The organism is Halosolutus sp. DAT137, assembly GCF_059736405.1.
The window spans coordinates 562,235-676,774 of sequence record NZ_JCAQID010000007.1 but is presented as its reverse complement, the minus strand read 5'-3'; the positions used below and the strand labels follow the sequence as shown (position 1 = coordinate 676,774).

The 114,540-nt window shown below is 62.5% G+C and carries 108 protein-coding genes, 5 tRNA genes, 1 other RNA gene and 1 pseudogene (2 of these 115 only partly in view); 64 read left to right on the top strand and 51 right to left on the bottom strand.

What is annotated here, in order from left to right:
* From AC6I6L_RS13015 to AC6I6L_RS13005, 3 genes are all read right to left on the bottom strand, one after another.
* A protein-coding gene (locus tag AC6I6L_RS13015; RefSeq protein ID WP_497918184.1) for an ABC transporter permease crosses the window boundary here: on the bottom strand, positions 1–569 show its 5' portion. Its footprint begins 229 nt before the window's first position; only the first 569 of its 798 coding nucleotides appear in the window; the start codon lies at positions 567–569; the stop codon falls past the left edge of the window.
* A complete protein-coding gene (locus AC6I6L_RS13010; protein WP_497918183.1) occupies positions 569–1,597 on the bottom strand; it encodes an ABC transporter ATP-binding protein in 1,029 nt (342 codons plus the stop codon). Before AC6I6L_RS13010 ends, AC6I6L_RS13015 begins: the two co-directional genes overlap by 1 nt.
* 206 nt (positions 1,598–1,803) lie before the next feature.
* On the bottom strand, positions 1,804–3,018 hold the full coding sequence (locus tag AC6I6L_RS13005) for a site-2 protease family protein (protein WP_497918182.1): 1,215 nt from the start codon (positions 3,016–3,018) through the stop codon (positions 1,804–1,806).
* A 481-nt stretch (positions 3,019–3,499) separates the two neighbouring features.
* Between AC6I6L_RS13005 and AC6I6L_RS13000 the strand changes: the two genes are divergently transcribed.
* The 3 genes from AC6I6L_RS13000 to AC6I6L_RS12990 all read left to right on the top strand — a co-directional run bounded on the left by AC6I6L_RS13000 (position 3,500) and on the right by AC6I6L_RS12990 (position 5,735).
* Positions 3,500–3,745: a MarR family transcriptional regulator gene (locus AC6I6L_RS13000; RefSeq protein ID WP_497918181.1), complete on the top strand. Its 246-nt coding sequence runs from the start codon at positions 3,500–3,502 to the stop codon at positions 3,743–3,745.
* Between the two features lie 229 nt (positions 3,746–3,974).
* Positions 3,975–4,505, top strand: coding sequence for a 50S ribosomal protein L16 (locus AC6I6L_RS12995; RefSeq protein ID WP_497918180.1), 531 nt, complete (start codon positions 3,975–3,977; stop codon positions 4,503–4,505).
* A gap of 357 nt (positions 4,506–4,862) precedes the next feature.
* A complete protein-coding gene (locus tag AC6I6L_RS12990; protein WP_497918179.1) occupies positions 4,863–5,735 on the top strand; it encodes an ATP-grasp domain-containing protein in 873 nt (290 codons plus the stop codon).
* Between the two features lie 137 nt (positions 5,736–5,872).
* On the opposite strand, the gene AC6I6L_RS12985 is transcribed toward AC6I6L_RS12990, so the two are convergent.
* Complete coding sequence (locus AC6I6L_RS12985) at positions 5,873–6,271, bottom strand: Hsp20/alpha crystallin family protein (protein WP_497918178.1); 399 nt, start codon at positions 6,269–6,271, stop codon at positions 5,873–5,875.
* 50 nt (positions 6,272–6,321) lie between these two features.
* On the bottom strand, positions 6,322–7,389 hold the full coding sequence (locus AC6I6L_RS12980) for a type II glyceraldehyde-3-phosphate dehydrogenase (protein WP_497918177.1): 1,068 nt from the start codon (positions 7,387–7,389) through the stop codon (positions 6,322–6,324).
* Between the two features lie 303 nt (positions 7,390–7,692).
* Here AC6I6L_RS12980 and gap point away from each other — a divergent pair, with 303 nt between their 5' ends.
* The 4 genes from gap (at position 7,693) to AC6I6L_RS12960 (ending at position 11,238) form a co-directional block, all read left to right on the top strand.
* Complete coding sequence (gene gap / locus AC6I6L_RS12975; RefSeq protein WP_497918176.1) at positions 7,693–8,763, top strand: type I glyceraldehyde-3-phosphate dehydrogenase; 1,071 nt, start codon at positions 7,693–7,695, stop codon at positions 8,761–8,763.
* 40 nt (positions 8,764–8,803) lie between these two features.
* Positions 8,804–10,012 carry a phosphoglycerate kinase gene (locus AC6I6L_RS12970; RefSeq protein ID WP_497918175.1) on the top strand — a complete coding sequence of 403 codons (1,209 nt, stop codon included), beginning with the start codon at positions 8,804–8,806 and terminating at the stop codon, positions 10,010–10,012.
* A 165-nt stretch (positions 10,013–10,177) separates the two neighbouring features.
* Positions 10,178–10,540, top strand: coding sequence for a DUF7857 domain-containing protein (locus AC6I6L_RS12965; protein WP_497918174.1), 363 nt, complete (start codon positions 10,178–10,180; stop codon positions 10,538–10,540).
* A complete protein-coding gene (locus tag AC6I6L_RS12960) occupies positions 10,537–11,238 on the top strand; it encodes a MinD/ParA family ATP-binding protein (protein ID WP_497918173.1) in 702 nt (233 codons plus the stop codon). Before AC6I6L_RS12965 ends, AC6I6L_RS12960 begins: the two co-directional genes overlap by 4 nt.
* A 64-nt stretch (positions 11,239–11,302) precedes the next feature.
* On the opposite strand, the gene AC6I6L_RS12955 is transcribed toward AC6I6L_RS12960, so the two are convergent.
* The 6 genes from AC6I6L_RS12955 to AC6I6L_RS12930 all read right to left on the bottom strand — a co-directional run bounded on the left by AC6I6L_RS12955 (position 11,303) and on the right by AC6I6L_RS12930 (position 18,734).
* Complete coding sequence (locus AC6I6L_RS12955; protein WP_497918172.1) at positions 11,303–12,592, bottom strand: DUF7125 family protein; 1,290 nt, start codon at positions 12,590–12,592, stop codon at positions 11,303–11,305.
* Positions 12,593–12,694: 102 nt separating this feature from the next.
* Positions 12,695–14,410, bottom strand: a complete 1,716-nt coding sequence (locus AC6I6L_RS12950) for a type II secretion system F family protein (RefSeq protein ID WP_497918171.1) — start codon at positions 14,408–14,410, stop codon at positions 12,695–12,697.
* Positions 14,407–16,365, bottom strand: coding sequence for an ATPase, T2SS/T4P/T4SS family (locus AC6I6L_RS12945; RefSeq protein WP_497918170.1), 1,959 nt, complete (start codon positions 16,363–16,365; stop codon positions 14,407–14,409). Before AC6I6L_RS12945 ends, AC6I6L_RS12950 begins: the two co-directional genes overlap by 4 nt.
* A gap of 63 nt (positions 16,366–16,428) precedes the next feature.
* Positions 16,429–16,893 carry a DUF7311 family protein gene (locus AC6I6L_RS12940; protein ID WP_497918169.1) on the bottom strand — a complete coding sequence of 155 codons (465 nt, stop codon included), beginning with the start codon at positions 16,891–16,893 and terminating at the stop codon, positions 16,429–16,431.
* Positions 16,890–17,603, bottom strand: a complete 714-nt coding sequence (locus AC6I6L_RS12935; RefSeq protein WP_497918168.1) for a DUF7310 family coiled-coil domain-containing protein — start codon at positions 17,601–17,603, stop codon at positions 16,890–16,892. Before AC6I6L_RS12935 ends, AC6I6L_RS12940 begins: the two co-directional genes overlap by 4 nt.
* Before the next feature lie 69 nt (positions 17,604–17,672).
* Complete coding sequence (locus AC6I6L_RS12930) at positions 17,673–18,734, bottom strand: ATP-binding protein (RefSeq protein WP_497918167.1); 1,062 nt, start codon at positions 18,732–18,734, stop codon at positions 17,673–17,675.
* A 74-nt stretch (positions 18,735–18,808) separates the two neighbouring features.
* On the opposite strand from AC6I6L_RS12930, the gene AC6I6L_RS12925 reads away from it, so the two are divergent.
* The 7 genes from AC6I6L_RS12925 to AC6I6L_RS12895 all read left to right on the top strand — a co-directional run bounded on the left by AC6I6L_RS12925 (position 18,809) and on the right by AC6I6L_RS12895 (position 25,471).
* Positions 18,809–19,318, top strand: coding sequence for a DUF7382 domain-containing protein (locus tag AC6I6L_RS12925; RefSeq protein ID WP_497918166.1), 510 nt, complete (start codon positions 18,809–18,811; stop codon positions 19,316–19,318).
* A gap of 99 nt (positions 19,319–19,417) precedes the next feature.
* Entirely contained in the window at positions 19,418–20,758 is a 1,341-nt protein-coding gene (locus AC6I6L_RS12920) for a DUF8167 domain-containing protein (protein WP_497918165.1), read from the top strand.
* Between the two features lie 4 nt (positions 20,759–20,762).
* Positions 20,763–21,962 carry a TrkA C-terminal domain-containing protein gene (locus AC6I6L_RS12915; protein ID WP_497918164.1) on the top strand — a complete coding sequence of 400 codons (1,200 nt, stop codon included), beginning with the start codon at positions 20,763–20,765 and terminating at the stop codon, positions 21,960–21,962.
* Positions 21,963–22,031: 69 nt separating this feature from the next.
* The gene (locus AC6I6L_RS12910) at positions 22,032–22,988 is read left to right on the top strand and encodes an aminopeptidase (RefSeq protein ID WP_497918163.1); all 957 of its coding nucleotides are present in this window, start codon (positions 22,032–22,034) and stop codon (positions 22,986–22,988) included.
* Between the two features lie 104 nt (positions 22,989–23,092).
* On the top strand, positions 23,093–23,746 hold the full coding sequence (locus AC6I6L_RS12905; protein WP_497918162.1) for an HVO_0476 family zinc finger protein: 654 nt from the start codon (positions 23,093–23,095) through the stop codon (positions 23,744–23,746).
* A gap of 142 nt (positions 23,747–23,888) precedes the next feature.
* The gene (locus AC6I6L_RS12900; protein ID WP_497918161.1) at positions 23,889–24,563 is read left to right on the top strand and encodes a protein-L-isoaspartate(D-aspartate) O-methyltransferase; all 675 of its coding nucleotides are present in this window, start codon (positions 23,889–23,891) and stop codon (positions 24,561–24,563) included.
* A 146-nt stretch (positions 24,564–24,709) separates the two neighbouring features.
* Positions 24,710–25,471, top strand: a complete 762-nt coding sequence (locus AC6I6L_RS12895; protein WP_497918160.1) for a protein-L-isoaspartate O-methyltransferase family protein — start codon at positions 24,710–24,712, stop codon at positions 25,469–25,471.
* 257 nt (positions 25,472–25,728) lie between these two features.
* Here the strand turns inward: AC6I6L_RS12895 and AC6I6L_RS12890 are convergent, their stop codons facing one another.
* The 4 genes from AC6I6L_RS12890 to AC6I6L_RS12875 form a co-directional block, all read right to left on the bottom strand.
* Positions 25,729–27,843, bottom strand: coding sequence for a bacterio-opsin activator domain-containing protein (locus AC6I6L_RS12890; RefSeq protein WP_497918159.1), 2,115 nt, complete (start codon positions 27,841–27,843; stop codon positions 25,729–25,731).
* Between the two features lie 180 nt (positions 27,844–28,023).
* The gene (locus AC6I6L_RS12885) at positions 28,024–28,437 is read right to left on the bottom strand and encodes a group I intron-associated PD-(D/E)XK endonuclease (protein WP_497918158.1); all 414 of its coding nucleotides are present in this window, start codon (positions 28,435–28,437) and stop codon (positions 28,024–28,026) included.
* Positions 28,438–28,824: 387 nt separating this feature from the next.
* A tRNA-Asp gene (locus tag AC6I6L_RS12880) sits at positions 28,825–28,897 on the bottom strand.
* Positions 28,898–29,168: 271 nt separating this feature from the next.
* Positions 29,169–29,241 (bottom strand) — tRNA-Asp (locus AC6I6L_RS12875).
* Between the two features lie 314 nt (positions 29,242–29,555).
* Between AC6I6L_RS12875 and AC6I6L_RS12870 the strand changes: the two genes are divergently transcribed.
* From AC6I6L_RS12870 to AC6I6L_RS12835, 8 genes are all read left to right on the top strand, one after another.
* Positions 29,556–29,783, top strand: a complete 228-nt coding sequence (locus AC6I6L_RS12870; RefSeq protein WP_497918157.1) for a DNA-directed RNA polymerase subunit H — start codon at positions 29,556–29,558, stop codon at positions 29,781–29,783.
* Positions 29,784–31,358 carry a DNA-directed RNA polymerase subunit B'' gene (locus tag AC6I6L_RS12865; RefSeq protein ID WP_497918156.1) on the top strand — a complete coding sequence of 525 codons (1,575 nt, stop codon included), beginning with the start codon at positions 29,784–29,786 and terminating at the stop codon, positions 31,356–31,358. It begins immediately after the preceding gene.
* Positions 31,359–31,364: 6 nt separating this feature from the next.
* Positions 31,365–33,194, top strand: coding sequence for a DNA-directed RNA polymerase subunit B (rpoB, locus tag AC6I6L_RS12860; protein ID WP_497918155.1), 1,830 nt, complete (start codon positions 31,365–31,367; stop codon positions 33,192–33,194).
* Between the two features lie 3 nt (positions 33,195–33,197).
* On the top strand, positions 33,198–36,128 hold the full coding sequence (locus tag AC6I6L_RS12855) for a DNA-directed RNA polymerase subunit A' (RefSeq protein ID WP_497918154.1): 2,931 nt from the start codon (positions 33,198–33,200) through the stop codon (positions 36,126–36,128).
* On the top strand, positions 36,121–37,317 hold the full coding sequence (gene rpoA2, locus AC6I6L_RS12850; RefSeq protein ID WP_497918153.1) for a DNA-directed RNA polymerase subunit A'': 1,197 nt from the start codon (positions 36,121–36,123) through the stop codon (positions 37,315–37,317). Before AC6I6L_RS12855 ends, rpoA2 begins: the two co-directional genes overlap by 8 nt.
* A gap of 3 nt (positions 37,318–37,320) precedes the next feature.
* Positions 37,321–37,764, top strand: coding sequence for a NusA-like transcription termination signal-binding factor (locus AC6I6L_RS12845; protein ID WP_497918152.1), 444 nt, complete (start codon positions 37,321–37,323; stop codon positions 37,762–37,764).
* 412 nt (positions 37,765–38,176) lie between these two features.
* Entirely contained in the window at positions 38,177–38,605 is a 429-nt protein-coding gene (locus AC6I6L_RS12840) for a 30S ribosomal protein S12 (protein ID WP_005580585.1), read from the top strand.
* A 2-nt stretch (positions 38,606–38,607) separates the two neighbouring features.
* Positions 38,608–39,216 (top strand): 30S ribosomal protein S7, encoded by a 609-nt coding sequence (locus AC6I6L_RS12835; protein WP_497918151.1) that lies wholly within the window; start codon positions 38,608–38,610, stop codon positions 39,214–39,216.
* A 262-nt stretch (positions 39,217–39,478) separates the two neighbouring features.
* On the opposite strand, the gene AC6I6L_RS12830 is transcribed toward AC6I6L_RS12835, so the two are convergent.
* The gene (locus tag AC6I6L_RS12830) at positions 39,479–41,509 is read right to left on the bottom strand and encodes a hypothetical protein (RefSeq protein ID WP_497918150.1); all 2,031 of its coding nucleotides are present in this window, start codon (positions 41,507–41,509) and stop codon (positions 39,479–39,481) included.
* 148 nt (positions 41,510–41,657) lie between these two features.
* Here AC6I6L_RS12830 and AC6I6L_RS12825 point away from each other — a divergent pair, with 148 nt between their 5' ends.
* A complete protein-coding gene (locus tag AC6I6L_RS12825; protein ID WP_497918149.1) occupies positions 41,658–42,227 on the top strand; it encodes a response regulator receiver protein in 570 nt (189 codons plus the stop codon).
* A gap of 175 nt (positions 42,228–42,402) precedes the next feature.
* Positions 42,403–42,525, top strand: coding sequence for a DUF7503 family protein (locus AC6I6L_RS12820; RefSeq protein ID WP_497918148.1), 123 nt, complete (start codon positions 42,403–42,405; stop codon positions 42,523–42,525).
* Here AC6I6L_RS12820 and AC6I6L_RS12815 read toward each other — a convergent pair whose 3' ends face one another.
* The 3 genes from AC6I6L_RS12815 to AC6I6L_RS12805 all read right to left on the bottom strand — a co-directional run bounded on the left by AC6I6L_RS12815 (position 42,526) and on the right by AC6I6L_RS12805 (position 46,324).
* Positions 42,526–44,610: a hypothetical protein gene (locus AC6I6L_RS12815; protein WP_497918147.1), complete on the bottom strand. Its 2,085-nt coding sequence runs from the start codon at positions 44,608–44,610 to the stop codon at positions 42,526–42,528. It abuts the gene before it with no gap.
* 76 nt (positions 44,611–44,686) lie between these two features.
* Entirely contained in the window at positions 44,687–45,421 is a 735-nt protein-coding gene (locus AC6I6L_RS12810) for a DUF7504 family protein (RefSeq protein WP_497918146.1), read from the bottom strand.
* Between the two features lie 147 nt (positions 45,422–45,568).
* Complete coding sequence (locus tag AC6I6L_RS12805; RefSeq protein ID WP_497918145.1) at positions 45,569–46,324, bottom strand: DUF5781 family protein; 756 nt, start codon at positions 46,322–46,324, stop codon at positions 45,569–45,571.
* Between the two features lie 794 nt (positions 46,325–47,118).
* Here AC6I6L_RS12805 and AC6I6L_RS12800 point away from each other — a divergent pair.
* Entirely contained in the window at positions 47,119–49,305 is a 2,187-nt protein-coding gene (locus AC6I6L_RS12800; protein ID WP_497918144.1) for an elongation factor EF-2, read from the top strand.
* Positions 49,306–49,380: 75 nt separating this feature from the next.
* On the opposite strand, the gene AC6I6L_RS12795 is transcribed toward AC6I6L_RS12800, so the two are convergent.
* Positions 49,381–49,830 (bottom strand): MaoC family dehydratase, encoded by a 450-nt coding sequence (locus tag AC6I6L_RS12795; protein ID WP_497918143.1) that lies wholly within the window; start codon positions 49,828–49,830, stop codon positions 49,381–49,383.
* Between the two features lie 206 nt (positions 49,831–50,036).
* Between AC6I6L_RS12795 and AC6I6L_RS12790 the strand changes: the two genes are divergently transcribed.
* A complete protein-coding gene (locus tag AC6I6L_RS12790; RefSeq protein WP_497918142.1) occupies positions 50,037–50,360 on the top strand; it encodes a hypothetical protein in 324 nt (107 codons plus the stop codon).
* A gap of 174 nt (positions 50,361–50,534) precedes the next feature.
* Here the strand turns inward: AC6I6L_RS12790 and serS are convergent, their stop codons facing one another.
* Positions 50,535–51,914: a serine--tRNA ligase gene (gene serS, locus AC6I6L_RS12785; RefSeq protein WP_497918141.1), complete on the bottom strand. Its 1,380-nt coding sequence runs from the start codon at positions 51,912–51,914 to the stop codon at positions 50,535–50,537.
* A 175-nt stretch (positions 51,915–52,089) separates the two neighbouring features.
* Here serS and AC6I6L_RS12780 point away from each other — a divergent pair, with 175 nt between their 5' ends.
* The gene (locus AC6I6L_RS12780; RefSeq protein WP_497918140.1) at positions 52,090–53,295 is read left to right on the top strand and encodes a potassium channel family protein; all 1,206 of its coding nucleotides are present in this window, start codon (positions 52,090–52,092) and stop codon (positions 53,293–53,295) included.
* Between the two features lie 266 nt (positions 53,296–53,561).
* On the opposite strand, the gene AC6I6L_RS12775 is transcribed toward AC6I6L_RS12780, so the two are convergent.
* Complete coding sequence (locus tag AC6I6L_RS12775; protein ID WP_497918139.1) at positions 53,562–54,251, bottom strand: hypothetical protein; 690 nt, start codon at positions 54,249–54,251, stop codon at positions 53,562–53,564.
* A gap of 225 nt (positions 54,252–54,476) precedes the next feature.
* Here AC6I6L_RS12775 and AC6I6L_RS12770 point away from each other — a divergent pair, with 225 nt between their 5' ends.
* From AC6I6L_RS12770 to AC6I6L_RS12745, 6 genes are all read left to right on the top strand, one after another.
* A complete protein-coding gene (locus tag AC6I6L_RS12770; protein ID WP_497918138.1) occupies positions 54,477–55,670 on the top strand; it encodes a substrate-binding domain-containing protein in 1,194 nt (397 codons plus the stop codon).
* Between the two features lie 42 nt (positions 55,671–55,712).
* Positions 55,713–56,546 (top strand): phosphonate ABC transporter ATP-binding protein, encoded by an 834-nt coding sequence (gene phnC, locus AC6I6L_RS12765; RefSeq protein ID WP_497918137.1) that lies wholly within the window; start codon positions 55,713–55,715, stop codon positions 56,544–56,546.
* A gap of 1 nt (position 56,547) precedes the next feature.
* Positions 56,548–57,381: a phosphonate ABC transporter, permease protein PhnE gene (phnE, locus tag AC6I6L_RS12760; RefSeq protein ID WP_497918136.1), complete on the top strand. Its 834-nt coding sequence runs from the start codon at positions 56,548–56,550 to the stop codon at positions 57,379–57,381.
* Positions 57,381–58,178 carry a phosphonate ABC transporter, permease protein PhnE gene (gene phnE, locus AC6I6L_RS12755; protein WP_497918135.1) on the top strand — a complete coding sequence of 266 codons (798 nt, stop codon included), beginning with the start codon at positions 57,381–57,383 and terminating at the stop codon, positions 58,176–58,178. Before phnE (AC6I6L_RS12760) ends, phnE (AC6I6L_RS12755) begins: the two co-directional genes overlap by 1 nt.
* A 250-nt stretch (positions 58,179–58,428) precedes the next feature.
* Positions 58,429–58,833, top strand: coding sequence for a cupredoxin domain-containing protein (locus AC6I6L_RS12750; protein ID WP_497918134.1), 405 nt, complete (start codon positions 58,429–58,431; stop codon positions 58,831–58,833).
* 25 nt (positions 58,834–58,858) lie between these two features.
* The gene (locus tag AC6I6L_RS12745; RefSeq protein WP_497918133.1) at positions 58,859–59,563 is read left to right on the top strand and encodes an HAD family hydrolase; all 705 of its coding nucleotides are present in this window, start codon (positions 58,859–58,861) and stop codon (positions 59,561–59,563) included.
* Positions 59,564–59,781: 218 nt separating this feature from the next.
* Here the strand turns inward: AC6I6L_RS12745 and AC6I6L_RS12740 are convergent, their stop codons facing one another.
* The gene (locus AC6I6L_RS12740; protein WP_497918132.1) at positions 59,782–60,042 is read right to left on the bottom strand and encodes a hypothetical protein; all 261 of its coding nucleotides are present in this window, start codon (positions 60,040–60,042) and stop codon (positions 59,782–59,784) included.
* 442 nt (positions 60,043–60,484) lie between these two features.
* Here AC6I6L_RS12740 and AC6I6L_RS12735 point away from each other — a divergent pair, with 442 nt between their 5' ends.
* The 3 genes from AC6I6L_RS12735 (at position 60,485) to AC6I6L_RS12725 (ending at position 64,478) form a co-directional block, all read left to right on the top strand.
* Positions 60,485–61,429, top strand: a complete 945-nt coding sequence (locus tag AC6I6L_RS12735) for a cation diffusion facilitator family transporter (protein WP_497918131.1) — start codon at positions 60,485–60,487, stop codon at positions 61,427–61,429.
* A gap of 77 nt (positions 61,430–61,506) precedes the next feature.
* Positions 61,507–62,427: an MBL fold metallo-hydrolase gene (locus tag AC6I6L_RS12730; protein ID WP_497918130.1), complete on the top strand. Its 921-nt coding sequence runs from the start codon at positions 61,507–61,509 to the stop codon at positions 62,425–62,427.
* A gap of 95 nt (positions 62,428–62,522) precedes the next feature.
* On the top strand, positions 62,523–64,478 hold the full coding sequence (locus tag AC6I6L_RS12725; protein WP_497918129.1) for an AMP-dependent synthetase/ligase: 1,956 nt from the start codon (positions 62,523–62,525) through the stop codon (positions 64,476–64,478).
* A gap of 98 nt (positions 64,479–64,576) precedes the next feature.
* Here the strand turns inward: AC6I6L_RS12725 and AC6I6L_RS12720 are convergent, their stop codons facing one another.
* The 3 genes from AC6I6L_RS12720 to AC6I6L_RS12710 all read right to left on the bottom strand — a co-directional run bounded on the left by AC6I6L_RS12720 (position 64,577) and on the right by AC6I6L_RS12710 (position 66,091).
* Positions 64,577–65,179, bottom strand: coding sequence for a magnesium transporter (locus AC6I6L_RS12720; protein ID WP_497918128.1), 603 nt, complete (start codon positions 65,177–65,179; stop codon positions 64,577–64,579).
* Positions 65,176–65,748, bottom strand: coding sequence for a magnesium transporter (locus AC6I6L_RS12715; RefSeq protein ID WP_497918207.1), 573 nt, complete (start codon positions 65,746–65,748; stop codon positions 65,176–65,178). The genes AC6I6L_RS12720 and AC6I6L_RS12715 overlap by 4 nt, the downstream gene beginning before the upstream one ends.
* Positions 65,749–65,884: 136 nt before the next feature.
* Positions 65,885–66,091, bottom strand: coding sequence for a hypothetical protein (locus AC6I6L_RS12710; protein ID WP_497918127.1), 207 nt, complete (start codon positions 66,089–66,091; stop codon positions 65,885–65,887).
* Between the two features lie 181 nt (positions 66,092–66,272).
* Between AC6I6L_RS12710 and AC6I6L_RS12705 the strand changes: the two genes are divergently transcribed.
* On the top strand, positions 66,273–67,958 hold the full coding sequence (locus AC6I6L_RS12705) for an aldehyde ferredoxin oxidoreductase family protein (protein ID WP_497918126.1): 1,686 nt from the start codon (positions 66,273–66,275) through the stop codon (positions 67,956–67,958).
* A gap of 68 nt (positions 67,959–68,026) precedes the next feature.
* On the opposite strand, the gene AC6I6L_RS12700 is transcribed toward AC6I6L_RS12705, so the two are convergent.
* The 6 genes from AC6I6L_RS12700 to AC6I6L_RS12675 form a co-directional block, all read right to left on the bottom strand.
* Positions 68,027–68,200: a hypothetical protein gene (locus tag AC6I6L_RS12700; RefSeq protein WP_497918125.1), complete on the bottom strand. Its 174-nt coding sequence runs from the start codon at positions 68,198–68,200 to the stop codon at positions 68,027–68,029.
* Positions 68,201–68,245: 45 nt separating this feature from the next.
* A complete protein-coding gene (locus tag AC6I6L_RS12695) occupies positions 68,246–69,421 on the bottom strand; it encodes an MFS transporter (RefSeq protein WP_497918124.1) in 1,176 nt (391 codons plus the stop codon).
* A 77-nt stretch (positions 69,422–69,498) separates the two neighbouring features.
* On the bottom strand, positions 69,499–69,861 hold the full coding sequence (locus AC6I6L_RS12690) for a hypothetical protein (protein ID WP_497918123.1): 363 nt from the start codon (positions 69,859–69,861) through the stop codon (positions 69,499–69,501).
* Positions 69,862–69,978: 117 nt separating this feature from the next.
* On the bottom strand, positions 69,979–70,449 hold the full coding sequence (locus AC6I6L_RS12685) for a hypothetical protein (protein ID WP_497918122.1): 471 nt from the start codon (positions 70,447–70,449) through the stop codon (positions 69,979–69,981).
* Positions 70,450–70,602: 153 nt separating this feature from the next.
* A complete protein-coding gene (locus AC6I6L_RS12680; protein WP_497918121.1) occupies positions 70,603–71,073 on the bottom strand; it encodes an Lrp/AsnC family transcriptional regulator in 471 nt (156 codons plus the stop codon).
* Between the two features lie 303 nt (positions 71,074–71,376).
* A complete protein-coding gene (locus AC6I6L_RS12675; protein ID WP_497918120.1) occupies positions 71,377–72,513 on the bottom strand; it encodes a thiolase family protein in 1,137 nt (378 codons plus the stop codon).
* A 136-nt stretch (positions 72,514–72,649) separates the two neighbouring features.
* Here AC6I6L_RS12675 and AC6I6L_RS12670 point away from each other — a divergent pair, with 136 nt between their 5' ends.
* Together AC6I6L_RS12670 and AC6I6L_RS12665 are read left to right on the top strand one after the other, a co-directional pair.
* Entirely contained in the window at positions 72,650–74,644 is a 1,995-nt protein-coding gene (locus AC6I6L_RS12670) for a beta-propeller domain-containing protein (protein ID WP_497918119.1), read from the top strand.
* Between the two features lie 138 nt (positions 74,645–74,782).
* Complete coding sequence (locus AC6I6L_RS12665; RefSeq protein ID WP_497918118.1) at positions 74,783–75,541, top strand: DUF5806 family protein; 759 nt, start codon at positions 74,783–74,785, stop codon at positions 75,539–75,541.
* 11 nt (positions 75,542–75,552) lie between these two features.
* On the opposite strand, the gene AC6I6L_RS12660 is transcribed toward AC6I6L_RS12665, so the two are convergent.
* Both AC6I6L_RS12660 and AC6I6L_RS12655 read right to left on the bottom strand, forming a co-directional pair.
* A complete protein-coding gene (locus tag AC6I6L_RS12660) occupies positions 75,553–76,056 on the bottom strand; it encodes a DUF7529 family protein (protein WP_497918117.1) in 504 nt (167 codons plus the stop codon).
* 134 nt (positions 76,057–76,190) lie between these two features.
* Positions 76,191–76,895 carry a lipoyl protein ligase domain-containing protein gene (locus AC6I6L_RS12655; RefSeq protein ID WP_497918116.1) on the bottom strand — a complete coding sequence of 235 codons (705 nt, stop codon included), beginning with the start codon at positions 76,893–76,895 and terminating at the stop codon, positions 76,191–76,193.
* Positions 76,896–76,963: 68 nt separating this feature from the next.
* Here AC6I6L_RS12655 and AC6I6L_RS12650 point away from each other — a divergent pair, with 68 nt between their 5' ends.
* On the top strand, positions 76,964–77,881 hold the full coding sequence (locus tag AC6I6L_RS12650) for a DUF8155 domain-containing protein (RefSeq protein ID WP_497918115.1): 918 nt from the start codon (positions 76,964–76,966) through the stop codon (positions 77,879–77,881).
* Between the two features lie 18 nt (positions 77,882–77,899).
* Here AC6I6L_RS12650 and AC6I6L_RS12645 read toward each other — a convergent pair whose 3' ends face one another.
* A complete protein-coding gene (locus AC6I6L_RS12645) occupies positions 77,900–79,330 on the bottom strand; it encodes a serpin family protein (protein ID WP_497918114.1) in 1,431 nt (476 codons plus the stop codon).
* 96 nt (positions 79,331–79,426) lie between these two features.
* Positions 79,427–79,891: a DUF4385 domain-containing protein gene (locus AC6I6L_RS12640; RefSeq protein ID WP_497918113.1), complete on the bottom strand. Its 465-nt coding sequence runs from the start codon at positions 79,889–79,891 to the stop codon at positions 79,427–79,429.
* Between the two features lie 92 nt (positions 79,892–79,983).
* Here AC6I6L_RS12640 and AC6I6L_RS12635 point away from each other — a divergent pair, with 92 nt between their 5' ends.
* The 6 genes and pseudogenes from AC6I6L_RS12635 (at position 79,984) to AC6I6L_RS12610 (ending at position 86,723) form a co-directional block, all read left to right on the top strand.
* Positions 79,984–80,469 (top strand): PaaI family thioesterase, encoded by a 486-nt coding sequence (locus AC6I6L_RS12635; RefSeq protein WP_497918112.1) that lies wholly within the window; start codon positions 79,984–79,986, stop codon positions 80,467–80,469.
* 242 nt (positions 80,470–80,711) lie between these two features.
* Positions 80,712–82,620, top strand: a pseudogene (nosZ, locus tag AC6I6L_RS12630) (TAT-dependent nitrous-oxide reductase).
* A gap of 9 nt (positions 82,621–82,629) precedes the next feature.
* On the top strand, positions 82,630–83,511 hold the full coding sequence (locus AC6I6L_RS12625) for a hypothetical protein (protein ID WP_497918111.1): 882 nt from the start codon (positions 82,630–82,632) through the stop codon (positions 83,509–83,511).
* Positions 83,508–84,887 (top strand): nitrous oxide reductase family maturation protein NosD, encoded by a 1,380-nt coding sequence (gene nosD / locus AC6I6L_RS12620; protein WP_497918110.1) that lies wholly within the window; start codon positions 83,508–83,510, stop codon positions 84,885–84,887. Before AC6I6L_RS12625 ends, nosD begins: the two co-directional genes overlap by 4 nt.
* Positions 84,868–85,791, top strand: coding sequence for an ABC transporter ATP-binding protein (locus AC6I6L_RS12615; RefSeq protein ID WP_497918109.1), 924 nt, complete (start codon positions 84,868–84,870; stop codon positions 85,789–85,791). The genes nosD and AC6I6L_RS12615 overlap by 20 nt, the downstream gene beginning before the upstream one ends.
* Positions 85,788–86,723, top strand: a complete 936-nt coding sequence (locus AC6I6L_RS12610; RefSeq protein ID WP_497918108.1) for an ABC transporter permease — start codon at positions 85,788–85,790, stop codon at positions 86,721–86,723. The genes AC6I6L_RS12615 and AC6I6L_RS12610 overlap by 4 nt, the downstream gene beginning before the upstream one ends.
* 42 nt (positions 86,724–86,765) lie before the next feature.
* On the opposite strand, the gene AC6I6L_RS12605 is transcribed toward AC6I6L_RS12610, so the two are convergent.
* From AC6I6L_RS12605 to AC6I6L_RS12595, 3 genes are all read right to left on the bottom strand, one after another.
* Positions 86,766–86,903 (bottom strand): hypothetical protein, encoded by a 138-nt coding sequence (locus AC6I6L_RS12605; RefSeq protein ID WP_497918107.1) that lies wholly within the window; start codon positions 86,901–86,903, stop codon positions 86,766–86,768.
* A gap of 119 nt (positions 86,904–87,022) precedes the next feature.
* Entirely contained in the window at positions 87,023–87,211 is a 189-nt protein-coding gene (locus AC6I6L_RS12600) for a hypothetical protein (protein WP_497918208.1), read from the bottom strand.
* Between the two features lie 231 nt (positions 87,212–87,442).
* Positions 87,443–88,027, bottom strand: a complete 585-nt coding sequence (locus AC6I6L_RS12595; protein ID WP_497918106.1) for a cysteine hydrolase family protein — start codon at positions 88,025–88,027, stop codon at positions 87,443–87,445.
* A 161-nt stretch (positions 88,028–88,188) separates the two neighbouring features.
* Between AC6I6L_RS12595 and AC6I6L_RS12590 the strand changes: the two genes are divergently transcribed.
* From AC6I6L_RS12590 to AC6I6L_RS12580, 3 genes are all read left to right on the top strand, one after another.
* Positions 88,189–89,910, top strand: a complete 1,722-nt coding sequence (locus AC6I6L_RS12590) for an Hvo_1808 family surface protein (protein ID WP_497918105.1) — start codon at positions 88,189–88,191, stop codon at positions 89,908–89,910.
* A gap of 84 nt (positions 89,911–89,994) precedes the next feature.
* Positions 89,995–91,443, top strand: a complete 1,449-nt coding sequence (locus AC6I6L_RS12585; protein ID WP_497918104.1) for an Hvo_1808 family surface protein — start codon at positions 89,995–89,997, stop codon at positions 91,441–91,443.
* A 95-nt stretch (positions 91,444–91,538) separates the two neighbouring features.
* Positions 91,539–92,696: a nicotinate phosphoribosyltransferase gene (locus tag AC6I6L_RS12580; protein WP_497918103.1), complete on the top strand. Its 1,158-nt coding sequence runs from the start codon at positions 91,539–91,541 to the stop codon at positions 92,694–92,696.
* A 470-nt stretch (positions 92,697–93,166) separates the two neighbouring features.
* Here the strand turns inward: AC6I6L_RS12580 and AC6I6L_RS12575 are convergent, their stop codons facing one another.
* From AC6I6L_RS12575 to AC6I6L_RS12560, 4 genes are all read right to left on the bottom strand, one after another.
* Entirely contained in the window at positions 93,167–94,066 is a 900-nt protein-coding gene (locus AC6I6L_RS12575; RefSeq protein WP_497918102.1) for an ABC transporter permease subunit, read from the bottom strand.
* Complete coding sequence (locus AC6I6L_RS12570) at positions 94,063–95,172, bottom strand: ABC transporter ATP-binding protein (protein WP_497918101.1); 1,110 nt, start codon at positions 95,170–95,172, stop codon at positions 94,063–94,065. Before AC6I6L_RS12570 ends, AC6I6L_RS12575 begins: the two co-directional genes overlap by 4 nt.
* A complete protein-coding gene (locus AC6I6L_RS12565; RefSeq protein WP_497918100.1) occupies positions 95,169–95,315 on the bottom strand; it encodes a hypothetical protein in 147 nt (48 codons plus the stop codon). The genes AC6I6L_RS12570 and AC6I6L_RS12565 overlap by 4 nt, the downstream gene beginning before the upstream one ends.
* Before the next feature lie 101 nt (positions 95,316–95,416).
* Entirely contained in the window at positions 95,417–96,199 is a 783-nt protein-coding gene (locus tag AC6I6L_RS12560; protein WP_497918099.1) for a sensor domain-containing protein, read from the bottom strand.
* 290 nt (positions 96,200–96,489) lie between these two features.
* On the opposite strand from AC6I6L_RS12560, the gene AC6I6L_RS12555 reads away from it, so the two are divergent.
* The 4 genes from AC6I6L_RS12555 to AC6I6L_RS12540 all read left to right on the top strand — a co-directional run bounded on the left by AC6I6L_RS12555 (position 96,490) and on the right by AC6I6L_RS12540 (position 98,624).
* The gene (locus tag AC6I6L_RS12555; RefSeq protein ID WP_497918098.1) at positions 96,490–96,846 is read left to right on the top strand and encodes an ArsR family transcriptional regulator; all 357 of its coding nucleotides are present in this window, start codon (positions 96,490–96,492) and stop codon (positions 96,844–96,846) included.
* Positions 96,843–97,247, top strand: coding sequence for a DUF7521 family protein (locus AC6I6L_RS12550; protein ID WP_497918097.1), 405 nt, complete (start codon positions 96,843–96,845; stop codon positions 97,245–97,247). Before AC6I6L_RS12555 ends, AC6I6L_RS12550 begins: the two co-directional genes overlap by 4 nt.
* Before the next feature lie 71 nt (positions 97,248–97,318).
* Positions 97,319–97,588, top strand: coding sequence for a DUF7521 family protein (locus AC6I6L_RS12545; protein WP_497918096.1), 270 nt, complete (start codon positions 97,319–97,321; stop codon positions 97,586–97,588).
* Positions 97,589–97,700: 112 nt separating this feature from the next.
* Complete coding sequence (locus AC6I6L_RS12540) at positions 97,701–98,624, top strand: sensor domain-containing protein (protein ID WP_497918095.1); 924 nt, start codon at positions 97,701–97,703, stop codon at positions 98,622–98,624.
* A 104-nt stretch (positions 98,625–98,728) separates the two neighbouring features.
* Here the strand turns inward: AC6I6L_RS12540 and AC6I6L_RS12535 are convergent, their stop codons facing one another.
* Positions 98,729–99,331 (bottom strand): TIGR00296 family protein, encoded by a 603-nt coding sequence (locus tag AC6I6L_RS12535; protein ID WP_497918094.1) that lies wholly within the window; start codon positions 99,329–99,331, stop codon positions 98,729–98,731.
* Positions 99,332–99,528: 197 nt separating this feature from the next.
* Here AC6I6L_RS12535 and rnpB point away from each other — a divergent pair.
* Positions 99,529–100,047, top strand: an RNA gene (gene rnpB / locus AC6I6L_RS12530) — RNase P RNA component.
* Between the two features lie 393 nt (positions 100,048–100,440).
* Here the strand turns inward: rnpB and AC6I6L_RS12525 are convergent.
* A tRNA-Arg gene (locus tag AC6I6L_RS12525) sits at positions 100,441–100,513 on the bottom strand.
* Positions 100,514–100,668: 155 nt separating this feature from the next.
* Here AC6I6L_RS12525 and AC6I6L_RS12520 point away from each other — a divergent pair.
* From AC6I6L_RS12520 to AC6I6L_RS12505, 4 genes are all read left to right on the top strand, one after another.
* Positions 100,669–101,250: a hypothetical protein gene (locus AC6I6L_RS12520; protein ID WP_497918093.1), complete on the top strand. Its 582-nt coding sequence runs from the start codon at positions 100,669–100,671 to the stop codon at positions 101,248–101,250.
* 181 nt (positions 101,251–101,431) lie between these two features.
* Positions 101,432–102,892: a single-stranded DNA binding protein gene (locus AC6I6L_RS12515; RefSeq protein ID WP_497918092.1), complete on the top strand. Its 1,461-nt coding sequence runs from the start codon at positions 101,432–101,434 to the stop codon at positions 102,890–102,892.
* Between the two features lie 65 nt (positions 102,893–102,957).
* A complete protein-coding gene (locus tag AC6I6L_RS12510) occupies positions 102,958–103,389 on the top strand; it encodes a histone family protein (protein ID WP_497918091.1) in 432 nt (143 codons plus the stop codon).
* A 1-nt stretch (position 103,390) separates the two neighbouring features.
* The gene (locus AC6I6L_RS12505; RefSeq protein ID WP_497918090.1) at positions 103,391–104,413 is read left to right on the top strand and encodes a histone deacetylase family protein; all 1,023 of its coding nucleotides are present in this window, start codon (positions 103,391–103,393) and stop codon (positions 104,411–104,413) included.
* A gap of 35 nt (positions 104,414–104,448) precedes the next feature.
* Here AC6I6L_RS12505 and cca read toward each other — a convergent pair whose 3' ends face one another.
* Entirely contained in the window at positions 104,449–105,849 is a 1,401-nt protein-coding gene (gene cca / locus AC6I6L_RS12500; protein ID WP_497918089.1) for a CCA tRNA nucleotidyltransferase, read from the bottom strand.
* Between the two features lie 95 nt (positions 105,850–105,944).
* Here cca and AC6I6L_RS12495 point away from each other — a divergent pair.
* Positions 105,945–106,048 (top strand) — tRNA-Asn (locus AC6I6L_RS12495).
* A 252-nt stretch (positions 106,049–106,300) separates the two neighbouring features.
* Entirely contained in the window at positions 106,301–106,768 is a 468-nt protein-coding gene (locus AC6I6L_RS12490; protein ID WP_497918088.1) for a group I intron-associated PD-(D/E)XK endonuclease, read from the top strand.
* Here the strand turns inward: AC6I6L_RS12490 and AC6I6L_RS12485 are convergent.
* Entirely contained in the window at positions 106,765–107,187 is a 423-nt protein-coding gene (locus tag AC6I6L_RS12485) for a CopG family ribbon-helix-helix protein (protein ID WP_497918087.1), read from the bottom strand. The genes AC6I6L_RS12490 and AC6I6L_RS12485 overlap by 4 nt on opposite strands.
* Before the next feature lie 104 nt (positions 107,188–107,291).
* Between AC6I6L_RS12485 and AC6I6L_RS12480 the strand changes: the two genes are divergently transcribed.
* The 4 genes from AC6I6L_RS12480 to AC6I6L_RS12465 all read left to right on the top strand — a co-directional run bounded on the left by AC6I6L_RS12480 (position 107,292) and on the right by AC6I6L_RS12465 (position 110,620).
* Positions 107,292–108,497: a GTP-binding protein gene (locus tag AC6I6L_RS12480; protein ID WP_497918086.1), complete on the top strand. Its 1,206-nt coding sequence runs from the start codon at positions 107,292–107,294 to the stop codon at positions 108,495–108,497.
* A complete protein-coding gene (locus tag AC6I6L_RS12475; RefSeq protein WP_497918085.1) occupies positions 108,497–109,783 on the top strand; it encodes a CobW family GTP-binding protein in 1,287 nt (428 codons plus the stop codon). The genes AC6I6L_RS12480 and AC6I6L_RS12475 overlap by 1 nt, the downstream gene beginning before the upstream one ends.
* A 51-nt stretch (positions 109,784–109,834) precedes the next feature.
* Positions 109,835–110,419: a MogA/MoaB family molybdenum cofactor biosynthesis protein gene (locus AC6I6L_RS12470; RefSeq protein WP_497918084.1), complete on the top strand. Its 585-nt coding sequence runs from the start codon at positions 109,835–109,837 to the stop codon at positions 110,417–110,419.
* A gap of 94 nt (positions 110,420–110,513) precedes the next feature.
* A tRNA-Ile gene (locus tag AC6I6L_RS12465) sits at positions 110,514–110,620 on the top strand.
* Positions 110,621–110,839: 219 nt separating this feature from the next.
* Here the strand turns inward: AC6I6L_RS12465 and AC6I6L_RS12460 are convergent.
* From AC6I6L_RS12460 to AC6I6L_RS12445, 4 genes are all read right to left on the bottom strand, one after another.
* The gene (locus AC6I6L_RS12460; RefSeq protein ID WP_497918083.1) at positions 110,840–111,196 is read right to left on the bottom strand and encodes an SHOCT domain-containing protein; all 357 of its coding nucleotides are present in this window, start codon (positions 111,194–111,196) and stop codon (positions 110,840–110,842) included.
* A gap of 117 nt (positions 111,197–111,313) precedes the next feature.
* Entirely contained in the window at positions 111,314–111,616 is a 303-nt protein-coding gene (locus AC6I6L_RS12455; protein ID WP_283834934.1) for a hypothetical protein, read from the bottom strand.
* A gap of 375 nt (positions 111,617–111,991) precedes the next feature.
* Positions 111,992–112,594 carry a TSUP family transporter gene (locus AC6I6L_RS12450; RefSeq protein ID WP_497918082.1) on the bottom strand — a complete coding sequence of 201 codons (603 nt, stop codon included), beginning with the start codon at positions 112,592–112,594 and terminating at the stop codon, positions 111,992–111,994.
* A 101-nt stretch (positions 112,595–112,695) separates the two neighbouring features.
* Positions 112,696–114,540 carry the 3' portion of a cation:proton antiporter gene (locus AC6I6L_RS12445; RefSeq protein ID WP_497918081.1) on the bottom strand. 219 nt of this gene lie beyond the right edge of the window, so only the last 1,845 of its 2,064 coding nucleotides appear in the window; the start codon falls outside the window, past its right edge; its stop codon occupies positions 112,696–112,698.

Here is a 114,540-nt window from a genome sequence, read left to right as displayed (position 1 = left end):
GTCAGCGAGTAGAAGACGGCCCCGAAGAAGACCAGCGGGCGCAGGATGAACTGGTTCATGACCGTCAGGTCGTCGAAGTCCCGGGCGATGAGGCCGCCGATGATCCCGAACCCCGCAAAGAGCGAGGCGATGACGACCATCGTTGCGACGAGGAATAGCCCGTTCTCGACGCTGATCGGGACGAACAGGCGGCCGATCAGCGCGATGATGACGCCGACGATCAACCCTCGAACGGCACTTGCGCCGACGTAGGCGACAACCATCTCGACGTACGACAGCGGCGAGGTCAGCGTCTCGTGGATGTACTCGTTCCACCGGCCGTGAAAGATCGAAAAGGACGCGTTCTCGAAGGCGTTCGAGATCGTCCCCAGTACGACCAGCCCCGGAATGAGAAAGAGGATGTAACCGATCCCGGCGACCGGTTCGTCGATCCGGCCGCCGAGGATGACCCCGAAGACGGCGAAGTAGAGTACGTTCGTGATCGCCGGCGGCATGAACGTGTTCTTCGGTCGGCGGACGAACCGCAGTATTTCGCGGCGAAAGAGCGCGCGGAAGCCGACCGACAGCATCAGGCGACCCCCTCCCGTTCGCGCTCCATGCCGTCGTCGCCTCGGCCCTCACCCGCACCCGCCGCGTCACTCTCGCCCGTGCCTTCACCCATCCCCGATCGGGTCACGGTTCGATCGTCGCGTTCGGTGAGGTCGACGAAGATCTCCTCGAGCGACGTTCGGGAAATCTCGAGGTCGACGATCTCGTGGCCCATCGCTTCGAGGTCGTTCAACAACTGGGGCGCAGTCGAGCCACCGTCGTCGACGCGCACTTCGAGTCGATCGCCCGAGACCGTCGTTTCGTGTGCGTAGGGACCGACGTCGGGCGCGACTGCCGGCGCGGACGCGAGGCGAACGGCGATCGTGTCGGTGCCCCGCATTTTGAGTTCGTCTGGCGTCGCGACGGTCACCTTTCGGCCTTCGTTCATGATCGCGACGCGATCGCAGAGCCGTTCGGCCTCCTCGATGTAGTGGGTCGTCAACAGGACGGTCGTCCCCTCCTCGTTGAGTTCCGTGACGAGTTCCCAGAGGTCGTGACGAAGCTGGACGTCGACGCCCGCGGTCGGCTCGTCGAGGATGAGCAGGTCGGGGTCGGTGACGAGCGCCCGCGCGAGCAGCAGGCGGCGTTTCATCCCGCCCGACAGCCAGTCGAACCGCTCGTGTCGTTTGTCGTAGATCCCGACGCGCTTGAGGACCTCGTCGGCGCGATCGGCCGCCTCGTCCTCGGGAACGCCGTGATAGCCGGCCTTGTGCATCAGCACCTCCTTGATCGGGAAGAAGCGATCGACGTTGAACTCCTGTGGGGCGAGCCCGATCGCGTCGCGGGCCTGCCGGTAGTCGTCCTCGACGTCGTAGCCGAAGACGCGCGCCTCGCCGCCGCTTTTGCGGACGAGTCCGACCAGCGTGTTGATGAACGTCGTCTTTCCCGCGCCGTTGGGACCGAGGAGACCGAAAAATTCGCCCGCCTCGACGGTCAGCGAGAGCTCCTGTAACGCGCGCAACTCGCCGTAATCCTTTACGAGATCGACGGTCTCGATCGCTGGTGGCATCGCCCGGAGATCAGCCCCAGCCGCGGTTAAGAATGTTGGTCTCGGCACTCGAAACGGCCGTTTCATACGGATTGCTGTACCAGTGTACCAGTGTACCAGTGTACCAGTGTACCAGTGTACCAGTGTACCAGTGGTCTCACAGACTGCCTGCGGTTGCGCCGGAACTGACGGACAGCAGTCCGTGTCAGTCCGATGGCGAGTCGGAGTCAGTCGGCGGTCCGTGGCTGTCCGGTCAGGTTGACGGCACCGCTTTGCTGGACGATATCGAAGGCCGTCATCAGGTCGGTTCGCGAGATCAACCCGACGAGATCGCCGCCGTGGTCCCCCCGGGAGTACCCGCTCGTGCGGGGCTCGCCGTCGACGACCAGCAGGCGTCCGATGTCGTCTTCTTGCATCCGTTCGAGAGCGGTCATGGCGTCCGAGTCGGCGGCGATCGTCTTCAGGTCGGTCGTCATCACGTCCGCGACGGTGAAGGCGTCGCGCTCGACGGCGTCGATTTCGCGGGCGTCGGAGAGCGTTACCAGGCCGACGAGGCGCTCCTCGCCGCCGGTGGTCTCGACGACCGGGTAGCCGGTGTGGCGCTCGGTGAACATTCGCTGGATGAGGTCCGCGATCGAGGTGTCCGGTTCGACGGTGTGGAGGTCGCCTGCGGGCGTCATGATGTCGGTGACGGAGACACCCTCGAAGGCGGCTTTCATCGTCACCTGCTGGGCCTCGCTCGAGGCGGCGATGTAGACGAAGAAGGCGACGCCGATGAGGATGATGTTGAACGCCACCAGGCCGAACAGGCCCATGAAAATTGCGAACAGCTTGCCGATGCTCGCTGCTTGCTGGGTCGCCTGCGCGTATGGCTGTCCGCGAGCGAGCAGCGCTCGCAGGATGCGCCCGCCGTCCATCGGAAACGCGGGGACCATGTTGAAGATCGCGAGCGCGACGTTCAGGACGGCCAGATAGCCGAGGACGAATCGCGCGCCGCTGAAACCCTCCGGCGTTACGTAAAAGAGACCGAACGAGCCGACGCCGACGAGGACGGAGACGATCGGGCCGGCGATGGCGATGGTGAACTCCTGTCTCCAGTCTTCGGGCATCTCCGAGAGGGCGGCGATGCCGCCGAACAGCCAGAGCGTGATCGAGTCGATCGGAAAGCCGTAGCGCTGGGCGGTCAACGAGTGGCCGAGTTCGTGAAGGACGACGCCGACGAACAGCCCCACTGCGGCGGCGAACCCGAGGAGCCACGGCATCGAGCCGGTGGTGATCGCGCCGAGATCGATGCCGGCTCCGAGGAAGTCGTTGAGCAGGTCCCCAACAGCCTCGATCTGGATTCCGATCAGATACGCAAACAGCGGGAGAACCAGCAGGAAGGTGAGGTCGAGTTTGATCGGGATCCCGAACAGCGACCCGATTCGGAAACTCTTCATCATGCCGAATACTACCGGTGGAGGCCCCTTAAGCACGCTGCCGGTTCGCCGCTCGGTCGATGTTTTGACGCCGATCTACGTCGGATCCGAACGCTCGCATCTCTCCGTTCGCGATCGACGATCGTCGAGTGTGTCTCCTCACCAGGCGTACAGTTCCCCGCTGGTACTGGATAGATTATTATTCATTATACGTCTGAGATTGGCCGGAAAAACACGTATCTGTACTGACAACCCTCGTTGCTGGCGGAGTACAAACGATCTCGAACGATCGAGTCAGTCGCTCCTGTTGATCAGAGTTACCGATGGAAAATAAGCTGTCGCAGTGGCCTTACAGCAGTAGTAGTGCCCGCTCAGGCTGTGTGATGCTCTCCCACTGGTCTCTGTCAGGGCAAACCAATACATATTATCACATATGTATCGATTAACCAGTATTCACTCCCTGCCACATAGATTTATACTATAGTTTGTCGTTGGTGTTGGCACGATGATGGAACAACAATTCGCACCCGATCAGAACGCAGCCGACACCCTCGAGCAGTTGCCGACCGAACTCAGTTCGCCGCAGGCGAAACTCGTCTATCTCTACCTCGACGCTACCGGCGGTGCGACCCTTGCCGATCTGAAGGCAACGCTGTCGATGCAGAAGATCGCCATCCTGAGCGTCATCAGCTCACTCTCGAAGCAGGGCCTCGTCGAGAAAGACGGGGAGACGTACGCGCCGATCGCGTAAAGATCGACGCGGTATCGCTTTGCAGGACTGCTGTTGTTCGATCGACCGGTCGCTGACCCGTTTTCGGGTCTCCGTTCGTTCTCCAATCGATCTCGGTTCGGTGCGCTCGCGGTCTCGATCTACCATGTCAATCCTCGTCAATACCTGTATTAGCGCTTCACGCGGCAACGCGGGGCTTCGAAGGCTTTATCCGAACGGTAGGCTTCCGTTTTCGTAAGTAACCACAACCATGTCCGACAAACCCGCCTCAATGTACCGGGAGATCAGTAAACCGGCGTACACGCGTCGCGAATACATTACTGGGATCCCCGGCTCGAAGATCGCACAGCACAAGATGGGCGACGCCAGTGCGGACCCCGAGGACTACCCCGTCCAGATCAGCCTCGTCACCGAAGAGGAGGTCCAGATCCGCCACGGTAGCCTCGAGGCCTCCCGCCTCTCTGCGAACCGTCACATGTTGAAAAACGCCGGCGAGAACAACTACAAGATGATCCTGCGCAAGTTCCCCCACCACGTCATCCGGGAGAACAAGCAGGCGACCGGTGCGGGTGCGGACCGTGTTTCCGACGGGATGCGCCAGTCGTTCGGCAAAATCGTCGGCACCGCCGCTCGAATCGATGCCGGCGAGCGAATCTTCACCGTCTGGTGTGACTTAGACGACGCCGAGCACGCCAAAGAGGCGTTCCGCCGTGCGTACAACAAGATCACGCCGCCGTGTCGGATCGTCGTCGAGCGCGGCGAAGAGCAGTTGATCGCATAACGGCCTTTTTCGCCGTCGGTCGAGGGAGCGTCGCTTTGGCGTGATCACGTGGGGGCGTCGTTCCCGATCGACTTCGAATACCTGCCCCCTCGCTCCGTTCTGATACGGATTAGTGTCCGTCGGTACCGCCGATCGGCCAAGACGGTTCGCCGTTCGGCGGTAATTGATGACACTGATCCGTATGAACACACAGCGTTTTCGCCGTGAGCCGCTGAGTAGCTCGTTCCTTGCGGATCGTCCGCTCCGTACGATCGCCCGCCCCCTGCGATCGTCCGCTCGCGTGTCCGGGTCGCTGTCGGATCGATCGAGGCGCGCCTCTCGACTACCTTTTTGCCCGTCCCATCCCGACTCCCGGGTATGATCGATCTCGCGGTCGCGAACGACCAGGAGACGTTCGGGCGAATGCGCGAGCCGCTGGCCGACCGTGGCGTTCGGGCCCACCACGTTCCGGTGAGCGAACGCACGGTTCCGCTCGGGGCAGACGCGCCGTGGTCAGCCGGCGAGTACGACGTCGGATTCGTCTACCCGGGTCGGTTGATGGAGGGTGGTGTGGGCGATGCGATCCTCGACGTCCCGTGGCTCAACGATCGCGACGCCGTGCTCACCTCGCGGAACAAGGCCGAAGTGATCGCCCGCCTCGAACGGTCCGGCCTCCCGGTCCCGGAGTCGGTGTACGTCTCGAACGACGTTGGCGAGGACGAACTCATCCGGGTGTTCGATCGGTTCGAGCCGCCGGTCGTCGTCAAGCCGAACTCGACGACTCGCGGCGTGGGCGTCGCGAAGGCCCACGACCTCGATTCGTTTCTCGGAATCTGTGACTACCTCTCGCTGGTTCACGACTACCGGGCGACCGGCGATCGATCGTTTCTGGTCCAGGAGTACCTCCCCGACGCGACCGACTACCGGGTGATGGTTCTCGACGGCGAGTACGTCGGGGCCGTCGAGCGTCGACTGCCCGCGAACGCGGTGCGGGCGGGCCAGTGGAAACACAACGTCCACCGCGGGGCCGAGGCGACGGGAATCGATCTCTCACCGGAGTGGCGCGACCTCGCCGAATCAGTCGCCGCCGCCCTCGAAATCCCGTTTCTCGGCGTCGACCTGCTCGCGACCGACGACGGCGTCGTGATCAACGAGACGAACGCTCGGCCGACGATCGATGCGGCCACGAAGTACGAACCCGGTTTTTACGATCGGCTGGCGGCGGCGATCCGATCGGCCGGGAAGCGATAAGCGGTTCTGGTCGTGAGCAAGGAGTCGACGAACGCGACGGTGGGGTCGACGAACGCGAACTGACGATCGAACGGTCCACCCGCAGGATTTGGAAACGGTTGTGACCGCGACGCGACTGTGGTACTCGAGACGCTGTCTTACTCGAGGCTGATGCCCGAGGACTGCTCTGCGGGGTCGAAGACGACTTCCAGGACGCCGTTGTTGTACGTCGCAGAGGCGGTGTGTTCGTCGACGCGCTGTGGCAGGGAGACGCGTTCGTCGTACTGGCGGTGGTCGCTGTGGGCGGAGATGGTCAACGTCTTGCCGTCACACTCGAGTTCGATGTTGTCCTTCGGGACGCCCGGCAGGTCTGCGATGACCCGGACCTCCTCGTCGGTGTCGTGGATCGTCACGTGGGTGTCCATCCCGAATCCGTTGTCGACGGCGTTCGAGGACTCGAACTCCACGTTGTCGGTGCCGTTCATCATTTCGTTCATCATTCGCTCGATCTCGCGGAACAGGTCGTCGAAGGGTTCGTCGCGGTCGTCTCGACGCATGGCTGTGCATAAGTAGGGGAGGTGCAAAAACTTTCCCCGACCGCTTCGGATTAGTCGGCGGTTTGTGGGTCTACGGTCAGGTCTTTCCGGCCGCGAAGTCGGCCGAAGCTGATTCCGAGCGTTTCGTTCGTGACCGCTCGACTTTCGGGTCCGGTGACCTGGCCCGTAAGCGCGCGCAGCGCGTCGATATTTTCGGGAACGACGTCTGCTTCCTGGTGAACCGCTTGCATACAGTAGAGGTCCCGTCCCTGGAGCGTGATCGATTCCTCCCAGATACAGTTCTCCCAGATGTCGCCCCGGGGCCGGCCGGCGTCGAGTGCGAAGTCTTTGAGCGTTCCAGCCCCGTCGATCTGGGTGTAGTCGGGAATCGTCACGAGTCGGTCCTCGTTCTGGAGCAGGTCGCGAACCTGCGCCTCGTCGTCGGGCGTCCTTTCGAGGGTCACGTTGATCGCGTGAACGTGCATCATCGTCGTCGGGACTTTCAGTCCGATCGTGTCGATGTCGAGGGTCGGAAAGACGGTCTGGACGTCGGGACCGTGGTGGGACGGAATCGAAACGGGGTCCGGAACCGCGTCGTTGATCGGGCCGCGGCCGGTCTGGTCGGGGTCGCCGCCGCGTCGAATGAGGGTTACGCGGGCCTTGTCGACGCCGTAGCGCTCTTCGAGCGGTGCGAGGAATCGCGAGAGTCCGGTCGTGTTACAGGAGACGACGCGAACGTAGTCTGCGTCGTCGGCTTCGTCGTAGTTCGCTCGGGCGTTGAAGCTGACCTCCGCGACGGTCGCGTCCTCTCCGCCCTGAAAAATCGCCGGCGTATCGTGGCGTTCGTACAGCGGCCGATTGGCGGCACCGATGCCGGAGGGCGTCGCGTCGACTATCACGTCGCTTTTTGCGACCAGATCGTCGACGATCCCTGCAGGGTCGATCCCGATCCGGCGGAATCCCTCGATACGATCTTCGTCGATGACGTAGATGTCCTCCCCCTTTTCAGCCGCTCCGATCGCTACGTAATCCGGGCTCACCTTTCCGACGCCACAAACCGTCATGTCAGGTTGTGCTCGAATCGCATCCGCGACCCGTTTCCCGATAGTTCCGTATCCGTTGACTCCGACCCGTAGCATACGATATGTTCTCCACCGCCAACGCGCATAACCTTTTTGCAAGAATATGATAGATGTTAACTCGGAATTGAGTTACTTGGAGTAGAATCGCAGTACGTAGTGTGTTATTGACTCTCTCATTATGTTTGGCAGGAATTATGTATTTTGACACTTCTCGCGAAATCACCGTGAGGAACGTCCCGTCGCTGGCGTTTCTTGACGGGAACCGTCGTTCGCTCAGTTGGCAGGTCGCCCGCCGTGTTACCGGCTGACGCCCGTATCGGATGGGAAACAATTTTAACGCTGCTCTGCGAGTACTCATATATGAGTGAATATTCGTACGACGGTGGAGAGGCGGGGGAACCGCTCCGGATCGGACTCAACGGTTTCGGCCGAATCGGGCGGAACGTTCTCCGTGCGTCGCTGTCCGACGGCAGCGTCGAGGTCGTCGCCATCAACGACGTGATGGACAACGACGACATGGAGTACCTGCTCCGGTACGACTCGGTCCACGGCCGGCTCGACGACGTTTCCCGCGACGGCGACACCCTCTCGATCGGTGATCGCGACATCGAACTCCTTTCAGAGCGTAACCCCGCCGAACTGCCCTGGGACGACCTCGGCGTCGACGTTGCCTTCGAGGCGACCGGCCTGTTCCGTACCCACGACGACGCGGCACAGCACCTCGAAGCCGGTGCCGACAAGGTCATCATCTCGGCACCGCCGAAAGGCGACAAACCCGTCAAGACGATCGTCTACGGCGTCAACGACGGCGAGTACGACGGCGAGGATGTCGTCTCGAACGCCTCCTGTACCACGAACTCCGTCGCGCCGGTCGTCAAGGTCCTCGACGACGAGTTCGGCATCGAGTCGGGACTGCTGACGACCGTCCACGCCTACACTGGCACCCAGAGCCTGATCGACGGGCCAAGCGGCAAGCGCCGCCGCGGCCGCGCCGCCGCCGAGAACATCATCCCGACCTCGACCGGCGCTGCGATCGCCACCACCGAAGTCCTGCCCCAGCTCGAAGGCAAACTCGACGGGATGGCGATGCGCGTCCCCGTTCCGAACGGCTCGATCACCGACCTCACCGTCGACCTCGAAGCCGACGTGACGAAAGAAGACCTCGCCGACGCCATCCGCAACGCTGCGGACGACGAACTCGCGGGCGTGCTCGGCTACACCGACGAGGAAATCGTCTCCCGAGACATCGTCGGACTTCCGTTCTCCTCGTACGTCGACCTCGAATCGTCGATGGTGCTCGAAGACGGCCTGGTGAAGCTGCTGACCTGGTACGACAACGAGTACGGTTTCTCGAACCGGATGCTCGACCTGGCCCGCCACGTCGCCGTCGAAGCCGACGACGTCGACGCCGAGGAAACGATCGCACACTGAACGCGGTTCTTTTATCCGCTCCCGTCGCAGTTGATTCCTTATGTCCGCGTCACCGTTCCAGACGATCGACGATATCGAGTCGGGCCAGCGCCTGCTCGTTCGCATCGACATCAACGCACCAATCGAAGACGGCGTCGTCCAGGATAACCGCCGATTCGCTCGCCACGCCGAGACGATCGCGGAACTCCTCGAAAACGATCACGCGATCGCGATCCTCGCCCACCAGGGGCGGCCGGGGCGGGACTCGTTCGTCTCCCTCGAGCAGCACGCCGACGTTCTCGCCGGCCACCTCGATCGCGCGGTCGGCTTCGTTGCCGATACCTTCGGCGCAGACGCCCTCGCGGCGATCGACGACCTCGCGTCGGGCGACGTACTGGTGCTCGAAAACGCTCGAATGTGCGAGGAGGAACTCCCCGAAGAAGACCCCGAGATCAAAGCCGAGACCGAGTTCGTCCAGACGCTCGCGCCCGAGTTCGACGCCTATGTCAACGACGCCTACTCGGCGGCCCACCGATCGCACGCCTCGCTGGTCGGCTTCCCGCTGGTTATGGACGCCTACGCGGGGCGCGTGATGGAAACCGAGTACACCGCCAACTCCGCGATCCAGAACCGCGAGTTCGACGGCACCGTCACGATGGCGCTGGGCGGGACGAAAGCCGAAGATCTCATCCCCGTCATCGAACAGGTCGACGACACCGTCGATCGGTTCTGTCTCGGCGGAATCGTCGGCGAACTCTTCTTGCGTGCGGCCGGCCACGACCTCGGCTACGACGTCGAGGGGACCGAGTTCTTCGACCACCAGTGGGACGACCACCAGGAGACGATCGAGCGCGTCCTCGACGAATACGGCGATCGACTCCACCTCGCAACGGATCTCGCCTACGACGACGACGGCGAGCGCGCCGAGGTTGCCGTCGACGGTATCTCCAAGGATACGTCCTATCTCGACGTCGGCTCCGAGACGGCCACCGAGTACGCCGACCTCGTCGCTGACTCCGAGGCCGTCTTCGTCAAGGGCGCTCTCGGCGTCTTCGAGGACGAACGGTTCGCAGACGGCACCGTCGACGTGCTCACGGCGATCGCCAAGACGGACTGCTTCTCGGTTGTCGGCGGCGGCGACACCGCCCGTGCGATCGGGATGTACGGTCTCGACGAGGCCGACTTCGGTCACGTCTCGGTCGCCGGCGGGGCGTACGTCCGCGCGCTGACCGGTCAGTCGCTCGTCGGCGTCGACGTCCTCGAACGCTGATCGCGCCGCTTGCGACATCGAACGAACCGCACGCGTCACCCGCTTCGATTTCCCACCTGTCCGTCGCGTAGACGCGTCAAATCTGCGCCGTCGCAACCGTTTTCCCGACGAACAACGCTTTCGCCGTGCTGACCTTTTTATCCGATCGCGAGCACAACCGGTGGCATGATCGACCTCGACTGGGAGATGCAACGACGCGGGGGAGTGACGTTCGTGACGGCAATCCTCAGGAACGAGGGGACGACACCACAGCGGGTCCGACTCGAGAGCCGACTCGACGGACCGACGTGGCCGCCGCGTACCCCCGACGGAACCCCGTCCGGGTGGGACGAAGATGGCTGGGAGGGGGTGGTCGAACCGGGACGATGCCGGGGCGTCGGCTTCGCGGGTCCGGCGGGCTTGGCGGAGCCGCCGATCGAACTCGTCGACGCCACCCGTGAGTCCGCGACCGCACCCCCGGCGGCCGAGGAACTCCTCGCCTCGCTGGGCGGCTGGAAACCGACCGGTACCGTGGTCGAACTGCGATGATCGTCGCCGTCACGGGGGGCAAAGGCGGCGTCGGGAAATCGACGGTCGCGCTGAACCTCGGCCGGGAACTCGACGCCGTGGTGGTCGACGCCGACCTCGTCGCGCCGGATCTGCCGCGTGCGAGCGGTGGCGGCCCCGACCTCCACGACGTTCTCGCGGGGCGTGCGACCCCGCTGGACGCCGTCGTACAGATCGGGACCGTTCAGTTGCTTCCGTGCGGTCGCACCCTCGCCGGCGCTCGCGCGTCCGACCTGACGGCGCTCCCGGACGTGCTCGATCGACTCGAGCGGGAGTACGATCGCATCGTCGTCGACTGTCCGGCTGGACTCGCTCGCGACGTCGGCGTCTCGATCGAGCACGCCAACGCTGCAGTGCTCGTAACCGAACCGACCGAACCGGCGCTCGTCGACGCGCTCCGGACCCGACGGCTCGCTCTCGCGCTCGAAACGCCGATCGCGGCGGTCGTGTTGAATCGAGCCACTCGGCCAGACGATGCCCGCCTGGCGCGGGTCGAACGGAAGTTCGGCGCGCCACCCACCGCCGTTGGCGAACGCCCGACTCTTACCGATGCGATGGTCGAAGGGCGACCGATCCGCGAGGTCGATCCGGAGTGTACAGCTGTCGACGCCTTCGAGACCGTCGCGCGCTCGATCGAGAACTGCGAGGGGCGTCTCTCAGACCGAATCGGCAATCGCTGATCAACTGGAGCTTGGTCCAACTCCGCTCTCGACGGAACACGCTGAACCCGGATGGACCTCGAACTCAGTCCGCGATCGATTCCGTCCCGAACGTGGTTGGTGCTGGCTCGTCGAACTCGAGTTCGATCGTCTCCGCGACCCGACGGTCGGGACGGAATTTCGGAATCGACAGCCGGTGTTCGACGCCGGCGTCGGGTGACGTGTCCGTCCGGAGGTCGAAGACGGCGTCGACGGCGTGGACGGTTGCCGCCCGGTTTTCGGGACGATCGGGTCCCGCGAGACAGTGCAAAAGAGCGATTCCCTCGGTTTCGATCATCCGTTCTTTGAGATCGTTCAGGAACGAGACGTACGCGAGCCGATCGCACCGTTCGAGCGGATCGGCCACGTCCACGACGAGCGTCGCCCCGTCGGGCAGTTTGTCGATCATGGCGGCCGCATCTTCGAGCGCGTCGGAGCCACCGACGTGTCGAACCGTCGGATTCCCGGTCTCGACGGACGCACAGGCGACGGCTCGAGTGACGTTTGCCGCCGTTCGCTCGGTCGACAGGTACAGCGTTCCGCGGGGAGCCGTCACACGGTAGAGAAGCTGTTCGGACTGACTCGCCGGTTCGGCGGTCAACGCGACGACGGAGCCGGGTGCCAGCCCCCCGCCGAGGCGCCGGTCGACCCGATCGATCCCCGTCCGCAGCAGGGCGTCGTCGTACGCCGGCGGCGTCCGAACCGTCGCGTTTCGGGTCCGGAGTCGCTCGGCGATCGCCTCGTAGACCGCCATCGCCTCGTCGTCGGTCAGCGGCGACGCCGTCTCCGGGACGACGCCCAGGACGGGAACACCGACCCACGATTCGACTGCGTCAGGGACGCCATCAGCCCTGTTCACCACAGCTCCGACCACCGGAACGTCGAGTCGACGGGCCATCTCGACGGTCGTTTCGGCGGCACCGTGGCTCCGATCGTTCGCGGTCGTGACGACGAGTACGCCGTCGGCCGCCGACAGCGGTTCGACCACGTCGGGTCCCGCACCCGACGGACAGTCGACGATGGGCTGTGCCGACTCGCAGTCGAGCCCTGCGAGCGCCGCCTCGACGTCGATTCGATCGGTCTCTCTCGGCGCGGGAACGATCCCCGCGGCCGACGTTCGCGGACTCGGTTGTGCGACCGATTCGACGGGCCGGCCGTCAGCTACCGTCGTGAGCGTCGGCTCTCGGTCGACGCCGCCCGTCACGTGGAGATTCGGAAGCTGTCGGTCGGCGTCGATCGCGACGGCTGACGTTCCCGTTCGTGCAAACCCCTCGACGAGGCCGAGCGTGACTGTCGTCTTTCCGCATCCTCCGTTCGCACCGGCGATGGCGAGCATACCGGGAGTGGCGCGCCTTCCTTTTTGAACCCGCGCACCGATTCCCAGCGGCGGTGACGCGGTGTTTTGCGGCGTGTCCCTGATATCCCACACCGAGGCCTCTTACAGCACAATCTCGATGATGCTGACGGTGATGGCGTAGATACTCATCGCGGCAAGGAGCGCGCGACCGACGTGATACCCAAAGAGGGCCCGGTCCATTCCGTACCGAAGGGCCAGCGAGAGCGGCACCAGGATGAGACACAGGAGGAGTAAGAACAGGCCGACGACGATACCGAGCGCCTCTGCTGAGAACGCGGCGACGTCCATCGTTCCCGTCCCGACGAGGTCGTCACTCGACAGCAGTCCGGCCATCCCGACCGTCGCGCCGGCTACCATCGGCCCGAAATACGCCGCCGTGTTGTCGAGCGTTCCCGTCACCTGCTCCAGACGTCGTTTCGTCTTCGCCTCGACCCCTTCGAGTTCTTCGAGGTGGTCAGCCATCGAGACGATCGCCCGGCCGGCGGGTTTCCCCTCGTCGGCGGCGATCGCGAGCAGGGCGGCCGTCCCGTGGGCTCGCGGGCTCGGGACGTCTCTGAGCGCCCCGTATTCTCCGAGAAACGCCTCTTCGACGCCCGTATGGAGTCGACGCTGAACGCCGGCAGCGTGCTCGAAGACCGCCCCCGTCTCGGCGGGAACACGCCTCGCCGCGAGTTCGATCGCGGATTCGACGGACTCGCCCTCTGCGACCTGCCGGCCGACGATGTAGAGGGCGTCGGTCAGGTGGTCTTCCACGTCGCGGACGTGGTTCCGAACCGCCAGAATCGGCGCAAAAACCGCCATCAGCGCCGCGCCCAGACCGATTCCGACGCCGACGATCGGCGCGAGGTAGGACGGACCGACCGTCGCCGTCAGGGCGTAGCCGACGCCGCCCGCGAGAACCCCCCACAGCCCTCGTAACCAGAGTCGGTCGGGGACGTCCGGATGCGTTCGATGCACGGTCGGCGGAGGAAATGCGACCGGCCGTCTGGTGAGCAGCCAGACGCTCGCGCCGAGCACTCCAGCGGGGAGGACGACGTTGTACAGCAACACGACGATCCAGATATTGATCGAGATACCGACCATCGGAACGGCGGGAACGAGCGCGATCAGCGCCAGCGGAAGCATGATCCCGAACGCGAACAGGCCGCTCGTCGGAGCGCGAATCGACGCCGTAAACTCCGCCATCTGGCTGCGCGTCCCGTCGAGGACGGCCGCGAGCGATCGATCGAGCGTTCGCACCCGCTCGGCCTCCGGGGCGTCCTGGGCGGTCGCGAGCAGGTGCGCCGACCGCCTGAGCGCCGGAAACCACTCGGCCCACTCCGTGGCGAACGACAACAATCCAGTCTCCGAGGTTCCCATCGATCGATCGACGTGCGCGCCGAGACTCGCGGCCAGCGGCCCGTCGCCGGTGTCGGCGGCGAATCGGACGGCGCTCTCGAGAGCCGGCTGGACCTGCATCCGCAGGACCGCCCGCCCGACAAGGTTCGGCGTCTCGCCGAGGGCTTCCGTCCGACGAAACGCCGCCTGTAGGTGTGGGATCGAGTGGAGAGTCTGGATCGCTGCGACTGGAACCACGAGCACGAAAAACAGGACGAACGTGATCGGTGCGGAGGTCAAGAGCAGTGAGAGCGGGACCAGCGCGCCGACGATGCCGGCTCCGTAGCCGGCGCGGACGATCGTCTCGTCGTCGTGTGGCGAGTCGACGAACGCGAGCGAGTCAGCGAGGTCGTCGTTCCCCTCGACCTCGCCGGGGTACAGCCCAGCAAGGGTCCGAACGAGCGTCGTCAGCAGGGTCATCCATCGACCACGCGGTTCCCGCCCCGCTCGCGACCGGGTGCCCGATCGGCGTAGGCCGCGGCGACCTCTCGCGGTCCCGTCCGGCCGTCTTCGGCCAGCCGCGACAGCGCCGCGGCGCGCTCGGCGATCTCCGCTCGAACATCCGCGTACTCCTCTCCCGGACGAGCGAGGCGATCGACGAACCGACTCTCGCCGCGATCGATCCGACCGGTTGCCCTGGCTCTGGCGGTCCCATCGAGTTCGTACAGTGACTCGAAGGTGCTCTCTTCGCCGTTCGGAACGACCTCTTCGATCCGGGCAAGTCGCCGCCTGCGGCCGGTCGGCGTCTGGACGGCCTGCACGGTGACGACGAGATCCGTCGCCCCGAACGAGGACGGTTCGACACCGAGGTCGGAGACGACGCGCTCGTAGACGGCCTCACCGCCGTCGCCGTGGATCGTCCCCAGAACCGCGTTCGCGCTCGCGCCGACCCGCATCGCCTCGTAGAGCACGGCCGCCTCCTCGCCGCGGATCTCTCCGACGACGAGCGCGCCGTCGCCGAGACGGAGCGCGGTCCTGAGCGCCTCTACGGCCGTGATCTCCGCACCATCGCCCGTTCCCGTCCGAAGCGCCTGAACGTCCCGATCGACCGACTGGAGCGGCCCCACTGGGAGTTCGGGCGTGTCTTCGATGACGACGGTCCGGGTGTCGGGCGTCAGTTCGTACAGTAGTGTTCCGAGCAGCGTCGTCTTCCCGGAGCCGCGGGTTCCGGCGATCAGCGCGGCCGCGTTGCGTTCGACGGCGATCGAGAGGAACGCTGCGCCCTCGGCCGACATCGTTCCGTTCGCCACGAGCGCTGGGAGAGTGAACCTGTCGTCGGCTTCCTCGCGGAACGCGAAGGCGGTTCCCGCGGCGACGGGATCGGTGACGCCTGCGACGCGGACGCCCGTCCCGTTCCCGAGCGCGGCGGTCGCGTCGATCGTCGGATTCGCCCGCGAGAAGGCTCGCCCGCTGGTTCTGCGCACACGGGAGGCGAGCGCCCGCGCACCCTCGGGCGTCAGGTGAACGTTCGTCGTCATCGACTCGCCGTCGACGACGACGCGAAGCGGGTTCTCCGCGACCGGCGAGGTGACGTAGACATCCGTCACGCGGGGGTCGCCGAACAGGTCTTCGAGCACGCCGTAGCCGCTGGTGTGTTTCGAGAGGATCGCCGTCAACAGCGGGTCCGCTGGCCCATGGGTCGCGGCCTCGATCGCACGCGATGGCGCGCGGTCGCCTTCGACGACCCCCTCAGCGATCGCTTCGTACCCCTCGAGGAGTCGCGCTCGCTCCGCCGCCGAGAGCGTCCCGTCGATCGGTTCGAGCGCGTACAGCGCCACGCTGTCGGATCGCGCGTATATTCGCGCCTCGCTGCCGGTGTCGAGAGACCGGACGTCTCGGAGTCGTGCCCCTGCGTCGATCTCCGGGTCGACGAACGAGTGACCGATGGTGAGACCGACGGCCGGCGTCAGCACTTCGCCGTATGTATCGACCCTGCGCGCGGTCGCCGCCAGCCCGGATTCGGCGGCAACGTCGGCGGCCGGGCCGAGCGTGGATTCGAGTTCTGTGGCGACTGCGAGCGGATCGCGCGTGGCGGTCTCGCGCAACCGGTCGTCCCGATCGCCAAGCAGTTCGACGAACCGTCCCGCCGCCCCGAGGAGGTCGACAGCGCGATCGCCGTACCGGCGTTCGATCCCGTTCGATCGCGAGACGATCTCTGAGGCGTCACGCGTCGTGAGCGCCTCGACGACGGTCCGTCGACACGCCGGGGTCGTTGCGAGGTCGCCATCGCAGTCGCCTGCGTCGACGACGAGCGTCTCCTCCTCGAACGAGGGGCGACAGGCACACGGCCCGTCCGTCCCCTCGTCGAGGAACGCGTCGAATCCGAGATCGTCGAGAACCGATCGGACGGCGCTCTCGAAACGATTCTGAGACATGTCGGGACTGGCTGCGCGTTCCGATTTAAACTCACACCCGACTCGGTCCACTCGCACTTCCACTCAGAGCCGACGGGCGACGATCGTCGGCTCGCCGTCCTCGTCTGCGACCAACAGAAGCGCCAGGCGTTGCGTTTTCGCGCCGCCGAGTTCGGTCGTCGCCGTCTCGTCCGGATCGTTCCAGACGATTTTCTCCTCGATCACCGTCTCGCGGCTCGTCCCGTCGTCGAGCACGTACCGCGCGTGCGTGTAGTTTCCGTCGCTGTGTGGCACTAACTCGACGTGATCGACACCTCGCGTGGTCAGCGTGCTCTTTGGAAACGAGAGTTCCACGACGCGTCGCGGGTCGGGATGCCCGGCCGGCGTCACCGCCTCGTGGGTCGCGAGCGAGGTCGCCGCGTCGTCGACCCTCGCGAGGGTTGTCTCGACTGCCCGTTCGCTGTTTATTCTGGCTCCCGTCTCGATGGCGGGTATCGCAATCGCGACGAGTGCGACTGCGAGCATCGCTGCGAGGACGTATCTGATCACGGCAATCGAGTGCGGACTGTGGCGAGAAAGCCTGACGAACTGTCGTGCTCCTCGACCGTCGACGCCGATCGACGGCCGTTGCCGGACTCGCCGCGCTCGTCGGTCGAATCGCCAGGGTCGTGTTTCGTCTCACTCTGCTCCTCGATCGTCCTGCCGAGTAGCCTTTCAGCGGTTTTCTCCGGGTGTGGCTCCTCGATGAACGGGCCGGCGTCGTCGCACGAACCGTCGACTTCTGGAGTCCAGTCGGAGCGGTTCGACTCCCTCTGTCCGGGACGGTTCGATTCGTCCGGGACCACACGATCCAGTCTATCGGGCTTGCGGGCGTCCGGCACGGGGAGACTGACTTCGGTCTCGTCGTTCGGTGCGGGCTTCCCATCGTCACCGACTCCGCGGTGCTTTTGAGGCGTGAGCGTCCCTTCGAGTTCGTCCAGTCGATACTCGAGTCGATCGACGGTGGCGATCGCCGCGTCCGCCCGCCGTTCGGCGCGTTCGTTGACCGATTCGACGTGGCCGGCGATGCCGTCGATCGCGTCGACCGTTCCCTCGAGTGTGGCGATCCGCCGTTCGTGTTCGTCGAGTCGCGTTTCGACGGCTTCGAGCGCCTCCGCCAGCGCGGCGAGATCGGCGAGCCGATCGAGCTCGGCGTCGCCGTCGACCACCGCGCGTTCGACCGCCGACAGTCGCTGTTCGATCCGCTCGATGTCGCGCATGGCGACTGTGGCCGCGCGATCGTATTTAAACGCATCACCGGGAAGACCGATCGGTTGTGCGCCCGGAAATCAGTCGTGGACCCGGACGTCGCTCGCTCGCGGGCTGCCACCGCCGTGTGGGGTCTCGCGCGGGCGTACCTGTGCCGCGTGGACCGTCTCCGTGGCGTCGTCGATGATGAGCACCTCGCCGGGATCGTCCGGGAGCCGATCGGAATCCGACAGTGAGACCGTCATGTAAGTCGGCTGGGCGGCCTGAAGCGCGTCGAGGTCCGCCTCGGCGGTTAGCCGGTGGGAAATCAGCACGTCGGACTGGGAGATGCCGACAGGTGGGATCGCACTCGGGCGCTGGGTCGCAGAAACGAGGCTCACGCCGGGCGAGCGCCCGCGAGTCAGAATCGTCTCGAGTGCGGGTTCGGCCACGCCGCCGAAGAAGGCGTGGGCTTCGTCGAGCAAGAGCCACGGCAGTCGATCGATTCGACCGTCGACGCGCCCGCGGTACAGCGCTTCGCTGACGCCCCGACAGACGGCGTTCATCGGCGCGGCTCCGAGCCCGGAGACGTCGACGATCGTCACCTCACTACCGCCGAGGTCGATGGCGTCGATACCGTCCGCGTCGAAGACGCCCCACGAGTCCGCGAGGTGCAGGTGATTGCTCGCCGCGCGTTTGTCGGTTTCCGGAGCCTGAGTCGCCTCGATGTATGTTTTCATTTCGTCGATCGTCGCCGCCGACTGGGCGGCCTGCCAGACGAGACTTCCCGCACCGCTTTCCGATGAGAGGCCGAGAAGCGCACACCACGACTGGGGATCGAGGGCGGTCGGCGCGACGGCTGGCTCGTCGATCACCGTCGCGGGAACACCCTCGCCCGCTGTCGATTCTGCGAGCGTGTCGAAGACGCCCATCGGATCGACGATCACCGGTGCGACGCCCTCGGCCCCGGCGAGCCCCTCCGCGAGGACGCCCATCGTGTAGGACTTACCGTACCCTCGTTTTCCGACGATCAACATCGCGTGCGGCCGATCGAAATCGAGGTACAGGTCCGCCGCCTCGCTCCCGTCACGGGCACGATAGGCACCAAAGTGCCCGACGGGCCCTGCCTCGAGGTCGTCGCCGCGTCCGATGACGAAACTCACGCCCGGACTCGCCGCGCCTTCACTTTTGAACTCGCGGTCTACCGTTTAAATCAGATGGCGAAGCCAGAGTGGGTATGCTGTCGAAGATACCGCCGTCGAACACAGCCGACGGCCTAACGCGGTCACGATCGTTCGCCGCGGACGACCGCGCGATCGAGGGGTTACCGATCCGGCTGGTGATCGCGCTCGTGGTCGGCGTCGCTGCGCTTGCACTGATGTTGAATATGCTCGGAACGATCGGGGAGGTCGGCGATACCGAGGTGACGATCGACCTTCCCGACTCGGACGACCAGATCATCGAAGAAGGCTACGACGGTAGCGTTTCCGTCCACGTGATCGACGAGAACGGCGGCGAAGTCGCGGATGCGACCGTCGTCGTAACAGCGGGGTCGGCACAGCTCACCGAACCGGTGTACGAGGAGACCAATGCCGACTCGAACGTCGTCGAAATCGACTTCGACGGCGAACCGGGGCTTCGTGCCGACCAGGACATCGGAACACTCGAAATCGACGTGATTCCGCCGGCGGATAGCAACTACATCGACGAGCAGCCGAATCCCGAAATCCGTGTCACGACGACGTAAGCACACACCCGTGGCCGGCACGATGAAATCGACACTCACGATCGTCGCTACCGCGATCGAGGAGCGACTCGGACTGGGGGCCCGTCACCGGTTGGGTCGATGAGTTCACCGTTTCTCGACCCGGTCGACGTGCTCGTCGGCGTCCCGATCGCCCTCACGTTCGGAATCGTCGTCGCGACGCTCGTCGGAGTGTTCAGTCTCGGGACCTCGTACGTTGCCGACAGGACTGTGCCGTCGATCGCTGGAGGGGTGATCGCTGCGAGTACCACCGCCGCCGCGCTGTATACCACGGGTATCGTCGGTCCAGGTACGGTCCGTCCGGGACCCGTCTTCGGCGTGGGGCTCGTCGCCGTCCTCGGGTTGTACGCAACGAGACAGGGGCGACGGCTCGCGGACGACGTACCTCGCCCCAGCGCTGGTCGGATCGAACGCACGCAGCCGCTCGCCGCGGGGGCGATCGATTCGGTCGACGCGATGGGGCAGGTTACGGTTCGATCGAGCGGCGAGGTCCGCGCATTCGAGGGAGCACCACCGCTGGGACCAGGACTTCGGACTGCACTCGATGACGGCGCGTGGCGGCTGCCAGCGGATCTGGCCCTGTCGGAACTCGAGGAGCGACTCGAAACCCGGCTTCGGACGCGCTACGGTCTCGATGCCGTCGCCGTCTCGATCGATCGGCGCGGGCGAGCGACGATCACTGCGGCTCCGCCCGCAAACGGCGTCGCGACGGAGGTTTCGACGGGAGAACGGGCCGTCTCGGTTCGGGCGCTGTTGCCGACGGGGGTGACGCGGGGCGACGAGGTTCTCGCCGTCACCGACTCGGCGACGGTCCCGGGGAGGGTCCTGCGTGCAACCACCGAGACCTCCGCCGCGAGAAGCGACGATACGGCGTCCCCACCCGGTCGAGATCGGACCGGTGATCGATTGGGAATCCAACAACTCGAAACGCACGACGGATGCCGGGACGATCCGGATACCGGGTCGATCGGCGGCGACGGCCGAGTAACCGTCGCTGTCCCGACGACCGAGGCGGAAACGCTGCTCGGCGTCGATCGCGCTCGCCTCGTCGTCACCTCGCGGGACGCGAGCCACGAGTTCGACGCCCTCTCGGTGCTCGACCGGGGCGACGCGACGATCCGACGGGCGGTGGTGACCGACGCGGTGTGCGAGTCGGTAGCCGATGACGGAACGGACCTCGTGGCGATCGCCACCCGAGGAGCCGACGCGACCGTCGAGCGTAGAATCGACTCCGCTTGCCGGGACGAACCCGGTCGCCCGCACCCCGATCGCGGTCGTGATCGCGACGACAGATGGGAGTTCGAACCCGACCCGGACGCGCTCGCAGTCGGCGCGGAGGCGCTTCTCATCGGGACGGACGCGGCCGCGACCGATACGGTCGACGCGGGACGCGAGCGATCGGTTTCCGGGGTGAGTCACTGACGTGGTGACCGCGATCTGTGCAGTAGCGAGCTGCATCGTCGCCAGCGTTGGAACGACGCTTGGCGTCGAGACGACGCTCGAGTGGACGCGAACGGCGCTGCTCGGGATCTTCGGGTACGGCGTGCTCGCGAGCGTCGGGGCGCTCGCGTTCGCGTTCGGCTACCGACTCCTGGCGGTTCGACGACCGCCACCTGGACCGGCGATCGTCGTCGGCCTCGCGTTACCGACGGGGTGGCTTGCGGTCGAGATGGTTCGTCGCGGGTCAGTCGTCGCTGATTCGGCGCTGCTCCACTACACGACGGGGAGCTATCTCCTCGGCGTACTGGCCGTCGGAACGGGCGTCGCCGCCGTCGGCCATCGAGTTGGTGACCACCTCGCCTGTGGCTCCGCCGGGATTCGACCGATCGACGCGAGCGGGCCGATCGCGGATCTCGTTCAGTCGGCGGGCCGATCCGCCGTCGTGACGCTGCCGGAGTCGATCGACGATGCACGCGGGTATCCGCCGGTTGGCGACTCCCGAAAACGCGAACTCGAGGGACGCGAGTTGCTGCTGCCAAGCGGCCTCCCGATCCCGGAGCGTCGCTCGAGACTGGACCGGCGACTCGAGTCGGACTACGGGTTCGGATACGTCCGTACGACGATCGCTGCGGACGGCTCCGTGACTGGACTCGCGGTCGGCGGTCGGCGCACTGGCGTCAGCCACACGCTGGGTCCAGATCGCGTCGCGGTAGCGATCGCGGGAGATCCGTCCCCGCGGGCGAGTGCTGGCGACCCGGTGGAAGTCTGGAGAGCCGACTCGGCGTCTCCCGAATTCGTGACGACGGGAACGCTACGGGCGTCTTCCGGGTCGATCACGACGCTGGTCGTCGACGCCGACGACGCGATGGCCTTCGAGGTCGGGAGCCGCTATCGACTCACTACCCGACCGGAGGCCTCGAGCGACGGCTCCGCCCTCCTCGCTGCGATCCGGAAGGGGGACGAGGCGGTGACTGCCGTGGAGGTCGAACCCGACGATCCGCTCGATGGCGAGTTCGTCGGCTGGCTCCCGGGAACTGTGCTCGCGATCGATCGGGATGGGCCGGACCTGGTGTTGCCGGCGGACAGCGAACCGCTCGAAGCCGGCGATACGGTCTACGTTTTCGGGCTCCCAGCCGAACTCGAAGCGCTCAACGCACCGTCAGCCCCTTCCTCGGGGGTCAGGTGAACCGACGGAGTTCGGAGCCGATAATCGCGCGACGGAACACATTTGCCGCTACTCCCGACACAGTACACTATGTCCGAACTCCGAGCCGCCGCCGAGACGGCCGTTCGCCAGTGTCTGAATCTCCAATCCGGGGAATCGTGTACGATCGTCACCGACGACGAGCGGGAACCGATCGGTGCGGCTCTTTACGAGGTCGCGAGCGAGATCACAGATGACGCCGTCCTCCTTCGATACCCGCCGGGAGAGACTCACGGCGCGGAGCCCCCGGCCCCGGTTGCGGCTGCGATGGCGGCTGCAGACGTCGTCCTCGCGCCGACGACGAAGAGCCTGAGCCACACCAGAGCGCGCACCGAGGCGAACGAGGCTGGCGCACGCGTCGCCACCCTGCCCGGCATCACTGAAGACGTTTTCACGACCGGTCTCGACGCCGACTACGAGTCGATCGCAGCCCACTGCGCGGATGTCCGCGAGCAGGTTGCCGACGCCGAGAAGATCCGGGTGACGGCACCCGCTGGAACGGACATCACGTTCGACGTAGCGGGTCGTGACTGGCTGTCGGATACCGGCATCGTCCACGAACCGGGAATGATGTCGAACCTGCCGGCGGGAGAGGTGTTCATCAGTCCGCAATCCGCAGCGGGAACGTTCGTCGTCGACGGGACGATGATGCCCCACGGGCTGCTCGAGGAGGGCCGAACGCTCTCGTTCGAGGTCGAAGACGGGCTCGTCACCCGCATCTCCGACGACGACATTCGGGAGACGATCGACTCCGCGGCGGAAACGGTGGGCGACGCCGCGTACAACCTCGCGGAACTCGGAATCGGCACCAACGTCGCCGTCACGGACCTCGTCGGCTCGGTCCTGTTAGACGAAAAGGCCGCGGGAACGGTCCACATCGCGATCGGTGACGACGCGGGAATCGGGGGCGACGTCGAAGCACCGATTCATCTCGACGGAATCGTTCGAGAGCCGGCCGTTTACGCAGATGGGGACGAACTCGAGCTACCCGACTCGTCGCTCGACTAGCCCGGTACGTCGCTCGCCCGTCCAGCGGCGTAGTCGACCGCCCCTCGCGATGGACGAGAGGACAGGTTCAATCGCCTTTTCAGTACGTAGCTGTTAGACCGCGTATGAACGATATTCCGGACCGCGTTCCCGCGTCGTGTCCGTCGTGCTCGCCGGACCTCGAGACGGTCCACGAGGTGCTGACGGACGGCGGCGGCGCGTTGACGGTTCGCTGTAGCGAGTGCGGTCACGTCCACAAGATCCAGCCCGAACGCCAGCGCGAGGTGACGATCGACGTGGTCGTCTCCCAGGACGGCGAGTCCTTCACGGCGAACACGACCACGCCCGAAGACGAGACGATCGAGGTCGGCGACGAGTTCATTCTCGAGACCGACGAGGTGCTTTCGACGGTTCGCGTGACCAGTCTCGAACTCGACGGCCACAAGCGAGTCGAGAACGCCGCGGCCGAGGACATCGAAACCGTCTGGACGCGCGAAGTGGACAACGTCGCGGTCAACGTCACCGTGCATCCCAAAGACGGCTCCAGAGACGACAGTCGAAGCGTTTCGGTCTACGTCCCCGGCGACTACGAGTTCGAGGTTGGCGAGACCGAGTCCTTTGGCGACGACGAGTTCGAGATCGATGCAGTCGTCGTCCGAAAGGACGCTTCGGGCTACCGCCGCGATCGCTTCGAGGAGCGGGGAGACGTCGTCTTCGCGAAAGACGCGAAACGCGTCTACGCCTACGACGAAACATCCACTGCCTGGTCGGCCTGGTAATTTTGCCGAAAACCATCGGCGTGCTGACACTGCGGACGCAACTGACGCCGCTGACGCGGCCGACGCAACCGACGGATCCGTTCTCGTTGCCCCCAGCACGTGCGCCCAACACGTTCTTGCGATCGCTCACCGAGTATCCGCTATGTTCGGTTTCGGGAACGCCGATACCGACGGAGACGATGGCGTCTCCGACGCCGACGAGTACGAAACCGCTCGCGATCGAATGGTCGACACCGTCGCGTCGCGGGTCGACGACCATCGGGTCCTCGATGCGCTCGCCGCTGTCCCGCGCCACGAGTTCGTCCCCGCGGATCGGCGCGACGACGCCTACGCAGATCGTCCGCTTCCGATCGGGGACGGCCAGACGATCAGCGCCCCGCACATGGTCGCGATCATGGCCGATCTGTTAGCGCTCGAAGCCGGCGAGACGGTGCTCGAGATCGGAACCGGCTGTGGCTACCACGCCGCGGTCACGGCCGAACTCGTCGGCGCAGAAAGCGTCTACTCCGTCGAGTACAGCGCAAAACTCGCCGAACGAGCACAAACGACGCTCACGGAAACCGGATACGGCGACGTGTCCGTCCGGGCCGGCGACGGCAGGGAGGGATGGGCCGAACACGCGCCCTACGACGCGGCGTATTTTACGTGTGCGCCGGACGCGTTTCCAGCGCCCGTCATCGAGCAGGTTCGGACGGGCGGCCGACTGCTCGCCCCCATCGGGACCGTCTTCCAGACGCTCGTCGAGGCCGAAAAACGCGCAGGCGGCTCGCTCGCTCGTCGCGACCGCGGCGGCGTCCGGTTCGTTCGGATGCGATAGCAGTCTCTCTTCGCGTGGTCACCTCGACGCAGGCGTCCTGAAGCGGTGCCATAGTCGGTGTGCGAAACCGTTTTCACGCAATACCGTGTCCAGAACTGGTCCCGGGCAAGCGCGCCATTGATTACTCCGGGCGGGATAACTCGGCTATGGACCCTGCGGTACTGCGCGAGGATATGGTCGACGGCCTCGTCGAGCCTCCCAGAACCGTCCTCACGGACGACGCCGTCGCCGTCGCGATGCGGGACGTGTCGCGCGACGCCTTTTTCGACGACGAGCGGGCAGCCTACGCCGCCCGGGACCACGAGATTCTCGGTACCCGCGTTCTCGCCCCGAGTACGGCCGCCCGCTTGCTCCAGGCGCTCTCTCTCGAGGGAGACGAGGACGTCCTGATCGTCGGGGCCGGCGTCGGCTACACGGCCGCCGTCGCGGCCGAAATCGTCGGCGAAACCCGCGTTCACGCCGTCGACATCTCCCGACCGATCGTGATCGAATCCCGGACCAACCTCGCGGAGGCGGGATACGACGGCGTCCTGGTCGATTGTCGAGACGGTGCCGCCGGATTCCCCGAGTACGCCCCCTTCGATCGCATCCTGCTCGAAGCCGCCGCCGTCGAACCACCGCGTGCGCTGCTCGAGCAACTGCGGGAGGACGGCCTGCTCGTGTTTCCCCGCGGCGCTCAGCAGCAACGCCTCGAAGCCGTCTCTCCGGACGGCGATCGCGAGGCGTTCGCTGCCGTCTCGTTCGACCCGCTTCTCGTCGAGGGCGAGCAGTCGGGAGCCGTCGAGCGCAACCGCACGAACCGCGAGGACCGCGAACGCACACTGCGCCGTGCCGAATCGCGCCGCGGCTGGGAACACGAGTGGATCGAGTGGGACGACGCGATCGATCCGCAGTCGCGATCGTACTGATCGTCTCTATTACCTGATTGGGAGTACTTGCTACCAGCATGTGAACCGCTCCGGAATCGCGTTGCCGTGTATAGACCGGTCTCACCGCAGGACAGTGCCACTGCTCGAGAGTTTGTGTCTTCGGGGGGAAAGTGGGGGTGGGGTGGGGGGGATTGGGGGTGGCGACAGTCTATTTCAGATCGCCAATTACTGGTATGGGATGTGGGGGGTTAAATATAGCTTCTAACTGTTTGGATGGTTTGAAATTCAGGTACTAATTATTTAGGACCACTCTCGAACGCCAGGCGGACGAGCTTTCGTTCGGCCGCTCGCAGGTGGTAGTGATAGGTAGGCGAAGAGATATCCAGTGCGTCTGCGAGTTCTTCGCCGGTGCTCTCGCGCGGCCACTCGAAGAAGCCGCTGTAGTGGGCCGCTTGCAATGCCTCGAACTGCTTTTCCGTGAGTTGTTCTTCGACGTAGGTATCCAGCTGCCGAGCCGATCGCGTCCCGGTCCGTTCGCGCCGTGCGTCGAGTTCAGTCTCGGGATACCCCTCCCGTATGCCCTCGACCAGCGATCGCGTTTCGACGTGGTTTGGAACGTCGAGAACGAGCGTCGTCGAACCGTCCTCGGCGGTTGCCGTCCGCAACTTGACGTCGTACGTGCGCAACGCGTCGAGAAACGACGTCGACGAGAGCGTCAGTTCGATCAGCACCTCGTCGTCGCCCTCGGAAACGACCGACCAGGCTTCGATCGAAGCCCACCCGGCGGTCACCGAATCGAGATCTGCCGTCTTCGGGACGCTCACGAAGAGGACGACCTCGTCGTCGGCCCGATCGATAATGCCCTCGAGCGTGATCGGCCCCTCGATCCGCTCTGAGAGGCGATTGATTAGCAACCGCCCGTCGCGACAGGTCAGTTCCAGTTCGACGTGGCTATCGGTGAGCATCGCTCGCGTCTGCTCGACCGATCGGATCGCGTGGCCGATCGTTTCGCCGAGTTCCCCCAGCACCTCGCGCTCGCTGTTGGTGATCGAATCGACACCGGGAACGTGGACGATGAGGGCCCCGTACGTGCGTTCGTCGTCGATCAACGGCACCGACAGCACCGTCTGAAAGCCGTACGTGAGCGCATCCTTTCGCCGCTGGTCCCAGTCGTCCGAGTCGAGGACGTTGCGGACGATCTGGACCTGTTCGGTGGCCAGCGTCTCGCGTATCAGACCGACCTCTGGTGCGTGATCGCCGTCGTCACGGACGCGATCGACGTATGCTGCGTCGACCCCCGCCCAGGCCGTCGGACGCGGGCAGCCGTCGTCGGTCGTCGCGATCCAGGCGAACAGGTACCGCTCCGTCTCCGCGAGCCGATCGCACACTTTCGTCTCGATCTCCTCGCGCGTCGAGGCCTGGGTAACAGCGTGGTTGATCTCTCGGACGATCTCGTTCGTGTGATTGAGCCGCGTCAGTTCCTCGTTCTGTGCTGTCAGGGTCCGATCGTGTTCGCGAAGCAACTGCTCGCGCTCGGCTCGATCGAGTGCAGCCTCGGTGTTCGCCGCGAGAATGTGCAGGAGTTCGGTCATCGTCTCGTCGAAGCCGTCGACGTCCTCGGTGCCGGCGACCAACACGCCGTGGGTGCCAAGCGGGACGATCAACTCGCTTCGACTCAGCGTCTGGGCGTGCTCGACGTTCGTCCGCCGGACATCTTCGTAGTACCTGCTCTCTCCCTCGGAAAACACTTCCCAGACCAGCCCCTCGCCGCGCTCGAAGGACATCTCCGGATCGACCAGCTCGCGGGACTCTCGCATCGATGCGGCGTGTTCGAGCGTTCCCGCAGTCGGCTCGAAGGCATACGCTGCTGCCACTGGAACGTCGAGAATTTCTCCAGCGGTGTCGACGGCCGCCTGGTAGATGTTCTCTTTCGTCTCCGCGCGCATCAGATCCCGCGTCGTCTCGTGCAGCGTCGTCAGCGTCCGTTCGTACCGCCGCTCGCTCTCTCGGAGTTCCGTCTTCGCACGATACTGCGACACCGCGTTCGTGATCTGGTTCGCCAGCAGCGCGTAGCGTTCGTTCCCGGACTCCTTCTGGAAGTACTGTGTCACCCCCGCCGCGATCGCCTCACTCGCCAGTTCCTCTGACCCCCGGCCTGTGTACAGAATAAACGGGAGGTCCGGGTCGTCCTCCCTGATCCGTTCGAGCAATTCGAGCCCGGTCAGTTTCGGCATCTCGTAATCGCTGACGATACAGTCGATCTCGCGGCGATCGAACGCCTCCAGAGCCTCATCGGGACTCGTCGCGGCGATCGCTTCGATCGCTTCGTCTTCGCGTTCGAGCATCGACCCCGACAGGTCAGCATAGCCCGGTTCGTTGTCGACGACGAGGACGGTAATCGGCTGTGGCATGGATTGGGATCGGTCGACCGTCACCGACGGCGATGGCCGATCGGTGACACGTCGGTATCGGTACCAGTCGGTCAGAGATACTAAAATATTAGCACTCTCGAATTTCGGGTACTAATTACAGTCAACTACGCGGTTTCGATTGCTCTCTCGAAACCAATTCGGTGAATGAACGTCGTCGATTCACCGAATCTGTCCTTCGAACTCGTATTCAGACGCCCAGTTGATTGATGGGTGGTCGATACTGGCATCGAACCGTAGCTCCATCTTCTGTGTCGTCGCGTCTTCAACCGGAATACAGTACAATTGCTCTCGATTCGGGTCTCTCACCAGAAACGCGTCAATTTCCCCATCGTACGTTTGTTCGTGATACAATCCCTCTTTCGTTGTTTGTGAGTGCGTGTTGAAACGAATCGTCTCGGGTTTGTTTTGCCACGCGGTTTTACACTGGACTCGCCACAGGGTCTCGCCGTTGTCAGCGATGAGATCGTATTTGTCGTTGTCACCGAAGGGGATCGATACCGTATAGCCGCGCGTAACGAGTGCTGCGATGACCTTCGCCTCTGTCTCGTCACCAGTGCGCTTTGTGCTAGACATAAACTACTCATCTGTAACCTCCTTTTCCAAGAAAAACTCACTGTGACTGGTGAGTTCGCTGCGACTTGATTGTTGATCGTAGTGTGAGCTCTCGGTTTGGTGTGCTCTGCGCGATTTGCGAAGTAACGGAAGAAGCGCCCGAAGCGGGATTTGAACCACCTGAATATCGCTCACTGCGTTCGTTCGTTCCGTCTTTCAAATCCCGCTCGATGCGATCTCATCGCTCACGGACTTGTTCGCGACAGAAATACGCCCGAGGCGGGATTTGAACCTGAACTGAGAACCTGCTCGCCCAGGCTCGCAGAACCTCAGTATGATTCAAATCCCTCAGTCCCCGTTTTCCAGAACCAGCGACTCGCTTCGCTCGTCGGTTTGGTTCTGGAAAAGCGCCCGAGGCGGGATTTGAACCCGCGTCACAACCGTGACAGGGTTGTATGATGGGCCACTACACCACCCGGGCAACCTGTAATACTCCGTTCCCCCGTCGAACTGATAAGGGTTTTGTTCTCCACCGATTCCGGATACTTCGCTGAGAGATCTTTACTCACGCTCGATACGAATTGGTCGCTCACGAAGTTGTTCGCGACAGAAATACGCCCGAGGCGGGATTTGAACCTGAACTGAGAACCTGCTCGCCCAGGCTCGCAGAACCTCAGTATGATTCAAATCCCTCAGTCCCCGTTTTCCAGAACCAGCGACTCGCTTCGCTCGTCGGTTTGGTTCTGGAAAAGCGCCCGAGGCGGGATTTGAACCCGCGTCACAACCGTGACAGGGTTGTATGATAGGCCACTACACCACCCGGGCTTGTAACTCATCGTATCCCGGTGAGAGTATTAAGACTTTCCAATCGAACACGCCGTGGTACGGTGAATCGGGCCACGATCGCCCCCTCGTAACGCCCCGTCCGTGTCATCAGTCCCCACGACCCACAAGGGATTTAACTGATAACCGGATACTGATGTATGTGACAGTCGATCCCGGTCAGGTCTGCCCGACCGGATAGCCCCGCTTCTGGGTCGAGTTAGTAACCCTTAACTGCCTGCCACCGATACCCACCTGTAGTATCTCGTGACAGCCGCTTCTCTCCCGATAGCCCACACGCACATCAATACCAACACATGGTAGACGTAAGCCAACACGAACTCGTCCCGGATCACACCGTTCTCGATGAGGAGACGCTCGAGAACGTGCTCTCCGAGTACGACATCGACCGCACAGACCTGCCCAAAATCAAACGCACCGATCCCGCCCTGCCTGACGACGCCGAAACCGGCGACGTCATCAAAATCGTCCGGAACTCCCGCACGACCGATCAGGCGATCGTATACCGACTTGTGGTAGAATAAATGACACTGGAACTGAACCGCGAGGAACGCCGAGAAATCTCGCGCGAGTACTTCTCGAAGGAACGAATCGCCGAACACCACTACCGATCGTTCAACGCCTTCCTGAACCGAGGTATGCAGGAGGTCGTCAACGAAAAGGAGACCATCGACACCGACATCGGCGACAAAGAAGGCGAAGAACCCGTCCACGTCGAACTCGGCGATGTCCGCGTCGTGACGCCCCGCGTTCGGGAAGCCGACGGCTCCGAAGAACTGCTCTACCCACAGGAGGCTCGTCTCCGGAACATCACCTACTCCGCACCGGTGTTCATGGAGATGTCGATCGTCAAAGGCGAGGAAGGTGAAGAGCGAGTCGTCGACTCGACGGAAACGAAAATCGGCCGGATGCCGATCATGGTCGGCTCCGAGAAATGTAACATCGCCGGCTTCTCCGACCAGGAACTCATCGAGATCGGTGAAGACCCCGCCGACCCCGGCGGCTACTTCATCGTCAACGGCTCAGAGCGGGTGCTGATGACCAGCGAGGACCTCGCCCCGAACAAGATCCTGGCGGAGTACGACACCAAGTACGGCGACGAGATTCAGGTCGCAAAGACCTTCTCCCAGCGCCGTGGTTACCGCGCGCTGGTACTCTGTGAGCGGACGCGGGACGGCCTGCTCGAGGTGTCGTTCCCCTCCGTTTCGGGTTCGATCAACTTCGTCACGCTCGTTCGCGCACTCGGTCTCGAAAGCGACGAGGAGATCGTCCACAAGGTCTCGAACGACCCGGAGGTCGTCAAGTACATGCTCGAAAACCTCGAAGCCGCCGAGGTCCAGACCGAGGAAGGGGCGATCGAGGCCCTCGGAAAACGCGTCGCCTCGGGCCAGGGGAAAAACTACCAGCTCAAACGTGCGAACTACGTCATCGATCGCTACCTCCTACCACACCTCCACGAGGAGGGCGTCGAGGAGGAAGACGTCCGGATCAACAAGGCTCACTACCTCTGTCGGATGGCCGAAGCCTGCTTCGAACTCGCACTTGGTCGACGCGACTCCGACGACAAGGACCACTACGCGAACAAGCGCCTGAAGGTCTCGGGTGACCTGATGAAAGACCTGTTCCGGACCGCACTCAACAAGCTGGCACGGGACGTGAAGTACCAGCTCGAGCGCGCGAACATGCGCAACCGAAACCTCTCGGTGAACACGGTCGTTCGGTCTGACGTGCTGACCGAGCGTCTTGAGCACCCGATCGCGACGGGCAACTGGGTCGGTGGCCGCTCCGGTGTGAGCCAGCTCGTCGATCGAACGGACTTCATGGGTGTGCTTTCGCACCTGCGCCGACTTCGATCGCCGCTCAGTCGCTCCCAGCCCCACTTCGAGGCGCGGGACCTGCACGCGACCCAGTGGGGTCGTATCGGGCCATCCGAGACGCCGGAAGGGCCCAACTGTGGGCTGGTGAAGAACTTCGCGCAGTCGATGGAGCTCTCACAGAACGTCGAGGACGAACAGGCACTCAAACGGGAACTGGCATCGATGGGGGTCCAGGGAATTCCGGGCCTCGAAGGCATCGAGCGATCGACGGCGGACGACTAACATACAATGAGCAGCCAACAACGAGAAGCCAAGGTGTACGTCAACGGATCGCTGGTGGGGACACATCCCGATCCGCACGAACTGGCCGAACAGATCCGGGAAGCACGACGCATCGGGGACGTTAGCGAGATGGTCAACGTCTCGGTCAAGGATCGAACGCGCGAAGTGATCGTCAACGCGGACGCGGGCCGGGCCCGTCGACCGCTGCTGGTCGTCGAGGACGGCGAACCGCGCATCTCCGAGCAGGAACTCGAAGCACTCCGCGGCGGCGACCTCGAATTCGAGGACCTCGTCGATCACGGCTACATCGAGTTCATCGACGCCGAGGAGGAAGAGGACATCCTCGTCGGCGTCGACGAGGAGGACCTCACTGTCGACCACACCCACCTCGAGATCGACCCGTCGCTGATCTTTTCGATCGGTGCGGGGATGATTCCGTACCCTGAACACAACGCCTCACCCCGCATTACGATGGGCGCAGGGATGATCAAGCAGTCACTCGGCCTCCCGAGTGCGAACTACCGGATTCGACCGGACACGCGCCAGCACCTGCTGCACTACCCGCAGCTATCGATGGTGAAAACCCAGACGACCGAACAGATCGGGTACGACGATCGACCGGCGGCCCAGAACTTCGTCGTCGCCGTGATGAGCTACGAGGGGTTCAACATCGAGGACGCACTCGTTATGAACAAGGCGAGCGTCGAACGCGCGCTCGCGCGATCGCATTTCTTCCGGACCTACGAGGGCGAGGAACGACGGTATCCCGGCGGGCAGGAAGACCGCTTCGAGATCCCGTCCCAGGACGTCCGCGGGGCTCGCGGCGAGGAGGCGTACAATCACCTGGACGAAGACGGGCTGGTCAACCCAGAGACGACGGTCGACGAGAACTCCGTCCTGCTCGGGAAGACCTCGCCGCCGCGATTCCTCGAAGAGCCGGACGATATGGGTGGTCTCTCGCCCCAGAAGCGACGTGAAACGTCGGTGACGATGCGATCGGGCGAGAGCGGCGTCGTCGACACCGTCACGCTCATGGAGGGCGAAGACGGCTCGAAGCTCTCGAAAGTGTCCGTCCGCGACGAACGAATTCCCGAACTCGGGGACAAGTTCGCGAGTCGCCACGGCCAGAAGGGTGTCGTGGGCCACCTCGCACCACAGGAGGACATGCCCTTCACCGAGGAAGGCGTCGTGCCGGACCTCGTCGTCAATCCTCACGCGTTGCCGTCGCGGATGACGGTCGGGCACATCCTCGAGATGATCGGCGGCAAACTCGGTGCGATGGAGGGGCGACGCGTCGACGGGACGCCGTTCCTCGGAGAAGACGAGTCCGAACTCCGCGGCGGACTCGAGGAGGCCGGCTTCAACTCCGCCGGCAAGGAGACCATGTACTCCGGCGTCACCGGCGAGAAGATCGACGCCGAAATCTTCGTCGGGATCATCTTCTACCAGAAACTCTACCACATGGTCTCGAACAAGCTCCACGCCCGATCGCGCGGCCCCGTGCAGGTGCTGACGCGCCAGCCGACGGAAGGTCGCGCTCGCGAGGGCGGACTTCGTATCGGGGAGATGGAACGGGACGTGTTTATCGGTCACGGGGCGGCCATGACGCTGAAGGAACGACTGTTAGACGAGTCCGATCGCGAGTTCATCCACGTCTGTGGCAACTGTGGCATGAGCGCGGTCGAGAACGTCGAACAACGTCGGGTGTACTGTCCGAACTGTGACGAGGAGACCGACATCCACGAGATCGAGATGAGCTACGCGTTCAAGCTCTTGCTCGACGAGATGAAGGCTCTGGGAATCGCGCCACGACTCGAACTTGCGGACGCTGTCTAAACCATGCAAAACGGGACACCAAAAGACATTGGAGCGATCAACTTCGGGCTGATGGAGCCCGAGGAGTACCGGGAGATGAGCGCGACGAAGATCATCACGGCCGACACCTACGACGACGACGGCTTCCCGATCGACATGGGGCTGATGGACCCGCGGCTGGGCGTCATCGACCCCGGTCTGGAGTGCAAGACCTGCGGGAAGCACTCGGGGTCGTGTAACGGCCACTTCGGCCACATCGAACTCGCCGCGCCGGTCATCCACGTCGGCTTTACGAAGCTCATCCGCCGACTGCTTCGGGGCACGTGTCGCGAGTGTTCGCGACTCCTGCTCACCGAAGACGAACGCGGGGAGTTCTACGACCAGATCGACGAGTCCCGAAAACTCGGTCGGGACCTGAACGACGTGACGAAGGCCGCGATCCGGCAAGCCCGCAAGAAGGACCGCTGTCCACACTGCGGCGAAATCCAGTACGATATCGACCACGAGAAGCCGACGACGTACTACGAGGTCCAGCAAGTTCTCACGAGCGAGTACTCCCAGCGCATCGCCGGCGCGATGCAGGGCGACGAGGAGGCCGGTATCGATCGAACCACGCCGGACGAACTCGCCGAGCAGACCGACATCGACCTCACGCGGATCAACGAGATCCTCTCGGGATCGTTCCGTCCGCGAGAAGAACAGCGCAAGGCGATCGAGAAGGCCCTCGATATCGACCTCACCGAGGAAGATACGAACAAGCTGATGCCGAGTGATATCCGGGACTGGTTCGAGGCGATTCCCGACGAGGACATGGAAGTTCTGGGAATCGATCCCGAGCGATCCCGTCCCGAGTGGATGATCCTCACCGTGCTTCCGGTTCCGCCGGTCACCGCACGGCCGTCGATCACGCTCGACAACGGCCAGCGCTCGGAGGACGACCTCACTCACAAGCTGGTCGACATCATCCGGATCAACCAGCGGTTCATGGAGAATCGCGAGGCTGGTGCGCCACAGCTGATCATCGAGGACCTGTGGGAACTGCTGCAGTACCACGTGACGACGTTCATGGACAACGAGATTTCGGGAACGCCGCCGGCGCGCCACCGTTCCGGCCGGCCGCTCAAGACGCTTTCCCAGCGTCTCAAGGGCAAGGAGGGACGCTTCCGCGGCTCGCTGTCCGGGAAGCGCGTCAACTTCTCCGCCCGAACCGTCATCTCGCCGGACCCGACGCTTAGTCTGAACGAGGTCGGCGTGCCCGACCGCGTCGCGACGGAGATGACCCAGACGATGAACGTCACCGATCGCAACGTCGAGGAGGCCCGGCGGTTCGTCGCGAACGGCCCAGAAGGCCACCCCGGCGCGAACTACGTCCGCCGACCGGACGGTCGTCGGCTGAAGGTGACCGAGAAGAACTGCGAACAACTCGCCGAGAAGGTCGATGCAGGCTGGGAGGTCAACCGACACCTCATCGACGGCGACATCGTCATCTTCAACCGGCAGCCGTCGCTCCACCGAATGTCGATCATGGCCCACGAAGTCGTGGTCATGCCCTACAAGACGTTCCGGCTGAACACCGTCGTCTGTCCGCCGTACAACGCCGACTTCGACGGCGACGAGATGAACATGCACGCCCTCCAGAACGAGGAGGCGCGTGCGGAAGCGCGCGTGCTCATGCGCGTACAGGAGCAGTTGCTCAGTCCCCGCTTCGGGGAGAACATTATCGGCGCTATCCAGGACCATATCTCCGGGATGTATCTTCTGACCCACGATAACCCGCGGTTCAACGAGACGCAGGCGCTCGACTTGCTCCGTGCAACCCGGATCGACGAACTGCCTGAACCGAGCGGCATCGACGACGGGGGCGAGCCGTTCTGGACCGGGCACGACGTCTTCTCCGAACTGCTGCCCGACGACCTCGACCTCGCGTTTACGGGGACCGTCGGTGACGAAGTCGTCGTCGAGAACGGCCAGCTTCTTCAGGGAACCATTGCCGAAGACGAAGTTGGCGAGTTCGGCGGCGAGATCGTCGACACGATCGCGAAGGTCTACGGCAACACCCGCGCCCGGATCTTCATCAACGAGGTGTCGACGCTGGCGATGCGTGCGATCATGCACTTCGGGTTCTCGATCGGGATCGACGACGAGACGATTCCCGAGGAAGCGGAGGCTCGCATCGACGAGACGATCACGGACGCCAACGATCGCGTCGAGGAACTGATTGAGGCCTACAAACGCGACGAACTCGAGAGCCTCCCAGGGCGAACGCTCGATGAGACCCTCGAGATGAAAATCATGCAGACGCTTAGCCGCGCGCGTGACAACGCGGGGAACATCGCAGAAGAGCACTTCGCGGAGGACAACCCGGCGGTCGTCATGGCCAGTTCGGGTGCTCGCGGGTCGATGCTGAACCTGACCCAGATGGCCGGCTGTGTCGGCCAGCAGGCAGTTCGGGGCGAACGAATCAATCGTGGCTACGAGGACCGGACGCTTTCGCACTACAAGCCCAACGACCTTTCGGCCGAGGCTCACGGCTTCGTCCAAAACTCCTACACCGGCGGCCTCACCCCGCGGGAGTTCTTCTTCCACGCGATGGGTGGCCGCGAGGGCCTGGTCGACACCGCCGTCCGGACCTCCAAATCCGGCTACCTCCAGCGCCGGCTGATCAACGCTCTCTCCGAACTCGAAACCCAGTACGACGGCACCGTCCGCGACACCTCGGACACGATCGTCCAGTTCGAGTTTGGCGAGGACGGCACCTCGCCGGTCAAGGTCTCTTCCGGCGACGAGAACGTCATCGACGTCGAAGCGATCGCAGACCGCGTCCTCGACTCCGAGTTCGCCTCCGAAGAGGAACGAGCGGCGTTCCTCAGTACGAAACGCGAGCCGACGAACCTCTCGGAGAAGGCGGACGATCGTCGTTTCTACGAGAGCCCGGAGGTGACCTCCGATGACTGAGGTCGCCTACGACGTCGACGACGACACGATCGCGGTCGTCGAAGACACCGATCTGCCCCGGCGGCTCAAGGACACTGTCTACGAGACTCTTGAGAATCGCGGACCGTTCACCGTTCAGGAGGCCGACGACCTGGCGAAAGCCGTCGAGACCCGCTACATCGACACCCGCGTCGATCCGCTCGACCCCGTCGGGACCGTCTCGGCACAGTCGATCGGCGAACCGGGAACGCAGCTGACGATGAACACGTTCCACTACGCGGGGGTCGCGGAGATCGACGTGACCCAGGGGCTTCCCCGACTTATCGAACTGGTCGACGCCCGGAAGACGCCGGATACGCCGATGATGACCGTCCATCTGGAAGACGAGTACGCCACCGAACGGGAGAAAGCCCACGAGGTCGTCTGGAAGATCGAGGCGACCAAAATCCTCGCGCTGGGTGACGTCTCGACGAACGTTGCGGACATGCGCGTCCAGATCTCTCTCAACGAGGACACGCTCCAGGAACGAATGATCACGCCCGAGGAGGTCGCCGAGATCATCGAGGACAACCTCGGCGTCGAGACGATCCAACAGGGGACCGCGATCCAGTTCGGCCCCGAGGAGCCGTCCTACCGGGACCTGCTCCAACTCGTCGAGGAACTGCGCGATATCACGTTCAAAGGCATCGAAGAGGTTTCCCGCGTCGTTATCCGCCGCGAAGAGATGGACGACGGCAGCGAGGAATTCGTCCTCTACACCGAAGGATCGGCCTTCGGTGACGCACTCGAAATCGAGGGCGTCGACGCCTCGCGGACGACGTGTAACAACATCCACGAGATCCACCGCAACCTCGGCATCGAGGCCGCACGCGAAGCCATCATCGAGGAGACGAACAACACGCTGGCCGAGCAGGGACTCGATGACGTCAACGTTCGTCACCTGATGCTGGTCGCGGACATGATGACCAACCGCGGCGAGATCGAGTCGATCGGTCGTCACGGCATTTCGGGTTCGAAGGATTCGGTCCTCGCCCGCGCGGCGTTCGAGGTGACGGTCAACCACCTGCTGAACGCCGCAATTCACGGCGAAGTCGACAAACTTCAGGGCGTCACGGAGAACGTCATCGTCGGCAAGCCGATCAAGCTCGGAACCGGCGACGTCGACCTGCGGATGGGTTCGACGAGTTCCAGCAGCCGACAGGCCGACTGATCGATGGCCGTCCGGTTAGACGACGACGCACGGCAGTACCTCGCGCAGTTCGAGGACGTCACCGGAACCGATGGAACGGACTGCATCGTCGACGAGGCCGACGGGGACGGCGATCAGCCCGAGCGGCTCCTGATCGTTGTTTCGAGCGACCAGATGGGCGATGCGATCGGTCCCGGCGGTCGGACGGTCCGACGGTTCGAAGAGCGCGTCGACGCCCAGGTCCGTCTCGTCGAAGCCGCCGACGACCCGGAGACGTTCGTCGCGAACACCCTCGCCCCGGCGGCCGTCTACAACGTGACGATCAGCGAGAACGACGACACCGTCGCCTACGTCGAAGTCGCCGACGACGATCGTGGGGTCGCAATCGGCTCGAACGGACGGACGATCGATGCCGCACGAACGCTTGCCGAGCGCCACTTCGCGATCGACGACGTACAGCTGATCTGAGCCGACGGCCGTCTCTCGTCCCGCGTGTAGCACTCGTGACGGGCTGCTCTCGCGGTTCGTTCGGAGGGACCTCTTTTCTCACTCCAAACTGACCCTGAGGAACGCCTGCGTCCGTTCCGTGATGTTGCGTGCTGGACTATCGTAACAACTGAAACTAGTTCACACACCGATCGCGCAGCCGTCGTGCGATCGGGTGTGCACTGTCTTTCAGTGGCTACTATAGAGTTTGCTCGGAGCGTTGCCGGAGTGGAAACGACGGGCGCAACGAGCCGATTCGTCGTTCTCCGTCGCGCTCCGGGCGTCGATAGAAACGCCTCAGATCGCTTTATCGACCCCTGTCGAGGAACCTCTGGCCGTAACGGCGGATCGAAACGGGTCGCTTAAGTGCCTTCGACGGATAGCGACGGGTACTATGGCAAACGGCAAGTACGCCGCGCGCAAGCTCAAGAAGGACCGCCAGAACCAGCGGTGGTCCGATTCGGACTACGCGCGCCGCGCCCGTGGACTTCGCGAGAAGTCCGACCCCCTCGAGGGCGCTCCGCAGGGACGAGGTATCGTACTCGAAAAGGTCGGCATCGAAGCCAAACAGCCCAACTCGGCCATCCGAAAGTGCGTCCGAGTCCAGCTGATCAAAAACGGCAAGCAGGTCACCGCGTTCTGTCCCGGTGACGGCGCAATCAGCTTCATCGACGAACACGACGAAGTCACCATCGCCGGGATCGGTGGGGCGAAGGGGCGCGCGATGGGTGACCTCTCCGGTGTCAACTACAAGGTCGACAAGGTCAACGGCGTCGCCCTGAAGGAACTGGTTCGCGGAAACGCAGAAAAACCGGTGCGATAATTATGGCTGCAGAAGACCAACCAGACCCAGATGCCCCGGCAGGCGGAACCGACGTCGGCGCCAAGCTCTTTGGCACGTGGGAACTCGGCGAAATCGAGTACGGCGATCCCTCGACCGAACGCTACATCACGGTGACCCCGATCGCACACACCGCCGGTCGCCACGCCAGCAAGCAGTTCCAGAAGTCCCAGATCTCGATCGTCGAACGGTTCATCAATCGCCTGATGCAGACCGAAGAGAATACGGGCAAGAAACAGCAGTCGCTCAACCACGTCCGTGAGGCCTTCGAACTCATCCACGAACGCACCGAGGAAAATCCAATCCAGGTGCTCGTTACGGCCGTCGAGAACGCAGCCCCACGCGAGGAGACCGTCCGCCTGAAGTACGGTGGGATCTCGGTCCCGAAGGCCGTCGACGTCGCTCCCCAGCGACGGGTCGACCAGTCGCTTAAATTCCTTGCAGAAGGCGTCTACAACGACTCGTTCAAGACCCCGACGCCAGTTTCGGAAGCGATCGCAAATCAACTGATCGGCGCGGCGAACTACGACGTCCAGACGTACGCAGTGAGCCAGAAAGAAGAGAAAGAGCGCGTTGCGGCGGCTGCACGCTAAGATCTATTTAGTCCGTTTTCCAGTTTGGTAGGCGGTGGGGCAGAATACGTCTCAAGGCCTAATTCGTATAATCTTGAATTGAGTTGGCCGTATAAACAGGGAGAAATCAGCTGATCTTCTCAGTAGCTCGGAGATGGAAAATTAGATCGCTTGTAAAATTGAACTGGCAAGTACAGAGTCTGTGATGACTTCTGCACCACCGCCAGTGTGGTATGCTATCGACATACTAAGAAAGTTGAGCGCATAGCTCACCAGATGAATGTTATTTGAGCTCACTTGTTTTGACCTGATCACTCCATACGATTTCCCCATCTTTTAAAACTGGCATCTTACAGTTGTTGAAAAATTGGATTATTTGCGATCTCGTGGGTGTGAGATTGTTAATTGTGTTTGGCGCTATGTGGTAGCTTTCACAAATCTGCTCGTCAGGTATACTTATTCCTCCATTTTGCTGAGAGACATTAAGATATGATTTGACATTAAGAAAAAGAGCGCCTTTATCGTATGATAATTCACAAAATCTTGGGATACCATCTTCTGGCTGTGATACAATCGTTGCTCCGTCCCCGACGATCTGATACAGCTGCCCGTTGTCGTTCTTCAACCTTGCAATCTGAATTGCGGCATAAAGTGGAAATCCCAAATTCAAGAGCTTTGCTATTAAACTACCAACTTTGACTGCGTCACTATTATCTATCTCTTCCCGTGTTATGATTCCTCCCATACACCCTGATTTCACCAGCTCTAAACCTTGTCTGAATGTATCGCATGAATTAAGAAAAAATGCTTTCACATTGACATCATCCTGTGCAGAGGCGGACACGACCCCATCTGAACACTGAAAACCTTTTTTAGTTGTGTGTCCAATATAGTGTAAGAAGTCACAACCTTTCTTCAGTATATTACTTAACGAACAAGAATCTATATCATGATGAACGGTGACGGTTGTTGGAAGAGGATCTTTACGATTATATGTATTATACACCTCAATTAATTCCTCTCGCATCTTTTCGTCGTTACATATAATTCTTATACTAATTGGGCCCGAATTCGGACTCTTCCCGATTCGGTTGTAGTATCCCGTTAGGGGCGTTGTGGCTCTCACGACGGACTCATTGCCGTCCCAAATTTGCTTTACTGCTGGAATTTTATCGTTTTCATTTAAACTGGGCCTCTCTTCAATGCTACTTGAACGATCCGCTGTGTGGTCTACTGCTGTATCTATGTGTGTTTTATTTGTATCTTTGATACGAATTGTTGCAAGATCGTACGATAAAAACGGTAAAAAATGGCACTGATCAGCAGTTGGTTTAATATGTGCTTTCAATCTCCAGTCGTTTAATTGAGGTTTAATTATTGAGTAGGGAACCTTTAGATACGATTGTAATCTTTCGCCGATTGACTGCGTATAGACTGTCGGTATATCAAAACTTATTGAACTTTCAACTATCTGTTTTTCTTTCAACGGTCCCGGCCATCCTCCCTCGGTTCTAACGATGCAATCGAGAAAAAACACTTTTTTTAACAATCTATTTACAGTTGTTGTGAAATCCATTCCACTAGATAAATGGTGCTCTTGTTTATTCTGGAGAATGAGTCGTGGTTTTTCACCTTGTGTAACCTCTGCACCGATATAATACGCTAACGGTGTAACCGAAAATAGATGCTCGTATGTTGGTTTTATTTCGATTCTCACTCCCGTATCCGGAACGTTAATCCCGCTGGGTACATCGAGCTTATCGCCAATTCGGATTTTTGGTGGGTGCCCACGTAATGTGGGGAAAGATTGCTCCGGTGCAGTCGTTTTCAACGCGGAACCAAATGCTGACACCGCCCGCATCACGTCAGTCGGCTGTGCTGTCGTTGTAATTGTCTCTGCTGGCCGTGTATGATATGACCTCGCACCCAGTCGTATTTCAGTCTCTTCCCCAAACTCAATATAACTCTGTTCAAAATCAGACGAGATCTTTATTTTACTATCCACTAACAAGTATATTTTCACTAGTCTCGATATATCCAATATATACGTGTCTCGTGGGAGAATTTTGCTTTGGGACGGTTGTACGTGCGTAAGTACATCTCCTTTTTTATTTAAAATATAGACCGAGTTTCGTTTTGGAAGAGTAATACTATTGGTAGTAATTCTAACGACCGAATCAACAGGATGTCCTAAAGAATCTCTATTTTCTTTTTCTATTGTGATCTCAGAAGAAGCTCGAATAACATATCTGTATTGCTCTATTGGGTCTATTATCTCCAAGTTTTTCCCGTCTACTTTAAATTCTGGATTCATGATCAACGATAAAATACTGCTGCGTGCTCGAGACTGTAGGGTCTCGTCCTCCAGTATTCGTTCATATATTTGTTACCAATGGTTAGGGAGTCCCCTCTTTCTCCTAATCACATTTAATAGTATCTGCCAATCAGTACTGACACGAGACGTGATATCGAGCTCTACTATCAAGGTCTTTGTTGTTCACCCCTCCTTTTCTCTAACAGATCAACAGCAGGACCACTGCTGTGGAGATGTTACCGTTGATCATTTCAATCCACAAGAGTCCATATTGAATCAAATGAATAACAACTATCACCTGTTGATTCTTGATTGGGAACTTGAATCACCAAATGCACATGGGATAGTGGACATCATGAGTTGCCGTTCACTGGAGACACAAATTCTTGCTATTACTTCTGATACGCCTACCAGTGATCCGATCAATCGTGGTGCCGACGAATTTCTCGTCCAACCAATTTCAGACCAGACGTTGTGGGAAACAATTAATAGATTGGTATTACAGAAAGAATATGAAACCGTAATGGATGACATTTATCGATTAGCGAGTGAGCGAGCGATCCTTCGAACAGAATTGCACTCAGAAGCTGATGTAAGCGATCAGTATTACTCGGTCACTCAAAAACTGAAAAAGAGGCAAAACCAGGCCGCGGCAATCCGGTCAAAATTTTCGACTGAGGAATTCAATCGGGCACTCCGTCAATTGCTCGACGAATAATCGACTTGGGTATTGCAAAGGTTTCATTCCAATGGAGACGCTGATTTTCGGTTTGAGGGACTGCTGTATTATTCCATAGGTTTTGATCGATCAAAACACGAATAATCCTATTGTTGCTATATTAGATATATTAAAATAAATTCAATACAAGACGGTTCCATAGTTGAAGTGTACCATGGCAGACCTAACCCAATACCTGAAGAACCACCCACGAATGATTGGCGTACTGTTTACTATCTTTCTTATACTCTCACAAGCAGGATCAGTTGCTGCCGGTGGCGCTTACGCGGGACCGTAACTAATTCAGTTGCTGTAGAACCGTTTCTTCAGACCAGTAAACCTTGTCTTCAATAACTACTGGTAAATTCTCCATTTCGAAAAATTCCTCTAGTTCAGATTTTGTAAGTGTATAGGGTCCAATTCTTTTTGGAGAAAGATAGTACCGTTCACTATCTTGAATATATGGAATGAACAAACTACCTTTCTGCAAACCGGTTGTGAGATAAGTGCCAATTTCTAAATGAAAAATTCCTTTTTTATTTTCTGTATGTACTGTACAAACCATTGGGTGTCCCATTTCTGACTGTGCTATTGTTGTTGTCCCGTCACCAACAATAGAGTACTGTTGTCCAGTTATATTTTCCCTACGGACAATGTCGAGCGCTGCATATAATGAGAAACCTCTATTCAGTAACCGGGCGATCATACTTCCCACATCAACTGCGTTACTGTTAACGACATCACTATAAGTTACAATTCCTCCTACGCTTCCACCCTCGATTAGATACAAACCTTGATTATAGGACTGACATGCATTGAGTAAAAAACATTCCACTCCAACCTTTTTGATTGAGGATGCGTTTAGCCTCCCATCTGAACATCTGAATCCTCCTCTATCTATATGTCCTATATAATGGAATAGATCACTATCTCTTTTTATAACTTCCTTAAGTTCCTTTTTGTTGAGGTCGTAATAAACTGTGATATCGAAAGAAAGCTCTTCTCGAAATCCATAGACTCCGTTTACAGCTCTTAATTCTTTCTCCATTTTGGCGTCATTGCAAACTAGCTCAATATCAATTGGACCTTTCCGAGGAGTTCGACCAATACTGTTTTGAAATGCAGCTATCGGTGTCGAACTATTGATAGCAGTAGAATTGTTGCTTTGCCAGGTTTGATCGATCGACAGTTCTTTGTTTTGAATATCATTTATGAAATCTGGAGATTCACCACGAATAGCTTGTTTCTTTTGAGAGGAAGATCCCCTCGTAAAACTCTCGATTGCTTCAGAACTAATATGTTGAGATTGTGATCTAGAATTTTCCTTCGAATCTACCACACTTATAAGAGACAGATTATCAGCGACGAATGGCAAAAATTTCACTGACTCTATCGATGGGGTGAGTTGGGTTCTGAGTCGCCATTCAGAAATATGTGATTTTATATTGGAAAACGGTATTTGAAGATACTTTTCTAACCGTTTTGAATGTGTGGTTTCGTATACGCTTTCGATGTCCCATTCCATGACCTCTTCAATCATCTTCCGCTCGTATAGAGGAAGTGGTGTAATTCCCTCTGTTCGGACAATACAATCTAAAAAAAATATCTGTTTCAACACCTGTTCAACTTCGGTTGCAAAATCATTGTTTCCCCCAAGTGCATATGAATATCCGTCTCTGGTCGTTATTTTTGCTTTTGATCCAGGTACAATATTTGCACCCAAATAGTATGATAATGTTGCCACTTGATATATGTAGCTCAAATCAACTGGAATTTCTATTTGAATTTCTGAATTTCTATTTTCCACCTTGTTTGGTATTCTTAATTCGGATCCAAGTTTGATTACCGGTGGATGGCCGCGCAGTGTGGGATACGACCTTTCTGGTGTTAATGTTTTCAGGCTTGACCCAAATGCTGAGACTGCTTTCATAACATCGATTGGGTCGAGTGTAGTTGTGATTGTGGCTGCTGGCTGTCTGTGGTATGACCTCGCCCCAACTATCACGTCGGTGACTTCTTCTAGATTAATATGTGTTGACTCAGAGTCAGAATATATTTGCACAGCACAATTGATCTGTATATATATTTTCATGGAAACTGTGAGATCAAGAGTGTACTTACCCTTCGGGAGCGTTACCGGCTTATTTGGGCGCACTTCTGCAATGATCTCCCCCTTCCTATCCCGAACATGAACTGTATCGTTTTTAGGAAGGCTGATTCCTCCTGATTCAAATTTCACCGCTGTATCAGTAGGATACCGAATCAGATCTTCATCGACAGTTGTGAGTTTTACTGCTTCTGGTGATAGCAGTCGGTACCGATGTCGCTCGATCGGATCGATAATCTCCAATCCATCTTCGATCGGTTCGAATTTCGGTTTCATTGGAGCACGAAGTCAAAGCGGTGTGTAGGTGTTCTGGAGCCGATCAGAAACGGCGTGAGCGAAACTACAATTCCGGTTACGTCCCGGAGAGTGTCAGCCAACCCGAACTGTGTCCACTGCTGGGGAGAGACCAGCGCTCCTCGGTCGTTCCGTTTCGATCGCGGAGTTCGATCAGTACGTCGAACAGTGGTTGCAGTACTGCAACGACGTCGGCGTCCCGTTCGACGGGGAGTTGGTAGTGAATCATCCCGTCGACATCCGTAACGCGGCCGTTGGTCAGGTGAATAAATTTGAACACCTGTTCGGTGCTGTAGTCGTCCAGTAGCGGCAAGAGGGAGTCGACGCCGACGCGAAGTTCGCCAGGGTCGAAGCCGTCGATATCGGCTTCGAACGTGTCGATCGCACTCGAAAGCTCGATGCCGAGGTCGGCAAGCGTTTCTACGGTGGTCGTCGCCTCGTCGGTCGTGGTCGACTCGTGGTCGATCGATGGCTGCGTGTGACCGCCTGATGCGGGCTGCTGTACGGCGGCGCTTCTGGTCTGGTTTTCGTAGTGGACGAACCGGGCCGGCCCGGTTGTGGTCGACTCCTGGGTGATCGATCGATCGAAGCCGTTTCCGGTCGTCGAAACGAGGACGCGGCGTCGAATCCGGTCGGTTGCATGTCCCAGGAGACGGGAGGTGGTGAGTCGCTGATGCTCGGAACGGACGGAGCCGACGACGAGAACGCTTGCACCCTGTCGTTTGAGTTCAGAAAGCTCTTCAGCAAACGCCTCGTCCGTCGATTCTTCCTCACATTCCTTGGCCGAGAACATCAATTGTATGTTCTTTCCGTACAGCGTATCAATTATTAAACGTTTGGGTATTCGTTTCCCGGATCGGTTGGGCGTTCGGATGTCGGGAGGAACCGTGTTTCCAGTCCGATCGCTATTTTTGGCTGGCAGAAGACGCTGTATGGGCCGTTACTCGGCTGGCTGTGACCTGTCAGCGACGTAGGATCTGGTCGCCTCGACCAGCACCTGTCGGTACCGACTCGAGTCGGTTTCGCGTGCCAGTTCCCGAAACCGGCGTTTGAACTCGTCGAAGGGGATCTGTGGAGCGTCCATCGCGGCCGCGTGTGCGAGGTCGTACAATCGGTGATCGTCCTCAACCAGATCGTGTCGTTCCGCAAGTGCCACTGCAAACGCCGCGTTGACCGCCGTGATCTCGGGATCGGCACCTGGTGAGATACGCTCTAATCCCGGCCGCGATGGCGTGTTGGGTCGATCGGCGACCGCCATCGCGAGACTCGATTCGAGAAACGAACAGAGTTTCTCTCCGGAGCCGACGGAGAGTGTGATATCGTCGGCGTAGATGTCTTTCATGTGGTTTGCGATCTGGTAGCAATGGGTGAGTTTGCGCCGTTCGACGGATCTCCCGGCGAGTGCCAGGTAGAGAACCTCCTCGGTGGATTGCGTGTGTGATGGATGGTCCTGCTCGTGTCTGGCCATGTGGGCGAACTCGTGGAGGATTAGTTCTGGAGCCATCACCGAGGAGGCGGCCTGTCGCGAGATATTCAGCACGTGGTGGTCGTCGTGGTGGCCGGCCCAGGTCCGTTCGTCGGGGTCGTCTCGTAACTGGACCAGAACCGGGAGGGAGAGATCGTGCTCGGTCTCGAAGCGGTCCCTGGCGCTGAGAAACGGCGATGAAGGACCGGGACCCTGGACGCGGATATTCATGCGTATCGATACCAAGGTTCCGACGAAGTTTACTCTTTGCGCGCCAATGACAACGTCTCCATCCTCGAGGCGGTGTGCCGACTTCCGATCGAGTCAGGGCAACGGCAACGATCGATCAGCCGTCGTTCGTTGCACCCCTGGACGACGAGACGGGGGATGCCGGATATCCGACGGCAGTCCATACTCTGCTCGATACGAAGGTGACGTCACCGAGTCGAATCCTCGTAGGATCGGTATGGACATTCGATCCTCTACAGCATCGTCCCGTCGGGCACCGCAACAGCTGAGGGAGCCGCCGGAATCGCATCGCCGCCGCTGTGACCGATCGCCATTTCGCTGTGATCGAGGTCGTAGTGCACGTCAACCGTCGCGTCTGGCTCGATCGTCGATTCCCCGGGAGCGTTTCTTCGGAAAGAATTTTCGGGCCGGGAGTCCACTCGATCAGGAAGTCACCGGTCATGTCATAGTTGACTCCTGATCGCTGCAGATCAATGTTACTGCTGACAGACCGGAACCGTCCCTGTCGAAGGGCGAACTCACGGCACCGTCGGTACGTTCGATCGTCGAGTGAATCGAAACACCTCGTTCGATCGAATCGTCGGCGCGGATATCTGCGTGGTATTCACTCACGTAAACTGACTGTTTGGGCGGTAGATCCTGCGAATACGGCGAATACGGCGAACGACGAAACGCACGATCGCCGTTTCACCTGTCTTGAGCGTTCTCTCCGGCGAAACGACGCGCCGGATGCGAAACAGCACCCTTTTGACCCCGCTACCGGTAAAGGGGACTATATGGGCCGACGCAAGAAGATCGTCCAAGAGTGTGAACGGCTGATGGACGAACCGGAGAACATCCGGAACATCGCCATCGCCGCTCACGTCGACCACGGAAAAACGACCCTTTCTGACAATCTCCTCGCTGGTGCCGGCATGATCTCCGACGAGACTGCCGGCGAGCAACTCGCGATGGACACGGAGGAAGACGAACAGGAACGTGGGATCACCATCGACGCGGCGAACGTTTCGATGACCCACGAGTACGAGGGAACCAACCACCTCATCAACCTGATCGACACGCCGGGCCACGTCGACTTCGGTGGCGACGTGACTCGTGCGATGCGCGCCGTCGACGGTGCGCTCGTCGTCGTCGACGCCGTCGAAGGAGCCATGCCCCAGACGGAGACCGTCCTCCGCCAGGCACTCCGCGAAGGCGTCAAGCCGACCCTGTTCATCAACAAGGTCGACCGTCTTATCTCGGAACTGCAGGAAGGTCCCGAAGAGATGCAACAGCGCCTCCTGTCGGTCATCCACGACGTCAACGAACTCATCCGCGGGATGACCCAGGACATGGACGACATCGACGACTGGACCGTCTCCGTCGAAGACGGCACCGTTGGCTTCGGCTCTGCACTCTACAAGTGGGGCGTCTCGATGCCCTCGATGCAGCGTACGGGTATGGACTTTGGCGACATCATGGAGATGGAGCGCAACGACAAGCGCCAGGAACTCCACGAGCGGACGCCGCTGTCGGACGTCGTTCTCGACATGGTCTGTGAGCACTTCCCCAACCCCGTCGACGCCCAGCCCCGCCGTATTCCGCGGATCTGGCGCGGCGACGACGAGTCCGAACTCGCGGAGACGATGCGCCTCGTCGACGAGGACGGCGAGGTCGTCTTCATGGTCACCGACATCTCGATGGACCCACACGCCGGCGAGATTGCCTCCGGTCGTGTCTTCTCCGGTTCGCTCGAGAAGGGCCAGGAACTGTACGTTTCCGGCACCGCTGGCAAGAACCGCGTCCAGTCCGTCGGGATTTACATGGGCGGCGAACGCGAGGAAGTCGAGCAGGTCCCCGCCGGAAACATCGCTGCCGTCACTGGACTCAGAGATGCGATCGCCGGCTCGACCGTTTCGAGCGTCGAGATGACGCCGTTCGAGTCGATCGAACACATCTCCGAGCCAGTCATCACCAAGGCGGTGGAGGCTCAGACCATGGACGACCTGCCGAAGCTCATCGAGACGCTGCGACAGGTCTCCAAGGAGGACCCGACGATCCAGATCGAGATCAACGAAGACACCGGCGAGCACCTGATCTCCGGACAGGGTGAACTCCACCTGGAGGTCATCACCCAGCGTATCGAGAAGAACCAGGGGATCCCGGTCAACACCGGTGAACCGATCGTCGTCTTCCGCGAACAGCCCCAGCAGGCAAGCGCCGAGGTCGAAGGCATCTCGCCGAACCGTCACAACCGCTTTTACATCTCGATCGAGCCGATGTCGGACGAACTCGTCGACACGATCAAACTCGGCGAGGCGTCGATGGATATGCCCGAACAGGAACGCCGTGAAGCCTTGCAAGACGCCGGGATGGGCAAAGACGACTCTCAGGAGGTCGAGCACATCCACGGGACGAACATCCTCATCGACGACACGAAGGGGATCCAGCACTTGAACGAGACGATGGAACTCGTCATCGAAGGGCTCGAAGAAGCCCTCGACAACGGTCCGCTGGCAAACGAGCCGGTTCAGGGGACGCTCATCCGCCTGCACGACGCTCGACTCCACGAGGACACCATCCACCGCGGTCCGGCACAGGTCATCCCGGCGACGCGAAACGCGCTCCACAAGGCACTGATCGACGGGAAGATCAAGCTGCTCGAACCGATGCAGGACGTCCGTATCGACGTGCCAAACGACCACATGGGTGCCGCCTCCGGCGAGATCCAGGGTCGCCGTGGCCGCGTCGACGACATGTACCAGGAAGGCGACCTCATGGTCGTCGAAGGGATCGCCCCAGTCGGCGAGATGATCGGCTTCGCGAGCGACATCCGCTCTGCGACCGAGGGTCGTGCCTCCTGGAACACCGAAAACGCCGGCTTCGAGGTCATGTCTGACTCGCTCCAGCGCGAGCAGATCATGGAGATTCGCGAGCGCAAGGGCATGAAACTCGAACTGCCGGAAGCGATCGACTACATCTAACGACCGTTTTTCTTCCCGGGTTCACTTCGTTCACCGCATCTCTCGCCGCTCGGATCCGTAATCGCTACTACTACGTCACTCGGCTGAATCCCGCCGCTCCACCATCCCCAGCGCGCGATAGGAAATGACCGGTTCGTCGCGCTGGTTTCGGCCGATCGTCTCCATCGTCACGTTCCCGATCGACGGGTACGTCTCGTTGGGTTCTTTCGCGACGACTTCGGTTTCAACGGCGAGCGTGTCGCCCGGACGGAGCGGCTGGATCCACCGGAGATCGTCCACGCCGCGTGCGCCTGCGAACTGTCGATCGCCCATGTGTTCGACGTTCTGGCGCATACACAGACAGGCGGTCTGCCAGCCGCTGGCGACGAGTCCGCCGAGAAAGGAATCTTTCGCGGCTTCCTCGTCCGTGTGAAACGGCTGTGGATCGTACTTTGTTGCGAACTCGATAATCTCGTCTTTCGTGATCTCGTAGCTGCCACAGTCGATTGACTCTCCGACGTCGATGTCCTCGTAGTAGCGTGGCACGTGTATCGAGGACGTTTCACCGGGTGGGTGAAAAAGTACCCGCCGATGCGGTGTCGCTCCGGTCTGACCGCTCGGCGTCGGGTGTGGCTCCGATCGTCTCTGAAACGGCCGGATCACTCGACGACAGGCCACCGCCGTCTTATTATGATATCTACAAATAAAATTAGCAAATTTTATTAACTCGAGGGGTTATTGTGGTATACACAGTGAGCGTCCATCGACCCCGATCGTCCCGCTGTCTCGATCCATTACGCGTCGGCTCAAAATCGGCGTTCGTCGGTGTCTGTCTGGGCACCGGAACCGCTGGTGCACTCGATGGACCGCTCACCGTGTTGTTCCCCCTTTCGGTGACACTCGCCGTCGTCGTCAGCGTCATTGTCTACGCGGGAGTGTTCGCGCTTGCTGCGCGCTTCAATTCAGCCGATCGAGCGTCACCAGCGCAAGCGCCACCCGAGCAGTCGACTGCCAACCGAACTGTCGACCAGCGGGTGACCGAGCCTCGATCGGCCGAGCGCCGATCGGCGGACTAACCGACGACGGGACCGTCCCGTCCGAAGAGCCGCGGTCCGGATTCGTGCCACTGTTCCCGTCTCACCGCGGCTCTCCGTGCCACTATGTCGCGTACTGATGGCTGACCGACGGTTCTGTACAGCGTGCTCGGAAGAAACGGCGATACTGAGACTCCTGTCAGCGTTCGAGCCGTTCTACTCCCGATCGCCCGCGCCGAGTGCGCTCTCACCGACTTTCTCGTGGCCCTCGATCGTTTCCTGACCGCCCATGTACGGCCGCAGGGCCTCGGGGATCGTGACGGTGCCGTCATCGTTCTGGTAGTACTCGAGGATGGCGACCATCACGCGCGGGAGCGCGAGTCCCGAGGCGTTGAGGGTGTGGAGGTACTCCGCCGACTCGTGGCGTTCGGGGCGGTAGCGAAGGCCGGCGCGGCGGGCCTGGAAGTCCTCGAAGTTCGAGGCCGAGGAGACTTCGAGCCAGCGCCCACCTTCCTCGGGACCGTCGTCCATGTCGTCGCCGGGTGCCCAGACCTCGATGTCGTAGGTCTTCGCGCTCGCGAAGGTCAGATCGCCGGTACAGAGTTCGAGGATGCGGTAGGGGAGACCGAGCTGTCGGAGTACCTCCTCGGCTTCGTCGAGGAGATTCTCGAGTCGATCGTAGCTCGTCTCCGGCTCGACGAAGTTGACGAGTTCGACCTTGTTGAACTGGTGGACGCGGACGATACCTCGCGTCTCGGTGCCGTGCTCGCCGGCCTCGCGCCGGAAGTTGGGAGTGTACGCCTGGTGTTTCAGCGGGAGGTCGTCGTTGAGCAGAATTTCGTCGGCGTACATGTTAGTGACCGGAACTTCCGCCGTCGGACAGAGCCAGAGATCGTCGTCCTCGTAGGCCTCCTCGTTGCTGCCGCCGAGTCGGTAGGCGTCGTCGGCGAACTTGGGGAGCTGGCCGGTTCCCCGCATGGACTCGCTCGAGACCGGAATCGGCGGGAAGAGGTCGACGTACCCCTGTTCCCGGTGGATCTCCATCATGAACTGGACGAGCGCGTGTTCGAGCCGGGCTCCGTCGCCTTTGAGGAAGTAAAAGCCCGATCCGGTCGTCTTCGCGCCGCGTGCCTCGTCGATGATGTCCAGATCCTCCCCGAGATCGTAGTGTGGCGTGACCTCCGCGGGCAGCTCTCGGAGATCGTCGAATCCCCAGCGGCGGTCCTCGACGTTGTGGCGCTCGTCGACGCCCAGCGGGACGCTCTCGTCGGGAATCTGGGGCACCTCGAGCATCCGCTCGTCGAGTTCGGTTTTGAGGTCGGTCGCCTCGCTCTCGACGTCCTCGATCTCTCGTTTGAGCTCCTTCGATCGGCCGATCGCCTCTTCGCGTTTCTCGTCGTCTCCGTCGGCGACGAGTTTGCCGATCTTCTGGGTGATCTGGTTGCGGTCGTGGCGCAGTTCGTCCCCGCGGGCTTTCAGCTCCCGCCAGCGTTCGTCGAGGTCGAGCAGTTCGTCGAGATCGACGTCAGCGCCGCGGTTATCGAGCGCGTCGCGTACCTCCTCGGGATTCTCGCGCAGCGTGCTCCGATCGATCATTGTTCGTGCGTTCTTTGTGGCCGTCCAAAACCGTATCGGAAGTCCTCATCGGGACGGCCGTCGCCCGCTCCCGGCGACAAGGACGAGGATAGCGACGGGGCCTGGAAACGAGTTCAGCGGGTCGCCGTCGATCGTCCGGGAAACCCTTTTTTACCGGTCCTGTACAAGCTAGTGTATGGATCCGCTCGAGGGAGAGGCGTCGGTACCGATCGAGTACGAGCCGGTCAACGTCAAGGACGTGCTCGTTGAGATGAAGGATACAGCGGAGCTGTTGATCGATCTCTCCTACTCTGCCGTGTTGCACTCAAGCGAGGACATCGCGGCGGAAGTTTTGCGTCTCGAAGAGCAGATGAACGTCCTCGAGATGCGTGCTCGGATGGGGTTGATGATGGCGACTCGCGGCCCGGACGACGCCGAGCGACTGGCCCCGGTGCTCGGCATCGTGGCTGCGGCGGACTCGATCAGCGACGCTGCCGGTGACATCGCGAAGGTCATCCTCGAGGACATCGGGCTTCCGGAGGCGATGCGAGCGGCGCTGCCGGAGGCCGTCGAGACCCTCGTTCGCGGCGTCGTCGACGCCGATTCGGCGTACGCCGATCGAACGCTCGCGAATATCGACCTCGAGTCGGAGACGGGCGTGCGCGTGATCGCGCTTCGACGGGGCGACGACTGGCTGTTGAATCCGGGACCCGAAACGACGATCAGGGCCGACGACGTGGCACTCCTGCGAGGCCCGGACGTCCAAGTCGGTGACGTTTACGAGACGCTGACCGGGGCGGCCTACGAGCCGCCGGCGTCTACGACCTCGGATATCGAGGATCTCGAGCGGGCGGTGGACACGATCGTCCACATGAAAAACCTCTCCGAACTGGCGGTCGATCTGGCCTACAGCGCCGTATTATTCGACAGCGAAGCGCTGGCCGAGGAGGTTCGCAATCTCGAGGTCGAAGTCGATGCACTGGAGTCGCGGTTCGAGGCCTGGACGCTCCGGGCAGCCGCAGACGCGCCGGATCCGGTCGCCTTGCGCGGGCTAATTCATCTCGGCAGTGCAACGGAGGTTATCAGCGACGCGGCCGTCGAAATCAGCGAGGGCGTTCTCCGAGACATCGAGGTCCACCCCGTCGTCCAGATGGCAGTCGAGGAGAGCGACGAAATCATCACGCGCGTCGCGGTCGAGGCGGGCAGCGACCTCGACGGCACCGCGATCGTCGCCGGCGTTCCGGACACCGAGACGACGATGTCGGTGATCGCGATCCGACGGCCCGAGGAGGGGTGGCTACTGGTCGGGGACGCAGACGCCGAGATCCAGCACGGAGACGTGCTCATCTCGAAGGGGACCCGGACGGCCGCCGCCGCGTTCGAGGCGCTGGCAACGGCATAGGTGCTGACACCGGTCTGTCGGCCGATCGGTCTCGACGCGAGTTCTGTTCGGTCTCCCCGCGGCATTCGTCGCGAACTGGTCTGGCACTCCTTCGAGGTTTTCGGTCACGTGCTGGACCGCATCGGTGCTGCCAGCCCCCAGCCCGTCGTGTGAGTGTGCCAGTACACAGGGACACCAGAGAGCCTCAGACGGATCGTTGTGGCGTGGTACCGGTGATCGCCGCCTTAGTCGGATCGATCATGGGTACCGAACTACAACGAACCGTATCAGCGCCCCAGCGAGTTCACGATCGAGCCGATGCGGTCGGTTAGCGGCCGCGTAGCCCGGTACCGATCGCTCTCCCAGACGATTTCACCGGTTGCGTCGAGGGCGAGGTACGGGTCGTCGGTCGACCGAACGCCGACGTAGAGGTACGTTTCGCCCTCAGCGTCGTGAAATCCGAGCGTGCGAGCGGTTCGTTCGTGAAGCGAGTACTCGCGGTGCGTTCCGGACGCACAACAAAACAGGTGAACCGCCGGCTCCGGCGGCCGAGTCACGACCGCACACCACTCGCCGTCGGACTGGATCGCTGGCGTTCCGGGGTTCGCATCGAACCGCTGTGAGACCACTCGTCCGTCGTCACCAAGCACGTCGAGGTCGCCGCCGAGGGCGTCCGGATCGCCCCCGGAGACGACGACGGCGGTTCCGTCGTTTGCGATCGCGCCGTCGACCGGTCGCGACGCCGGACGCGTATCGACGACCGTGCCGTCCCGGAGCCGAAAGGTTCGCGATGCGTCTCCGTCGGCGTGCCGACCGAACGCGAGCGTCCACTCGCCGTCGGGCGCAGTAACTGCCCGACAGTGAAACGTCGCTCCGTCGTACGAGAGGTGTCGATCGATCGGGTCACCCGGGATGTTCGCCGGATCGAACCCCGGTGGCTCGGACGGTCCCCGATCGAGCAATCGCCTGTGGATCATACACTGAATTACCGTTCTGTATGTTAGATTCTGCGGTTTTGTCCCGATACTGATTACGAATGTCTATACGGTACTATAGCGTTGTACGTAGCTGTCACAATCAGTGCTAGTGATACCTTGGGCAGGATTTACACGAATCAGGCCAGGGATAATTCCGGAGGATCCTATGGTTCCAAATACTACTATTATAAGCATTATTATATAACGCAGCCAGAGGATCGCTCGATGACGGACACTCCATCCGAATCGAACCCGGATCAGTCGCGACGGACATTTCTCCTCACCGGTGGTGCGCTTGGAACGGCTGCCCTGGCAGGCTGTCTAGACGGCGACGGCGACAGCGACGGTGGCGAGGCAGGTGCTGGACTGGGGGGTAACGGTAACGGTAGCGGCAGTAGCGGCGACAGCAACGACCCGCTGCTCTCTGACTCGTTCGATCCGGAGAACCCTGACTGGGAGAACAACAACTACCTCGGGTCCAAGATGCCCGAGCACAACTACATTCGCGGTTCCGAAACCGATCTCGAGGCGATGGGGAGTCGCGGTCGCGAGGAGGCTGTGTACGGAATCGAACCACGCGAGCACCCGGATAACTCCTCCGAGTGGATCGATCCCGATCCGATCGTCTACGCCGACCTTCCGCGTGAAGACACCCAGCAAGCCTACGCCGACCAGATCCAGCCGATGATCGAGAAACTCGAGGCCGAGACCGGCCGGGATGTCGAGTTCCAGACGATCGACAGCTACGCGGCGGTCGTCGAGGGGATGCGCTCCGAACGGATCCACCTCGCGAACTTCGCGACCGGGAACACACCGTTCGGCGTCAACATGGCCGGGATGGTACCGCTGGCGACTGGCCTCGCCGGCGACGGGCAGTTCGGCTACCGCCTGCTGGCGATCACTCGAGCCGACATGGACGAGATTCAAAGCGTCGAGGACTTCAACGACTATCGGGCCGCACACACCGAAGCGTCGTCCAACTCCGGCAACCAGGCCCCCTCGGCGCTGTTTGACGAACACTTCGGACTGACCAACGGCGAGAACTACAACCCCGAGATGTCCGGCGGCCACGAGCAGTCCGCACGTGGGATCGCCTACGGCGACTACGACTGTGGACCGATCTGTAGCACCTGCTGGGAGCAGACGGTCGAAGCCGTCGACGACATCGACTTCGACGACTTCAAAGTGGTCTGGGCTGCCGCTCCGTTCCCGCCCGGACCGATCGGCTACCGCTACAATCTCCACGAGGAGATTGTCGAGGGCGCACGCGAGACCTGGTTGAACACGGACTGGGAGGGGACGTCCTACGGCGAGGCCGCCTACCCGCAGTTCGTCGAGGTCGACTACGTCAACCACTGGCACGACGTTATGGTCAACCAGCAGTACAACGGCGTCCAGTACGACGAAGAGAGTCTCTAGGCTCCGCTACGGATCACCCTACGGTTTCACACCTATTCATCAATGCTCGAAGTTACGAACCTACGAAAAGTGTACCCGACCGGTGACGAAGCGCTGACCGGCGTCACGACCGCGATCGACGGCAACGAGATCGTCGCAATGATAGGGCCGAGCGGGGCCGGAAAGTCGACATTCATTCGGTGTATCAACCGACTGACTGAACCGACCGACGGCGAGATCCACCTCGACGGAACCGAACTTACCGCACTCGGTAGCACCGAGATGAAAGCCGCGCGTCGGAATATCGGGATGGTATTTCAGGAGTACAACCTCGTGGAGCGGCTCACCGTGATGGAAAACGTCCTCTCGGGCCGTCTCGGCTACGTCTCCAACTGGGCGGCGTTCCGCCGAAAGTTCCCACCCGAAGACGTCGAACGGGCGTACGATGTCCTCGAGACGGTCGGCCTCTCCGGGATGGAAAACAAACGCGCGGACGAACTCTCCGGCGGCCAGCGCCAGCGCGTCGGCATCGCTCGCGCCGTCGTTCAGGAGCCGAAAATCTTACTTGCCGACGAACCGACCAGCAGCCTCGACCCGGAAACCTCCCACGCCGTGATGGAACTGCTCACGGATATCGCGGCCGAACAGAACATTCCGGTCCTGATCAACATCCACGAGGTCCACCTGGCCGTCGAGTACGCCGATCGAATCCTCGGGTTACACGACGGGGCGCTCGTCTTCGACGGCCCGGCGGCGGATCTAGACGACAACGCAAAAGACGTTATCTATCGCGGCGAATCGACCGCGGACGAACCCGCCTCAACAGTCGTCGAGGAATCGGAGACAAGTACCGGCGACGGACGTCCGTCCGAACAGTCCGTGACGGTGGGGGACTGAGATGGCCACGAGTGACGGACCGACGGAGATTACGGCTTCCGGGCAACGCTGGCAGCGCCCGACAGCCTTCTCCAGCCACCGGGTGAAGTGGGCTGTCTACGGCGCGACGGTGCTTTTCATCCTCTGGTCGCTCGCCTCTCTGCTGTCTGGGGTGAGCCTCTCGAGAGTGATCGCCGGCGTCAATAACGGCGTCTTGCTCCTCGAGGCCATGGTGCCGCCGAACACCTCGAGTGCGAACGTCGATCGCGTCACCGGGTATATGATGGAGACGATCGCCATGGCGTTCGTCGCGACGTTTACTGGTGTGTTGATTTCGATCCCGATCGCGTTCGGTGCAGCCAAAAACATCGCCCCGCAACCGTTGTACTACCTCAATCGAGGGATCATCAGTATCACGCGGGCAATCGACGAGCTCATCATCGCGATCATCGCAGTGAAGGCTGTCGGGGTCGGCCCGCTCGCCGGAATCATTGCGATCAGCTACCTGACGATCGGCTTCTTCTCGAAGCTGTTCGCAGAGGACATCGAGGACATCGACATGGGATCGAAGGAGGCGATTGACGCTGTCGGCGCTTCGCGGTTCCAGACGCTGGTATACGCGGTCGTTCCGCAGGTGGCCCCACGGTTTATCGGCCTGACGGTGTACCGCTGGGACATCAATATCCGATCGTCGACGATCATCGGTATCGTCGGTGCCGGCGGCATCGGGACGTTGCTCTTGCGGGCGTTCCAACGATACGAGTACGACTTCGCTGCGACCATCCTGGTCGCGATCATCATCGTCGTTCTCGCCGGTGAACTGTTTAGCGCGTACGTCAGACGGAGGGTCCAGTAATGGCGGCCGAATCGCGCCGACACTGGCAACGATTCGACACGAAATCGCAACTCAAACGGGTCGCCATCTTCGCCGCGTCAATAGCGATCATCGTCGTCTCGTGGCTCTCGATGGGGCTTGACACCCAGTACATCTGGACCGCACCGAGAGAACTGGCTGATCTGACTACCCGGATGTTCCCGCCGGAATGGGCCTATGCGCCGGAGATCGTTATGCCGTTGATCGAGACGGTCCACATCGCCGTGGTCGGGACTATCCTCGCCGTCGCGATGTCGCTTCCCGTCGCGTTCCTCTCCGCAGAGAACACGACGCCGAATCAACTCACGTACGCGACCGGGAAAATTGTCGTCACCGTCTCGCGGTCCGTCCACGTCATCATCTGGGCGATGCTGTTCGTCGTCATGGTCGGCCCCGGCGCGTTCGCCGGCATGATCGCGATCGCCGTTCGATCGGTCGGGTTCGTCGGGAAACTCCTTGGCGAAGAGATCGAAGAGATTGAGTTCGACCAGGTCGAAGCGGTCAGAGCAACCGGTGCATCTTCTATACAGGTCCTCCTCTACAGCGTCATCCCCCAGATCAAGCCAGCACTGGTCGGCATCGGCGTCTACCGGTGGGATATCAACGTTCGGAGCGCAACGATTCTCGGTGCCGTCGGCGCGGGTGGCATCGGCGTTCAGTTGTTCAACTCCGTCGACGCCTTCCGCTGGTCTGCCGTCCTGATGATCATGATCGCGATCCTGGGAATCGTCCTGATCAGCGAAACTGTCTCGGCGCGCGCCCGAGCGATCTTCAGGTGATCCTGTGAGACGCCAATCGACCGACGCTCGAACCCGACGGGTATTGCTTTCGACTGTCTCCTTCGGCGTCGCGTCCGCTCTCGCGGGGTGCCTCGACGACATCTCGGACGCTACTCCAAACGGCGACGAGTCGAGCCTGGCTGGCGACCGACCTCCCTCTGCACGTGATAGCCACGATGCGACGACGGAAACGGCAATTCATTCGCCTTCGACCGCCGTCTCCGAGCCGCGTTCCGAGCGTCTCGTTTCAGTGGGTCGCGATCCAGTCGTTCGATTCGACCCGCAACTCGTCTGGCTGGAGCCCCGCGGGAGCGTCACCTGGATCAACCGCGATGATCGCGCTCGCCACGAGATCGCTTCGATCGATCGTCGAACGCCCTCGGGAACCGGCGGCTGGGTGTCTACCCTCCTCGAGACGGGTGCGCGCTTCGAGCAGACGTTCGATCGCGAAGGCATCTACGACTATGCCTGCACGCGCCACGAGACGATCGCGATCGGCCGGCTGATCGTCGGTCGTCCCGATATCGAGGGCGAACCGGCAATGGATCCTCCCGACGAATACGGCGAGAACGGACGAGCCATGATCGCCGAACTGAACGACCGCACCCGCACACTGCTCGCGACGGAGTCCGACGACTGCGGTTGTCCCCCGTAACCGCACCACTCCAATCGACCTTCATATGACCGATAAATCACATACCGATCGAAGAACCGACCGACAGACTGACCAGGCCGTCCTATTCGATATGGACGGCGTAATCTTGGAAGGACACGGAACGGATCCGATCGTCCACTCACACGCACTCGAAGACGCCGTTTCGGAACTGGGCCTCGATTTCGATACGGACGCCGACGAACTGGGACCGCTCGAGACCTACGAGTACACCGACGAGTTCGTCGCCGCCTGCGAGACGATCGGCGTCGTGCCCGACGAGTTCTACGCCCTCCGCGAGGAGTACAGCGCCCAGCGCGCGATCGACCGCATTCGGTCGGGCCGACGGACGCTGTACGACGACGTCAGCGTCCTCGACCGTCTCGCCACCGATCGCGATATTGCGCTCGTAAGCAACAACTACGACCCGACGGTTTCGTTCGTCGTCGACCACTTCGGACTCGAGACGTTCTCGTTCGTCCGCGGGCGCGACATCGGCGTTGAGGGATTCCGGCGTCGAAAACCTCGTCCCGACTATCTCGAGGAGGCGCTCGGAGCGCTGGACGTCGACGGTGGCCTCTACGTCGGTGATCGCGAGACGGACATTCTCGCCGCCGAACGCGCGGGACTCCGGCCGGTCTTTATCCGCAGGGAGCACAATCGATCGGTCGAACTCGACCACGAGTCGGCCGTCGAGATCCAGACCCTCACAGAGTTGCAGGACCTCGTCTGAGATGACGGCGGAGTGGCGGAGACGGCCGGTGTCGAGACGCGGCGTGCTCGCCGCTGGCGTGGGTACAGCCGCGGTTCTCGCAGGCTGTTCCTCGATCCGTCGGCGTGACGCCGAGTTTCCGGCGACGTCGCGCTTCAGTGGCTACGTGTACTCGTCTCCGGTTACGACGATCGACCTGTTCGACGCAGGGCCGCCGTTTTACGCGATTCCCGAGCGAGTCAGCGCTCGAACGGGAACTCGAGACCGACGCGTTCTCCGAGGGTCACGAGCACTGGTTCGACGACACGGATTTCGACGAGGAGTTCGTGACCCTGTTTGCGTCCCGGCGATTCCTCGTCGAACCGGGCCGTGAGACCGGCGATCTCGTCACGACGAGGGTCACCGAATCCGAAGCGGTATTTCGCGTCTCCCTCGACTCGTGGCCGGAGTCTACAGTCCTCGACGATCCGCCGAGGGTGTTCGTCGAAACGAGACGCCACCCTCGGAACGGGGACGATCCACCTCGGTCGGCGTCGGTCAGGTACTCCATGCCCGCGCGATGAACCGTTCGAAGGCCGCCGCGCACGCCAGTCGAACGCCTCGACGGCCGATCGCCTGTCCAACCCCGACACGAACGTCGCTCGACGAATGCACCGTACCGGTGAGAACGATCGCTGTCGTTTCCACACCGACCGGTTCGGACTGTGATCGCGATCACTCGACCGTTAGATCAGGAAGCCCCACCCTCGAGGAGCGAGCGCAAGCGGTCGAGTAGGACGGGGAAGTTCACAACCCGAGTACCAGCGCCGAGACGCCGATGAACAGAATCATCTCGACGACGTCGACGACGTTCGAAACGACCGGAGACCGACTATCAGGAACGTGACGGCGGCCGTTCACCGAAGGGAAAGACCCAAGTTTAGACTCCGTCTAAATCGGTTCATGGCCGAAACCGCGGCCGGAACCAGGGCTGAAACCGGAACTGGCGGTCGAGACGGGTTTACGAAGGCGTCGTGGGCCAACGTGCTCGGCAACGCCATCAAAATCGTCGTCGAAGGAGCGGCGGGGCTCGCTTTCGGCAGCGTCGCCCTTCTTGCGGACGCGGCTCACTCGATCGCTGATCTGGTCGCGAGCGTCGTCGTCCTCGTCTGGGGGCGAAGTTCCTACGACGAACCCGACGACACCCACCCACACGGCCACGATCGAATCGAGCCGCTGACGGCGCTGTTCGTGGGGGCCGTCATCGCGGTACTCGGATTGAACCTCCTCTATGAGTCCGCACAGGGGCTCGCATTCGGCGTCGAGGTCGTTTTCAGTCCGCTGCTGCTCGGCGCACTGGCGTTTGCGATCGTCGATATGTACCTGGTCTACTGGTACACCATGCGGGTCAACGACGACCTGAATTCGACCGCGCTCCGGGCGCTCGCGACGGATTGTCTGAACGATATCTACACCTCCTTCGCTGCCGTGGTCGGCGTCCTCGGCGTTCTACTCGGATTTCCGCTGCTCGACCCACTCGCCGGCGCGCTGGTCAGTCTGTTGGTCGTCTACCAGGGCGTCGAGATCGGCCGCGAGAACGTCGACTACCTCATCGGGGCAGCCCCGTCGAACGCGAAACGGACGGCGATCGCCGCCACCCTTCGAGACCACCCCGACGTCCGGGGCGTCCACGACCTGACGGTCTTCTACGATGGCACCGTCCTCGAAGTGGAAGTCCACATCGAAGTCGACGGTGACATGCCCTTCCGCCGGGCCCACGACATCGAGTCCGAACTGGTCGATCGACTGCGTACGATCGACGACGTCGGCGACGCCCACGTCCACCTCGACCCGTCGGGGATCGGCGAGTGGAAGGACGAAACCGACGGGACCGACGGAGCCGGCTGACTGGACGGGACCGACGGTCGGTGCTCACCCTGCCGACGGCGGTACCTTTTATTTCGTCGCGCGAGTGGCGTCTGCGTATGGGAATCGGTGACGTCACCGCGGTTACGGCGGGCGACTGTTCGAACTGCTACTACCTCGACACCGGAATGTACGGGACCAGCGGCTACGGTGGGGTCTACGTGATAGACGACGATCGACCTGCAGTCGTCGAGACCGGACTCGGAACCAACCACGAGCTGATCCTCGACGCACTCGAGGAGATCGGGATCGGTCGCGACGACCTCGCGGCGATCGCGGTCACGCACATCCACCTGGACCACGCCGGCGGTGCGGGGTTTCTCGCTGATGCCTGCCCGAACGCGGACGTCTACGTTCCCGACCCCGGCGTCGACCTGCTCGTCGATCCCTCGCGGCTGGTCGCGGGAACGAAAGCCGCCGTCGGTGACCAGTGGGAGTTCTACGTCGAGCCGCGGTCGCTTTCGGAGGATCGGGTCATTCCGGTCGCAGACGGCGACGCGATCGATCTGGGTACGCACGAACTGCGCGTCCACGAGGCTCCGGGTCACGCCTTCCACCAGGTGGTCTACGAGGACCCCGCAAACGACGCGGTCTTCACCGGCGACGCGGCCGGCATCTGGGTCCCCGAGACGGGCGAGATCAGGGAGACCTCGCCGCCTTCGAACTTCGACCTCGAGGAGTGTCTCGAGGACGTCGAGACGCTGAAAGCGATCGATCCGGACGTACTCCTCTACACGCACTTCGGCCCGCGCGAGGTCGGCAACGACGCCGATCGCGTTCTCGAGGAGTACGCGAGCGTCCTCTCGGAATGGGTCGAGGCAGTCGAAGCGAAACGCGAGGAACTGGGCGACGACGAGGCCGTAATCGACCACTTCGCGTCGACGACCGAGATGGGTGAGATCTGGGGCGAGCGCAAAGCCAGCGCGGAGGCGGCGATGAACGTGCGGGGCGTCCTCGGCTATCTCGATCGGCAGGAGTGAGGCTCGAACGTTCGATCCGAGTGACAAATAAACCAGTTCGTACAGACAACCAGTTTCATCACGTTTTATCGCCCGGGAGTCCGTGTCACACGGGTATGGACTGGCGGGATGCCGAACGAGAGTACGAAGACGAGGTGACCGGCGAGACGACGCTCGCCCGACTGTTTGAGAATGCCGCCGACAGACACCCGAATCGGCCGGCACAGCGCTACAAGGGCGGGATTTACGATCGATCGCTCACTGACTCGGTGCTGCCGGCCGCGTCGCCAGGGACGTTTCGCCCCATCTCCTACACGGAGATGCGCGACATCGTGCGGGCGCTCGCGGCGGGCTTTCGCGACCTCGGCGTCGACCGCGGCGATCGCGTCGGCATTTTCGCGAACACCCGGATGGAGTGGGCTCAGACCGACTTCGCGCTGCTGGCCGCCGGGGCGGTCATCACAACCGTTTACACGAGTTCGTCGCCGGAGCAGGTGCGATATCTGCTCGACGATCCCGGTGCGTCGGGTGTCGTCGTCGAGAACGCGGCCCTCGTCGATCGCGTGCTGTCGGTCGAGGACGACCTCGATCTTGAGTTCATCGTCTCGATGGACGACCTGGAGGGATACGACGACCGCGACGACATCATGACGCTGGCGGAGGTTCACGACCGCGGCGAGGACGCCTTCGATCTCGAGACCTACGAGACCTGGGTCGACGAACCCGCGATGGACGATCTGGCGAGTATGATCTACACGAGCGGCACGACGGGCCAGCCGAAGGGGGTCAAACTCACCCACCGGAATTTCCGATCGAACGTCTCCCAGGTGCGAAAGCGCTACGGCCCGCGGCCCGACAAGGCCGACGACGTGCCGGCGATCGACGAGACCACGCAGACGGTCTCGTATCTCCCGCTGGCTCACGTCTTCGAGCGTACGTCGGGGCACTTCCTGATGTTCGCAAGCGGGGCCTGCGTCGCGTACGCGGAGGATACCGAGACCCTGAAGGAGGATTTCGGTGCGGTCGAGCCAAACGCGGCGACGAGCGTCCCGCGGGTCTACGAGAAGATCTACGACGCGATCCGCGAGCAGGCGAGCGAGTCGTCGGTCAAAAAACGGATCTTCGAGTGGGCGACGGACGTCGGCGTCGACTACCAGCAAGCCGATAACCCCGGCACGATCCTCTCGGCCAAGCAATCGCTTGCGGACACGCTCGTCTTTTCGACGGTCAGGGAGGCCCTGGGAGACAACATCGAGATGCTGATCAGCGGCGGTGGGAGCCTCTCGCCGGAGCTCTGTACGCTCTATCACGCGATGGGACTCCCCATCTACGAGGGGTACGGACTCACCGAAACCTCGCCGGTCGTCACGGTCAACCCGCCGGAGGAGCCGAAGATCGGCACGATCGGTCCGGCGCTTCCCGAGGTCGAACTAAAAATCGACGAATCCGCCGCGGACCAGACCGCCTTCGACGACCCCGGCGAGGTCGGTGAACTCCTCGTGCAGGGGCCGAACGTCTTCGGCGGCTACTGGGAGAAACCCGCCGCGACCGACCGGGCCTTTACCGAAGACGGATGGTTCCGAACCGGCGACATCGTCCACCTCCGCCCCGACGGCTACGTCGAGTTCCGCGATCGGCTCAAACAGATCATCGTCCTCTCGACGGGGAAAAACGTCGCCCCCGGCCCGATCGAGGACCGGTTTGCGGCCAGCGAGCGCGTCGAGCAGGCGATGGTCGTCGGTGACGACGAGAAGTTCATCGGCGCGTTGTTGGTACCGAACGAGGCACACGTCCGCGACTGGGCGGCCGAGGAGGGAATCGACCTCTCGGACGATCCCGAGGCACTGTGTGACGACGAACGCGTCCGCGCGTACATTCAGGAGGAAGTCGATCGGATCAACGCTGACTTCGAATCCCACGAGCAGATCAAGCGCTTCGAACTCGTCCCACAGGAGTTCACCGAGGAAAACGAGATGTTGACCCCGACGATGAAAAAGAAACGCCGGGTCATCCTCGATCGCTTCGAGGAACGCGTCGGTCGGCTGTACGCCAAAACCGCTCCGCAAACCTGACTCGGTCCCGCCATTTACACGAAGAGATCGTCGTCGGAACTGTCGCTGACTGTCGATGAATGAACGGCGATCGTCGATCAACGAATTGCGATCGTCGATCAGAGCACGACCCAGACGACGCTAAAGAGGATGATCACTCCCGTGATGTCACAGACGTTGGTGACGACCGGAATCGTCGTATCGTCGGGATCGTAGCCGAGTCGATAGGAGGCATAGACCGCCACGGAACTGACGATGATAACCCAGACAGCCAGCAGCATCCCGCTGACGACCGTGATAATCAGCAGGGGCCGGAGTCCGAGCGTTCCGCCGAGGGCGCGGCCGATCGCCCATGAGGCGATTCCGAGAAGAACGAATATGGTGGCCGCGAGTCCCGTGACGGCACCGACGTTAGCCCGGATATCCGGGTTGGACGGCGAGAACTCCAGGGTGCCGAGGTGAAGCTGGGTCGAGAGCCGGGCACACATAATCGAGCCGAGGTTGCCGGCAGTCCCGATCATTACCGGGACGATGATGAGCAGCGAGGGGTGTTCGAGCAACTGCTCTTCGAAGCTCTCGAGGACGGTTCCCGAGATCATCTGCAGAATCGAGAGCGCGATCAGAAGCGGGACGAGCGTCGAGACGATGTTCGCGACTGACCAGTTGCCGACCGAATCCCCTTCGATATCCTCACCGGCCAAGATGTCGCCGCTGCTGCTCACAGTATCACCCCTGCGATGGCGATTCCTACGAGCAGGAAGGCGATACCGAAGACGTCACCGACGGTCGTGACGACCGGACCGATGACGTTGTCTGGATCGAGTCCTCGACGGTACCCTTTGAAGATCACGGTGAGCAATACCCCGAGCATCGCGAACGCACTCAGCAGTGCGGCGACGAACAGGATAATCGCGAGTTCGAGCAGGTTCCCGTCTCGTCCCAGCACGAGCAATACGACCCACGTGAGGACGGCAATAAACACGGAGACGATGATCCCGTTCAGGAACGACGCGATGATCGCGTTCTTGAGCCGTCCGTTCCACTCGAAGTGCGGGTCGATCAGTCCCTGGTGGAGCCCACTCGAGAGACGGGCCCCGAGCGAGCCGTAGACGCCGCCGCGCGTGGCGAGAAAGGCGGGCAACAGAAGCAAGACTCCCGGAACGCTCTCGATCCCCTCGCGCATCGTTTCGGTTCCGAGCAGCGTGCCCGCAAACAGACCTGCGACGAGGCTGACGAGGATGACGGGTAACGCCTGCCGATAGACGTCGAGGGCAGAGTCGTGGCCCAGCATCTGTCCGTAGGTGAGCCTCCGATGCATTAAGTATTGATTTCTGGCCCTACCCCGTCCGCCGATCGTGCCCTTCCCGACCGTCGTTACTGGACGTGTCCGCGTTTCCCGCTCTCTGTGTCGCTTGCCAGCATCGCGATCAGTCGTCGAAGCCGTAGTAGACGTGGGCCCGGTGTCCCTCCGGACACCGGGCAGTCAGGCACCGGCGTCGCGCGTTCGACTCGGTTTCGCGTTCCAGCATCGGGTCCGGGGTGCGAGAAATATCGAACACGGTTGCATCCTGTGGCATGCCAACTCGTAACGGTGTGCCACAGGAGGGACAATCGGTGGGAATCCATTCTCTCATTGGCCGACCTCTGGTCCGATTGAGATTCGCTGTTGTCCCTAACAACGTGAACCCGCCAGGCGGGTCGAGACCGATCCGTTCGATCACCGATCGGTCGGTGTCGCGCTGGCGGTCGAACTGCCTTCGCCTCGCGATTCCCGACCGGTATCGATTTGAGGACTCGCGTGTCACATACTCCCATATGAAACACGTACGCGGGCCGCTGTGTTCGATCGATGTCGGGGATCGAACCGTCGAGACGGAATCGATCGACGGCGTCCTCGAGTCGTTCGTCGGCGGTCGGGGTCTCGGGACGAAACTGGCCCACGGTCGCGTTCCGTTCGACGTCGATCCGCTCGGACCGGAAAACCGGCTCTATCTCGCGACGGGGCCGCTCCAGCACTCGACGATGAGCTTTACGGGGCGAATGTCGGCAACCGGCGTCTCGCCGCTCACCGGCGGACTCCTTTCCTCGAACGCGGGGGGCTTTCTCTCACGGAACTTCACGGGGACGGGCTACAGCGCCGTCGAGGTGACCGGCGCGAGCGACGAGCTCGTGATCGCCCACGTCACCGACGAGGGCGTCGAGTTCGAGGACGTCCCGGACCTCGAGGACGCAATGGTCTCGGAGACCTGCGAGTACATCGCAGACGAACACGGGATGGACGCCGAACACACCGTCGTGGTGGGACCGGCCGGTGAGAACGAGGTCCGGTTCGCCTCGATCATGACCTCGAAGGAGCGTGCCTTCGGACGGGGCGGTCTCGGCGCGGTGCTCGGCTCGAAGAACGTCAAGGCGATGACGTTCGATGGGGACTCGACCCGCAAGGTCGAGATTCCGCCCCTCCAGATGGACGTCCACCGCGAGGCTGCCCAGTCGGATCACATCATGAAACGACAGGGGACCACCTCCGTTGCCGAGTACGCCAACACGGTCGAAGCGCTACCGACGCGGTACTTTTCAGAGCTTTCGTTCGACGGAATCGACGGCATCAGCGGCGATCGCGTCGAGGAGAAAAAGTACAAGAAAGGGACCTGTTCGGCCTGTGCGTTCGCCTGCAAACTGCCGACCAGAGACGAGGCCTCCGGACTCGAAACCGAGGGTCCCGAGTACGAGACGCTCATGGCCTTCGGCTCGAACGCCGGGATCGACGACGTCGTCGACCTGATGCAGTCGAACAAGCTCTGTGACGAGTTCGGCCTCGACACGATCTCCGCGGGCGACACCGTCGCGGCCTACCTCGCGAGCGAAGACGAGTTCGGCAACGCGGACCTGATTCACGACCTCGTCGAGAAAATAGCCTACCGCGAGGGGGTTGGCGACACACTCGCAGAAGGCGTCGCTCGCGTTCACGAGGACCTCGGCGTCGAGAACTGGACGGTCAAGGGCATGGAATTCTCGGCCCACGACGGACGCACTCTGAACGGGCAGGGACTGGCCTTCGCCACCTCCAATCGCGGCGCGGACCACATGTACGCCGAGTTCTACCCGTACGAGTATCCGCTCGTCGACGCCGAAGATGCCTTCGACAAGACGGGACTCGAGAACAAGCCGCCGAAAATCGTCGAACTCGAGAACGTCAACGCGATCAAAGACAGCGCCGTCCTCTGTAAGTTCTCCCGAAGCTTCGTGAGCCACGATCGACTGTCGACGCTGCTCGACGCCGAGTACGAGACTCTGCAAGCGATCGGTAGTCGCGTCGTCTCGCTCGAGCGCCATTTCAATAACCAGCGCGGCTTCGACGAGCGCGACGATACGCTCCCCTACGAGTTGCCCGACTTCGAGGCCGCACTACAGGAGTACTACGCCGAACGCGGCTGGAACGAGGACGGAACGGTCCCAGAGGGGACCTTCGAGAGCGGGACCCAGGCTCCGGCCGACGACTGATCGGCCTCGGGGATCGATCGCGTAGCAAGAGGCTAATTGAGTCTCAGACCGCGTCAATCCTGTCGGGCCTACCGGTAGCCCTGCAAGAGTCCCCAGAGGGCCGCGCCGCCAAGGACGAGTGTTACCGCCGCGACGCCGACGAACAACAGGCTCGGCAGGATCGGCCAGAGGAGGACGCCGAGAATACAGCACAACAGCAGGATGATGAGATTGAGACGGCGAAGCACCGGATCGGCAGTCATTGTGCTACCGATTTCCGATCGAGTTACATGTTACTTTTGGAACGGTCAGTCCGCGGCCGTCTGGGCCGTCGGGGCGCTCGGCGTCCCGGTCCAGCGCCAGGTCACAACGATCGTCACCGAGAGCGCAGTCGCGAGTCCGACGGTGAGCCACAGTGCCCGCTGGATGCCGTACGGTTCTGCGAGGACGCCGACGATCGCCGGCGCGATCGCGATCCCGGCGTAGGTCGCGCCGGCGGTCAGTGCAGTCAGCGGGCCGCTGTACTCCGGTGCAGCCTCGACGGCGTACGCCGACATCGTTGGGAAGCCACTGGAGAGCCCCGCCCCGGCGACGAAGACGGCGAGGAATAGCAGGGGGCCGGTGATCCCCGAGAACGCGAGCGCGAGCGCCGGGACTGCGGGCACCGTAGCCGCGAACAGCAGCGTGAGGTAGGGAACGCGCTCGACGGCGATCGCGTAGCCGGCCCGTGCAGGGACGTACGCCAGCAGGTACGCCGACAACAGGAGGTTGGCCGTCGCGGTCCCGTAGAATCCGCCCGCGTAGTAAGCGAGCCAGGTGAACATGATCCCTTCGACAGCACCCACGAGTAACATCCCGGTGCAGGCACCGACGACCGCAGGTCGCCGGAGCAGGGCACGAAGCGCATCGCGGGAGATCGATCGCTCTGGCTCCATCGCGGGAAGGTCGATGCGACCCGCGACGACAGCCACCGGCACGAAACAACAGGCGATTACGAGGAAGACCGCTCGCCAGTCGGCAACCGCGAGGACGGCGCTGACGAGTTGCGGGCCGACGACGGCACCGATCGCCCAGACGAGCGCGTAGGCGGTGAAGATCCGACCGCGTCGAGCCGTGTGGAGGTGGCTCAACACGACTCGATCGAGGCCGCGAAACACGCCCGCAGCGCAACCCTGTGCGAGGAGCGCGAGCAAAAAGAGGAGGTAGACGGGTGCGCCCGCCATCAGGACGAGTGCCCCACAGACGCCGACGACGCCGAGCAGGAGCGTCCATCGCATTCGAAGGCGGCCGGCGAGCACTCCGGTTGCGACGACGGCGACGACGAAGCCGGCCGTACCGGCGGGCGCGACCAGCCCGAGGGCGGCCGTCGAAACGTCGAAACTCGCTTCGAGACTGGCGAGGATCGGGCCTCTGGCCTGCATCGCCATCGCGTCGCCAAAGACGAACAGCAAGATCGCGGCCGTCCAGATGCGCGCCCTGTTCATGACTATCCCTCCGAGGGACCGGTAAAAACGCTGCTCATCGATGCCGGCTGTGGGCTGCCAACCGCCGCCGCCGACGATCAGTCCCGCCGGTCGCGATCGCCGTCCACTGCCGACTCGGCGTCCGACGTGGCGTCAGCGTCGATGTCGGCCGGCGAGAGCCGATCGTCACCTCGAGAAGGCAGCGGGGCGTCGTCGGCGCGCGAGGGGTGGATGTTGTAGTTGTTGCCGCGGTAGGGATCGGTTTCGGGGTCGTAGGAGCGTTCGCTGCGCTCGAAGAGGTAGATAAAAAAGCCGAAAATCGGGATGCAGAACGTGATCGCCGTCCACTTCGTTCTGGGCTCGAAACCGATCCGGCCGGCGTCGTAGTACGTGAGCGCGGTGACACCGAGATGCCAGGCGAGCGGGATGCCGACGATGATCACCAGTACAACCGTGCTCATCATCTTCAGTTCGGCGTCGACGACCGTAAGTCGTCTGCCTCCACCGATCGCGTTTGACGGGGCGATGGGCTTCACCCGGCGGCGTTTCACAGCGCGTACGCGCCGGCCCCGGGCGTCTCAGTTTCGTCTCCGGCGGTGTCCTCGAACGAGCGTGGCGAGCCCGCGCCGTAGCCGCGCTACCGTACTCGCGTTCCGTCGCGGACGGAACGGCTGATCGATCGGAGACAGCGGCAGCGAGAGTACCTCGACGATGTCGAGCAGTAGCTCGGTTCGTTCGTCCGGCCGGTAGCGAACGTCGAGTCGGTCCCAGTCAACGTCGACGAGCCCGACATCCTCCAACAGCGGGAGGTGCTGGTGGTACACCGTCGCTTCCGTTCCTCGCTCCGCGGCGGACATCGCGGCGACGACGTCGTCGATCGATCGCGTCGGCTTTCCGTCGCGCAGGAACCGGAGCAGGTGGCGACGGTCCGGTTCGGCAACGATTGCGAGTAACTGATCGATCGACGGCTGTTCGATCTCCGACGCGGCCGGTTCCGTCCGTCCCGAGGGCGCCGTTCGTACCACTGTCGTGTTCTTTTTCGAGTTCATGTGTACCCACGGGCGTCAATCGCCTCGTGTGCAGAGATTCGATACTGGACAGATAACTGCTTTTGAACGCCCACTGGAAACTCGTGTGTAAAAAGTAGTTCAGTATATGCGTGTCGTTTCGTATGCACAGATGCGTCAGTCGTCGTGTGTGTCCTATTCGTTGGCGCGGCCGAACGCGGTGTGGGGCTCGACGTACTCCGACTTGACCAGAGTCTTGTCGCCAATTTCGAGACCGTGGTCTGCGAGATCGATCGCTGCCTGCGTGAGTTCCTCGGCCGACGCACAGACGATTTTGACGACGACGTTGTCGGTTCCGTGGTGCAACTCCCGGACGTTGACGACGTTCGGAACGTCTCGAATGCTGTTTGCGATCGCAGCCCGATCTTTGATTTCGGCTGTACAGACGAGCAGCGTCTCCAGCGTGAGTTCGGTCTGGCTGTAGTCGACGACAGCCCGGTACCCGGTGACGATTCCATCTCTTTCGAGTTGATCGATCCGATTTCGGATGGTACTTGGTGACACATCGAGTTCCTCCGCGAGCGCGGTCGTGTTGACGCGTCGTGCGTCCGCTTGCAGCGCGTGAAGAACTCGCTTGTCGATCCGATCGAGTAGTGGCGGCCCCATACGGTACCTACCAGTTCCGGGTATAGAACTGTTGACCTCGGCGCGATCGCCAGTCAGAAATGCACGCCTCCCCTCCCGAACGGGCGCGTCGTGCGGTTTTGGCTTCGATCGCGTCGGGACTTCGACCCGCTTATTTGACCTCGAACTCGATCGCCGCTCCCTGCCGCGACCACCTTTTGTCTCAGTCGGCACGCTCACTCCGTTCGCGGCCGCCTTCGCAAAATCTGTCTGGCGAGAGCGGCGCTCTCGCTGACCGTTGCTCACTCCGTTCGCAAAGAGACCAAAAAGCCCAGCACGATCGTCTCAGTTGACCTCGAACTCGATCGCCGCTCCCTGCCCGAAGCCGACACAGAGCGTCGCCAGACCGCGGCCGCCGCCGCGTCTTTTGAGTTCGTTGATCAGCGTCACAGGAAGGCGCGCTCCGGAAGCACCGAGGGGATGCCCGATCGCGATCGCACCGCCGTTGACGTTGAAGATTGCGGGGTCGATGCCGAGTTCGTCGCGGGAGTAAATCGACTGGCTCGCAAAGGCCTCGTTGAGTTCGACGAGATCGTAGTCGTCGATGTCGCGGCCGTTGCGTTCGAGCAGTCCCTCCGTCGCCGGGACCGGGCCGATCCCCATCACGGTCGGGTCGACGCCGGCGACGTTGTTCATGCCGACTTCGGCCACGATCTCGAGGCCGTGTTCCTCGGCGAATGCCTCGCTCGTGACGAGCAACGCGGAGGCACCGTCGGAGATCTGGGAGGCGTTGCCGGGCGTCACGGTGCCGTCGGATTTGAAGACGGTCGGCAACCCGGCCAGCTTTTCGGCGGTGGTCCCCGGACGGATTCCCTCGTCTTCGGAGACGGTGCCGTCTTCGGTTTCGATCGGAACGATCTCGTCGTCGAAACGGCCCTCCTCGGTCGCCTCCGCGGCACGCTGTTGGCTCCGAGCGGCGTACTCGTCCTGTTCCTCACGGCTGACGCCGTACTCCTCGGCGACCTTCTCGGCGGTCATCCCCATCTGGAGTTCGCCGATGTTGTAGTACTCGGCCATCCGCGGGTGAACATTGTGCGTGTTCTCGCCCATCGCCACCCGACTCATGGACTCGACGCCGCCCGCGATGATGGCGTCGCGGTTACCCGCCGCGATCGCGTCGGCGGCGGAAATTACCGACTGCATCGAGGAGGCACACCAGCGGTTGATCGTCGTCCCCGGAACATCCTCACCGAGTTCGGAGAGAAGCGCGATAACGCGAGCCAGGTTGTTGCCCTGTTCGCCGCGTTGCTGGGCACAGCCCCACATCAGATCGTCGATCTCCTCGCCCGAGAGCCCCGTTTCTGCGAGAATCTTGTCGATCAGTGGAATCGACAGGTCTTCGCTGCGAACGTTGGCAAAAACGCCGTCTTCTTTCCCTTGGGGCGTTCGAACTGCCTCGACGACGACCGGTGTCTGTGACATATTGTACCGAATGTCCTTCACGAACTTAAATCCGGTACAACTCTCGGGGACGTGCTTGCCGTTTACGCGCTCTACTTGGTGAAATCGACGTTTCACCTAGCGGCGTTTGTTTATCACGGTGAGACGATTCTCGCACATGGCAGAGAGAACGACAGTGCTCGCGATCGCCCTCGCCGCGTTACTCGTCGGCTCGGCGATCGGTGCCGGGCTCGCGGGCGTCTTCGACGAGCCGACACCCGCGGAGACGACCGACCCCGATTCCGACGACGAGATCGACTCCGGCGGCCCGATTGCCGACTCAGACGCTCCCGAACTCGCGACGTTCGAGTCCGAGGAGGCGTTCACCGAATACTTCGCCGATCGCCGATCGTCCGTCGGTGCGACCGGCGGTGTGGGCGGCGATCGGGTCGGGACCGACGACGCGGCGGTCGCCGAGGAGGCCGACGTCGCGGAGGACGCCGAATCCCTGACCGCGAACGACGACCGCGCCGCCGACGGGGGAACCGCGTCGGGGAGTGGCGAGCCAGGCGCGGATGCCGATCGCCACTCCGAAACGAACGTCCAGGAGGCGGCCCTCGACGAACCGGACATCCTCAAGACCGACGGCGAGTCGGTGTACTACGCGGACGTCCGGTACGAACCGCGCTGGGACGAGACGCACGTCGTCGACGTGAGCGACCCTGCGAATCCCGCTACCGTGGGCTCAATCCCTCTCTCCGGGACGCTCCTCCTGGCCGACGACACGCTCGTCGTCCTCGGGCACGACCAGCTCGCCGGCTACGACGTGAGCGAACCGACCGAACCCGAGGAACTGTGGCGCAAGGACCTCGACGCACGGATCGATACTGCCCGCCTGTACGACGGCGACCTCTACCTCGTGCTCGTCGATCGACCCGGACGCGATCCGTGCCCGATCGAACCGATCGCCGGCGAACCGATCGACTGCACGAACGTGGTCCGCCCGAACGCGCCGTCCGACGCGGACGTCGTCTACACGGCCGTGCGGGTCGCCCCGGAAACCGGCGACGTAGCGAGCGAGGAGAGCGTCGTCGGCTCGCAACGACACGCGGCGACGTACGTCTCCGAGAACGCGATCTACCTCTCGTACACGCGATCGACTTCGGAGTACCAGCTCATGCAGTCGTTCCTCACCAGCGAGAACGCCAGCGCTGTCTTGGACGACGAGGCCCTCGATCGCGTCCGGACGCTCGACGACCTCGACATCTCCGAGCGGGCGAAGACTGTCGAACTGCGCGAGATTCTCGACGGCTGGTTCCAGCGGCTGGACGACGACGAGCGCCGGGACGCCGAGAAGCGATTGAGCGAGGGCATGGAAGCGTACGTCGCGGAGCACCACCGCGACCTCACACGGACTGGCATCGTCCGAATCGACATCGGGGACGACGAACTGACCGCCAACGGCAGCGGCGAGGTCCCCGGCTACCCGCTCAACCAGTTCTCGATGGACGAACACGACGGCCACCTCCGTATCGCGACGACGATCCCCCGGAGCCACGGCGTCGACTCCGAGAACGACGTCTATGTCCTCGATTCCGACCTCGAGACTGTCGGCAAGGTGACCGGACTCGGCGTCGACGAGCGCGTCTACTCCGTCCGCTTCGAGGGCGACGAGGGCTACGTCGTCACCTTCCGCGAGATCGATCCGTTCTACACGCTCGACCTCTCCGACCCGACGGATCCGATCGTCGACGGCGAACTCAAACTGCCGGGCTTCTCCGAGTACCTCCACCCGCTCGAGGAGGACCTCGTTCTCGGCGTCGGCCAGGAGGAGCGCCGGCCCAAACTCTCGCTGTTCGACGTGAGCGATCCCGAGGAGCCGATCGAGCGCGACTCGGTGATCCTCACCGACGAGCACTACAGCGAGGTCAGTAGGACGCACACCGCATTCTTGCAGGACGAAGACCACGGCGTCTTCTTCGTTCCCGGCAGCGAGCACAGCTACGTCTTCGGCTACGAGGGCGGCGAGTTGGAGGAAGTCGCCCGAGTCGATATCGGCGGGCGCGGAACCCGCGCGATGTACGTCGACGACTTCCTCTACGTCTTCGGCCAGGGCGAGGTCGTCGTTCTCGACGAGAGGACCTGGGAGGAAGTCGATCGGCTCGATCTCTAACGACCAGACTGCGTTTCTCGATCGACGTCGTCGGAGCGACGAGGGGGTCGCTCGTACCGGCCGGGCGACCGATCGTACCCGGATCGCCGTCGAGAACCGAGGGGAACCCTTTTGCGTTCCGTTTGGCAATGGCTCGACATGGACGGCAACGAGACAGTCGATCGGTCCGAGAGCGATCGACCGGACCGCGACGACGATCGGCGGGGTGGAACTGACGACGCCGACGAGGGCTCTCCGGGTCCTCGTGGCGACGGGAACGATGGCGCTGCCGTCGATGAAGATGACGCGACGCCCCCGGAGACGGACGGAGACGACGCGACACCTTCGGCGCAGGACGAAGACGACGCTAATGGCGAGAGCGCGGCGATGCCGGGTGTCCCGGACACAGAACCCGAAGCAAGCGATGTGCCGGATGACGTCCAGAAGTACGCCCGGTTCAAAAAAATGGACGGCGCGCAGTACGATCGGGTCAACGAGTTCCTTCGCGATCGAACCTACGTCACGGCCCGCGAGTGGGCGATCGCCCGGCTCTGTTCTGACTTCCGGACGGAAACGGGCGTCGAGATGACCAAGATCGGCGAGAACCTGCCGGAACTCGTCCCCTTCATGACCGACACGTACACCCCCCAGGCGGTCAATCAGGCCCGATCGTCTTTCGAGGAGAAGGTCCGCAAAGCGGGGGCGACCTTCCTCTACGGAGCGATGTGTGACTTCTTCACCGCCGAGGAACTCGACGACGTGATGTACGAGTCGACCGAGGTCGCGAAGTTCCTCCTCGAAGTCGAGGGCGTCGACCTCTCCGTCGAGGACGAACTCGAGGCCGAAGAGCGCATCTCGTCGGTGATGCGAGACGTTCGCGCGGCCAGCGAGGAACTCCGCAAGGAAGACTCAGACTAGAACCGCTACCGTTACTCCTCGCGCCACGATCGAACGTCGCTTGCCTCGAGAAACAGCGACGGATCGTCGTGCGAGAAGACGATCCATTCTGCGGCCGAGTCCGGCCGGACGTGGATCAACAACTCCTCCTCGTCGAGTGCCGCCTCGAACACCGATCGCGTCGCCGCGATCGAGTACGTCAGCGGGACGAGAACGGCCGTTTCGCTCGCGTCGTCGCGCTCGACCGCGAGCGCGAACCGCCGATCGTCACCGTCGGCGGGGCGGTAGTAGACGTCGGCCGCCCCGAATCCGACCTCGTCGCTCGCGACGAGCGCTTCGACCAGTTCGTACTCGTCGGCCGAAATCTCGACGCACAGTCCGACTCGACCGTCGTGCTCGATCGAGTCCACGTTGGTGGGATCGAGCACGACAGCGTCCCAGCCGTTCTCGCGGTACTCCTCGGCGATCGCCGCCGCGTCCGTGCGAAGGTCGTCCCATTCCGGTACCGTCGTGGGTTCAGTCGCCTCATCACTCATCGTCGCTCTCTCCAGTCGACACTCGTCGTCTTTCTCTCCGGTCGAACGTATCCCCTCGGTCGATCGAGTCCATACGCCACCCACGAGACCCGGATGAAAAACGTTGTCTCCCAACTGTCATATCGCTTCGACCGCTATTGGTCGACCCTGCCGATACTGACAGCGCTGGCTTCGTCTCCGATGAGTGCATCTTCGATCGCCCTCCGGAGTCGATCGCCCTCAGTCGAGCCGCCCGCAGCTCGAACGCTGCTGATCGTTTCCGGATTCAGCGGAACGTCGAGCGCGTCGTAGACCTCTGCCAGCACGGCCGCGAGTTCGTCTCGGTTGGCGACGAGCAGGATACCCGCGACGAGCGCCGCCTCGCGGCGGACGCGCTGGGCGATTCCGACGATTTTCCGGCGTCGTCCCATCGCGTCGATCGTGGACAGCGAATGGGTGCCGGGGCAAAACGAGTCGTCGGGTTCGCCGCGATCGATCTCGAGACCGTAATCTGTGAGCGCCCGCTCGAGCGTGGCCGTGAGTCGTTCGTACCGTTCGTCGGTCCCCTCCCGGAAATCCGCGATCGGTTCGGCGCGGGCGAACGCGATCGTCGTCTCGCCGTCGTAGGCGACGGCTCGACCCCCGACGCTGCGCTCGACGGGCGGAAAGCCGTGTTCCTCGGCGGCGTTACGGGCGCAATCGTAGCCGTCCAACTGCGAATCACGGCGGCCGAAGGCGACCTGTCGGTGTGGCACCCAGACGCGAACTCCCGGCTCGCCGTCGGTGGCGATCGAGAGCAAGCGGCGGGTCGCCTCGCGGTCTGCCTCGATCGTCTGTGCCCGGCCGCGAAGGACGTGCATGCGAGCGCTTTGGCCCGATGCACCTAAACGCTCCCGGAACTCAGGGAAGCCACGAACGCTGAACCACGATGGTCGTTACACTTCCGCCCGAGTTCCTGACTCCCTACGAACGCTTCTCGCTGTACAACTCACCCTACCGCGCCCACGAGGCGGGGTCTGCGATCGATCTCTACCCCGGCACGCTCCGGGACGGGCGGACCACCGTGGCTCCGAGCCCGGTCGCCGGAACCGTCCTCGACACGAGAACGGTCCGCGCGCCGCCGAAACCCTATTCGCCCGAACACGACCACCTGATCGTCCTCGAGTGCGACGGACCGGGCGACCTCGCGGGGATGACCGCCCGCGTGTTGCACGTCGATCCCGCCGTCGAAGCGGGCGATCGAATCGATCGCGGCGACTCGCTTGGCACCCTCGTCCGGGCCGGCTTCTTCGCGCCGTGGGTCGACAACCACCTGCACGTCGGCTTCCGCGAGCCGGATCAGAATCCCTACCGGGCGTCGGGCTCGCTCCCGATCGAGCCCGGAATCGAGATCCGCCCCGTCGCGTGGGACGGCACCGGGACGATCGTCGAGACGGGCGACACGTACGCGGTCCTCGACTCGCCGGCCCACCCCGACCCCGGCGAAACGTTCATCGGTATCCGCGCTGACCGGGGCGAGTCTGGAACCGAAAAGCGACGCTCCGACGGCGGCGTGCTCGACGGGGGCCTGCCCCACTACGACGGCGGCGGCCTGCTCGGCGGCGATCGATCCGTCGACCCGGCCGAGGGGACACCCGTCCACCTGAACGGCGATCGACTCGGCATCGTCGACGGCCGGACGATCGCGTGGGACGACGTGTGCGTCACCGCGAACGGCGACCCCATTACCGGACTCTCGCTGTTTTGCGCTCGAGACGCCGACTTCGGCGCGAAACTGATCTGTCCGGAGCGATCGTTTGCGGTCGGAGAGTCGGTTCGGGTGCTGATCGAACCCGCCGGAACCTGAGTGTTGAACTCCGAGATATCAGCCCTGTAACGTCTCGCCGTCGACGACCCGACCGACGAACAGCGGCGTCTCGGTCGGCTTGTCACGGATGTAAAACAGGAACGGACGGTCGACGGTCATTTCGACGTGGTCCGGCGGCGCGGACTCCCCCATGATTACCGCCGTCGCGGCCGCCGCTTCGGTTCCCTCCTCGTCGACCTCGACGAAACTCTGGTGGATGATGTCGTCGACGAACAGGCCGGCGTTGCCCTCGACCATCCCGCTGAAGTCCGCACTCCCGCCGAAGGCCCGTTTCATCCCCAGTTTCTGCATAACCTCGACGAGACTGAACTTCGATTCGATGCCGAACTTTGGGAGGGTGAGATCGACGTTCGGTCGGAACGCTTCTTCCAGCATCGTCGCCAGCCGATCGACCGAGAACGCGGCCTCGAAGGACTCGAACTCGCCCTCGGCCGGGAGGATCACCACCATGCTCGTCTCGCCGTTGGCGTAGGGGAGTTCGACCAGCTGGTGGCCGCCGATCTCGGCGTACTGGAGTTCCGTAGACTGGGACATCAGGTCGATCTCGGTCTCGGAGCCGTCGAGGCTCGTGAACGTGTCGGGGGCCGTCTCGTCCGGGTCGAAGTCGTACTCCCAGGGCGCGAGGAAGTAGACCGCGTTGGTCAGGACGAGCCGCGTCGAGGAATCGATCGAGTCCTCGGGGAGCAGGTCCTCGATCCGATCGTTCGTCCGCGCTGCGACCCAGTCGTTGATCTCCTCGCGGGCTTCCTCGGGACTCCCGGAGAAGTCAACCAGTCGTTGTCCCGCCCCGTAATAGAGTTCGAGCAACTCCACGTACTCGTCGTCGATGGGGAGTCCCTCGTCGGGCCAGACGGCGTTCGCACTCGAGAGCTGAAAGCCGGGGCCGTCCTCGTCGCCTCGATCCTCGTCCATCCAGTCGGGCTGCTCGATCTGTTCGCCGTCTTTGTTCCGCCGCTCGAATTCGGACTCGATCGCGCCGAAGGCGGCGTGCAGGTCGTCGCCCTCGAGATCGTACCGGAGGGCGTCGGCCATCTCGGTCGCCGTCTCCCCGCGAGCGCCCGCGTAGGTCATCGCCAGGGCGACGGAGACGCTGTACGGCGAGAAAAAGAGGTTTTCTTCGGGCTGATCGTCTCGAAGCTGTTCGAGGGCGTCGATCGCGAACTCGGTATTGGCGCGGACTTGCGTCGCGAGCGACTCGTCGCTCAGGTCGGGATCGGTAACGAAATCGACGATCGGAAACTCGGGCGTCTCGTAGTCGTCGAAGGAGTCGGTGTCGTCGCCGGCGTTGCCGCCGTCTCCGTTCGGGTCGCCGGTCCCGTTCCCGTTCGGATCGTCCGACGCCGGGCCGTCGTCCGTTCCCGCACAGCCGGCCAGTCCCGCGAGGAAGGCACCGGTACAGGCGAGTAGGGTCCGTCGATCTGAAGGCATCTGTACCGGTTCTTTTTCCGATTCCGGTAAAAGCCTTCTAGAGAGTGAAATAGCGGTTTGAGCTTTGCCGATCGTCCTCCGAAACGGTCTCCTTCGCTACCCGTTCGACGCCCATCGTTCTCGGTGGCGTTCTTTCGCCCGCTGGTAGGCCTCGTCCTCGCGGACGCGCTTCCAGTACTCTTCGAAGACCAGCGCCGCCGCGCGTTTCTCGGGGTCGGCCCACTCTCGGGGCTCGCGTTCGTTTCCGTCGTCGTCGTACTTTCGCCCGCCGGGATACTTCGCGTACCGCATCGCCCGCGAGTACCCCATCTGGAGGTACTTGCGGGCCATGTCCATCCCCGGAAACTCGTCGTTCGCGCGGTAGCGCTCGTACCGATCGTAGATCGCTCCTGCCGACTCCTCGGCCGCGGCTTCGTCCTTGTACGACCAGTGTGGGAGCAGTTCGCTTTTGTACGGTTCGACTTTGAACACGCCCTCCTCTCCGCGACCGATTTCGTACTCGCCAGGGTTCTCGCGGAAATTCGTTTCGTACTCGGGGCCGTCGGTAGCCGATTCGGTCATGTGAGTACGACGGGTTCGACACGAATGAACCTTCGACAACGGGAGACACGCGAAGCGCAGGGATCAAGACGGTCCACGGCTCAGGAGGGGCTATGAGCGACGATCGACCCGACTCGATCGAGGGGTTCGACGATCTGGCACACCTGTTGGACGGCTACATCAGCGAGTATCAGGAGTTTCTCTCCTGGATCGGGACCGATGTCGAGCACGTCGGCCCCGGAACGATGACGCTCTCGATTCCGTACGACGAGAAGTTGACGAACGTTCGGCCGGGAGCCGGCGAGGACGTGCGGCCGGATATCCACGGCGGCATCGCGGCGACGCTCATCGACACCGCCGGCGGCTTCGTCCTTCGGACCGAACTCGAGAATCCGATCGACGTGAATATCGCGACGATCACCCTGAATGTCAACTACCTCCGGCCGGCGACGGGTGATCTCACGGCGACGGCGGACGTGATCCGCGTCGGCGGCACCGTCGGCGTGAGCGAGGTAACGGTCGAGAGCACGACGCCCGACGGCGAGACGCGCGAGGTCGCGACTGGGCAAGGCGCGTACCGAATCTTCCGAAACGAATGATGTTGTAAGCAACGCCGAACGCGCTGCCGGGCGTCCGCCGTCACCGGCGCGGTGACTGCGAATCGTTCTGTTCGAAAAACCGGCCCTCTCCCCCTCAACCCTCCGTCGAACATATTCCCGTGCTTTTCCAGTGATGGGGAATGTGAGACCCCCACTAATACCGGTCAGTCTCGAGATGTGCGTGTAATCGAGCGTCGTCGCACCGGACGATAACCGATCGCACAACGCGCCATTCGAGACCGATGACCCAGAGTTCACCCACCGCAGACCGAGACCAGACCGAGACCGAGACCGAGACGACGACCGACGCAGCCGATCGCGACCCGCTGTTCGATCGCATTCCCAGACGCGACTTCATGAAAGCCGGCGCGGCTGCCGGTGCGATGGGGTCGTTCGCCGGCTGTACGGGACTGCTTAGCGACGACGAGGAAGTGTCGGCGTCCGACATAGATGCGAGCGTCCCGCCGGGCGAACACGACGACTACTACGCGTTTCTCTCGGGCGGGCACTCGGGAGACATCCGCGTCTACGGCGTCCCGTCGATGCGCCAGTTGATGCGCATTCCCGTGTTCAACCGCGAGAGCGCTCGCGGCTACGGGCACGACGATCGGACCAGCGAGATGCTCGAGGAGGCCGGCGGCTACACGTGGGGCGACACCCACCACCCGCGGCTCAGCCAGACCGGCAACGACTACGACGGCCGGTTCGCCTACGTCAACGACAAGGCCAACGGCCGGATGGCCCGAATCGACCTGAAGTACTTCGAGACGGACGCGATCGTCGACATTCCAAACACGCAGGGCGTCCACGGTGCCTGTGCACGCCTCCCCGACACCGACCTCGTCTTCGGCGTTGGCGAGCTCCGCGTGCCGATGCCTAACGACGGCCGCGACCTCGACGATCCCGACAACTACACGTCGGTCCTCACGGCGATCGAACCCGAGACGTTCGACGTCGCCTGGCAGGTGCTCGTCGACGGCAACATGGACAACGGCGACGGCGGCAAGAACGGGCGCTGGTTCTTCACGACCGGCTACAACAGCGAAAACGGCGTCACGCAAAGCGAGATGTCGAGTTCGGACACGGACTACGTGACGGCGTTCGACACCCTCGCGATCGAAGACGCCGTCGAGGCCGGCGAGTACGAGCAGATCGGCGGCGTCCCCGTCGTCGACGGCCGCCAGGACAGTTCGCTCAACAGCGGCTCCGAGCCGATCGTCCGCTACGTGGACGTCCCGAAAAGCCCCCACGGGGTGAGCGTCACCCCGGACGGCGAGTACGCGATCGCGAGCGGCAAACTCGACCCGACCTGTTCGGTCATCGACATCGAGACGCTGGGCGAGGCCGACGACCCCAACGACGCGATCGTCGGCCTCGCCCCGCGTCGGCATGGGACCGTTGCACACCGCCTACGACGGCCGTGGCCACGCCTACACGACGCTGTTCATCGACTCGCAGGTCTGCAAGTGGGACATCGAGGCGGCGATCGAGGCCGAACCCGGCAGCGAGGAGCCGGTGGTCGAGAAGATCGACGTTCACTACAATCCGGGCCACCTGATCGCCGCGGAGTCCTACACCGCCGACCCGCAGGGTGACTGGCTGATCTGCCTCAACAAGCTCTCGAAAGATCGGTTCCTCCCGGTCGGCCCGATGCATCCGGAGAACGACCAGCTGATTTACATCGGCGACGACGAGGAGGGGATGAAACTGGTCAAGGACTCTCCGGCATACGCCGAGCCACACGACGCCTCGATGGTGCAAGCGGAGAAGCTCGATCCCGCGAGCGTCTACGACCCCGAGGACTACGAGGAGGAGTTCATCGGCCCGGACGACAACGAAATCGTCCGCGACGACGGCCGGGTCCACGTGAAGATGCACTCCCAGCGCAACGAGTTCGGCTACACGGACGTCACCGTTCAGGAGGGCGACGAGGTGACGTTCACCGTCACGAACATCGAGGAAACCGACGACATCCTCCACTCGCTCGCGATCCCCGAGTACGATATCAACATCAAACTCGCACCGCAGGAAACGCGCGAGGTGACGTTTACGGCCGACGAGCCGGGCGTCTACTGGATGTACTGTGCGTTCTTCTGTAGCGCACTCCACCTCGAAATGCGATCGCGACTGCTGGTCGAACCAGCGGAATAACACAGTACAATGACCCGACTGACACGACTGACCGAATGCAGGCGCGCCCTCCCGCTGACAGCGGCGGCGTTGTTCCTGCTGGCGTTGACGGTGCCAGTGTGGCGGATCACGCTCACCGCGCCGCAGTACATGGAGCCGCTGGTCGTCGAACTCTACGGGTATCCGCGACTCGGCGGAGACTTCGTCGAAGTACAGGGGCTCAACAAGTACGTCGGGTTCTACTACCCCGACCCGGTGTACGTCGATCCGAACTACGCCGTCCACGAGAAGGCCGTCGCCGTCCCGGAGTGGGTGCTCGGCCCGGTCGTGTTCGTCGGTGCCGCGATCGCTAGCGTCGTCGTCGCCGCGCTCCCCGCGGGCCGCACGCTCCGGCGCGGACTGACGGCGCTCCTCGCTGGGACGATCGCGGTCTTCAGCGCGATGCTCGCGATCATCCAGTACCGGCTCTACCAGACCGGCCACTCGCTCGATCCGGCTGCGCCGCTGTCCGGCGTCGACGGATTCACGCCGCCGGTCGTCGGGACCTACGAGGTCGCCAACATCAGCGGGAACGCCTGGTTCGGTCCCGGCGGCTACATGGCGATCGCCGCCGTCGGCTTGCTCGTCGTCGCGTTTTTCCTCCGGGACTCCGAGGCCACGATTCGGGAGGTGCCGGCGCTGTTCCGCTCCGGATTCGATCGCACTCGCGGCTGGATTCGCGGGTGGCGAGGTCGATCCGATCCGGACGATCGATCGGGCACCGATGGGGAATCGGATGCGCCCGCAGACGAGACGCCGCACGCCGAACCCCGCACTCCCGGCCGCGCGTCTCGGAGCTCGAACACCGGTCGCACTCCTCGGAATTCGACCGCCGATTCCACTCCTCGGAACTCGGGAGGTGAGCGCCCGTGAGAGAATCCTGGTTCGCCGTCGCCGCTGCGGTGATGCTCGTCGCCTCGCTCGCGGGCGCAGCCGTCGCCGCGACGGACGGTTCGGCCGACGACGAGCGCGTCGACGGCTGGAGCGCGGACGTTCCGGACGTTCACGACGTGGACGAACCCAGTGCGGACGGCACCGCGATCGTCGACGATCGCGAGTACGATTCGCTCCAGGCCGCGATCGACGCCGCCGATCCCGGCGACACAGTGGTCCTCGAGGGGCGATTCGACGAGCGCGTGACCGTCGAGACGCCGGACGTGACGATCGCGGCCGTCGAACGGGACGGCGCGGTGATCGACGGCGGCGGCGAGGGGACGGTGGTCGAAGTCCTCGCAAACGACGTGACGATCGAGGGCGTCTGGATTCGCAACTCCGGCACCGACCAGACCGACGACGATAGCGGCGTCCTGGTCAACGGCTCGAACGCGACGCTGTCGGCACTCCGCGTGACCGAGATCGACTTCGGCGTCTGGATCGGTGACACCGACGGCGTCACCGTCGAGAACAGTATCGTCGCCGGTCGCGAGGACGTGACAGTTCCCGAGCGAGGCAACGGCATCCACCTCTGGGAGGCTACCGACGCCGAGATCAGGAACAACTACGTCACGGCCGTCCGCGACGGCATCTACTACCAGTGGGCGGAAGGCGTCGTCGCCAAGGGCAACGTCATGTGGGACCTGCGCTACGGCGTCCACTACATGTACTCGAATGACAACCTACTCGCGGAGAACGTCGCGTTCGACAACGACGTGGGCTTCGCGCTGATGGTCTCGAAGGAGCTGACGCTGCGGAACAACACCGCGGTGAACAACGACGGCGCGAGCGGCCACGGCATCCTCGTCAAAGACGTCGAAAACAGCGAGATCGTCGGCAACGACCTCGTGGGCAACGACAACGGGCTGTACGTCTACAACGCCCAACACAACCGCGTGGCGGACAACCTCGTCCTCGAGAACGATATCGGGGTCCACATCACGGCCGGCAGCAGCGGCGAACTCGTGACCGGGAACAGCTTCGTCCGAAACGACGAGGCCGCGTTCGCGGAAACCAACTCACAAGCGAACTGGAACGCCTCCGATCGGGGCAACTACTGGTCCGACGCCCGCGCCGCCGACCTCGACGACGACGGCGTCAGCGAGGTCCGCCACCAGCCCGCCGGAACCGTCGAACGCGTGGTCCACGACAATCCTCAGGCGGCGGTCTTCGCCGAGAGCCCGGCGTTCGACGCCGTCCGACTGGCCGAGAGTTCGTTCCCGATCGTCGAGAGTCCGGGTATCATCGACCACCGACCGCTGGCCCAGCCGGCACACGAGAACTGGAGGTCCTACTATGAAGATAACGATAACTGACATTCACAAGCGCTACGGCGATGTCGTCGCCCTCGACGGACCATCGTTCGAGATCCCGTCGGGATCGACGTTCGGCGTCCTGGGGACGAACGGTGCCGGAAAGACGACGCTGTTCGAACTGCTGGTCGGCCACGATCGGCCGGACGACGGGCGGATCGAAGTCGGCGGTCTCGACGTGGGGACGGCGGGTCATCGCGTCCGCAAACGCGTCGGGTTCCTGCCCGAGCACAGCGGCTTTCCGGGGTCGATGACCGGACGGGAGGTGCTCTCGGTCCACGCCCGCATCCGCGGGCTCTCGGGTCGCGAGGCTCGAATCGAGGACTGTCTCGACCTCGTCGGCCTGACGGACGCGGCCGATCGCCCCGTCTCCGGCTACTCGAACGGCATGGGGCGACGCCTCGGCCTCGCGTCGGTCCTGCTCTCGCAGCCGCCCGTGCTCGTCCTCGACGAGCCGACGGCCGGGCTGGATCCGCGTGGCGTAGCCGCGTTCCACCGTATCGTCGAGCGCATCGACGAGGAGACCGACGCTACCGTCGTCCTCTCCTCGCACGTACTCGGCGAGGTCGAGCGGCTCTGCGACGAGGCTGCCATCCTGCAGGACGGCCGGCTACGCGCCGCCGGATCGGTCGACGACCTCCGGGCTGCGGACGGTCGCGTGACCGTTACTGTCCACCCCGCCGATCGATCGGCGCTGCTCGCGGCCGTTCAGGGCCGGGGCGATGTCACGGACGCTGGCAATGCGATCGAGGTCGAGTGCGACCGCGAGGCCGCGTTCGATCTCGTCGCCGACCTCGACGCCGCGCTCGTCGATCGGTTCGAGGTTCGCGAGCCGGGTCTCGAGGCGGCGTTTCACGATTCCCTCGCTGACGATCGGTCGGCTGCGATCGAGGAGGTGCATCCATGACGAACGATCCGCCTCGGGCCGACGGCGACAGCGGACCGGCCGATTGGACCCGGACCGACGGCGGCTACGAAGCCGAATCAGGGACGGAGGCCGCGATCTGTACCACTCACCCCGCCGACTCCGGGCGCTGGTACCGACAGCTGTTCGTCGTCGCCGAGACGGAGTACCGGCTGGCGGTTCGCAGCCGATGGGCGATCGCCCTCACCGCGATTTTCGCCGCGTTCGCGCTCGGGCTGACGACGTTCAGCGGCTCCGCGGTGAGTCCCGAGGGGTTCGAGCGGGTCGTCGCGAGTCTGGCGGTGCTCGCGGTCTACCTCGTCCCGCTGGTTGCGCTGGCGTTTAGCTACGACGCCGTCGTCGGGCGGGAAGAAAGCGGCTGGCTGCAGACGCTGTTCGCCCTCCCGGTGTCCCGATTGTGGGTAGTCGTCGGAACGCTCCTCGGTCGCGCCGTCGTCTTCGCGAGCGCGACGATCGCCGGCTTCGGCGTCGCCGGCGGCTTCCTCCTGCTCGAGTACGGTCTCGACGGGTTCGACACGTACGTCGCCTTTCTGGTGAGCACCGTCGGGCTGGGGCTGGTCTTCCTGGCGCTGGGCGTCATGCTGTCGACGCTCGCCCGCGAGAAGACCCACGCGCTCGGGTTCGCCCTGCTCGCGTGGGCGTGGTTCGTCCTCGTTCACGACCTGCTCGGCCTCGGACTGATCGCTGCGTTCGGGCTTTCCGAGACGGCGATCTCGGGCATGCTGCTCGCCAACCCCACCGGCATCTACCGGGCGCTCGTCCTCGGAACCCTCGGTGCCGGCGGCGACGCCGGGTTCGCCGCGGTCCTCGTCGGGGCCGGACTCTCGCTAGGCGTGCTCCTCGCCGCGTTGCTCGCCTGGCTCGCGGTTCCGACGGCGATCGCCGCGATCGCGATCCGGAGGCGACGGCTGTGACGATCGTCGACACCGAACGCCAGGGGTCCGCCTGACGACGGCCTACTGCTCGCTTGCAGCCCCCCGATCGCGCCGCGACGCGATCCGGAACCGAAGGTGGAGGTACGCGCCGACGCTCGCGACGAGCACGAAGTATCCGTAAATCACCAGTTCGACGTACGGGTGGACCGGGTCGACCATCTGGATACCCGTCGGGTTCCCGGTCTCTTGGGAGTCGAGGTGAACGAGTACGCGCTTTTTGTCGGGCGGTGTCGAGGGGCCGATCGCGGTCGACGGCGATTCTCGACGGTCGGCCGCGGTCAGTTGCGAGCGACCATCCAGTACCGGATTCCGAGGTACACCATGACGAACCCGAACGTGGCCGCGAACAGGTACGCGCCGTCCAGCGCGGCGTACACCAGCGCAATCGCGTTCAGTCCGATGCCGAAGACGTACATCGATCGGAGTCGCCGCTCGTTCATGTCCGTCCTCCGTCGGTATCGGTCCATGTCCGTCCTCCGTCGGTATCGGTCCCCCTGTCTCCGATTAGTGTCGCCGTGTCACCCGTCAACCGCTTCAACCGGGCAGTCTGTCGAGTGCGACCCGATCGACGGGTCGACTGGAATCCTGTCATAGTTGGCCGTTGGGACGGGACGACAAAAACAGTCTCAGTTCGCGACCGTGCCACCCGAACGGCGATGGAGTCGCCCATCGGCGCTCAACTGCGCCGAAATCCGTCGTCACTGCGATTCGGCTTCGAAACTGAGATCGTCGCTCTGGACCACCTCACCGAACAGGAAGTCGGCGTGCTCGAGCGCGTACTCGCGGTGATCTTCCTCGATCGCGCCGATGCAGTCTTCGATCAGGAGCGGCCGGAAGTCTCGCAGGCCGGCGCTGCCCGCGCTGTGGAGGACGCAGACGTTCGCGAGCGTCCCGGTGAAGACCAGATCGTCGATCCCGCGGGCGTTCAGCCACCCCTCGAACTCCGTCTTCTGGAACGCGTCGTAGGTGTGCTTTTCGACGACGTGATCTGCGTCCTCGACCGGGAGTCCGTCGACGACCTCGGTCTCCCAGGAGCCCTCGACGACGTGTTCGCCCCAGCGATCGAACTCGTCGTAGTAGTGGGCGTCCTCGAACTGGTCGGGCGGGTGAACGTCCTGCGTGAAGACGACGCGTGCACCCGCCTCGCTGGCTCGAGAGACGAGGTCGCCGATCGGTTCGATGACCGCTTCGCTGCCCGGCGCGTAGAGGGAGCCGTCGGGGTGGCAAAAGCCGTTTTGCATGTCGACCACGACGATCGCGGTGCTGTCTGGCTCGAGGTGCATGGTCGACGGTACGGGCCGCGTGCAAGTCAGTGTAATGGACCCGCTGGTACGGTCGAAACCCACACGACGGAACGCGTTCGATCGCCCTCGCCACGATGGTACACCGGTTCTCGGTACCGGGGGGCTTTTTGCGGTCGCTTGCTTACGGGCAACCACTTGTTATGAGACGGGTCCCCACGCTGCTGTTCGCCGCGCTGGTCGTGCTCTCGGCGGTCGCCGTTCCCCTCCCGGCGGCCGGAGCAGGGGCGACCCAGTCCCAGGCAACGGACACGAGCGCGTCCACCGGATCGCCCGCGGCGGCGGCCGACGTGCGGCCGGCGAGTCAGGACCGCGCGGCCGACCCCTCGACCGAGGAGACGATCGGCTACGTCGAGGGCTACTGGTACGACGACGAGTTGCCGGTCGACGACCGGGACGACGGCGTCGTCGAAGATGACGAACTCGACGCGGTCGTCTATCGAGCGATGGCCCGCGTCGAACGCGTCCGGGACCGGACCTTTGAGGACGACGTGACGGTCGACGTGCGCTCCCGATCCGAGTTCCGGGATCAACAGGACGGTCTCTTCGTGACCCTCGAGGACGAGGAACGGCTGCAAGAGAACGTCAACTACGAGGCGCTGTTCATGATCGACCGAGAGACGGACGCGCTGGCGGAAACAGAGGCGCTGTACGGGAGCGCCGTCGCGGGCTATTACGAGCCCCGAACCGATCGTATCGTGCTCGTCTCGGACACGCCCGACGAGGTCGAACTGGACGAAGTCGTTCTCGGGCACGAACTGGTTCACGCGTTACAGGATCAACACTTCGATCTGACGACGTACGACGCGACGACGATCGACGGGCGCAACGCGGAAAACGGACTCATCGAGGGCGACGCCGTCACGGTCGAAACCGAGTACGGAGAGCGCTGTCGCGCCGAGTGGGAGTGCGTGCGTCCAGCGAACGGCGGCGGTGGCACCTCGCCCGACATCAACTGGGGAGTGTACTTTACGATCTATCAGCCCTACGACGACGGTCCCGACTACGTCGACTACCTTCGCGAGCAGGGTGGCTGGGACGCCGTCGACGCCGCCTACGACGATCCGCCGGCCAGTTCCGCCGAAGTGATCCGCCCCGGTGAGGTGCGCGCCCCGGTCGCGATCGACGTTCCGGATCGATCGGGCGACGGCTGGAGCCAGCTCGAAATCGACGGCGAGCCCGCGACCGAAACCGTTGGCGAAGCGGGACTGGTCTCGATGCTCGCAGACGGCAATCTCGAGGCGACACAGCCGGCGGTGATCGAAACGGACGAGTTCCTCGAGATCGGGCTGGGCGGCCTCGCGAATATTCGCTACGATCAGCCGTACACCGACGGCTGGGCGGGCGACGAACTGGTGACGTACGTCTCCGAAGGCAGTGCCGAGACGGACGATCCGGCCGCCGCCGCGGCCGACGCCGGCTACGTCTGGCAGACCGAGTGGGTGTCCGAGGCGGATGCCGGGCAGTTCGTCGACGGCTACCTGCAACTCCTCGAAAGCCACGGTGGCGAACCGGTCGACGGTCGCCAAGACACCTACGTCATCGAGGACGGCTTTCCCGGGGCGTACTACCTCGATCGGGACGGCCAGACGGTGACGATCGTCAACGCGCCGTCGGTCGACGACCTCGACGAGGTGGACACGGGAGCCGCACCCGAAGGCGACGATCGACTCGAGGTCGACGGAACCGTGGCAGCCGACGGCGGTGATGGTGGCAGTACGGACGAGGCCGATACTGAAGCGACCGACGGTGGCGACGGGGCAACCGAAGCGATCCCCGGATTCGGTCCGGTGGTCGCGGTGCTCTCACTCCTGTTAGGCGCACTGTTCGTTGCCGTCCGGATGGGACGTGGTCGATCGGGCTGATTCGCCACCCTTCCTGCGAGCTCCGTCAGAACCGACACCGTCCACCGACGGAGCTTAGGCCCCGTCGTTCCAACAGCTACGTCGATGGGTCGGGTCAGATTGCTCGCGATCGTCGTGCTCGTGGTGCTGTCGGGCTGTACGCTCCCCGGGACGCCACACCAGTTCGACACCGATCGGGAGCCCGGTGAGGTTGGCGGGTACTACCACGACGACGTGTTCGCCTTCGACGGCAGCGAGGGGCTTACCGAGGCTCAGCTCGAGGCGGTCAAATACCGATCGATGGCCCGACTCGAGGTACTCCGCGGGCTCAAATTCAGCCACGACGTCGATCTCAACGTTATCAGCAGAGACGAGTACCGCGAGCGTCGTACCGGGAGCGAGTCGGCGTCGACGTTCGAGAATGAACTCTGGCGGGGGGCGTTCGTCGTCGACGGCGAGACGGACGTCAACAGCGCGTTCGACGAACTCTACGGCGATTCCGTCCAGGGCTACTACGTGAACGATCGGATCGTTATCGTCACCGACGACCCCGACGAGATTCGGATCGACCGGCGGGTGCTGGTTCACGAACTCGTCCACGCCCTGCAGGACCAGCACTTCGGCATCCGGCGATCCGCCGAGACGATCGACGAACGCCGGGCGGAACTGGGGATTATCGAGGGAGAGGCGAACTACGTGCCCCACCTGTACGACGAGCGCTGTGGCGAGGAGTGGCAGTGTCTGGCCGATCTCGAGCGACCGCCAGCCGAACCGCGATCGTTCAACCTCGGGCTCTTCCTCTCGATCTACGTACCGTACGCCGAGGGGGCGTCGTTCGTCTCTCACCTCCACGACACCGGCGGCTGGGAGCGAGTCGATCGAGCCCACGACGACCGCCCGGCCAGCACGAGTCAGCTGATTCATCCCGAATACTACCCCGACACCGAGCCGATCGCGGTGGAGATACCGGATCGATCGAGCGACGACTGGGAGCCGGTCACCGACGACGGAACGGTCGAGCAGGAGACGATCGGCGAGGCTACCCTGTTCGGAACGCTGTGGGCCAACGGCGTCGTCGATCGATCGCTCGGCGAGGGCGCGAGGCGGTACTCGCCGTACAACTATTCGGCCCCCGAGACGGCTGGGTGGGCTGGCGACACGCTTCAGGTGTATACGGACGCCGAGAATCGGACGGGCCACGTCTGGCACCTCGCCTGGGAGAGCGAAGGCGACGCCGCGCAGTTTGCCGACGCCTACCGCGACCTGCTCGCGGCCAACGGCGGCGAACAGGTCGACGACGGTATCTACCGAATCGAGGACGGTAACGCGTTCGACGGTGCCTACCGCGTGACCGTCTCCGGCGAGCGGGTCGCGATCGTCGGCGCACCGAGCGTCTCCGCGATCGGCGAGATCCACGCCGCCGCCGACGCGTCGTCAGCGTCCTCGATCGCTGCGCCGAATGCGCCATCCAGTCCGTCGCCGATCGTGTCCGCAAGCGATCGGTCCCCAGCCACTACGGCTGTCTCGGACCCAACGAGTGCAGCGGGGACGTGATCGCAATCGACCGCGGCGTCGTCACGAGCCACTGCCACCGCGGGGCGACGACGGCAGACGGGTAGCTTTTTTGTCCCCGGTGGGGAACCGCCGGTATGTCGAATCCGTTTGGAACCGTCACGTCGGACGCCATTCTCGAGGGATCTGCGACCGACGCCTACTTCGAGCGCACCCGATCGACGCTCGAGCACGCGGGAAAAAATCCCCACGTCGTCGCGGAGGTAACGTCGGATCAGTTCCCGACCGGCGAGTTTCAGGTCCTGACCGGGATCGAAGACGTTGCGACGCTGTTCGAGGGGCGTGACGTCGACGTCGACGCGCTGCCGGACGGGCAGCTGTTCGACGGCGGTCCCGTGATCCGGATCGAGGGACCGTATCTTGAATTTGCCGAACTCGAAACGTCGCTGCTCGGATTCCTCTCTCAGCCGAGTGGCTTCGCGACTGCGGCACTGGAGGCTCGACTGGCCGCACCCGACTCGCTCGTCCTCTCCTTTGGCGCGCGCCACGTCCACCCCTCGATCTCGTCGATCGTCGAACGCGCCGCCGTCTTGGCCGGACTGGACGGCTTCTCGCACGTCGCGGCGGTCGAGATTCTGGGTCGCGAGGCGGGCGGGACGATGCCCCACGCGCTCATGTTCTGTTTCGGCGAGGGGAACCAGGCCGACGCCTGGCGAGCGTTCGACGAGGCGGTCCCCGAAACGACGCCGCGGATCGCGCTGGTCGACACCTTCTGGGACGAGGTCAGCGAGAGTCTGCTCGCCGCCGAGACGTTAGGCGACGATCTGGACGGCGTCCGCATCGATACGACGGGGTCGCGCCGCGGCGACTTCCGGCACATCATCCGCGAAGTGCGCTGGGAACTCGACTCGCGCGGGTACGAGGACGTCGACATCTTCTGTAGCGGCGGACTCGGCCCCGAACAGCTTCGGAATTTGCGGGACGTGGCCGACGGCTTCGGCGTCGGCGGCCACGTCACCGATCGCGACCCGATCGATTTCAGCCTCGACATCGTCGAAATAGAGGGCACCCCTATCTCGAAACGCGGCAAGCTTTCCGGCGACAAAGCGGTCTACCGCACGCCCGACGGCGGCCACCACGTCGCGCTGGCCGATCGAGACGCCCCCGAAGACGGCGAGACCTTGCTCGAACCGCTCGTGCGGGATGGCAAAATCGTCCGCGAGTTCGACTTAGATGCGGCGAGCGATCGGTGTCTGGCCGACGCTGAGGCGGTCGGGTTCTCGGAACGCGAGTAGGGGTTCGTCGCGTTCGGTCGCGTTTCGGTTCGGGATTTGGCCGATCGATTCCGAGTGTGCGTCTTGTACGATTCCGTTTGGGCCAGATATGCTACCGACGTCGGCGTACGCAGAATGTCAGAATACCTCGAAAGCCCTCGATCCGCTCGAGTCGGGAGGCTTGCTGCGCGTCACTCGCGTCGCTCGTTCCGGTGCTTGCGTCGCCCGCCTTCCTCGAGCGGATCGACCCCTTTCAGTCCTACCCGCCGCCTCACCCTCCCCAGCCGACTCGTTCACTCACGGGTTCGCTCACTCGCCCCTCGCGATCCTACTCGGCGTCCTCGTCGGTACTCGGACGCCTCGCCAGCGCGCCAGTCGGCCGAGAGCGCGGCTCCGCCACGAACGGATAGATCGCGTGGTCCGGAGGAAGGCGGGGCGGCCCCGGGAGGGTGAACGGGCGAGCCTGCCACCGGGGCCGACGGCCGTCGGATTCAGTTCAGATCCGCACCCTCGAACCGCCAGTAGCCGATCGCCAGCGGGATCGCGATCCACAGGAGCAAGATGGGAACGGCGACCCACTCTTGCAGGTAGATCGGGAGGTCGCCGCTCACGCGGTTCGAGAGCATGAGGGCGTTTGGCTCCTGAAGGGTCTCGGCTGGAATGTCCTCGACGACGCTCTGCCAGCCGAAGATGCCCCAGATGAACTGGTCCGCGAGTTCGCCGGAGACCTGCGTGTACGCCTCGAGCGGGTTCAGCCGGAGCGCGAAGAAGTACCACGCGGCGGCCTCGTAGCCGGGCAGGCTCCCCTCGACGAGGTAGTGGACGCCGGCGACGATCGGATGCCACACCAGCGTGAAGACGACGTAGCTCCCGATCGCGCCGGCCATCGCCTGCATCCGCGAGCCCGACATCGCCGAGACGCCGACGGCGATCGCGGTGAAGACCATCCCGAGCAGGATCGTCAGCAGCGAGAACGCGAGGAGGGGGCGGGCCGGGAAACTGTCGAACATCGCGACGACCATCCCGAGGGCGACGAGGCAGGCGACCGCGGTCGCGACGACGATGACGCCGAGCCGACTCGCCAGCTTCCCGATGAAGACGTCCCAGCGGCTGTGGGAAAGTCCGAAGAGGACGCGCAAACTGCCGGACTGGCGCTCACCGACGATCGCCATGTAGCCGACGAGCAAGGCGATGACCGGAATCATGAGCAGGCCGCCGATGTTGGCGACGAGCGGGATGATCTCCGTTGGCTCCGCCTCCGCGAGGCCGTTGGAGGCCGCCCCGGCGGAGATGACGACCATCAGGAAAACGAAGACGCCCATCACCGCCCAGATCATCCGGGAGCGGACGGCGTCCTCGAAGTCCTTTCGTGCAATCAGCGTGGAACTCATCGGTCCACCTCTTCGCCGGAATTCGCGGCGTTCGGTCCCGCGGTTTGGCCACCGTCGGCGGCAGACGACGGCACGGCCGTGGACTCGGTCGCCGCCGTTTCGTTCGGTCCGTGGTCCCTCGTCTTGTTCGGCTCGTGCCTTCTCGTCTCGTTCGGATCGCGACTCCGCCCCCCGTTTCGGCCCGCGTCGGTGTCACCCCCGGGCCCGGTGAACGCGGCGAACAGGTCGTCGAGCGTCGGCTCGACAACGTCGAAGTCGTGGACCGTCGCGCCGCTCTCGACGAGTCGGTGCAGGATCCGCGCTTTCGCTCCCGGATCGGTGTAGGCGACCCGAAACCGATCGCCCTCGGGGCGCACGTCGACCACGCCGTCGATCGCGTCGAGACCGACCGCCGGTTCCCCGCTCACACCCGCCGCGTTCACGACGAGACTCGAGCCGACGCCGGCCGTCTCGCGCAGTCCCGCGATGGTGTCGACCGTGACGAGTTCGCCCTCGTCCAAAATGCCCACGCGATCGCAGACTGCCGACACCTGTCCGAGGATGTGACTCGAAAAGAAGACGGTCGTTCCGGACGCGGCCTCCTCGCGGATGATCTCCTGCATCGTCCGGATGCCGTGCGGGTCGAGCCCGGAGGACGGTTCGTCGAGGATCAACAGGTCCGGCTCGCCGGCCAGCGCCATCGCCATCGCGAGTCGCTGTTGCATCCCCTTCGAGTAGCCACCGACCGCCCGTTCGGCGGCACTGCGATCGAGGTTCACCCGATCGAGAAGCGCGTCGGGATCGCCGTCGACGCCTTTCGAGTCGAGTGCGAACTCGAGGTGTCGGTAGCCAGACGAGCGCTCCCAGAGGTCGAACCCGTCGGGAAGGATGCCGACGCGATCGCGGACGGCCGCTGTCTCGTCCTGGGTATCGTAGCCCAGCACAGTAGCCGAGCCCTCCGTCGGCCGGATAAAATCCAACAGGAGATCGATCGTCGTCGTCTTCCCGGCCCCGTTCGGCCCTAAAAAGCCGAACACCTCGCCCTCTTCGACGGCCAGGTCGAGCGCGTCGAGCGCCGTTTCGGAACCGTACTCCTTCGTCAGTCCGGCCGTGTCGATCGCCGTCATGGCGTCACCTCTGGGTTCCGGTTCGGTCGTCGATCGTCGGTCCGGATCGTCTTGCTGACTGATCGATCCGTCTCGTCGGTTCGAGCGGGATTCGTCCGGCCAAATCGGCCGTGGTCGATCCCGCATCTGTCGTTCCGTGTCATTACGTGCAGACGGTCGTCGGGTAACTCCGTATAATCGCCAGCACGACTGCCGGCTCGACACCTGTCCCAAACGCTTATATAGCGTCTCGGTTCGACGCGGTCTATCGACCGACGCGATCGACCAGGTCCGCGATCGGTTCGTGAGGTGATGCCACGAGCAACAGGCGAGTGAAACGTCCGACGATCCGGGCGAAGGCGTTGAGGATCGCGAGCGAGACGGTGAGCGCGAAAAATCCGACGAACGAGACGGCGAGCGCTTCCGTGGCCGTCGTCACCTCCCGCTCCGTGATCGTCGCGGCGAACTCGAGACCGATCAGGAGTCCGTCCCACGGAAGCTGTAGCGACGACGTGAGTTGCACCGGATCGCCGTCGGTGACGATCCCGACGGCGACGTTCGGATCGTTGTAGAACACCGGGGTCAACACCATCACTATCGAGGTCGTAAGCAACGTCGTCAGGAGGACGAACGAGACGGTTCCGACGACGAACTTGCCGAAGAGGAAACACACCGACGCGTACGTTTCGGGACCGAGCACGAGCGATCGGATTCGCTCCGCGTGTCCGTCGGCCTCGAGAAACGGATATCCCGGCGACTCGATTTCGATCGACAGCAGGTGTCTCGCCAGACTTCGCTCGAACCCCGCAACGACGTGACTGGCGAGGAAGATGGCCAGTACGATCGGCACGCCGACCACCAGAATCGACAGCGACGCGCCCAGTGAGAGACCGACGGTAACGAAAACGAAGTAGGCCATCCCGAGCGGGAACGCGAGCGCGAGGTACAACAGATTCAGATACGTTTGCGGACGGAACGGGCTCAGTACCGTGACTCGTATCGCTCGTCCGACGGCGTCGAGACGGACGGATTCGGATCGGAGGGCCATACTGACCCTATCTCCGCACGACCGTGATAAACGTTGGCTGATTGAACAGAACCGACGTTCGGAGACGTGTCCGCCGGGACCCGATCCCCCCCATCGGTCGTGGGCCTCGCCGCCGTCCCATCATGTATCCGAACGATTATTTTGCTCCCGGACGGATTCGAGACAGACGTGTCACGCTGGCGATCGAATGCCGATGCCGGTTCGCAGGCTCTCTCCAGCCGCGAGTCTGGCGCGATCGCACCGACGCGGGCCGTGCCGATCGATCATCCCATTCGACGGAGGAACCAGCCGTGACGGCTGCTGTCGACGCCGAAACCGAGGAACTGCTCGCCTTGCTCGACGACGAGTATGCGCGCACGATCATCCTCGAAACCTACCAGGAGGCCCGATCGGTCGAGGCCCTGAGCGACGCCTGCGGGGCCGATCCGTCGACCGTCTACCGTCGCATCGATCGACTGCAGAACCACGACCTTCTCGAGGATCAACAACGGCTCGATCCGGGCGGCCACCACTACAAGGTGTACGTCGCCCGCCTGGAAGGTGTCGCGATCGACGTGACCGACGACGGCTTCGACGTTGAGGTTGACTACGCCGAGGAAGAGGCCGCGGACACCTTCACGCGACTCTACGAGGAGCTTTCCGGATGACCAGCACGATCGCACTCACGACGGGCGGGTTCGAGGCCTTCGGAGCCCCCGGTGCGATCGACGCCCTGCTTTCAGCCTCGCGTCCGGGATGGGTGCTACAGCAGGTAGACGTCGAGGGAGGATCGACGCTGGTCGTACTCGCGGCGCTCGCGACGTTCCTGCTCGCGACGGTGCTCGCCATTCTCGTGACCTACCGGTTCGTCGAAGGCTACCGGCGGACGAAGGCACGCCCGGTCCTGTTGCTCGCGATCGGAATGTTCCTGCTCGCGCCCGCGCCGATGTTCATCCGGCTGCTGGTCGGTAACGTCGAGGTCATCCCGCTGTCGGTCCAGTTGCTCGCGACGACGGTCTCCGAACTGTGCGGGCTGCTGGTCATCCTCTACGTCGTTTACACCACCTGAAACGCCCACGTACAAACCGAACACGCATACACGAAGTACGAACACGCTACCACCGACACATCCATCCCACCATGGCACTCGAAACGATCACCGCGGCCGCGTCCGCCCTCACGGCAGTGCTGGGGCTGTTCGTCGCCTACCTCGCCTACCGGGGGTACCGCCGAAACGACAGCCCGACGATGGGTGCACTGTCGATCGGCATCCTCTCGATCGCCGTGATTCCGTACCTGATCCTGTACTTGCTGACGCCCGCGATCGGGCTGGCGGACGCCGAGGCGATCTTCGCGATCACCCTCTCGCATACGATCGGACTCGCCGCCATCTACCGGACGTTCGACTGAGTCGCGTTCGCACGCCGCCGGAACAGCGTATAAAAACGTTTCGCCGGCATGGCGGTTCGCCAACTCGCTGGCTCGTTATACCACCGTTCAGTCCGTGGTCTCGAGTACCCACATGACCACAACGCCACTCGCAACGCGAACTCGAACCGAATCCCGTGGGCCGGGCGACCGACCGCTACGCTGGTTCGTCGGGGCACCGTTTCGCCTCCAGACGTATCGAAACTTGCTGTACCTCTTGCTTGCCTTCCCGCTCGGGATGGTCTATTTCATCACGCTGGTCACCGGTGTTTCCATGGGTCTTGGCCTGCTCGTAACGCTTGTCGGCGTTCCGCTGTTGCTCCTGACGATCGTCGGATCGACGATCCTCGCCGGATTCGAATCCCGACTGTCGTCGTGGCTCGTCCGGATCGATGCGCCGCTTCCCGAAGTACTCCGACGTGGGCATCCGCGGAGCCTTCTCGACAGCGACGACGGCCTCGTCGATGCGCTTACCTCGCTTGTGACCGCGCCGACGACCTGGACGAGTCTCCTCTTGCTCCTCGTGAAATTCGTCTACGGAATCGTCGCGTTCACCGCCCTCGTCACCGCGTTCGCGGTCGTGTCCGCGATGCTCGCCGCACCGTTCGTCTACGGCGATCCGGCGGTCCACTACACCGTCGGCTCGGTGACGATCGAGACGCTCCCCCAAGCGGTTGCCGTCGCCGCTGCTGGCGTCATCGCCGGGCTAGTATCGGTGCACCTGCTGAACGGACTGGCCCTCCTCGGCGGCCTGCTCACGACGGCCTTGCTCGCGATCGGCACCGATCAGGACGCGGCTGGACCCCGGACCGACGACGCCGTCGGTCCCGGTGACGACGGGGACGTCTCTACCGACGACACCGACACTGCGGCGTCCGAATACACCGGGGAACGCGACGGTGACCCTGAGAGATCGGGTGGCGACACCGGCTCCGGCGACGAATGCGACGGTTCTGCGGAGACCACTGGCCAGAACGACGAAAACACTGGTCAGAACGACGACACGACGTCGGAGTGAGGCTGACGCGTCGCTGTCGAATCACACTGTCTCGTTTCGGCGTCCGTCGTCTCCCGTGATCGTCGATTCCGGTCGCAGAAGACGGCTGAGCGGCCGAATCTGCCCTAGAGCTGTTCGATGCTTCCACCGGGATCGCGCTCGCGGAACACCTGCCCTTCGAACAGCGTGACGATCACGTCATCGTCCTGCCAGGCGGTCGGTGCGAGCCCCGCTTTCCGGCACGCTCGATCGAGATACTCGGGGGCGCTCCAGCCGTTTTCGACCGGTACCGTCGGATACAGCCAGCCGCTCTGACCGCCGCCGTCAACGGCGATGCCGTGGATGCCGAGTTCGATATCCGAAAGCGGATCGTCCGTCAGCACGACGTTTCTGACCGCACAGATCGAAACGGTCAGATTCGGCAGTTCCGAGGGGCTGACTTCGGAGCCACAGGAGTCCTCGCTGGCGGCTTCGATCGCCGCGTCGACGATCACGTGGCCGAGCTGGTCGCCCGATCGGTAGCCGCCGGCACAGCCGCGCAGGCTGCCTCGGCCGCGGGTCGATTCGAGGCGGACGAACGCGCCGGTGCGCTCGTAGAAGGCTTCGCGCATACTACCCGGTTGTTCTCGTTGCCCGTGTTCTACGTAGGATTCGACGGATTCGCGCGCGAGTTCGACGGCGCGCGCCCCGTCCTCGAAAGAGAGGTCGACGCCCTGTCGCTGGGACATACAGAGATACATGGGAATAGTCGTCCTAAAACGCTTCCATTCGATGCGGCGTGGATTTGTGCGACGACCGAGGGACTTATTCGGGACACGCACCTACAGTGAGTGGGAGAGAGAGCCTGGCTGCCGCGATGATCGTGCTGGCAACGGCGCGATCACCAAACGTGATCCATCCCTTTGGGATGCATCACGCTCATAACGTGGATCGACTCTCCGAGTCGCTCCACGCTCGCGAGGAAAGTCCCCCCACCTGTTCGGGCAGGTGACCGGACGCAAGTCCGGAGCGGGAGACCGCTGGCTCTGGAACAGAAACGACACGTCTCGGCCCGATCGATGATGCGTGCGAACCCGACCGAAAGGAAGGGGAGTTGACCCGCAGAGAGAGGGCGATTCGGAGCGGCTCTTGCCGCGAGAATCGCCAGCAGGTGAGCGGCGTCAAGCCGCGAACCGCGTGGTCGTCTTGCGACCACGGTATGCGAGGCGGCGACGCCGCCACGCGGTGTGTGATCGACCGACCGCGGTTCGAACCCGTGGATTGCGCGCGACGAGCGCGACGACGCAATCGACCACACACGGACGGCCGAGGATCGATGGAACGGCGAACCCTCACCGGTGCAAGTCCGCGCCGTGGTAGCCCGAACGCCCCGCGGCTCCGCCGCGGACGGCGCGGACGCTCAGCCGAATGCCGGGACGAACAGAAGGGGGCTTACTCCTCTCACCCAGTTTTCGATCGTGAGTGACGACGACGGCGCTCAGTTTGGTGACGGACACTGGCACCCGCTCTGTCGGCACGTTCTGGGTGTTTCGAAGGCTCCTGCGATCGATTATCGTCGGGCTTTACGATATTCTACAGAGCGTCCTGACGGAGTCCAACGCGAACGCAGTGAGTGTTGGGCACGTCAGGACCGAACGCGAGAGCGGGCGCTGAGCAATGCGAAGCACCCGCGATAAGTGAGCGTCCTGACGGAGATTTGAACTCGCCAAGACGGTCCGGGCGTGCGGCGCGAAGCGCCGTTCCGGGCTGCGACTTGTCTGCTCAAATCTCCGTATCCGTTTTCACTCAACGGATACTCGCACCGCTTCGCGGTGCTCGCGGTTCTGTTTCGTGAAAACGTCCTGACGGAGATTTGAACTCCGGTCCCTGGCTCCGCAAGCCAAGAGGATAGTCCACTACCCTACCAGGACTCATCTCTTCGTACCCGCGTCGGCATTAAAGCCCTTTCGAAAGGGACCCGATCGCCGTCTGCGAGTTTTCAGCACCGGCAGCTACCGATCGTGCTCGGTGCCGTCGTCGGCAAATCGGTACGAACAGATATGACAGCTCGCACCCACTGTGTGGTATGCAACGGCGGACGCTCCTCCAGCGGGTGGGCATCGGTGCGGGAGCGATCGCGATCGCCGGCGGGTTGGGGGGCTGTCTCGACGATAGCGCAACCGGCTCCGATGTCGATACTGGCACGGGTGGGACGGGGAACGATTCGGGAGACGATACTGGTGACACTGACGGCGGAGGTTCCGGGGACCCGGGGCGACAGCGTGCGATCACCGCCGCGACGATCGAGACGACGGCCGCGGCCTGTGCGTCGGGGGAGGCGGCTACGAGCGAGGCGGTCGTCGACGTCGCGGCCGGGCGAGTCGAGATCAGCGGCAGTCTCGAAGCCCCGAATCCGTGCTACGAGGCGGTGCTGTCGGCGACCGAGTTCGGAACCGAGACCGACGAACTCGCGGTGACGGTTGACGTCGAAAGCGACGACGTGGACTTCTGCCAGGAGTGTCTCGCCCGAATCGAGTACGCGGCGACGATCGAGTTCGAGGGTGAGGGCCCGGAGACGGTGACGGTGGCCCACGTCGAACGCGGTCGCGAGGAGGTCGTCGAGGAAACGGACAGCGACGACGATCCCGAGATTGATGGTGATACCTGAGGACGATCGCCGTCCGGACGCGAGTTTATATACCAGAGCACGACTAGGGGCGGTATGGCTCCGGCACGAACTCTCGCTGTGCCGATCGCCACCCGATCGGTCCGAGAGCCCGACCTGCGAGGACGACGGAGGAAGCGAATGGACAACGCTTATGCGCGAACTATGCATGCACGAACATAGAATGAGCGACATCGAGGGTGTCTACGAGGATCTCGAGGCCGACGTCTCTCTCGAGGAGTTTCGCGAGGCTGTCGAGGCGAAAGTCGAACAGATGGGTGGACTCGCAGACGAGGAGACGGCGGCGATGCTCATCGCTCACGAGATCGGCGAGAGCGAAGTCGGCGGCATCGCCGACATCGAACCCGGAATGGACGAGGCGAAGTTCGTCGCCAAGGTGACGAGCATCGGCGAGGTCAGGACGTTCGAGCGCGACGGCGAGGACGAAGACGGTCGGGTCGTCAACGTCGACGTTGCCGACGAAACCGGCGCGGTTCGCGCGGCGTTCTGGGACGAACACGCCGAAGCCGCGATCGAGGAACTCGAAGTCGAGGACGTCCTTCGGATCACGGGGCGTCCCAAAGAGGGGTACAGCGGCGTCGAGGTCAGCGTCAACGATGTCGAACCGGATCCGGACACCGAGATCGATGTCCAGATCTCGGACACCCACACCGTCGAGAATCTCTCGCTCGGGCTCTCGAACGTCAATCTCGTCGGTCTCGTCCTCGACACCGGCACCGTCCGGACGTTCGATCGCGACGACGGCTCCGAGGGAAAGGTCTCGAATCTGACTCTTGGTGACTCGACGGGCCGGGTACGGGTCACGCTCTGGGACGAACAGGCCGATCGAGCAACCGAACTCGAGGCCGGGACGACCGTCGAGGTCGTCGACGGCTACGTCCGCGAGCGTGACGGATCGCTCGAACTCCACGTCGGGAACCGTGGCACGATCGAAGAAGTCGACGCGGATGTCGAGTACACGCCCGAAAGCACGCCGATCGACGACCTCGAAATCGGTCAGCAGGTCGATCTCGCGGGTGTCGTCCGATCGGCCGACCCGAAGCGCACGTTCGATCGCGACGACGGCTCTGAGGGACAGGTCCGAAACATCCGCGTTCAGGACGCAACGGGCGACATTCGAGTCGCGCTCTGGGGCGAGAAGGCGGACATCGATGTCGGACCGGGCGACGAGGTTGCGCTGGCGGACGTCGAGATTCAGGACGGCTGGCAGGACGATCTGGAGGCCTCGGCGGGCTGGCAGTCGACGGTTACCGTCCTCGAGAGCGACTCGGCGGGCGATGCCGCTACCAGCGAAAGCGAAGACGACGCGAACAGCGGGCTCTCGGCGTTCGCGGATGACGGCGAGAAGGGTGACAGCGACGAGACGACGAACGAGCGCGAAGACGGCGATTCGATGGCTTCCGACCGATCGCCTGCTGGCGGCTCGATCGACAGCGAGGAACCGTCCGACGGCGAGGAGATCGAGTTTACCGGTGTCGTCGTGCAGGCGGGTAATCCGGTCGTCCTCGACGACGGCGAGGAGACGATGAGCGTTGCGACCGACGCCGATGTCGGTCTCGGCGAGGAGATAACCGCAAGAGGGGTCGTCCACGACGGTCGACTCGACGCGAGCGACGTGTTCTGAACCGACGAACACCGTCCTGATGGAGTAGGAAAACCGTTAAGGGGGTTAGCTCCGCGTATCTGTATATGAACGTCGAACTCCCGTTCGCCCCGGTGGACACGATTATCCGGCGGAACGCGGGCGATCTTCGGGTGAGTGCCGACGCGTCGAAGGAACTCGCAACGCGGATTCAAGAACACGGCAGCGAGCTCGCGATCGAGGCCGCCGAGCGCGCGACCGACGACGGACGAAAGACGCTGATGGCTACTGATTTTGGGGTCGAACAGGTCGTCGACAAGGACGATCTCGAGTTACCCGTCGCCCCGGTCGATCGAATCGCACGGCTCGAGATCGGTGATCGGTACCGGGTGTCGATGGATGCCCGCGTTGCGCTCGCGGACATCCTCGAAGATTACGCCGACAACGTCGCCCGTGCGGCGGCGACGCTCGCTCATCACGCTGATCGGCGGACGATCACCGAGGACGATATCGAGACGTACTTTTCGCTGTTCGAGTGAGATGCGCTTTGGGTACAGCGAGCTCTGTCTCGCACACGATCCCGGATCGCGCCACCCCGAGTCGCCCGACCGGCTCCGTGCGATCCGCGAACAGCTGAAGAAGAAACACGGCGTCGAGTACGTCGACAGCGAGCAGTGTGGGATCGATCGGATGGCGGCCGTCCACGACCGCGACTACCTCGAATCCGTCGAGGAGTTCTGTGCCGAGGGGGGCGGAAGCTGGGACCCCGATACGACTGCCGTCGAGGAAACCTGGGACGCGGCGGCCAAAAGCGCCGGGCTGGCCTGCTGGGCCGCCGAGTCAGCACTCGATGGCGCGGACGGCCGTGAGACGCCGTTTTCGATCGGTCGGCCGCCGGGCCATCACGCGATCGAAGACGACGCGATGGGCTTTTGTTTCGTCAATAACGTCGCAGTCGCCGCCCAGTGCGCTCTCGATCACGAGGATCACGATGTCGATCGGGTTGCGATCGTCGACTGGGACGTCCATCACGGCAACGGCACACAGGACATTTTCTACGACCGAGAGGACGTGTACTTCGTCTCTCTCCAGGAGGAAGGCCTGTATCCCGGTACCGGCGATATCGACGAGACGGGTGAGGGCGACGGATCGGGAACGACAATGAACATCCCGATGCCGGCCGGAACTGACGATAACGACTACCTGGCCGCGTTCGAGGGTCCGATCGACGCTGCACTCACCGAGTACGATCCCGATCTCCTCCTCGTCAGTGCTGGCTTCGACGCCCATCGTCACGATCCGATTTCCCGAATTCGCCTCACGACGGAGGCCTACGCGCTGATGACCGATCGTCTGCGATCGATCGCCGACGAAACCGACGCCGCGTACGCGTTCGTCCTCGAGGGGGGCTACGGACTGGACGTACTCGCTGACAGCGTCGCGATCGTTCACGAGACGTTCGACGGCCGGGAGCCGATCGAACCGGATGGGGAGTGCACCACGAAGGCGATGGAGACGATCGAGGCCGTCGTCGACACACACGATCTCGATATCGACCTGTAGGCGAGGGTGGCGGTGACTCTCGACCGAGACCTGTTCTAGGGAGCTGGATCGAAGTACGCGGCGAGTTCGGTCTTGAACTCCGGGAGAAGTGCCGTTACCTCGTTACCGACCAGTACGTCGTAGCCTTCCTCGAGCGTCGTTTCGACGTGCGCACCAAGTCCGACGTCGAAGAGCCGATCGCTCTCGAGAAACTCGCGGGCCGTGGTGAACTCTCGCGGGCGCTCCGCGACGTATCGGTCCTCGACGACGAACGGTCCGTACGCGTCCGGGTCGTCGACGTAGGCATCGTAGAATCCCTCGGCGTGGCTGCGAACGTGAACCGGTGGTCCCCGGTGGTGTTCGAAAAACGGTCGCTCGGCAACAGCGAGTTCGACGAACAGGATGCCCGTCTCGGCGGCTGCCACCGTCGCACGAAAGACGTCGAAGCCGCGATCGCCAAGTTCGGTGGTGACGCCGGTCAGCGACTTGCGAAGCTGCGGGTAGAGTTGATCGTCAACGAGGTCTGGGGCGTCAAATCGGATCGCGACCGGGGTCGTTCCGCGACGATCGACGTGCTCGCGAAGGGCGGCCGCATCGAGTGGCTCCGGGTCTGTCGGCTCGAAATACGCTGCGTCCGGGTCGTCGAGAAACGCGCGGGCGTAGTGCTGGAACCGGGCGACGTTCTCGGCCGAACAGACGGCTGCGACGTTGCGCTCGGGGTCGGTCGGGTCGATGACGATCAGCGAGTCCCGGAAGCTCGCTGTCCCGTGATCCTCCGGATCCAGTTCGACTGGCGGCTGCCAGTCGGCTGCCGCCTCGAGGAGCGATCGAAAGCCGCCGTATTCGAGGACGAGCAGTTCCGTCAGGTAGCCGCTAAAGCCCCGCGTCCGGAGGTCGCTCCCGTAGGCGCCGATTCCCTTGAGAAACTGCTTCGTGAGACGGACATCGGCTGCGAGGTCGTCGTCGAGCCGTCGCTCGAGGTACCGAGTGTGAAACGGGGTCCGATCGACCGCCGATCGAATGTCGGTCGCTGATTCGAGGCGAAAGCAGGGGACGATGTCGATATCGAACCCCTCGACGGTCCCTTTCACGTAGGGGTGTTCGGCGTACTCCTCGTGACCGTCGGGGAGCGTCTCGTGACCGACGTCGAGACCGTAGCGCTCGAGCGTCTCGCGATCGAGGTCCGGCGGGAACCGGACGAAGATATCGATGTCTCGATCGCCGCTAATCCAGGTCGACCGAGCGGTCGAACCAGCCTGCAAGACATCGGCTCCGGAGCAGCGCTCGGTCGCCGCGGATTCGGCCCGCTCGAGCAACCGATCGGCGACGGCCCGGAGCCGTCGCCGCTCGTCCGCGTCGGGGTCAATTCGATCGCGTACGCTCGCGACGACGGTCTCGACGTCGGTGTCCGTGGCGGTCGAGTTCTCGTCGTCGCGATCGGCGTCCTCCTTGCTCATTACAGCGTGCTATTCGCGCACTGCGTGAAAGCGTGTCGAACACGCGGCGGGCAAAACGAAAGCCCTATCAAATACACCCCACTACTCGAAGTTGAGCCGAAGTAGCTCAGATGGTAGAGCACCTCGCTGTTACGGCGATACAGGTCATCTGATCGCCGCAGATACGAGGTTGTCCCAGGTTCGAGTCCTGGCTTCGGCGCTGTTTTTCAAACACTACTCGCGAGGAGCGGTAGCGCCGAGCGAACACCGTGAGAAAAACCGCGAAACGAGCCTGACTCGAACACGCGAGTCGCAGCCCCGGGAGCGCAGCCGAACGGAGTGAGGTGAGCACCCCGGAACGTCTCGCACCTGTTCGAGTCCTGGCTTCGGCGCTTCCGTTCTTCTGTCATTCACGAGAGAAGCGATCGCACTCCGGCGATAGTTTATATCCGATCGCGCGGCCACCCGTCCTATGGTCGATCGAACGACGCAGTACGAGGAACTCGAGCAGCCACAGAAGCGCGGACAGGCGACGGAGGCGATCATCCAATCGGCGTTCGTCGTGCGCGATATCCCCGTTCTCGTCCCCACCTACGATAACGAACCGTACGATCTGGTCGTCGAAGTCGGCGGGCGATTTCATCGTATCCAGTGCAAAACCGCGTACCGGAAGAGCGAGGGGACGGTTACGTTCGAGACGGTTAGCACGCGACGCCGACGAGACGGGTATGATCGAACCGGGTACGATGGACGGGCCGAGTACTTCGCGGTGTACGATCCAATCAACGACAACCGATATTTGCTCCCGGTTTCGGAGGTAGCCGACGGCAAAATGGAGCTTCGGTTCCGCGAGCCGAAAAACGGACAGTCAGTTGGCATTAACTGGTGTGAGGAGTATCTGTTCGACAAGCAGCTGGAAGACCTTCGAGACCCCGTTTAGGTGCGCTGAAGCTGTCCGATCGCATCGAGGGGGACCAGAGAGTAGTCGACGCGCTCGACGGCTTCGATCGATCGGAGTTCGCCGACGAACGTCGAGATCCCGTCGATATCGCTTTCGACGACGTACAGTTCCAGACAGTAGTCGTCGACGTGGCTGTGGTCGGTCGAGACGATGTGCCCGTCGTAGTCGTGTCTGAGTGCTGTGAGTCGCTGCTCGACGCTTCGGGTCCCGAAATCATAGAGGACGCTGACGATTCCTGCGAGGTCCCTGCCGTCGAGTCGATCGTCCTCGAACTCGGTCAGGAGCGATCGCGTCGCTTCGCGGACGACCTCGCTACGGCCGGTGTACTCGTGGTTCTCGGCGAGTGCGTCGAGTTGGTCGAGAAGGGCTTCGGGCATCGAAACGCTGACCACAGGCATATATGAAAATAAGCTTGTAGAATAATAGAAATTGTTATTCTGTCCCTGCCCTGGATGTAATAACTAACATTAACAAGTCTCGATATCCAATTCACAATCGATCTATGACCGACGATCGCATCCCCGTTACCGTCCTTTCGGGCAGCCTCGGTGCCGGAAAGACCACCGTTTTGAACCACGTACTGACCGCCGACCACGGTCTCGACGTCGCCGTCGTCGTCAACGACATGGGCGAGGTGAACGTCGACGCCGAACACGTCACCCAGCAGTCCGACCTCGGCGGCGAGGAGGAGATCATCGAGCTGTCCAACGGCTGTATCTGCTGTCGCCTGCGCGGGGACATGTTAGACGAGGTCGGCCGGCTGGCGGATCGGCGGGAGTTCGACTACCTGCTCGTCGAATCTTCGGGGATTTCGGAGCCGATCCCGGTCGCTCAGACGTTTGCGATGGGGTTCGAGGACGCCGACTTCGATCCGACGGGTACCTACCGGCTCGATACGATGGTGACGGTCGTCAACGCCCACAGTTTCTGGGAGTCGTTCGACTCCGGCGAGGCGCTGACATCCGGCGATCTGGCGGGCGACTCCGGACGGGTTCCCGAGGAGGTCCTCCTCGATCAGATCGAGTTCTGTGATGTCCTCCTGTTGAACAAGTGCGATCTCGTCCCCGACAACGCGCTCGAGGAGATCAAAGCCGTCCTCGAGACGCTCCAGCCGCGTGCGGAACTCGTCCGAACGGAGTTCGGAAACGTCGACCCCGACTCGATTCTCGGCACCGGCCGCTTCGACTTCGAGGCGGCCCAGAACTCCGCGGGCTGGAAACACGAACTCCAGCACGAACACCACCACGACCCCCAGGAGGAACACGGCGTCACCTCCTTTACCTACGAACAGCGCCGCCCGTTCCACCCCAAACGCATCGCGTCGCTGCTCGCAGACCTCCCGGACGAACTCGTGCGCGCGAAGGGGTTCTTCTGGAGTGCGGGGCGAGAAGACGTCGCGATGGGTGTCGACAAGGCCGGCACCTCAGTCCGTGCCGGCCCGTCGGGCCAGTGGCTCGCGACGCTCCCCACAGCCGAGCGTGAGCAGTACTTCGCCGCCCGTCCCGGGCTAAAAGACGACTGGCACGAGGAGTGGGGCGATCGCATGACCCGACTCGTCTTCATCGGTCGCGAGTTCGAGGCCGACGATCTGATCGATCGACTCGACGGCTGCGTGCTCACCGACGCCGAGATGGACGAGGACTGGGACGCTTACGCCGATCCCTTCGAACCGGAAGAGCGACGTGAACTCGCGCTCGCAAACGACTAATGGGAGTTCCGGTAACGATCCTCTGTGGCGAACTCGGTGCCGGCAAGACGACGCTGCTGTCGGGCCTGCTCGAATCGACGGACCGAGACGTTGCGGTCCTGGTCAACGATGTCGGCGCGGTCAACGTCGACGCGGATCTCGTCGAAGCGCGCACCGACCTCGCGACCGGCGAGGAAGTCGTCGCCCTCGAAAACGGCTGTATCTGCTGTAGCCTCGGCGGCGAACTCTCCCGATCGGTCATTCAGCTCTGGAAGGAACACGATTTCGAGTCCCTCGTCGTCGAAGCCTCGGGGGTCGGCGAACCCGAACCGATCGCCCAGCAGTTCGTTCGCGGCCCGGCGGGCGGGCCGTACGACCTCGACGCCGTCGTCACCGTGGTCGACGCGCGGCGGTTTTACGATACGTTCGCTGACACCGACGGCACACCCGTCCGCGAGGGACCCGACGGAAGCGGCACGCGACCGATCGCGGACCTGTTGCTCGAACAGGTGGAGTTCTGTGACCTGCTGGTCGTCAACAAGTGCGACCTCGTCGACGACGCAGAGCGCGATCGCGTCGTCGCCCTGCTCGAAACCCTCCAGCCCCGTGCGGAGATCGTCACGACCGAGTACGGCGCGCTCGAGGTGGAGACGGTGCTCGGCAGCGATCGGTTCGGCCTCGAGGCGGCCCGCGAATCGGCGGGCTGGAAGCGGGCGATCGAGACCGACGAGTCTGATCACGGTGGCGGTGTTCACGACGAGAGCCACGAGCACGGCGATCACGATCACCACCACGGTGAGGACGGCCACGATCACGCCCACCCGCCCGAACGGTACGGATTCCAGATCGAAGCCTACCACCGGACGCGCCCGTTTCACCCCAAACGGTTCGCGGCGGTGCTCGCTGATCTCCCCAACGGTCTCGTGCGTGCGAAAGGACTCTGCTGGATCGCCGGCCGCGAGAAACAGGCGATTACGATGAGCTACGCCGGCGCGGAAACGACGCTCGAAGTCACCGGACGCTGGATTGCCAGCTTCCCGGAAGAGCGCCAGGAGACGTATCGGCAGGGCCAACCCAACCTCGCGTGGGACGAAGAGTGGGGCGACCGCGAAATTCGTCTGGCGCTGATCGGCCGGGAAATGGATATGCCTGCTCTGCAGTCTCGACTCGACGACTGTCTGCTCACCGAGCACGAGATGGATGCGGACTGGTCGTCGCTCGAAAATTGCGCGCCCACGGGAATGGGTAATACGACCGTCGTGGCGGCAGCGAGTGACGACGCCGAGTCGACGTCAGTCTCCGAGTAAGCCGCCGAATTCGGGGGAGCTATTAACGCCCTCCAGTGTGGACGTACGTGTATGCCACCATCACGTGACGATCGACGGAGTACCGATCACCACGGCCACGACATCATCGACCCGCTGTACGTCGGGATCGTGACGGTCTCGAGTTCTCGAGCCGCCGCGGAGGATCCGGACGATCCGGGCGGCGACACGATCGAGGAGTGCTTCGAGGCCGAGGATCACGAAATCCGAGAGCGGGTGCTGGTCCGGGACGATTACTCGTCGATCCGGACCGCCGTCCGCGGCCTCGTCGCGCGCCGCGACATCGACGTCGTCCTGACGACCGGCGGGACGGGGGTTACGGCCGACGACGTCTCGCCGGACGCCGCGTCCTCGCTGTTCGAGCGCGAACTGCCGGGCTTTGGCGAACTGTTCCGATCGCTCTCCTGGGACGAAGTCGGGACGCGCGCGATGGCCTCTCGGGCGACGGCGGGTATCGCCGTCGACACGCCGGTATTTTGTCTTCCCGGCAGTACGAACGCCTGTCAAACGGCCTGTGAGCAACTTATCGTCCCCGAAGCGCCCCACCTCGCGGGGCTTGCGACCCGCCACCAGCAGGACGCCACGGATCAGTCGCTGTCTGAATACCAGTCCGAATGAACGGTCCGACGGGGAACGATCGGTCGATGTTGGCCCGATCGTGCCGCACGGACAGTAAGTGTTAACTATCGTTCGGCGTGTTCGTGTTTCGTACGGGCCCTTAGCTCAGTCTGGTAAGAGCGCTCGGCTCATAACACGGTCTGACCTGGTGAGGCTGTGTGAGACACCGAGTGGTCGATGGTTCGAATCCGTCAGGGCCCATGGTTTGAGAGAATTAGCGTAATAGCCACTCTGGAAGCCAAATTCGCCACTTATTCTATTACAGAACTTTTCGACCTGACGGGATCATCCAAAATGTGCGGGGTTCTGAGCCAGCCGAATTCGGGACGGTGACACGTGCATGATTTACTGACTTTGATCCTGAGAAACTGGATCCACTCTCAAGAATCAATGAGACTTCTGAACTGATTTTCCCAGAGACTACACCTTGCTTTGGAGTCGTTCGCGGCGTTCTTCGAACTCTTCATCCGAAATATCGCCACGGGCATAGGCCGTCCTCAGCTCTTCGAGTGCAGTATCACTTTGTTGAGGACTGGACTGGCGAATCGAACTGTACAGGAGGTACCCGGTCCCGAGAATTATGAGCAAAGGCACCACCGACATGAGAAGCCACATCCACGTGGCTCCTGTGCCGTTCCACATACTACCATCCCACATGTGTCCCCACCCCCATACGCCCATCATCGGCATCATCACTACCATCGTGAGGAAAGGCAGAAGCAGGATCGCAGCAATAACGATCAGGACCGTCCGAACCAGTGAATCATCGGTTGCCATACTCTGAGATACGCTGTCCAAGTATGTTATCTAGTCCTCAAATCTCACGCAGCAGGAAAGGTAGTGCGATCAGATGTAATTACGAAACAACTCTAAAATATAGTGAGCATCTGTTGCTCATTCGCTGACAGTGGATCTCGCGGCAATGGTGTTGTATATCCACGAAAAGACGTACAGGACGACGAACGTAATGATCGCCGCCTCCACCATACCGGTGATGATCCCGCCGAGCGTGAGCGAGAAGAACATATGCCATTCCATCATCATTGCGGCCGCTCCTTCGTATAGACCGACATTAGCGAGTATTCCGAGCAATAGCATGACTACTGCCGCCATGATCGCTCCTGCGAACGCTAACGCCGGTACGTTGAGATGATCCACGAACGCAGCGTCGGTCTGGGAAGCGGTTGTCGTTGCCATGATTCTCTGGGGGGTTCCACCCGGAATCTCCCCAATCTAAGCTAGGTCGGCAGAGTGCTTTACTGTACTCCAACCCCCCCTCCTATGGGGTCAAATAGCACGACTCTTCCAGTAAACACTCATTTTTCAAATCAATAGGCTGTATTTCGGCATGAACGTCCACTATCGTTAGCAGATTCCAACCGGTCCTCGGAGGTAGCGATACGCTCTGAAAAGGCCAGGCGGGTGATTGAGCACTGCGAAAACCAAGAAAAACAGTAATGTAGCGGTATCAGATTCTGTTTCTTCAAATTTCAGGAGTAGATGATCTTTGGCTGCGAATGGAGTTTCTCACGCAACCGGACGTGATCAATCACGGATCGTCCTCTGACGAGTTTATACAGTCGCCTTTAGAGATAGAAGCAACGAGTTCGGTTCGCTGTGAGCGCTATGCTTGCAGTAAGTTCTCGGATTATGAATTCGAACGGTAGTGAAGACGACTCGAATACGCCAATTGATCAAAATTGGCGGGATGGTGACTCGTTCGAGGTGAGCGGAGAGAGACGATGGGTTCTCGACAGAACTCTCGTCTTCTATCGCGGGATGTCGTCCGTCGCGGATGACGAACACACCGATTGACGCGAGGAGTACGACGTAGAGAAGACTGACGACGAGATCTGCGAGTCCGATATCCGCCAGCAGCAGTAATGCCCGTTTCCCGATCTCGATGCCGGCCGTCATTCCGAGAATCAACAGGAAACCGAGTCGATAATCGATATGATTGAGGCCGCGATGCGTAATCGTTGCAGTGAGTGACGTCCAGAAGACGAACGCGAGCCCAGTTCCGACAGCAGTAGGGGCGGAATGTCCGAGAACGAGAAGCGCAGGGGTAACGAAGAAACTCCCACCCATCCCGAAGAACCCAAAGAGGATACCGACAGTCAGTCCAGACACGACAAATAGAACGATAAGTGGGATACCCACTTCGAAAAGGCTCATACGCTACTCTACGATTGCGATCGCTACAGTTGTTACTCTCACCATTTGTTCGCAATTTTGGAGTGATCTCACTTTCACAAATCTCGGTAATTCGAGCGCTTTTATTCCATCGACAATTGTGGCTGCTCATCGGTATCCCCACCGATCGGTGGATAGATTACGACGAAGTCGCCCGACGTGAGCGTCGGGACGCGTTCGGTCAGTTCCTGGAGTTCCGGTCGCCAACCGATGGTGTTTCGGCGAGCGCTCGCACACACCACGAGATCGCCCGCCGTCACGTCTTCGGAAAGAACTCGAATCAATCGGTCCCAGTCATCGATGTATTCTCTCTCAATAGGCGTGTTCGATTCGTGTTCTCCGAACAGTTGCTCGTAATCATTCCCCGACTCCTCGACGACGAGTGCTCGTATCGGCGCTCCAGTACCCGCTGCGATCCGTTCGATCGTTTGTCCGACCTCGTAGAAGTTTGGATCGTGTGACAGCTCGGGTGGAAGCACGAAGACGATTCGGGAGACGGTATTGAGAGGTTCCCTGATTCGGGAGACGAGAACGAGTTGATCAGTCCATGCGAGAACCTGCCGCGTAGTCTGACTGAAGAGAGGTTGTCTGTAGAGCCGCATCCCGTCCCAGTCGAGAAGGATCGTCGTGATCCGGTTTTCAACGGCTGCGCGAGTGATCCCGGAGGCGATGTTGTGATCGACCCGCGTGTGAAACGTTACCGGCACCTCTGCGCCGGCAGCATACTCTTCCGTGTGTGCGATTGCTGCATCGGCGGTCGCAACCTTTTGCTCCGTTTTCGGTCCCGGGTGGACGACGGCCAGCGTGTGTAACGGTTCGGTAGATTGTTCCTCCCGGATAGATAACGCTAGATCGACCAGGGATTCGTGATACCTCATCAGCTTCTCGTGGTGCTCGGGTACCGGAGTAAACGGAATGAGGATCCGTTGGCGAACGTCGGTCGGCTTGCGTTTCCCTCCCCGCTCTTTCGTCACGACTGCTCGACCGTATTTCTCCACCACGATCGGACTGACCAGACTCACGACGAGGATCATCGACACCGCGCCGTTGATCATATCCGTATCGAATCCGGGAATACCAGCATCGAACGCGATGAGCACGATCGCTAACGCTTCGGCCTGTCCGACCGAGAGCCCGAACATGCTTCCGATCTGGTCGTGATCATACGCGTACAGCAGGCCGGTCAGCCAGGACGCGACGAACTTTGTGACGAGTGTGAGTCCGATCAGTGCCCCGGCGAGCAACAGCGACTCGCGCCCCCCAACAATCAAAGTCACATCGACGAGCAACCCTATCGAGAGGAGAAAGAACGGGATGAACAGTGCGTTGCCAACGAACTGGACGCGATTCATCAACGGCCCTCGATCGGGGATGAGCCGGTTAAGCGCCAGCCCTGCCACGAGCGCTCCGATAATGGGTTCGGCTCCGACTACTTCCGCGAACACCGCTGAACCGAAGAGGGCAGCCATGACGAACAGGAACTCGAAATAACTCTCTTCGGCGAGGCTCCGAAAGAACCGGCGACCGAGCCACGGAACGATATACCAGATCCCGGTGAAAAGCAGCGTGATACCAAGCCCGAGTTCTACCCAAAACAGCCAATCGAGGGGAGCTTCCGCTGAAGCGACGACGATGACGAGAACGAGCAGTGCGAGTACGTTCGTGAGCACGGTGCCGCCGATGGTTGCCGTGACGGCGTCATTGCCGACGATCCCTAATTGACGGGCAACAGGATATGCGAGCAGCGTATGCGAGGCGAAGATAGCTGCGAACAATAACGCCGTCGGCAACGAAAATCCGAACACCCACATCCCGAAAACGGTACCGACTCCCTGAGGAATGAGGAATGCGAGAACGCCGAAGATGATGCTCTGGTCGATGTTATCAAAAAACCTATTGAGATCGATCTCGACACCGGCGAGGAACAT

Coding starts and splice junctions, on each gene's coding strand:
- AC6I6L_RS12480 (WP_497918086.1), top strand. CDS start 107,292: ATGACCGACGATCGCATCCCCGTTACCGTCCTTTCGGGCAGCCTCGGT.
- AC6I6L_RS12700 (WP_497918125.1), bottom strand. CDS start 68,200: ATGACTGCCGATCCGGTGCTTCGCCGTCTCAATCTCATCATCCTGCTG.
- gap (WP_497918176.1), top strand. CDS start 7,693: ATGAGTGAATATTCGTACGACGGTGGAGAGGCGGGGGAACCGCTCCGG.
- AC6I6L_RS12745 (WP_497918133.1), top strand. CDS start 58,859: ATGACCGATAAATCACATACCGATCGAAGAACCGACCGACAGACTGAC.
- AC6I6L_RS12550 (WP_497918097.1), top strand. CDS start 96,843: ATGACCAGCACGATCGCACTCACGACGGGCGGGTTCGAGGCCTTCGGA.
- AC6I6L_RS12540 (WP_497918095.1), top strand. CDS start 97,701: ATGACCACAACGCCACTCGCAACGCGAACTCGAACCGAATCCCGTGGG.
- AC6I6L_RS12575 (WP_497918102.1), bottom strand. CDS start 94,066: ATGAGTTCCACGCTGATTGCACGAAAGGACTTCGAGGACGCCGTCCGC.
- AC6I6L_RS12560 (WP_497918099.1), bottom strand. CDS start 96,199: ATGGCCCTCCGATCCGAATCCGTCCGTCTCGACGCCGTCGGACGAGCG.
- phnC (WP_497918137.1), top strand. CDS start 55,713: ATGCTCGAAGTTACGAACCTACGAAAAGTGTACCCGACCGGTGACGAA.
- AC6I6L_RS12965 (WP_497918174.1), top strand. CDS start 10,178: ATGATCGACCTCGACTGGGAGATGCAACGACGCGGGGGAGTGACGTTC.
- AC6I6L_RS12570 (WP_497918101.1), bottom strand. CDS start 95,172: ATGACGGCGATCGACACGGCCGGACTGACGAAGGAGTACGGTTCCGAA.
- AC6I6L_RS12660 (WP_497918117.1), bottom strand. CDS start 76,056: ATGAGTGATGAGGCGACTGAACCCACGACGGTACCGGAATGGGACGAC.
- AC6I6L_RS12995 (WP_497918180.1), top strand. CDS start 3,975: ATGTCCGACAAACCCGCCTCAATGTACCGGGAGATCAGTAAACCGGCG.
- phnE (WP_497918135.1), top strand. CDS start 57,381: ATGGCGGCCGAATCGCGCCGACACTGGCAACGATTCGACACGAAATCG.
- AC6I6L_RS12945 (WP_497918170.1), bottom strand. CDS start 16,365: ATGTCTCAGAATCGTTTCGAGAGCGCCGTCCGATCGGTTCTCGACGAT.
- AC6I6L_RS12585 (WP_497918104.1), top strand. CDS start 89,995: ATGGGTCGGGTCAGATTGCTCGCGATCGTCGTGCTCGTGGTGCTGTCG.
- AC6I6L_RS12485 (WP_497918087.1), bottom strand. CDS start 107,187: ATGCCTGTGGTCAGCGTTTCGATGCCCGAAGCCCTTCTCGACCAACTC.
- AC6I6L_RS12565 (WP_497918100.1), bottom strand. CDS start 95,315: ATGACACGGAACGACAGATGCGGGATCGACCACGGCCGATTTGGCCGG.
- AC6I6L_RS13000 (WP_497918181.1), top strand. CDS start 3,500: ATGATGGAACAACAATTCGCACCCGATCAGAACGCAGCCGACACCCTC.
- AC6I6L_RS12460 (WP_497918083.1), bottom strand. CDS start 111,196: ATGGCAACCGATGATTCACTGGTTCGGACGGTCCTGATCGTTATTGCT.
- AC6I6L_RS12675 (WP_497918120.1), bottom strand. CDS start 72,513: ATGTCACAGACACCGGTCGTCGTCGAGGCAGTTCGAACGCCCCAAGGG.
- AC6I6L_RS12730 (WP_497918130.1), top strand. CDS start 61,507: ATGGGAATCGGTGACGTCACCGCGGTTACGGCGGGCGACTGTTCGAAC.
- AC6I6L_RS12705 (WP_497918126.1), top strand. CDS start 66,273: ATGAAACACGTACGCGGGCCGCTGTGTTCGATCGATGTCGGGGATCGA.
- AC6I6L_RS12955 (WP_497918172.1), bottom strand. CDS start 12,592: ATGCTCGCCATCGCCGGTGCGAACGGAGGATGCGGAAAGACGACAGTC.
- AC6I6L_RS12820 (WP_497918148.1), top strand. CDS start 42,403: ATGGCAGACCTAACCCAATACCTGAAGAACCACCCACGAATGATTGGC.
- AC6I6L_RS12870 (WP_497918157.1), top strand. CDS start 29,556: ATGGTAGACGTAAGCCAACACGAACTCGTCCCGGATCACACCGTTCTC.
- AC6I6L_RS12655 (WP_497918116.1), bottom strand. CDS start 76,895: ATGCACGTCCTTCGCGGCCGGGCACAGACGATCGAGGCAGACCGCGAG.
- AC6I6L_RS12640 (WP_497918113.1), bottom strand. CDS start 79,891: ATGACCGAATCGGCTACCGACGGCCCCGAGTACGAAACGAATTTCCGC.
- AC6I6L_RS12970 (WP_497918175.1), top strand. CDS start 8,804: ATGTCCGCGTCACCGTTCCAGACGATCGACGATATCGAGTCGGGCCAG.
- AC6I6L_RS12770 (WP_497918138.1), top strand. CDS start 54,477: ATGACGGACACTCCATCCGAATCGAACCCGGATCAGTCGCGACGGACA.
- AC6I6L_RS12515 (WP_497918092.1), top strand. CDS start 101,432: ATGAGCGACATCGAGGGTGTCTACGAGGATCTCGAGGCCGACGTCTCT.
- AC6I6L_RS12490 (WP_497918088.1), top strand. CDS start 106,301: ATGGTCGATCGAACGACGCAGTACGAGGAACTCGAGCAGCCACAGAAG.
- serS (WP_497918141.1), bottom strand. CDS start 51,914: ATGATCGATCGGAGCACGCTGCGCGAGAATCCCGAGGAGGTACGCGAC.
- AC6I6L_RS12450 (WP_497918082.1), bottom strand. CDS start 112,594: ATGAGCCTTTTCGAAGTGGGTATCCCACTTATCGTTCTATTTGTCGTG.
- AC6I6L_RS12960 (WP_497918173.1), top strand. CDS start 10,537: ATGATCGTCGCCGTCACGGGGGGCAAAGGCGGCGTCGGGAAATCGACG.
- AC6I6L_RS12650 (WP_497918115.1), top strand. CDS start 76,964: ATGGTCGTTACACTTCCGCCCGAGTTCCTGACTCCCTACGAACGCTTC.
- AC6I6L_RS12680 (WP_497918121.1), bottom strand. CDS start 71,073: ATGGGGCCGCCACTACTCGATCGGATCGACAAGCGAGTTCTTCACGCG.
- AC6I6L_RS12545 (WP_497918096.1), top strand. CDS start 97,319: ATGGCACTCGAAACGATCACCGCGGCCGCGTCCGCCCTCACGGCAGTG.
- AC6I6L_RS12695 (WP_497918124.1), bottom strand. CDS start 69,421: ATGAACAGGGCGCGCATCTGGACGGCCGCGATCTTGCTGTTCGTCTTT.
- AC6I6L_RS12510 (WP_497918091.1), top strand. CDS start 102,958: ATGAACGTCGAACTCCCGTTCGCCCCGGTGGACACGATTATCCGGCGG.
- AC6I6L_RS12865 (WP_497918156.1), top strand. CDS start 29,784: ATGACACTGGAACTGAACCGCGAGGAACGCCGAGAAATCTCGCGCGAG.
- AC6I6L_RS12890 (WP_497918159.1), bottom strand. CDS start 27,843: ATGCCACAGCCGATTACCGTCCTCGTCGTCGACAACGAACCGGGCTAT.
- AC6I6L_RS12625 (WP_497918111.1), top strand. CDS start 82,630: ATGACCCGACTGACACGACTGACCGAATGCAGGCGCGCCCTCCCGCTG.
- AC6I6L_RS12520 (WP_497918093.1), top strand. CDS start 100,669: ATGCAACGGCGGACGCTCCTCCAGCGGGTGGGCATCGGTGCGGGAGCG.
- phnE (WP_497918136.1), top strand. CDS start 56,548: ATGGCCACGAGTGACGGACCGACGGAGATTACGGCTTCCGGGCAACGC.
- AC6I6L_RS12885 (WP_497918158.1), bottom strand. CDS start 28,437: ATGTCTAGCACAAAGCGCACTGGTGACGAGACAGAGGCGAAGGTCATC.
- AC6I6L_RS12805 (WP_497918145.1), bottom strand. CDS start 46,324: ATGAATATCCGCGTCCAGGGTCCCGGTCCTTCATCGCCGTTTCTCAGC.
- AC6I6L_RS12475 (WP_497918085.1), top strand. CDS start 108,497: ATGGGAGTTCCGGTAACGATCCTCTGTGGCGAACTCGGTGCCGGCAAG.
- AC6I6L_RS12845 (WP_497918152.1), top strand. CDS start 37,321: ATGGCCGTCCGGTTAGACGACGACGCACGGCAGTACCTCGCGCAGTTC.
- AC6I6L_RS12815 (WP_497918147.1), bottom strand. CDS start 44,610: ATGAAACCGAAATTCGAACCGATCGAAGATGGATTGGAGATTATCGAT.
- AC6I6L_RS12735 (WP_497918131.1), top strand. CDS start 60,485: ATGGCCGAAACCGCGGCCGGAACCAGGGCTGAAACCGGAACTGGCGGT.
- AC6I6L_RS12580 (WP_497918103.1), top strand. CDS start 91,539: ATGTCGAATCCGTTTGGAACCGTCACGTCGGACGCCATTCTCGAGGGA.
- AC6I6L_RS12505 (WP_497918090.1), top strand. CDS start 103,391: ATGCGCTTTGGGTACAGCGAGCTCTGTCTCGCACACGATCCCGGATCG.
- AC6I6L_RS12665 (WP_497918118.1), top strand. CDS start 74,783: ATGGACGGCAACGAGACAGTCGATCGGTCCGAGAGCGATCGACCGGAC.
- AC6I6L_RS12595 (WP_497918106.1), bottom strand. CDS start 88,027: ATGCACCTCGAGCCAGACAGCACCGCGATCGTCGTGGTCGACATGCAA.
- AC6I6L_RS12980 (WP_497918177.1), bottom strand. CDS start 7,389: ATGCTACGGGTCGGAGTCAACGGATACGGAACTATCGGGAAACGGGTC.
- AC6I6L_RS12990 (WP_497918179.1), top strand. CDS start 4,863: ATGATCGATCTCGCGGTCGCGAACGACCAGGAGACGTTCGGGCGAATG.
- AC6I6L_RS12725 (WP_497918129.1), top strand. CDS start 62,523: ATGGACTGGCGGGATGCCGAACGAGAGTACGAAGACGAGGTGACCGGC.
- AC6I6L_RS12610 (WP_497918108.1), top strand. CDS start 85,788: ATGACGAACGATCCGCCTCGGGCCGACGGCGACAGCGGACCGGCCGAT.
- AC6I6L_RS12715 (WP_497918207.1), bottom strand. CDS start 65,748: ATGCTGGGCCACGACTCTGCCCTCGACGTCTATCGGCAGGCGTTACCC.
- AC6I6L_RS12910 (WP_497918163.1), top strand. CDS start 22,032: ATGTCCGAACTCCGAGCCGCCGCCGAGACGGCCGTTCGCCAGTGTCTG.
- AC6I6L_RS12605 (WP_497918107.1), bottom strand. CDS start 86,903: ATGGTCGACCCGGTCCACCCGTACGTCGAACTGGTGATTTACGGATAC.
- AC6I6L_RS12775 (WP_497918139.1), bottom strand. CDS start 54,251: ATGATCCACAGGCGATTGCTCGATCGGGGACCGTCCGAGCCACCGGGG.
- AC6I6L_RS12535 (WP_497918094.1), bottom strand. CDS start 99,331: ATGTCCCAGCGACAGGGCGTCGACCTCTCTTTCGAGGACGGGGCGCGC.
- AC6I6L_RS12855 (WP_497918154.1), top strand. CDS start 33,198: ATGCAAAACGGGACACCAAAAGACATTGGAGCGATCAACTTCGGGCTG.
- AC6I6L_RS13010 (WP_497918183.1), bottom strand. CDS start 1,597: ATGCCACCAGCGATCGAGACCGTCGATCTCGTAAAGGATTACGGCGAG.
- AC6I6L_RS12895 (WP_497918160.1), top strand. CDS start 24,710: ATGGACCCTGCGGTACTGCGCGAGGATATGGTCGACGGCCTCGTCGAG.
- AC6I6L_RS12810 (WP_497918146.1), bottom strand. CDS start 45,421: ATGTTCTCGGCCAAGGAATGTGAGGAAGAATCGACGGACGAGGCGTTT.
- AC6I6L_RS12925 (WP_497918166.1), top strand. CDS start 18,809: ATGCTGTCGAAGATACCGCCGTCGAACACAGCCGACGGCCTAACGCGG.
- AC6I6L_RS12590 (WP_497918105.1), top strand. CDS start 88,189: ATGAGACGGGTCCCCACGCTGCTGTTCGCCGCGCTGGTCGTGCTCTCG.
- AC6I6L_RS12685 (WP_497918122.1), bottom strand. CDS start 70,449: ATGAACTCGAAAAAGAACACGACAGTGGTACGAACGGCGCCCTCGGGA.
- AC6I6L_RS12615 (WP_497918109.1), top strand. CDS start 84,868: ATGAAGATAACGATAACTGACATTCACAAGCGCTACGGCGATGTCGTC.
- AC6I6L_RS12600 (WP_497918208.1), bottom strand. CDS start 87,211: ATGGACCGATACCGACGGAGGACGGACATGAACGAGCGGCGACTCCGA.
- AC6I6L_RS12835 (WP_497918151.1), top strand. CDS start 38,608: ATGGCTGCAGAAGACCAACCAGACCCAGATGCCCCGGCAGGCGGAACC.
- cca (WP_497918089.1), bottom strand. CDS start 105,849: ATGAGCAAGGAGGACGCCGATCGCGACGACGAGAACTCGACCGCCACG.
- AC6I6L_RS12830 (WP_497918150.1), bottom strand. CDS start 41,509: ATGAATCCAGAATTTAAAGTAGACGGGAAAAACTTGGAGATAATAGAC.
- AC6I6L_RS12900 (WP_497918161.1), top strand. CDS start 23,889: ATGTTCGGTTTCGGGAACGCCGATACCGACGGAGACGATGGCGTCTCC.
- AC6I6L_RS12935 (WP_497918168.1), bottom strand. CDS start 17,603: ATGCGCGACATCGAGCGGATCGAACAGCGACTGTCGGCGGTCGAACGC.
- AC6I6L_RS12950 (WP_497918171.1), bottom strand. CDS start 14,410: ATGACCCTGCTGACGACGCTCGTTCGGACCCTTGCTGGGCTGTACCCC.
- AC6I6L_RS12710 (WP_497918127.1), bottom strand. CDS start 66,091: ATGAGAGAATGGATTCCCACCGATTGTCCCTCCTGTGGCACACCGTTA.
- rpoA2 (WP_497918153.1), top strand. CDS start 36,121: ATGACTGAGGTCGCCTACGACGTCGACGACGACACGATCGCGGTCGTC.
- AC6I6L_RS12800 (WP_497918144.1), top strand. CDS start 47,119: ATGGGCCGACGCAAGAAGATCGTCCAAGAGTGTGAACGGCTGATGGAC.
- AC6I6L_RS12985 (WP_497918178.1), bottom strand. CDS start 6,271: ATGCGTCGAGACGACCGCGACGAACCCTTCGACGACCTGTTCCGCGAG.
- AC6I6L_RS12670 (WP_497918119.1), top strand. CDS start 72,650: ATGGCAGAGAGAACGACAGTGCTCGCGATCGCCCTCGCCGCGTTACTC.
- AC6I6L_RS12635 (WP_497918112.1), top strand. CDS start 79,984: ATGAGCGACGATCGACCCGACTCGATCGAGGGGTTCGACGATCTGGCA.
- AC6I6L_RS12690 (WP_497918123.1), bottom strand. CDS start 69,861: ATGAGCACGGTTGTACTGGTGATCATCGTCGGCATCCCGCTCGCCTGG.
- AC6I6L_RS13005 (WP_497918182.1), bottom strand. CDS start 3,018: ATGATGAAGAGTTTCCGAATCGGGTCGCTGTTCGGGATCCCGATCAAA.
- AC6I6L_RS12780 (WP_497918140.1), top strand. CDS start 52,090: ATGGATCCGCTCGAGGGAGAGGCGTCGGTACCGATCGAGTACGAGCCG.
- rpoB (WP_497918155.1), top strand. CDS start 31,365: ATGAGCAGCCAACAACGAGAAGCCAAGGTGTACGTCAACGGATCGCTG.
- AC6I6L_RS12470 (WP_497918084.1), top strand. CDS start 109,835: ATGCCACCATCACGTGACGATCGACGGAGTACCGATCACCACGGCCAC.
- AC6I6L_RS12905 (WP_497918162.1), top strand. CDS start 23,093: ATGAACGATATTCCGGACCGCGTTCCCGCGTCGTGTCCGTCGTGCTCG.
- AC6I6L_RS12840 (WP_005580585.1), top strand. CDS start 38,177: ATGGCAAACGGCAAGTACGCCGCGCGCAAGCTCAAGAAGGACCGCCAG.
- AC6I6L_RS12455 (WP_283834934.1), bottom strand. CDS start 111,616: ATGGCAACGACAACCGCTTCCCAGACCGACGCTGCGTTCGTGGATCAT.
- AC6I6L_RS12645 (WP_497918114.1), bottom strand. CDS start 79,330: ATGCCTTCAGATCGACGGACCCTACTCGCCTGTACCGGTGCCTTCCTC.
- AC6I6L_RS12920 (WP_497918165.1), top strand. CDS start 19,418: ATGAGTTCACCGTTTCTCGACCCGGTCGACGTGCTCGTCGGCGTCCCG.